Origin of the sequence: Chromobacterium sp. S0633 (genome assembly GCF_024158805.1) — a bacterium.
Lineage (GTDB): Bacteria > Pseudomonadota > Gammaproteobacteria > Burkholderiales > Chromobacteriaceae > Chromobacterium.
Genome location: NZ_JAMZGH010000003.1, coordinates 169,760 through 283,313 on the forward strand (window position 1 = coordinate 169,760; position 113,554 = coordinate 283,313).

97 protein-coding genes, 5 tRNA genes and 2 CRISPR repeat arrays (2 of these 104 cut by a window edge) are annotated in these 113,554 nt (G+C 63.9%); of the genes, 57 read left to right on the forward strand and 45 right to left on the reverse strand.

All coding sequences use genetic code 11. The features are described 5' to 3' along the window. The 4 genes from folP to NK214_RS02925 form a co-directional block, all read left to right on the forward strand. Positions 1–228, forward strand: partial view of a dihydropteroate synthase gene (gene folP / locus NK214_RS02910; RefSeq protein ID WP_253313726.1) — the final stretch only. 615 nt of this gene lie to the left of the window's left edge; 228 of the gene's 843 nt are visible here — the last part of the coding sequence; its start codon lies off the left edge, out of view; its stop codon occupies positions 226–228. Positions 229–306: 78 nt separating this feature from the next. Further along, positions 307–1,641 carry a phosphoglucosamine mutase gene (gene glmM / locus NK214_RS02915; protein WP_107800554.1) on the forward strand — a complete coding sequence of 445 codons (1,335 nt, stop codon included), beginning with the start codon at positions 307–309 and terminating at the stop codon, positions 1,639–1,641. A 216-nt stretch (positions 1,642–1,857) separates the two neighbouring features. Beyond that, entirely contained in the window at positions 1,858–3,801 is a 1,944-nt protein-coding gene (locus NK214_RS02920) for an ExeM/NucH family extracellular endonuclease (RefSeq protein WP_253313727.1), read from the forward strand. Positions 3,802–3,806: 5 nt separating this feature from the next. Continuing rightward, a complete protein-coding gene (locus NK214_RS02925) occupies positions 3,807–4,364 on the forward strand; it encodes a rhomboid family intramembrane serine protease (RefSeq protein ID WP_253313728.1) in 558 nt (185 codons plus the stop codon). Here the strand turns inward: NK214_RS02925 and alr are convergent. Then, positions 4,310–5,383, reverse strand: coding sequence for an alanine racemase (gene alr, locus NK214_RS02930; protein WP_253313729.1), 1,074 nt, complete (start codon positions 5,381–5,383; stop codon positions 4,310–4,312). The genes NK214_RS02925 and alr overlap by 55 nt on opposite strands. 113 nt (positions 5,384–5,496) lie before the next feature. On the opposite strand from alr, the gene NK214_RS02935 reads away from it, so the two are divergent. Next, entirely contained in the window at positions 5,497–6,117 is a 621-nt protein-coding gene (locus NK214_RS02935; RefSeq protein ID WP_107800550.1) for a DedA family protein, read from the forward strand. A 67-nt stretch (positions 6,118–6,184) separates the two neighbouring features. Here NK214_RS02935 and NK214_RS02940 read toward each other — a convergent pair whose 3' ends face one another. Continuing rightward, positions 6,185–6,511 carry an FKBP-type peptidyl-prolyl cis-trans isomerase gene (locus NK214_RS02940; RefSeq protein ID WP_199225927.1) on the reverse strand — a complete coding sequence of 109 codons (327 nt, stop codon included), beginning with the start codon at positions 6,509–6,511 and terminating at the stop codon, positions 6,185–6,187. Between the two features lie 187 nt (positions 6,512–6,698). Between NK214_RS02940 and NK214_RS02945 the strand changes: the two genes are divergently transcribed. Together NK214_RS02945 and NK214_RS02950 are read left to right on the forward strand one after the other, a co-directional pair. After that, positions 6,699–7,481 (forward strand): DUF2189 domain-containing protein, encoded by a 783-nt coding sequence (locus tag NK214_RS02945; RefSeq protein ID WP_107800548.1) that lies wholly within the window; start codon positions 6,699–6,701, stop codon positions 7,479–7,481. A gap of 11 nt (positions 7,482–7,492) precedes the next feature. After that, a complete protein-coding gene (locus tag NK214_RS02950; protein ID WP_227104906.1) occupies positions 7,493–8,443 on the forward strand; it encodes a D-2-hydroxyacid dehydrogenase in 951 nt (316 codons plus the stop codon). 296 nt (positions 8,444–8,739) lie between these two features. Here the strand turns inward: NK214_RS02950 and NK214_RS02955 are convergent, their stop codons facing one another. Continuing rightward, positions 8,740–9,219: a DUF1841 family protein gene (locus NK214_RS02955; RefSeq protein WP_199225926.1), complete on the reverse strand. Its 480-nt coding sequence runs from the start codon at positions 9,217–9,219 to the stop codon at positions 8,740–8,742. A 56-nt stretch (positions 9,220–9,275) separates the two neighbouring features. Here NK214_RS02955 and NK214_RS02960 point away from each other — a divergent pair, with 56 nt between their 5' ends. After that, on the forward strand, positions 9,276–9,761 hold the full coding sequence (locus NK214_RS02960) for a glutathione peroxidase (protein WP_227104904.1): 486 nt from the start codon (positions 9,276–9,278) through the stop codon (positions 9,759–9,761). Between the two features lie 32 nt (positions 9,762–9,793). Here NK214_RS02960 and trmB read toward each other — a convergent pair whose 3' ends face one another. After that, positions 9,794–10,474: a tRNA (guanosine(46)-N7)-methyltransferase TrmB gene (gene trmB, locus NK214_RS02965; protein WP_253313730.1), complete on the reverse strand. Its 681-nt coding sequence runs from the start codon at positions 10,472–10,474 to the stop codon at positions 9,794–9,796. Positions 10,475–10,511: 37 nt separating this feature from the next. Next, positions 10,512–11,432, reverse strand: coding sequence for an NAD-dependent epimerase/dehydratase family protein (locus NK214_RS02970; protein WP_253313731.1), 921 nt, complete (start codon positions 11,430–11,432; stop codon positions 10,512–10,514). Between the two features lie 38 nt (positions 11,433–11,470). Between NK214_RS02970 and NK214_RS02975 the strand changes: the two genes are divergently transcribed. From NK214_RS02975 to arcC, 6 genes are all read left to right on the forward strand, one after another. Beyond that, positions 11,471–12,499 (forward strand): CDP-6-deoxy-delta-3,4-glucoseen reductase, encoded by a 1,029-nt coding sequence (locus NK214_RS02975; RefSeq protein ID WP_227104900.1) that lies wholly within the window; start codon positions 11,471–11,473, stop codon positions 12,497–12,499. A gap of 263 nt (positions 12,500–12,762) precedes the next feature. After that, a complete protein-coding gene (locus tag NK214_RS02980) occupies positions 12,763–12,891 on the forward strand; it encodes a DUF3149 domain-containing protein (protein WP_019103856.1) in 129 nt (42 codons plus the stop codon). 495 nt (positions 12,892–13,386) lie between these two features. Continuing rightward, on the forward strand, positions 13,387–14,826 hold the full coding sequence (gene arcD, locus NK214_RS02985) for an arginine-ornithine antiporter (RefSeq protein ID WP_107800543.1): 1,440 nt from the start codon (positions 13,387–13,389) through the stop codon (positions 14,824–14,826). An 85-nt stretch (positions 14,827–14,911) separates the two neighbouring features. Next, a complete protein-coding gene (locus tag NK214_RS02990) occupies positions 14,912–16,144 on the forward strand; it encodes an arginine deiminase (RefSeq protein ID WP_043637845.1) in 1,233 nt (410 codons plus the stop codon). 133 nt (positions 16,145–16,277) lie between these two features. Next, positions 16,278–17,288, forward strand: a complete 1,011-nt coding sequence (locus NK214_RS02995) for an ornithine carbamoyltransferase (RefSeq protein WP_048409588.1) — start codon at positions 16,278–16,280, stop codon at positions 17,286–17,288. Positions 17,289–17,419: 131 nt separating this feature from the next. Continuing rightward, on the forward strand, positions 17,420–18,364 hold the full coding sequence (gene arcC / locus NK214_RS03000; RefSeq protein WP_107800542.1) for a carbamate kinase: 945 nt from the start codon (positions 17,420–17,422) through the stop codon (positions 18,362–18,364). Positions 18,365–18,428: 64 nt separating this feature from the next. Here the strand turns inward: arcC and NK214_RS03005 are convergent, their stop codons facing one another. Next, on the reverse strand, positions 18,429–19,466 hold the full coding sequence (locus NK214_RS03005) for a patatin-like phospholipase family protein (protein ID WP_107800541.1): 1,038 nt from the start codon (positions 19,464–19,466) through the stop codon (positions 18,429–18,431). 318 nt (positions 19,467–19,784) lie between these two features. On the opposite strand from NK214_RS03005, the gene NK214_RS03010 reads away from it, so the two are divergent. From NK214_RS03010 to NK214_RS03025, 4 genes are read left to right on the forward strand one after another with little or no spacing between them, the layout of a single operon-like run. Then, entirely contained in the window at positions 19,785–20,129 is a 345-nt protein-coding gene (locus NK214_RS03010) for a PadR family transcriptional regulator (RefSeq protein WP_107800540.1), read from the forward strand. Beyond that, positions 20,126–21,214 carry a DUF1700 domain-containing protein gene (locus NK214_RS03015; RefSeq protein ID WP_235086650.1) on the forward strand — a complete coding sequence of 363 codons (1,089 nt, stop codon included), beginning with the start codon at positions 20,126–20,128 and terminating at the stop codon, positions 21,212–21,214. Before NK214_RS03010 ends, NK214_RS03015 begins: the two co-directional genes overlap by 4 nt. 35 nt (positions 21,215–21,249) lie before the next feature. Then, the gene (locus tag NK214_RS03020; protein WP_146176709.1) at positions 21,250–21,540 is read left to right on the forward strand and encodes a hypothetical protein; all 291 of its coding nucleotides are present in this window, start codon (positions 21,250–21,252) and stop codon (positions 21,538–21,540) included. Between the two features lie 56 nt (positions 21,541–21,596). Next, entirely contained in the window at positions 21,597–22,364 is a 768-nt protein-coding gene (locus NK214_RS03025) for a hypothetical protein (protein ID WP_253313732.1), read from the forward strand. 59 nt (positions 22,365–22,423) lie between these two features. On the opposite strand, the gene NK214_RS03030 is transcribed toward NK214_RS03025, so the two are convergent. Then, positions 22,424–22,972, reverse strand: coding sequence for an adenine phosphoribosyltransferase (locus NK214_RS03030; protein ID WP_019103866.1), 549 nt, complete (start codon positions 22,970–22,972; stop codon positions 22,424–22,426). Positions 22,973–23,075: 103 nt separating this feature from the next. Further along, positions 23,076–24,374 carry an NCS2 family permease gene (locus NK214_RS03035; protein WP_107800536.1) on the reverse strand — a complete coding sequence of 433 codons (1,299 nt, stop codon included), beginning with the start codon at positions 24,372–24,374 and terminating at the stop codon, positions 23,076–23,078. Positions 24,375–24,537: 163 nt separating this feature from the next. On the opposite strand from NK214_RS03035, the gene gmk reads away from it, so the two are divergent. The 11 genes from gmk (at position 24,538) to NK214_RS03090 (ending at position 34,757) form a co-directional block, all read left to right on the forward strand. Continuing rightward, positions 24,538–25,164: a guanylate kinase gene (gmk, locus tag NK214_RS03040; protein WP_107800535.1), complete on the forward strand. Its 627-nt coding sequence runs from the start codon at positions 24,538–24,540 to the stop codon at positions 25,162–25,164. 118 nt (positions 25,165–25,282) lie between these two features. Continuing rightward, positions 25,283–25,489: a DNA-directed RNA polymerase subunit omega gene (gene rpoZ / locus NK214_RS03045; RefSeq protein ID WP_019103869.1), complete on the forward strand. Its 207-nt coding sequence runs from the start codon at positions 25,283–25,285 to the stop codon at positions 25,487–25,489. Positions 25,490–25,509: 20 nt separating this feature from the next. Continuing rightward, positions 25,510–27,666, forward strand: a complete 2,157-nt coding sequence (locus NK214_RS03050) for a bifunctional (p)ppGpp synthetase/guanosine-3',5'-bis(diphosphate) 3'-pyrophosphohydrolase (RefSeq protein WP_107800534.1) — start codon at positions 25,510–25,512, stop codon at positions 27,664–27,666. Between the two features lies 1 nt (position 27,667). Then, entirely contained in the window at positions 27,668–27,871 is a 204-nt protein-coding gene (gene thiS / locus NK214_RS03055) for a sulfur carrier protein ThiS (RefSeq protein ID WP_253313733.1), read from the forward strand. Positions 27,872–27,897: 26 nt separating this feature from the next. After that, positions 27,898–28,692: a thiazole synthase gene (locus NK214_RS03060; protein WP_199225925.1), complete on the forward strand. Its 795-nt coding sequence runs from the start codon at positions 27,898–27,900 to the stop codon at positions 28,690–28,692. Positions 28,693–28,821: 129 nt separating this feature from the next. Further along, positions 28,822–29,034: a 30S ribosomal protein S21 gene (gene rpsU / locus NK214_RS03065; protein WP_039756346.1), complete on the forward strand. Its 213-nt coding sequence runs from the start codon at positions 28,822–28,824 to the stop codon at positions 29,032–29,034. A 189-nt stretch (positions 29,035–29,223) separates the two neighbouring features. After that, positions 29,224–29,670: a GatB/YqeY domain-containing protein gene (locus NK214_RS03070; protein WP_107800531.1), complete on the forward strand. Its 447-nt coding sequence runs from the start codon at positions 29,224–29,226 to the stop codon at positions 29,668–29,670. 45 nt (positions 29,671–29,715) lie between these two features. Next, a complete protein-coding gene (dnaG, locus tag NK214_RS03075) occupies positions 29,716–31,500 on the forward strand; it encodes a DNA primase (protein WP_253313734.1) in 1,785 nt (594 codons plus the stop codon). 165 nt (positions 31,501–31,665) lie between these two features. Next, positions 31,666–33,597: an RNA polymerase sigma factor RpoD gene (gene rpoD / locus NK214_RS03080; protein ID WP_107800529.1), complete on the forward strand. Its 1,932-nt coding sequence runs from the start codon at positions 31,666–31,668 to the stop codon at positions 33,595–33,597. Positions 33,598–33,708: 111 nt separating this feature from the next. After that, positions 33,709–33,787: transfer RNA gene (locus NK214_RS03085), tRNA-Ile, on the forward strand. A 268-nt stretch (positions 33,788–34,055) separates the two neighbouring features. Beyond that, positions 34,056–34,757 (forward strand): FCD domain-containing protein, encoded by a 702-nt coding sequence (locus NK214_RS03090; RefSeq protein ID WP_253313735.1) that lies wholly within the window; start codon positions 34,056–34,058, stop codon positions 34,755–34,757. An 88-nt stretch (positions 34,758–34,845) separates the two neighbouring features. Here the strand turns inward: NK214_RS03090 and tyrS are convergent, their stop codons facing one another. The 5 genes from tyrS to NK214_RS03115 form a co-directional block, all read right to left on the reverse strand. Continuing rightward, positions 34,846–36,120 carry a tyrosine--tRNA ligase gene (gene tyrS / locus NK214_RS03095; RefSeq protein ID WP_227104890.1) on the reverse strand — a complete coding sequence of 425 codons (1,275 nt, stop codon included), beginning with the start codon at positions 36,118–36,120 and terminating at the stop codon, positions 34,846–34,848. Positions 36,121–36,191: 71 nt separating this feature from the next. Further along, complete coding sequence (locus tag NK214_RS03100; protein ID WP_235086655.1) at positions 36,192–37,421, reverse strand: amino acid permease; 1,230 nt, start codon at positions 37,419–37,421, stop codon at positions 36,192–36,194. 124 nt (positions 37,422–37,545) lie between these two features. Beyond that, positions 37,546–39,474, reverse strand: coding sequence for a pyridoxal-dependent decarboxylase (locus NK214_RS03105; protein WP_227104888.1), 1,929 nt, complete (start codon positions 39,472–39,474; stop codon positions 37,546–37,548). Between the two features lie 40 nt (positions 39,475–39,514). After that, positions 39,515–40,981 (reverse strand): amino acid permease, encoded by a 1,467-nt coding sequence (locus NK214_RS03110; protein WP_158274335.1) that lies wholly within the window; start codon positions 40,979–40,981, stop codon positions 39,515–39,517. Between the two features lie 488 nt (positions 40,982–41,469). Next, a complete protein-coding gene (locus NK214_RS03115; protein WP_253313736.1) occupies positions 41,470–42,699 on the reverse strand; it encodes a murein transglycosylase A in 1,230 nt (409 codons plus the stop codon). 250 nt (positions 42,700–42,949) lie between these two features. Between NK214_RS03115 and NK214_RS03120 the strand changes: the two genes are divergently transcribed. Together NK214_RS03120 and NK214_RS03125 are read left to right on the forward strand one after the other, a co-directional pair. After that, positions 42,950–43,243 carry a BON domain-containing protein gene (locus tag NK214_RS03120; protein ID WP_158274334.1) on the forward strand — a complete coding sequence of 98 codons (294 nt, stop codon included), beginning with the start codon at positions 42,950–42,952 and terminating at the stop codon, positions 43,241–43,243. Positions 43,244–43,485: 242 nt separating this feature from the next. Continuing rightward, positions 43,486–43,782: a hypothetical protein gene (locus NK214_RS03125; RefSeq protein ID WP_227104885.1), complete on the forward strand. Its 297-nt coding sequence runs from the start codon at positions 43,486–43,488 to the stop codon at positions 43,780–43,782. 7 nt (positions 43,783–43,789) lie between these two features. Here NK214_RS03125 and lysA read toward each other — a convergent pair whose 3' ends face one another. After that, entirely contained in the window at positions 43,790–45,028 is a 1,239-nt protein-coding gene (gene lysA / locus NK214_RS03130; protein WP_253313737.1) for a diaminopimelate decarboxylase, read from the reverse strand. A gap of 152 nt (positions 45,029–45,180) precedes the next feature. Here lysA and NK214_RS03135 point away from each other — a divergent pair, with 152 nt between their 5' ends. After that, positions 45,181–46,101, forward strand: coding sequence for a LysR family transcriptional regulator (locus NK214_RS03135; RefSeq protein ID WP_253313738.1), 921 nt, complete (start codon positions 45,181–45,183; stop codon positions 46,099–46,101). Between the two features lie 52 nt (positions 46,102–46,153). Here NK214_RS03135 and NK214_RS03140 read toward each other — a convergent pair whose 3' ends face one another. After that, positions 46,154–46,861 (reverse strand): alanyl-tRNA editing protein, encoded by a 708-nt coding sequence (locus NK214_RS03140; RefSeq protein ID WP_227104882.1) that lies wholly within the window; start codon positions 46,859–46,861, stop codon positions 46,154–46,156. Positions 46,862–47,057: 196 nt separating this feature from the next. Here NK214_RS03140 and NK214_RS03145 point away from each other — a divergent pair, with 196 nt between their 5' ends. From NK214_RS03145 to NK214_RS03155, 3 genes are all read left to right on the forward strand, one after another. After that, a complete protein-coding gene (locus NK214_RS03145; protein WP_107800517.1) occupies positions 47,058–47,732 on the forward strand; it encodes a pseudouridine synthase in 675 nt (224 codons plus the stop codon). 285 nt (positions 47,733–48,017) lie between these two features. After that, entirely contained in the window at positions 48,018–49,334 is a 1,317-nt protein-coding gene (locus tag NK214_RS03150) for an NAD(P)/FAD-dependent oxidoreductase (protein WP_253313739.1), read from the forward strand. A 120-nt stretch (positions 49,335–49,454) separates the two neighbouring features. Further along, positions 49,455–50,777, forward strand: coding sequence for an MFS transporter (locus NK214_RS03155; protein ID WP_253313740.1), 1,323 nt, complete (start codon positions 49,455–49,457; stop codon positions 50,775–50,777). A gap of 1 nt (position 50,778) precedes the next feature. On the opposite strand, the gene NK214_RS03160 is transcribed toward NK214_RS03155, so the two are convergent. Further along, positions 50,779–51,147 (reverse strand): Mth938-like domain-containing protein, encoded by a 369-nt coding sequence (locus NK214_RS03160; RefSeq protein ID WP_227104880.1) that lies wholly within the window; start codon positions 51,145–51,147, stop codon positions 50,779–50,781. Positions 51,148–51,394: 247 nt separating this feature from the next. Here NK214_RS03160 and NK214_RS03165 point away from each other — a divergent pair, with 247 nt between their 5' ends. The 4 genes from NK214_RS03165 (at position 51,395) to thrC (ending at position 55,909) form a co-directional block, all read left to right on the forward strand. Beyond that, positions 51,395–52,627 (forward strand): pyridoxal phosphate-dependent aminotransferase, encoded by a 1,233-nt coding sequence (locus tag NK214_RS03165; RefSeq protein ID WP_227108608.1) that lies wholly within the window; start codon positions 51,395–51,397, stop codon positions 52,625–52,627. A gap of 237 nt (positions 52,628–52,864) precedes the next feature. Then, the gene (locus NK214_RS03170) at positions 52,865–54,175 is read left to right on the forward strand and encodes a homoserine dehydrogenase (protein WP_107800513.1); all 1,311 of its coding nucleotides are present in this window, start codon (positions 52,865–52,867) and stop codon (positions 54,173–54,175) included. Then, positions 54,168–54,500: a hypothetical protein gene (locus NK214_RS03175; RefSeq protein ID WP_107800512.1), complete on the forward strand. Its 333-nt coding sequence runs from the start codon at positions 54,168–54,170 to the stop codon at positions 54,498–54,500. The genes NK214_RS03170 and NK214_RS03175 overlap by 8 nt, the downstream gene beginning before the upstream one ends. Next, positions 54,500–55,909 (forward strand): threonine synthase, encoded by a 1,410-nt coding sequence (gene thrC / locus NK214_RS03180; RefSeq protein ID WP_227104878.1) that lies wholly within the window; start codon positions 54,500–54,502, stop codon positions 55,907–55,909. The genes NK214_RS03175 and thrC overlap by 1 nt, the downstream gene beginning before the upstream one ends. Before the next feature lie 124 nt (positions 55,910–56,033). On the opposite strand, the gene NK214_RS25075 is transcribed toward thrC, so the two are convergent. After that, the gene (locus NK214_RS25075; RefSeq protein WP_305883540.1) at positions 56,034–58,067 is read right to left on the reverse strand and encodes an autotransporter outer membrane beta-barrel domain-containing protein; all 2,034 of its coding nucleotides are present in this window, start codon (positions 58,065–58,067) and stop codon (positions 56,034–56,036) included. Between the two features lie 153 nt (positions 58,068–58,220). On the opposite strand from NK214_RS25075, the gene flgA reads away from it, so the two are divergent. The 5 genes from flgA to NK214_RS03210 all read left to right on the forward strand — a co-directional run bounded on the left by flgA (position 58,221) and on the right by NK214_RS03210 (position 62,334). After that, complete coding sequence (gene flgA / locus NK214_RS03190) at positions 58,221–58,895, forward strand: flagellar basal body P-ring formation chaperone FlgA (RefSeq protein ID WP_235086673.1); 675 nt, start codon at positions 58,221–58,223, stop codon at positions 58,893–58,895. 119 nt (positions 58,896–59,014) lie between these two features. Further along, the gene (flgM, locus tag NK214_RS03195; RefSeq protein ID WP_019100618.1) at positions 59,015–59,311 is read left to right on the forward strand and encodes a flagellar biosynthesis anti-sigma factor FlgM; all 297 of its coding nucleotides are present in this window, start codon (positions 59,015–59,017) and stop codon (positions 59,309–59,311) included. A gap of 23 nt (positions 59,312–59,334) precedes the next feature. Continuing rightward, positions 59,335–59,799: a flagella synthesis protein FlgN gene (locus NK214_RS03200; RefSeq protein ID WP_227104874.1), complete on the forward strand. Its 465-nt coding sequence runs from the start codon at positions 59,335–59,337 to the stop codon at positions 59,797–59,799. A 161-nt stretch (positions 59,800–59,960) separates the two neighbouring features. Next, positions 59,961–60,881 carry a CobD/CbiB family protein gene (locus tag NK214_RS03205; RefSeq protein ID WP_107800507.1) on the forward strand — a complete coding sequence of 307 codons (921 nt, stop codon included), beginning with the start codon at positions 59,961–59,963 and terminating at the stop codon, positions 60,879–60,881. A gap of 115 nt (positions 60,882–60,996) precedes the next feature. Further along, positions 60,997–62,334 (forward strand): DEAD/DEAH box helicase, encoded by a 1,338-nt coding sequence (locus NK214_RS03210; RefSeq protein WP_227104872.1) that lies wholly within the window; start codon positions 60,997–60,999, stop codon positions 62,332–62,334. A gap of 356 nt (positions 62,335–62,690) precedes the next feature. Here the strand turns inward: NK214_RS03210 and NK214_RS03215 are convergent. Beyond that, a tRNA-Sec gene (locus NK214_RS03215) sits at positions 62,691–62,785 on the reverse strand. Positions 62,786–63,519: 734 nt separating this feature from the next. Here NK214_RS03215 and NK214_RS03220 point away from each other — a divergent pair. Together NK214_RS03220 and NK214_RS03225 are read left to right on the forward strand one after the other, a co-directional pair. Continuing rightward, a complete protein-coding gene (locus tag NK214_RS03220; RefSeq protein ID WP_107800504.1) occupies positions 63,520–64,020 on the forward strand; it encodes an oxidoreductase in 501 nt (166 codons plus the stop codon). Positions 64,021–64,052: 32 nt separating this feature from the next. After that, on the forward strand, positions 64,053–65,807 hold the full coding sequence (locus NK214_RS03225) for a HAMP domain-containing sensor histidine kinase (RefSeq protein WP_158274333.1): 1,755 nt from the start codon (positions 64,053–64,055) through the stop codon (positions 65,805–65,807). Here the strand turns inward: NK214_RS03225 and selB are convergent. Beyond that, positions 65,804–67,687 (reverse strand): selenocysteine-specific translation elongation factor, encoded by a 1,884-nt coding sequence (gene selB / locus NK214_RS03230; RefSeq protein ID WP_253313741.1) that lies wholly within the window; start codon positions 67,685–67,687, stop codon positions 65,804–65,806. The two genes, NK214_RS03225 and selB, sit on opposite strands and share 4 nt — an antisense overlap. A 69-nt stretch (positions 67,688–67,756) precedes the next feature. Further along, entirely contained in the window at positions 67,757–68,686 is a 930-nt protein-coding gene (locus NK214_RS03235; protein WP_253313742.1) for a cation diffusion facilitator family transporter, read from the reverse strand. Positions 68,687–68,852: 166 nt separating this feature from the next. Between NK214_RS03235 and NK214_RS03240 the strand changes: the two genes are divergently transcribed. Next, on the forward strand, positions 68,853–69,185 hold the full coding sequence (locus NK214_RS03240; RefSeq protein WP_107800500.1) for a GlpM family protein: 333 nt from the start codon (positions 68,853–68,855) through the stop codon (positions 69,183–69,185). On the opposite strand, the gene selA is transcribed toward NK214_RS03240, so the two are convergent. Continuing rightward, the gene (gene selA, locus NK214_RS03245; protein ID WP_107800499.1) at positions 69,168–70,574 is read right to left on the reverse strand and encodes an L-seryl-tRNA(Sec) selenium transferase; all 1,407 of its coding nucleotides are present in this window, start codon (positions 70,572–70,574) and stop codon (positions 69,168–69,170) included. The genes NK214_RS03240 and selA overlap by 18 nt on opposite strands. Positions 70,575–70,653: 79 nt before the next feature. On the opposite strand from selA, the gene NK214_RS03250 reads away from it, so the two are divergent. Then, positions 70,654–71,643, forward strand: coding sequence for a serine/threonine protein kinase (locus NK214_RS03250; protein WP_253313743.1), 990 nt, complete (start codon positions 70,654–70,656; stop codon positions 71,641–71,643). Positions 71,644–71,652: 9 nt separating this feature from the next. On the opposite strand, the gene NK214_RS03255 is transcribed toward NK214_RS03250, so the two are convergent. The 14 genes from NK214_RS03255 to fdnG all read right to left on the reverse strand — a co-directional run bounded on the left by NK214_RS03255 (position 71,653) and on the right by fdnG (position 88,022). Next, entirely contained in the window at positions 71,653–72,855 is a 1,203-nt protein-coding gene (locus tag NK214_RS03255) for an EAL domain-containing protein (RefSeq protein WP_253313744.1), read from the reverse strand. 13 nt (positions 72,856–72,868) lie between these two features. Next, positions 72,869–73,969 (reverse strand): chemotaxis response regulator protein-glutamate methylesterase, encoded by a 1,101-nt coding sequence (locus NK214_RS03260; RefSeq protein WP_107800497.1) that lies wholly within the window; start codon positions 73,967–73,969, stop codon positions 72,869–72,871. Further along, complete coding sequence (locus NK214_RS03265) at positions 73,966–74,490, reverse strand: chemotaxis protein CheD (RefSeq protein WP_107800496.1); 525 nt, start codon at positions 74,488–74,490, stop codon at positions 73,966–73,968. Before NK214_RS03265 ends, NK214_RS03260 begins: the two co-directional genes overlap by 4 nt. 76 nt (positions 74,491–74,566) lie before the next feature. Further along, on the reverse strand, positions 74,567–76,147 hold the full coding sequence (locus NK214_RS03270) for a methyl-accepting chemotaxis protein (protein WP_253313745.1): 1,581 nt from the start codon (positions 76,145–76,147) through the stop codon (positions 74,567–74,569). Positions 76,148–76,153: 6 nt separating this feature from the next. Continuing rightward, entirely contained in the window at positions 76,154–76,714 is a 561-nt protein-coding gene (locus NK214_RS03275; protein ID WP_107800494.1) for a chemotaxis protein CheW, read from the reverse strand. Positions 76,715–76,726: 12 nt separating this feature from the next. Beyond that, complete coding sequence (locus NK214_RS03280; RefSeq protein WP_253313746.1) at positions 76,727–78,364, reverse strand: methyl-accepting chemotaxis protein; 1,638 nt, start codon at positions 78,362–78,364, stop codon at positions 76,727–76,729. After that, a complete protein-coding gene (locus NK214_RS03285; protein WP_253313747.1) occupies positions 78,361–80,637 on the reverse strand; it encodes a chemotaxis protein CheA in 2,277 nt (758 codons plus the stop codon). Before NK214_RS03285 ends, NK214_RS03280 begins: the two co-directional genes overlap by 4 nt. Beyond that, positions 80,627–80,977 (reverse strand): lipid asymmetry maintenance protein MlaB, encoded by a 351-nt coding sequence (locus NK214_RS03290; protein ID WP_107800491.1) that lies wholly within the window; start codon positions 80,975–80,977, stop codon positions 80,627–80,629. Before NK214_RS03290 ends, NK214_RS03285 begins: the two co-directional genes overlap by 11 nt. Positions 80,978–80,990: 13 nt before the next feature. After that, complete coding sequence (locus NK214_RS03295; protein ID WP_048409685.1) at positions 80,991–81,359, reverse strand: response regulator; 369 nt, start codon at positions 81,357–81,359, stop codon at positions 80,991–80,993. Between the two features lie 17 nt (positions 81,360–81,376). Then, complete coding sequence (locus tag NK214_RS03300; protein ID WP_146176705.1) at positions 81,377–82,384, reverse strand: hypothetical protein; 1,008 nt, start codon at positions 82,382–82,384, stop codon at positions 81,377–81,379. 147 nt (positions 82,385–82,531) lie between these two features. Further along, positions 82,532–83,458, reverse strand: a complete 927-nt coding sequence (gene fdhE, locus NK214_RS03305) for a formate dehydrogenase accessory protein FdhE (protein WP_253313748.1) — start codon at positions 83,456–83,458, stop codon at positions 82,532–82,534. After that, positions 83,455–84,084 carry a formate dehydrogenase subunit gamma gene (locus NK214_RS03310; RefSeq protein WP_107800488.1) on the reverse strand — a complete coding sequence of 210 codons (630 nt, stop codon included), beginning with the start codon at positions 84,082–84,084 and terminating at the stop codon, positions 83,455–83,457. The genes fdhE and NK214_RS03310 overlap by 4 nt, the downstream gene beginning before the upstream one ends. Next, entirely contained in the window at positions 84,081–84,956 is an 876-nt protein-coding gene (fdxH, locus tag NK214_RS03315) for a formate dehydrogenase subunit beta (RefSeq protein WP_107800487.1), read from the reverse strand. The genes NK214_RS03310 and fdxH overlap by 4 nt, the downstream gene beginning before the upstream one ends. Positions 84,957–84,965: 9 nt before the next feature. Beyond that, positions 84,966–88,022 (reverse strand): formate dehydrogenase-N subunit alpha, encoded by a 3,057-nt coding sequence (fdnG, locus tag NK214_RS03320; protein ID WP_146176704.1) that lies wholly within the window; start codon positions 88,020–88,022, stop codon positions 84,966–84,968. 137 nt (positions 88,023–88,159) lie between these two features. Between fdnG and fdhD the strand changes: the two genes are divergently transcribed. The 3 genes from fdhD to NK214_RS03335 all read left to right on the forward strand — a co-directional run bounded on the left by fdhD (position 88,160) and on the right by NK214_RS03335 (position 90,568). Next, positions 88,160–88,969: a formate dehydrogenase accessory sulfurtransferase FdhD gene (gene fdhD / locus NK214_RS03325; RefSeq protein WP_253313749.1), complete on the forward strand. Its 810-nt coding sequence runs from the start codon at positions 88,160–88,162 to the stop codon at positions 88,967–88,969. Positions 88,970–89,186: 217 nt separating this feature from the next. Beyond that, entirely contained in the window at positions 89,187–90,413 is a 1,227-nt protein-coding gene (locus tag NK214_RS03330; RefSeq protein WP_227104858.1) for an aspartate kinase, read from the forward strand. A 61-nt stretch (positions 90,414–90,474) separates the two neighbouring features. Further along, a tRNA-Ser gene (locus NK214_RS03335) sits at positions 90,475–90,568 on the forward strand. A gap of 432 nt (positions 90,569–91,000) precedes the next feature. Here the strand turns inward: NK214_RS03335 and NK214_RS03340 are convergent. The 3 genes from NK214_RS03340 to NK214_RS03350 all read right to left on the reverse strand — a co-directional run bounded on the left by NK214_RS03340 (position 91,001) and on the right by NK214_RS03350 (position 92,347). Further along, complete coding sequence (locus tag NK214_RS03340; protein WP_146176703.1) at positions 91,001–91,456, reverse strand: hypothetical protein; 456 nt, start codon at positions 91,454–91,456, stop codon at positions 91,001–91,003. Between the two features lie 135 nt (positions 91,457–91,591). Beyond that, the gene (locus tag NK214_RS03345) at positions 91,592–91,825 is read right to left on the reverse strand and encodes a helix-turn-helix transcriptional regulator (protein ID WP_253313750.1); all 234 of its coding nucleotides are present in this window, start codon (positions 91,823–91,825) and stop codon (positions 91,592–91,594) included. Between the two features lie 3 nt (positions 91,826–91,828). Next, complete coding sequence (locus tag NK214_RS03350; protein ID WP_253313751.1) at positions 91,829–92,347, reverse strand: DUF2975 domain-containing protein; 519 nt, start codon at positions 92,345–92,347, stop codon at positions 91,829–91,831. A 376-nt stretch (positions 92,348–92,723) separates the two neighbouring features. Between NK214_RS03350 and NK214_RS03355 the strand changes: the two genes are divergently transcribed. The 3 genes from NK214_RS03355 to NK214_RS03365 all read left to right on the forward strand — a co-directional run bounded on the left by NK214_RS03355 (position 92,724) and on the right by NK214_RS03365 (position 93,319). Further along, a complete protein-coding gene (locus tag NK214_RS03355) occupies positions 92,724–93,119 on the forward strand; it encodes a hypothetical protein (RefSeq protein WP_235086823.1) in 396 nt (131 codons plus the stop codon). Positions 93,120–93,161: 42 nt separating this feature from the next. Further along, positions 93,162–93,238: transfer RNA gene (locus tag NK214_RS03360), tRNA-Arg, on the forward strand. 6 nt (positions 93,239–93,244) lie between these two features. Next, positions 93,245–93,319: transfer RNA gene (locus NK214_RS03365), tRNA-Glu, on the forward strand. Between the two features lie 138 nt (positions 93,320–93,457). On the opposite strand, the gene NK214_RS03370 is transcribed toward NK214_RS03365, so the two are convergent. The 6 genes from NK214_RS03370 to csy1 all read right to left on the reverse strand — a co-directional run bounded on the left by NK214_RS03370 (position 93,458) and on the right by csy1 (position 103,114). Beyond that, a complete protein-coding gene (locus NK214_RS03370; RefSeq protein ID WP_253313752.1) occupies positions 93,458–94,417 on the reverse strand; it encodes a bifunctional helix-turn-helix transcriptional regulator/GNAT family N-acetyltransferase in 960 nt (319 codons plus the stop codon). Positions 94,418–94,496: 79 nt separating this feature from the next. Next, positions 94,497–97,175, reverse strand: coding sequence for a TonB-dependent siderophore receptor (locus NK214_RS03375; RefSeq protein ID WP_253313753.1), 2,679 nt, complete (start codon positions 97,173–97,175; stop codon positions 94,497–94,499). A gap of 150 nt (positions 97,176–97,325) precedes the next feature. Then, a CRISPR array of direct repeats spans positions 97,326–99,034; the repeat unit is 28 nt; unit sequence TTTCTAAGCTGCCTATCCGGCAGAGAAC. 130 nt (positions 99,035–99,164) lie between these two features. Beyond that, positions 99,165–99,722 (reverse strand): type I-F CRISPR-associated endoribonuclease Cas6/Csy4, encoded by a 558-nt coding sequence (gene cas6f, locus NK214_RS03380; RefSeq protein ID WP_253313754.1) that lies wholly within the window; start codon positions 99,720–99,722, stop codon positions 99,165–99,167. A gap of 3 nt (positions 99,723–99,725) precedes the next feature. Continuing rightward, positions 99,726–100,763 (reverse strand): type I-F CRISPR-associated protein Csy3, encoded by a 1,038-nt coding sequence (gene csy3 / locus NK214_RS03385; protein WP_253313755.1) that lies wholly within the window; start codon positions 100,761–100,763, stop codon positions 99,726–99,728. Positions 100,764–100,775: 12 nt separating this feature from the next. Then, positions 100,776–101,774 carry a type I-F CRISPR-associated protein Csy2 gene (csy2, locus tag NK214_RS03390; protein ID WP_253313756.1) on the reverse strand — a complete coding sequence of 333 codons (999 nt, stop codon included), beginning with the start codon at positions 101,772–101,774 and terminating at the stop codon, positions 100,776–100,778. Continuing rightward, complete coding sequence (csy1, locus tag NK214_RS03395) at positions 101,771–103,114, reverse strand: type I-F CRISPR-associated protein Csy1 (RefSeq protein ID WP_253313757.1); 1,344 nt, start codon at positions 103,112–103,114, stop codon at positions 101,771–101,773. The genes csy2 and csy1 overlap by 4 nt, the downstream gene beginning before the upstream one ends. 644 nt (positions 103,115–103,758) lie before the next feature. Here csy1 and NK214_RS03400 point away from each other — a divergent pair. Then, positions 103,759–107,643: an amino acid adenylation domain-containing protein gene (locus NK214_RS03400; RefSeq protein ID WP_253313758.1), complete on the forward strand. Its 3,885-nt coding sequence runs from the start codon at positions 103,759–103,761 to the stop codon at positions 107,641–107,643. Between the two features lie 257 nt (positions 107,644–107,900). On the opposite strand, the gene NK214_RS03405 is transcribed toward NK214_RS03400, so the two are convergent. Beyond that, positions 107,901–108,380 carry a DUF1203 domain-containing protein gene (locus NK214_RS03405; RefSeq protein WP_253313759.1) on the reverse strand — a complete coding sequence of 160 codons (480 nt, stop codon included), beginning with the start codon at positions 108,378–108,380 and terminating at the stop codon, positions 107,901–107,903. 169 nt (positions 108,381–108,549) lie between these two features. Then, a CRISPR array of direct repeats spans positions 108,550–109,540; the repeat unit is 24 nt; unit sequence TAAGCTGCCTATCCGGCAGTGAAC. A gap of 206 nt (positions 109,541–109,746) precedes the next feature. Between NK214_RS03405 and cas1f the strand changes: the two genes are divergently transcribed. Both cas1f and cas3f read left to right on the forward strand, forming a co-directional pair. Beyond that, complete coding sequence (cas1f, locus tag NK214_RS03410) at positions 109,747–110,721, forward strand: type I-F CRISPR-associated endonuclease Cas1f (RefSeq protein ID WP_253313760.1); 975 nt, start codon at positions 109,747–109,749, stop codon at positions 110,719–110,721. Continuing rightward, positions 110,718–113,554, forward strand: partial view of a type I-F CRISPR-associated helicase Cas3f gene (gene cas3f, locus NK214_RS03415; protein ID WP_253313761.1) — the 5' portion only. Its footprint extends 508 nt past the window's final position; 2,837 of the gene's 3,345 nt are visible here — the first part of the coding sequence; it begins with the start codon at positions 110,718–110,720; its stop codon lies off the right edge, out of view. The genes cas1f and cas3f overlap by 4 nt, the downstream gene beginning before the upstream one ends.

The window sequence follows — 113,554 nt, forward strand, 5'->3', positions numbered from 1 at the left end:
CTGCCCGGGATCGAGCGCGCCGCCGGCGCGCCGCTGCTGGTGGGCTTGAGCCGCAAATCCATGCTGGGCGCGATCACCGGCGAAGCGGTGCCGGCGGAGCGCCTGGGCGCCAGCGTGGCCGTGGCGCTGGAGACGGCGCGGCGCGGCGCGCGCATCATCCGCGTGCACGACGTCAAGGCCACGCATCAGGCCTTGCAAGTGCTGGATGCTGTGGAAAGTTTGAACTGAGCGCGGTGTCTGGCGCACAATAGCCGGCGTAGCGATTACCGCGGTTGGCCTGAAGCCGGCCGGATTCGAGAGAAAAACATGAGCCGTAAATACTTTGGCACCGATGGCGTGCGCGGCGAGGTCGGTCAATTCCCGATCACGCCGGAATTCGTGATGAAACTGGGCTATGCCGCCGGCCGCGTACTGGTCGACCACGACAAGGCGCATCGCCCCACGGTCTTGATCGGCAAGGACACCCGGATTTCCGGCTATATGCTGGAAGCGGCGCTGCAAGCCGGTTTTTCCGCTGCCGGCGTCAATGTGCTGCTGACCGGCCCGTTGCCGACGCCGGGCATCGCCTACCTGACCCGCGCGCTGCGCCTGGAAGCCGGGGTGATGATCTCCGCCTCGCACAATCCCTTCCAGGATAACGGCATCAAGTTCTTCGCCGAAGGCGGCAAGAAACTGGACGACGCCGTCGAACTGGAAATCGAGGCGATGCTGGAGCAGCCGATGGCGACCAATCCGTCCGAAGAGCTGGGCCGGGTGCGCCGCATCGAAGGCGCGGTGGAGCGCTACATCGAATTCTGCAAGAGCAGCTTCCCCAACGACCGCGACCTCAAGGGTTTGAAACTGGTGGTGGATTGCGCCCACGGCGCCACCTACCACGTGGCGCCCAAGGTGTTCCACGAACTGGGCGCCGAGGTGGTGACCATAGGCGGCGAGCCGGACGGCTACAACATCAACGAGAAGGTGGGCGCCACCTATCCCAAGACCTTGCAGGTGGCGGTGCTGGAGCATCACGCCGATTACGGCATCGCGCTGGACGGCGACGGCGACCGCCTGATCATGGTGGACCGCGAGGGCACGGTGTACGACGGCGATCAGCTGATCTACGTGATTGCGAAGGCGCGCGCGGCCAAGGGCGAGCTCAAGGGCGGCGTGGTGGGCACGGTGATGACCAATCTGGCGATGGAACTGGCGCTGAACAAGCAGGGCGTGGCCTTCGGCCGCGCCAAGGTGGGCGACCGCTATGTATTGGAAATGCTGCACGGCCAGGGCTGGCAGGTGGGCGGCGAAGCTTCCGGCCACATCCTGTGCCTGGATTGCCATTCCACCGGCGACGGCATCATCTCCAGCCTGCAAGTGCTGGCCAGCCTGACCGATCTGGGCATGAGCCTGGCCGACGCCTGCAGCGACTGGCAGCCCTATCCGCAGACGCTGATCAATGTCCGCCACAACGGCTGCGACTGGAAGGGCGCGTCCGCGGAAGCGCTGGCCGCCGCCGAACAGGCGCTGCAAGGCCGCGGCCGCGTGGTGTTGCGCCCGTCCGGCACCGAGCCGGTGGTGCGGGTGATGGTGGAGGCCGACGACAAGGCGCTGGCCGATCAGTGGGCGCAATCCATCGCGGCGGCCATCCAGAGAGTCGCCTGATCGCGACAGCCGGCTTACGCCGGCGTCAGCACGAAAACGCCAGACATTATTTGTTTGGCGTTTTTTTATTGCCTGAATGGGGAAAGAAACGGCGCTTACTGTTTTCGGATGAAACATACAGATAGTGACTTTGCGTGCAACTGTATCTAATGACATCTTTTTGTCATTGCGCACTGGTTAGAATCAGCGCTCCTTACGCTCGTGATGATCCATACCATGAAAACAGCAAACGCATTGAAGGCCTTGAGCCCCATCGCCATGGCAGTGGCGCTGGCGATTCCGGCCCTGGCCCAGGCCGCTTGCGGCGCCGCCGGCGCCACCTTGATCCATGATGTGCAGGGCCGCGTCATCGGCAGCCCGCTGCAAGGCAAGACCGTCACGGTAGAGGGCGTGGTCAGCGGCGCCTTCACCGGCGCCGGCCAGCTGCGCGGCTTTTATCTGCAGGAAGAGGCGCGGGATCAGGACGCCGATCCGGCCACCTCGGAAGGCGTGTTCGTCTTCCTCGGCAACCTGGCCGCGCCGACGCTCAAGCCCGGCGACGTGGTGCGCGTCACCGGCAAGGTGTCCGAGTACAGCCGCAAGGGCGACGCCGCCAGCGAAACCCAGATCACCCCGGCCAATCTCGCCGCGGTGGAGCAGTGCGCTTACAGCGAGCCGCTGACTTACGCCAGCCTGCGGCTGCCCTTGCAGTCCAGCGCCCAGCTGGAGGCGTTGGCCGGCATGGCCGTGCGCCTGGAAGGCCCGGTCCACGTCGTCGCCAATTACGACTACGGTCGTTACGGCGAACTGACCTTGTCCAGCCGGCCCAGGTTATGGACCGCCACCCAGCGCTTCCTGCCCGGCAGCGCCGAGGCCAAGGCGTTGAGCGAGGCCAATCAGCTGGACAAGCTGACCCTGGACGACGGCTTGCAGATCCAGAACGCCGATGCCTGGCTGCCGGCGCCTGGCGGCCTCTCCGCCAGCCGCACCCTGCGCAGCGGCGACCGTCTGGACGGCGTGACCGGCGTGGTCAGCTACGCCTTCGGCAAATACCGGCTGCAACCGCTGGCCGCGCCGCGCGTCGCGGCCGGCAATCCGCGCCCGGGCGCGCCCAAGCGCCAGCCGGAGAGCGTGCGCTTCGCCAGCTTCAATGTGCTCAACTTCTTCAACGGCGACGGTCAGGGCAAGGGCTTCCCAACCCCGCGCGGCGCCAAGACCCCGCAGGATTTCGAGCGCCAGCGCGCCAAGATCGTGGCCGCGATCCGTCAACTGGACGCTGATGTAGTGGGCCTGATGGAAATCGAGAACGACGGTTTCGACCGCTATTCGGCGATCCAAGACCTGGTCAACGCCTTGAATCAGGGCCAGCCGCAGCCCAAGCAATACCAGTTCGCCAATCCCGGCCTGCCGCAGGTGGGCAGCGACGCGATCACCACCGGCCTGATCTACCGTCCGGCCGCGGTGACGGCGCAAGGCAAGGCCGAGGTCAGGACGATAGGCAATCCGCAGAAGAACCGGCCGGCGCTGCTGCAGACCTTTGTGCTGGACGCCAAGAGCAAGACCCGGGTCACAGTGGCGGTCAATCATCTGAAGTCCAAGGGCAGCAGCTGCGCCGACGTGGTGGTGGACGGCCAGGCCGATGTGGACAAGGGAGACGGCCAGGGCAATTGCAATCTGACCCGGGTGCAGGCGGTGCGCGATCTGATGGCCTGGTACGCCACCCGCCCGCAGCCCGGCCCCAACGACGGCATGTTGTTGCTGGGCGATATGAACTCCTACGCCAAGGAAGATCCGATCCGCGCGTTTGAAAGCGCCGGCTTCAACAATCTGTTGGCGCGCTGGAGCCGCGACGCTTACTCCTATGTGTTCAACGGCGAATCCGGCAATCTGGACCACGCCTTGGCCGACAAGCCGCTGAGCGCCATGGTGCTGGCCGCGGGCGAGTGGCACATCAACGCCGACGAGCCGACGGCGCTGGAGTACAGCAGCGAGTTCAAGAGCGCCGAACAGCAGCAGAAGTACTACGCGGCGGACGCCTATCGTTCTTCGGACCATGATCCCCTGTACGTCGACGTGGCGCGCCGCGGCAACGCGGTGGCGGCGGCGGACGAAGGCGGTCTGGCCCTGTTGCTGGGCTTGGGGGCGCTGGGAGCGACGGCGCTGTGGCGCCGCAAGCGCTAAGGTCCATGGCCGGCGGCCGGTCGTTATGGCTGGCCCTGGCCGCGCTGCTGCCGCTGGCCGCGCCCTGGGGCGCGGCGGCTTTGGCCTGGCGCTTCGAGCCGTGGAACGCCGCGGAATGGTGGCGGATGCTAAGCGGAGGCTGGGTGCACGCCGACGCGCGCCACGCCTGCCTCAACAGCGCCGCGCTGGCGGCGCTGGCGTGGCTGGGGCGGGATAGGGCGCCCTTGTTGCTGACGCTGGCCTTGGCGGCGCCTCCGGCCATCGCCGCGATGCAATGGCTGTGGCCGGCGCCGCAGGCCTTCGTCGGCGCCTCCGGCCTGGTGTATTGCTGGTGGGCGGCGCTGGCGCTGACGCAGCCGAACTGGCGCGGTCTGTGGCTGGCCGCCTTGTTGGGCCGGCTGGCTTGGCAGAGCCTGTCGCCGGGTAGTTGGAGCGGCGGCGAGCCGGTATTGGTATCGGCGCATTGGAGCGGCGCCGCCTTGGGTTTGCTGGCCGCTTGCTGCTGGCTTCAGTTATGGACGAGGCGCGGCACTCGCGGCGCCACCGCGCACATCAGCTCATAGCCCAGGGTGTCGGCGCCAGCCGCGACGCGTTCTATCGGCACTTGCGGACCCCATAGTTCGACCCGGCTGCCGACGCCGGCCTGGGGCAGCTTGCTCAAATCCACCGCCAGCATGTCCATGGACACCCGGCCGACTGTACCCGTCGGCTGGCCGTCCACCGCGACCGGCGTGCCGTTGTCGGCGATGCGCGGATAGCCGTCGGCATAGCCGCAGGCGACGATGCCGACGCGCATTTCGCCTTCGGCCACCAGGCGGCGGCCGTAGCCGACGGCGTCGCCGGCCGGCACCTTTTGCACCGCGATGACGCGGCTGCTCAGCGTCATCGCCGCTTGCAGGCCCAGGCCGGCGCCGTCTACGTCGGCGAAGGGGGAACAGCCGTAGAGCACGATGCCGGGGCGCACGACGGCGCCGTGGGTATGCGGGTGGCGGAACAAGGCGGCGGAGTTGGCGGCGCTGACCGGCAAGGCGCTGGGGGCGATCAAGGGCTGGAAGCGTCCCCATTGCTCGGCGACGCCGTAGTCGTCGTCGGCGGTGGCGAAGTGGGTCATCAAGGCGTCGAGGCGCGCGCCGGGCAAGGCGCGCAATTGAGCGAGCGCGGGCGCGGCTTCCGCCGGCGTGAAACCCAGCCGGTTCATGCCGCTATTGATCTTGAGCCAGCAGGAAACCGGCTGTTTGGCGGAACCTTTGGCCAGCCAGCTTATCTGTTGTTGGGAATGTATCGCGCCGCCCAGCCGGTAATGCGCCATCGCCGCGGCCTCTTCGGCGTCGAAGGCGCCTTCCAGCAGCACGATGTCCTGCTGGACGCCGGTTTCGCGCAAGCGGACGGCGTCCTCGATATTGAGCAGGGCGAAGCCGTCGGCGACATCGGCCAGCGCCTGGACCGCGTCGAGCAGGCCATGGCCGTAGGCATTGGCCTTGAGCACGGCGTAGGCCTTGGATTGCGGGGCTTGGGCGCGGGACAGCAGGTAGTTGTGGCGGATGGCGGCGCGGTGGATTTCCACCTGGATAGGGCGAGTCATGTCAAGAAAGTCTGCGTTGGAGGTGTGCTATTATAAGCCCCTGGTGATGTACCCCGATAACGCAGCCGCGCCAGGATCGTCCTGAACGGAGACATGGCGGCAAGCGGAACAAAATGGACACTCTGCAAATACTTCTCGATTTTTTCACTGGCTACGGCTACATCGCCGTATTCACCGTGTTGCTGGTATGCGGTTTCGGCGTGCCGATTCCCGAGGACATCACCTTGGTGGCCGGAGGCATCATTTCCGGCCTCGGCTACACCAATGTGCATTGGATGTTTTTCGTCGGCATGGCCGGGGTGCTGGCCGGCGACGGCATCATGTTCACCGCCGGGCGAGTGTTCGGCAACAGGGTGCTGAAATTCCGGCCGATCGCGCGCATCCTGACCCAGGAGCGTTTCGAGGCGGTGCAGGAAAAGTTCGAAAAATACGGCAATTGGGTGCTGTTCGTCGCCCGTTTCCTGCCTGGGCTGCGTTCCCCCATCTTCATCACCGCCGGCATGACCCGCCGCATTTCCTACTGGCGTTTCCTGGTGATGGACGGCTTCGCCGCGCTGATTTCGGTGCCGGTCTGGGTGTATCTAGGCTATTACGGCGCGGCTAATCGCGAGTGGCTGATGACCATGGTGCACCGCGGTCAGGCCGGCATTCTGGCGGTGGTGGCGGCCTTGCTGCTGGGCGTGGCCTTCGTCTGGATGCGTCGTCGTCGTCAGCACCAGTGCGTGAAGAAATAATCCCGCGTCATCCCATAAAAAAAGCTTCCCTGAGGAAGCTTTTTTTACGTTCTTGCGCCGCTGGGGTTCAACCCACTTGCAAGAGCTCCACTTCGAACACCAGGGTGGCGTTGGGCGGGATCACGCCGCCGGCGCCGCGCGCGCCGTAGCCGAGCTCGGCCGGGATGGTCAGCTTGCGCTTGCCGCCCACTTTCATGCCGACCACGCCCTGGTCCCAGCCCTTGATCACATAACCGTCGCCCAGCGGGAAGCTGAACGGCTGGAAGCGGTCCTTGCTGGAATCGAACTTGGTGCCGTCGGTCAGCCAGCCGGTGTAATGCACGGTGACTTCCTGGCCGATGACGGCTTCGGCGCCGTCGCCTATCGCCAGTTCTTCGATAATCAGTTCGCTCATGATATGTCCTTGTCGCGCAAGCGCTGAATGAGGCCCGGCCCGGCGGCGCGGAAGGCGGCGCTCGCCAAGGGCCGTGGCAATCGCGGGATTATAGCAGCCGGATGGCCGGCTTGTGTTTTACGACGCGTGGCGTATAACGGTAAGGATGCGGGGCTGCCTCGCATCGTATCCTTGAGGGGGACTTGTCATGGACGCGACTCACGATATCCCGCGCGACCGCCCGGTTGCGCGCAGGGTGGAAACCTCCCGGCCGTTGCAATGGCTGAAAAAAGGCTTCCGCGACTTTCAAAAAGCCCCGGCCGACTGCCTGTTTTACGGCGCGGTTTTCGTGTTGATGGGGTATTTGCTGACCTTGTACTCCGAGCATTCTCCTGAACTGATCATCACCTTCGCCACCATCTTCCTGTTGGCCGGCCCCTTCCTGGCGATAGGCCTGTACGACATCGCCAAGCAGATGGAGGCTTTCGACGGCCATGGCAGGGTCAAGCTGGCGCACAGCATGGCGGCCTGGCGCGTCAATCTGCCTGCCTTCACCTTGTACGCGGCCTTGCTGGCGGTGCTGGTGTTCGGCTGGTTCCGGGTGTCCTTGCTGATGTTCGCGCTGTTCTACGACACCGCGGCCTTGCCGTCCTTGAACGACATCGTGGCCAACGCCTTCAACCCGGACAATGTCGTCTTCCTGGTGGCCTATTTCGCGGTGGGCTTTGTGTTCGCTCAGGTGGTGTTCTCGGTCAGCGTGGTCTCCATTCCCTTGATGCTGGATAAGGAAGTGGACACGGTCACCGCGATGATCGCCAGCGTGCAGGCGGTGCTGAAGAATGTGCTGACGATGGGGATATGGGCGGCTATCATTGTGGCCTTGAGCGCGGTGGGCTTTGTGACCTATTTCCTGGGCCTGATCATCATCATGCCGGTGCTGGCGCTGGCCAGCTGGCATGCTTACCGCGATTTGATCACCTTTGAGAGATGACTGAATAGCTGATGACCCACTCCGTCGTGTTTCTTGACCGGGACAGCTTGCCTGTCCCGGTTCCGCTTTTGCCGTTCCCGTCCGAATATCACGAGTTCCCCTCCACTAGCGTCGAAGACGCGGCGATGAACTGTTCGGGGGCTGACATTGTTATCACCAACAAGGTGCCGCTGCGGCGGGAAACCCTGGAGCAACTGCCCGGCCTGAAGCTGGTGGCGATCGCCGCCACCGGTTACAACCACGTCGATCTGGACGCCTGTCGCGACTTGGGCATCGCGGTGTGCAATATTCGCCATTACGGCGACGACACCGTGGCCGAACACGCCTTGACCCTGATGCTGGCCCTGGCCAAGAATCTGCCGGCCTACCAGCGCGACGTCGCCGCGGGGGTGTGGCAGCAGTCGCGGCAGTTCTGCCATTTCGGCGCGCCGATCCGAGATTTGCGCGGCGCGACCCTGGGCATCGTCGGCGCGGGCGGCATCGGCCTGCGCTTAGCGGAGCTGGCCGGCGCGCTTGGCATGCAGGTGATGTTCGTCGAACGCAAAGGCGCCAAGGAAGTGCGTTCCGGGCATGTGGCTTTTGCCGAGGCCCTGGCGCAGGCCGATGTGATTTCGCTGCATTGCCCGTTGACCGAGGACACCCGGGACCTGATCGCCCAGCCGGAATTGATCGTGATGAAGCCGGGTGCCTTGTTGATCAATACCGCGCGCGGTGGCCTGGTCAACGAGGAAGATCTGGTGGCCGCGCTCAAGTATGGGCAGTTGGGCGGCGCCGGTTTCGACGTTCTGAGCGAAGAGCCGCCGGTTCACGGCAATCCCTTGCTGAAAACCCGCTTGCCCAATCTGATCGTCACCCCTCATATCGGCTGGGCCAGCCGGCAGGCGATGGAGCGTTTGGCCGCGCAGCTGGTGGACAATATCGCCGCTTTCGTAGCGGGCATCGAGCGCAATCGTTTGTTGTGAGTTTGGGGCGTCAAGCCGGCGTAGGCCGGCTTTTTTGGCGGCGCATTTTAAATTATATATTCATATAAATGATTGGATATTTTATTTGTTGTTAACTGTTAAAAAACTATTTGCATTTTGTTTATTGTGAGAATAGCATGAGGAGGCTCTTCTGGCTTTGCCAGTACGAGCTGCCCCGCTTGATCGCCGTGGAGGGTTTCCCCCCACGGCTCTTTTTTTGCCTGTTTCGCGGCCATGCAAAACGCCCGGCGGAACCGGGCGTTGGGCTTGAGTCGGCGTCTGCCGGACGTGCGGCGTCAGTCCGGGACGTCGTTGGGGTTGATGCGAGGCTGTTCCTCCGCCCCCATGCCCAGCTTGCCGCGAATACAGCCGATGTAGCGGTTCACGTCCGGACCGCCGCCATGGCGCTGAGCGTGCCAGATCATTTCGCCCAGACAGTCCATCATCGCGTGTTGCGCCTGATGCTCGCTGCCCAGGCGCAGCGCCAGCTGCGCGTACAGAGAGCGGATGCCGAAGGGCTGGTCTATGGAGCGCTGTTCCTCAATCGCCACATGCAGGCCCAGATGCAGGAAGGGATTGCTCTGGCCCATTTCCGGCGTCCACTCCTGTTCCATATACTGTTCCGGCCGATCCAGAATGGCGTGATACTCCGGGTGGTCTATAAGAATGGGGAGCACCAGTTTTTCCAGGTCGGACAGGTCCGTTCCGGATTTGGATTTCTGCCAGGTGTCGAAGAAGAAGCGCCGGGCGTCCTGCCGGCTGGGATTGAACAACATCGGATAGTGCCTGAGTGGATTCTCGGGAGCGCTCATTATACGAGACGGAGGTGGCCATGACCACGCTTTACGACTTCTCCGCCGCGCGCATAGACGGCAGCGAACAGCCGCTGTCGGCGTACGCCGGCCAAGTGGCGCTAGTGGTGAATACCGCCAGCGAGTGCGGCTACACCCGGCAATACGCCGGCTTGCAGGACTTGCAGCATAGTCTGGGTGGCCGCGGTCTGGCGGTGCTGGGTTTCCCCTGCAATCAGTTCGGCGGCCAGGAGCCGGGCGACGAGGCCGAGATCGAGCGTTTTTGCCGGACGCGTTTCGAGGTGGATTTCCCTCTGTTCGCCAAGGTGGAAGTCAACGGGCCGCGCGCCCATCCGCTGTGGCGCTGGCTGACCCAGGCGGATTCCACCCACCCGCACCCGGTGAAGTGGAACTTCACCAAATTCCTGATCGATGCCAGGGGCAGGGTGGTCAAGCGCTACGAGCCGGCGGTGGAGCCGCATGAATTGCTGGAGGATATCGAGGCCTTGCTGCCTAAAGGCGGCTGAGACCCGCCGCTGGCGGCGGGTCCGGGCGGACATCAGCGCCGGCGGAAAATCACGTCCCACACGCCGTGGCCCAGCTTGATGCCGCGGGCTTCGAACTTGGTCAGCGGCCGGTAGTCCGGGCGCGGCGCGTAGCCGTCGGCGCTGTTGACCAGCTGAGGCTGGCCGCTGAACACCTCCATGATCTGCAGCGCGTAGTCTTCCCAGTCGGTGGCGGCGTGCAGATAGCCGCCCGGCTTGAGCTTGGCGACCAGCTTCTCCACCAGCGGGGCCTGAATCAGGCGGCGCTTGTTGTGGCGTTTCTTGTGCCAGGGGTCGGGGAAGAAAATATGCACACCGTCCAGGCTGCCGTCGGCCAGCATGTGGTCCAGCACTTCCACCGCGTCGTGGCGGATGATGCGCAGATTGCTCAATTCCTTTTCCGCGATCAGCTTGCACAGATTGCCGACGCCGGGCGAATGCACTTCCACGCCCAGGTAGTCCTGAGCCGGATTGGCGGCGGCGATTTCGGCGGTGGCGCCGCCCATGCCGAAGCCGATTTCCAGGATCTTGGGCGCGGCGCGGCCGAAGGCCTGCTCCAGATCGATGCGCTCGGGGCGGTATTCGATGCCCCAGCGCGGCATGCCTTCGTCCATCGCGCGTTGCTGGCCGGGAGACAGATGGCCTTGGCGCAGCACGAAGCTGCGGATGGCGCGTTGAAATGCCGGATTTTCCATAGAGAAGCCTGCTTAAAAACTCAAAAAAACCGCGATGTTACCGAATCTTGGCCGCCGAAGCGAGCGCGGCGGCGATGCGCTCCGGCGCTTGGGCCAGCGCCGCCAGGTAGTCGGCGGTGTCGGGCCAGCGGGGAGCCGGCAGCAATTCCCGGCGCAAGCGCCGGTTGCTAAGCCGTCTGGACTCCATCATATAAGACCATAGACCAGCGGAGACCCGGGCGCGGACCTCCTCCCGCGGCAACAGGGGCGGCAAGGTCAGGTCCAGCGCGGCGGCCAGCCGGCGATACCATTCGCTGATCGGCAGCGGCTGATCGTCGCTGGCGTTGAATACGCGCGGACCGCCGCGGCATTGCAGCAAGGCGGCCACGCAGGCGGCGGCGAGGTCGTCGGCGTGGATGTGATTGCTCCAGCTGTCCTCCTCCGGCCGGATCAGCGGCGTTTGCGAGGCGAAGCGGCTCAGCGGCAGGCGGTCGTCGGCGTAGATGCCCGGCGCGCGCAGCACCGTCAACTGGCAGCCGTGGGCGGCGGCGAAGCCGCGCAAGCAGGTTTCCGCGTCCAGGCGGCGCCAGGCGCGGTCATTGTGCGGGCGGAGGCGGGCGCCTTCGTCCAGCAAAGCCCCGTCGGCATTGCCGTACACGCCGCTGGTGCTGATATAGACTAGACGCTGTGGTATCCTGCAACCTTTTGCCAACGCAGACAACAACTTGCGCATGCGCAAGTCCTTGCGGCCGATTTCCTGGGGGGGAGCGGTCAGCAGCAGATCGTCGGCCAGGCCGGCCAAACGGCGCAAAGCGCGGGGGTCGTCCAGATCGCCCCGGATGGGCGTGACGCCCTGGCGGCGCAGCGCTTCCGCGCTAGCGTTGGAACGGCACAGCGCCAGCACCCGCCAGCGGCGGGTCAGTTCCGGCAGGGCGCGGCGCGCGACATCGCCGGCGCCGATGATCATTAAGGTTCGCATGATGCGCATTTTAGCCAGATATTGAGTAGAGGAAACAGATGACAGCGCAGGTGAAAGTGCTCCCCAGCGGGCATACATTTGGCGTCGAGCCGCATGAAACCGTATTGGAAGCGGCGTTGCGCCAGGGTGTGGGCCTGCCTTACGGCTGCCGCGACGGCGCGTGCGGCGCCTGCAAAGGCAAGGTGGTGGAAGGCGAAGTGAGCCAGGACGGTTTCCAGGAAAAGGCCTTGACCGAGGCCGAACGCGCCCAGGGCATGGCGCTGTTCTGTTGCGCCCGCCCCAAGGGCGACATCGCCATCGAGGCGCGCGAAGTGGCCGGCGCCGGCGACATCCAGATCAAGACCTTGCCGTGCCGCGTAGAGAAAATCGAAAAAATCCACGACGTGGCGGTGCTCAAGCTCAAGCTGCCGGTGTCCGAGCGCTTGCAGTTCAAGGCAGGCCAATACATCGACATCCTGATGAAGGACGGCAAGAAGCGCAGTTTCTCCATCGCCAACGCGCCGCATGACGACGCTTTCCTGGAACTGCATATCCGCAATCAGCCGGGCGGCTCTTTTTCCGAGTATGTGTTCAGTCAGATGAAGGAGCGCGAGATCATGCGCTTCAAAGGCCCGCTGGGCTCTTTCTTCCTGCGCGAGGACTCCGACAAGCCCATTCTTTTCGTGGCCAGCGGCACCGGCTTCGCGCCGGTCAAGGGCATCATCGAGCACGCGATTCATAGCGGCATCCAGCGCGAGATGGTGTTCTACTGGGGCGCGCGCACCAAGGCGGATCTTTACATGGCGGATCTGGCCGGCGCCTGGCAGGCGCAGCATCCCAACATCACCTTCATCCCCGTGCTGTCCGACGCGCTGCCGGGCGACGAGTGGGCGGGCCGCACCGGTTTTGTTCACCAGGCGGTGCTGGAGGATTTCGACGATCTGGCCGGCTATCAGGTTTACGCCTGCGGCGCGCCGCTGATGGTGGAGGCTGCGCACGGCAGCTTCACCCGCGAGCGCGGCTTGCCGGAAGACGAGTTCTTCTCCGACGCCTTCTTCCTGTCCAAGGACATGGGCGGCAGCAAGTGAACACGCCGGCGAGACAGGGATGACGTAAGCCGATTTTTTCAGCTGAACTGATTCGAACTGTATCGCCTGACGCACAACTGTAATGATATAAGTTGCTGATTTTTAGGAAATGAGCCCTTGGCGCGAGCCAGGGGCTTTTTATTTGTCTTGCATCAAACTTGGGGGTCATGCCATTTGATTTGCGTCAATGGACGGGCCGCCCAACTGGCTAAGATGAGGATCAAGAAACCTATATGGGGCGTGGCCCCGGAAAAGGAGTGGCGATGGAACTTCTGACTCTTCTTCTTTCCGACGATGTCGGCATTTTAAGCTTGGTGACCATTGTGGTGACCACCTTGGTGGTGCTGGGCGCTCTGGTGGCGATTTTCAAGAACGTGAAAAAACCGGAGTGAGCGCCTGGGCAAACAGGATGTGTTTATCCTCTTGATGTGTGTGTTGGTGGATGCGGTGGTGGGCCGCATCCACTTTTTTTTGCCCGCAATTGCCGTGGCCGCCTGCCTTATTCTCCGTCTCCTCTCTCCATCTTTATCTCACTGCTTCTTTGTCCCGTCTCTTTTGGCCGTTTGCGGCTCTTCTCTATTGGACGCGTTCAGACAATCTGATATTGCGTTTTATTTTTAATAAAAATTAAATACAAAATTAATTAAATGTTTTGTGCGCAGCACAATTGTTAGTTCTGCCAATTGTGTCTGGGGCTTCTATAAAGCTTTTGTTCTAATGTCGGGATGGGGCGAATGGAGCGGGAGGACGCTATTTGACGCAGGTCAAACGGATGTTCGACTGTTCTGGCGATCACTAAATCCGGGGTATACCATTGTCTCAGATGATAAGAATTTAATTATATAACAACAGATTTGCAGGTTAATGTACTCTCACGGAGAACGAAAATGTCTACGGAAACTGAAACCCAAGGCGGCGGCGCTCCCAAGCTCAAGCTTGGCGCGCTGACCGCTCTGGTGGTGGGCTCCATGATCGGCGGCGGCATCTTCTCGCTACCGCAGAACATGGCGGCGGGCGCCGGAGCCGGCGCCATTTTGATCGGTTGGGTGATTACCTTCTTCGGGATGTTGACTCTGGCATTCGCCTTTCAGATGCTGGCCAATCGCAAACCGGAAGTGGAGGGCGGCGTCTACGGCTACGCCAAGGCGGGTTTCGGCAACTATATGGGCTTCAACTCGGCCTGGGGTTACTGGATTTCGGCCTGGATCGGCAACGTATCCTACTTTGTGGTGATGTTCTCGGCGCTGGCCTTCTGGTTCCCGGTGTTCGGCGAAGGCAATACCACCACCGCCATCGTCTGCGCGTCCATTCTGTTGTGGGCCTTGCACTTCCTGGTGTTGCGCGGCGTGCACGGCGCGGCCTTCATCAACACCATCACCACCGTGGCCAAACTGGTGCCGCTGGCGCTGTTCATCCTGCTGGTCATTTTCGCCTTCAAAGTGGATACCTTTAATCTGGACTTCTGGGGCTCGGCCAAACTCGGCTCGGTCGTCGATCAAGTCAAGAGCACCATGTTGGTGACGGTATGGGTGTTCATCGGCATCGAAGGCGCGTCGATGTTCTCCAGCCGTGCGGAAAACATGAAAGAAGTGGGCAAGGCCACCGTGATCGGCTTCCTGCTGACCATCGCTCTGCTGGTTGCGGTATCGGTGCTGTCGCTGGGCGTGATGTCGCAAACTGAACTGGCCGCGCTGAAGAACCCGTCCACCGCCTATGTGCTGGAAAAAGCCATCGGCCCCTGGGGCGCCAATCTGATGAACGCCGGTCTGGTGATCTCGGTGGGCGGCGCGCTGCTGGCCTGGACGCTGCTGGCTTCCGAAGCGCCCTACCTGGCGGGCAAGGACGGCGTGATGCCCAAAGTATTCGGCACCACCAACGCCAATGGCTCCCCGGCCGCCTCGCTGTGGCTGACCAACGGCCTGATCCAACTGTTCCTGATCATCACGCTGTTCAGTTCCGCGGGCTACCTGGCGTTGCTGTCGCTGGCCACCTCGATGATTCTGATTCCTTACCTGTTGTGCTCCGGCTACGCCTTGCTGGTGGCCAAGCGCGGCGAGGGCTACGCCCAGGGCGAATCCAGCGGCAAAGAGTTCAGCATCGCCGCCGTCGCCTCGGTCTACGGTGTCTGGCTGATCTACGCCGCCGGCCTGAAGTATCTGTTCCTGTCCATGGTGCTGTACGCCCCGGGCCTGCTGTTCTACCTGTGGGCTCGCAAGGAACGCGGCGAGAAAGCGTTCACCGGCGCCGAGGCGGTACTGGCTGCGCTGATTGTAGTGGCGGGCTTGTTCGCCGCCTACGAACTGGCAACCGGAGCGCTGACGCTCTAAGCCGGAACCTTGTAAGAAGATTACCGGAGGCGCGCGAGATCCACGGGCCTCCACCAGCTCCCCCAATATCATTAAGGAGTTTGTCATGACCAAGTTTGGTGTTCATTCCGAGTGCGGCAAGTTGCGAACTGTGATGGTGTGCCGTCCCGGCCTGGCGCATAAGCGCCTGACCCCGGACAACTGCCACGGCCTGTTGTTCGATGACGTGATCTGGGTGGAACGCGCACAGAAAGACCATGCTTACATGGTTGAGCAAATGCGCTCCCGCGGCATCGAAGTGGTGGAGGTGCACGACGCGCTGGCCAAGGTCTTGGACGACAAAGCTTCCCGTGCCTGGATTCTGGACCGCAAGGTCAAGGCCGACAACGTAGGTATCGGCATGTTGCGCGATCTGCGCAGCTGGCTGGACGAAATGCCGTCTTCGCAACTGGCCGAGCATCTGGTGGGCGGCATCGCCAAATTCGAACTGCCGTTCGACCCGAAAGGCCTGTTCGGCGGCTACCTGGACCAATCCGAATTCGTGCTGCCGCCGGTGCCGAACAGCCTGTTCCAGCGCGACCCGTCTTGCTGGATTTATGAAGGCGTGACGCTGAACCCGATGTACTGGCCGGCGCGTCGTCAGGAAACCCTGATCCTGCAATCCATCTACAAATTCCACCCGATGTTCGCCGGCAAGGTGAAAGTATGGTGGGGCGATTGCGACCAGGAACACGGCCCGGCCACGCTGGAAGGCGGCGACGTGATGCCTATCGGCAACGGCGTGGTCCTGATCGGCATGGGCGAGCGCACCAGCCCGCAGGCGGTGGTGCAAGTGGCCAAACGCGTGCTGGGCAAGGAAGGCGGCGCCACTCGCGTGATCGCTTGCCAGATGCCTAAGTCCCGTGCGGCGATGCACCTGGATACCGTGTTCAGCTTCCTCGACATCGATCTCTTGTCGCTGTTCCCGGACGTGGTGGACGACATCACTTGCACCAGCATGTACGTTGGCGACCGCGAAGGCGAAATCCGCTTCGAACGCCACGAAGGCGTGCATCTGGTGGAAGTGGTGCGCCAGGCGCTGGGTCTCAAGGAAATCCGCGTGATCCAGACCGGCGGCGACGCCTACCAGCGCGAACGCGAACAGTGGGATGACGGCAACAACGTGGTGGCGCTGGATCGCCGCGTGGTGGTGGCCTACGACCGCAACACCTATACCAACCGCCTGATGCGCGAGCATGGCGTGGAAGTGATCGAGATTCCGGCTTCCGAGCTGGGCCGCGGCCGCGGCGGCGGTCACTGCATGACCTGCCCGATCACTCGCGACGAAGTGAAACTGTAATTCAGTTGTAGTGTCCCGGCCGCAGGCGCGGCCGGGAGGAAAACCCAAGATTCATGTGCAAAAAGACAGGTTGACCGCCGGTTTCCCCGGAAACGACGGCCGGCTTGCCCAGACTCTAATCAGGAGCAATATCATGGCTTTCAATCTGCGCAACCGTAACTTCCTCCGCATGCTGGACTTCACCCCGCGCGAAATCCGCTACATGCTCGACCTGGCCCGCGACCTGAAGCGCGCCAAGTACACCGGCACCGAACAGCAGCACCTGAAGGGCAAGAACATCGCCCTGATCTTTGAAAAAACCTCCACCCGCACCCGCTGCGCGTTTGAAGTGGCCTGCTACGACCAGGGCGCCAACGTGACTTACCTTGGGCCGTCCGGTTCGCAAATCGGCATCAAGGAATCGATGAAGGACACCGCCCGCGTGTTGGGCCGCATGTATGACGCGATCGAATACCGCGGCTTCGACCAGCACATGGTGGAAACCGAGCTGGCCAAGTTCGCCGGCGTGCCGGTATACAACGGTCTGACCGATGAATGGCACCCGACCCAGATGCTGGCCGACGTGCTGACCATGTGGGAAAACAGCGATAAGCCCATCTCCCAGATCAGCTACACCTATCTGGGCGACGCCCGCAACAATATGGGCAACTCCCTGCTGGTGATCGGCGCCAAACTGGGCATGGACGTGCGCATCGGCGCGCCCAAGCACCTGTGGCCGACCGACGAACTGGTGGCTCAGTGCCGCGAAATCGCCGCCAAGACCGGCGCGCGCATCACGCTGACCGAGGACGCCAAAGCGGCGGTCAAGGGCACCGACTTCATCCACACCGACGTATGGGTATCCATGGGCGAGCCGGCCGAAGTCTGGGCCGAACGCATCAAGCTGCTGAAGCCTTACCAAGTGAACGCCGCGCTGATGGCCGCCGCCGAGAACCTGCAAGTGAAGTTCATGCACTGCCTGCCGGCCTACCACAACAGCGAAACCAAGGTGGGCAAGGAAATCGCCGCGCAATATCCGGACCTGGCCAACGGCATCGAAGTGACCGAGGACGTGTTCGAGTCCGAAGCTTGCATCGCTTTCGAACAGGCCGAGAACCGCATGCACACCATCAAGGCCATCCTGGTGGCCACGCTGGGCGATTGATCCGGCCCTAGGCATCCCTAGCTGCACTTTGCCGGCCAAGGCTTCCCTGACCGGGAACCTTGGCCGGTTTCACATCAAGCACGCGGCTCGCCGTCGCAGACGGCGGGCGCGGCAATAGCGAGGAATAGAATATGCGAGTCGTCGTAGCTCTGGGCGGCAATGCCCTGCAACGTCGCGGCGAGGCCATGACCGCCGACAACCAGCGCGCCAACGTCAAAGTGGCCGCCGAACAACTGGCCGGCGTGACCCGGCTGGGCCACAACCTGGTGATGTGCCACGGCAACGGGCCGCAAGTGGGCCTGCTGGGCCTGCAGAACGACGCCTACGCCCGCCACGTGGACGAAAAAGTGACGCCCTATCCGCTGGACGTGCTGGGCGCGCAGACCGAAGGCATGATCGGCTACATGGTTGAGCAGGAACTGGGCAATGTGCTGCCCTTCGAAGTGCCGATCGCCACCATCCTGACCCAGACCGAAGTGGACGCCAAGGACCCGGCCTTCAAGAATCCGACCAAATTCGTCGGCCCGGTTTACAGCAAGGAAGAGGCGGACAAGCTGGCTGCGGAAAAAGGCTGGACGGTGAAGGCCGACGGCGAATACTTCCGCCGCGTGGTGCCCAGCCCGAAACCGAAGCGCATCTTCGAAATGCGCCCGATCAAGTGGCTGATCGAAAAAGGCGTGGTCGTGATCGCCGCCGGCGGCGGCGGCATCCCCACCATGTACGAGGGCGACAAGCTGGTGGGCGTGGAAGCGGTGATCGACAAGGATCTAGCCTCCGCCTTGCTGGCGCGTGAAATCGACGCCGATTACTTCGTGATCGCCACCGACGTGAAGAGCGTGTTCATCGGTTGGGGCACGCCGGAAGCCAAGGCGATCAAGCAGGCCCATCCGGACGAGATGGACAAACTGGGTTTCGCCGCCGGCTCGATGGGCCCGAAAGTGGAGGCGGCTTGCGAGTTTGCCCGTCTGACCGGCAAGAAGGCCGTGATCGGCGCGCTGGAAGACATCGAGAAAATCGTCAAGGGCGAGGCCGGCACGGTGATCTCCACCGAGCAGGCCGGCATCAGCTGGTATTGATGCCGTTTTTGCTTAGCCAAGCGTCAAGGGCTGCCGTCAGGCAGCCCTTTTTTATTGGCGGCGTCTAGCCCAGCAGCTTGCCGCGGTGCTGGCGGAGGAGGTCCTGTCCGGCTTGATAGCCGATCTGGTAGAGCTGGGACAGATTGGAGTGCGACCAGTCCAGCTCCTCGGCGCGGCGTTGCGGGTCAATCAGTTGGTCGAACTGGATCTTCAGCACCTCGGTGCGCGGCCGGCCTTGCTCGTCCTTATTGTGCAAGGCTTCGAACAGCTTCAGGTCGTCGCGCGCGATTTCGGTCAGCGGGGTGATGATGGATTGCACCCAGGCGTCGTAAAGGCCGCGCGGCGGATGCAGGAGCCGGTCGCTGCCCAGCACGTCGAACACCAGGGTGTAGTCGATGTGAGGATGATCGCGGAACAATTGCTTGAAGTTCAGCGTGTCTATGGCCGCGCCTTCGATGTAATCGCCGTCGGCCAGCGGATACGGCGGGTAGATGAAGGGAAAGGACAGCGCGGCCAGGAAGTGTTCATGACCGATCTCGCTCTTGTCCCAGCAACGCATCTCGCCGCGGCTGATGTTGTAGGCGTTCAGGTAGAACTGCGGCGCAATGGTCTTGAGGCGGTCGAAATCCACGATCTCCTCGATAAAGGGCACGTGCGCGCACAGGCCTTGGCTGTTGGGGCCCAGATCGCTGGGGCAGAGCGTGGCCAGCAGCAGCGATGTCCAGTCGGCCAGCAGACGCTGCCAAGGCCCTTGATCGGCCTGTTGTTGAATGCTCTGCAACAGGGGGTTCTGGCTTTGCCAGCTGCGCCACAGGTCGGCGGCCGGGCCGGGTTTGTTGAACACCTTGTAGTTGATCGGCAGCAGCCGGTAGATCGGATCGGATACGCCGAGATCGGCCAGCCGCCGCAAATTGTCCAGCGGCGAGCCCTTGCGCGGCGCCGCGTACAAGAGGCCGACGATGGCGCCGGCGCCGGAGGTGGAGATGATGTCGAATTCGACGCCGGCCTCCATCAGCGCGACCAGCGCGCCGGCCATCAAGGTTGCGTTGGGCGCGCCGCCGCCCAAGACCAGCGCGATGCTGGGCCTGTTTGCTTTTGCCATCGGAGTCCTCGTCGAGAGAGTGGCCGGTTGTTGCAACCGGTTGGGAGTATGACTTAGTTCAATGTCATTGTTGCTGTTGAATTATGGATGCCAAGGCGTATTTTGCAACGCAATATGGTGTCAGTAATGACATTCTGATTTGTTGCGAGAAAGCCGCAGTGACAGTGATTTGTCATTGGGTAATGAAAGATACCTTGCGGTACAAGGTAGTGGTTTGTATAGTGCAATCACAAGCAGATTGATGCCTTGGTCCGTCTAACTATCTTGCAATGCAAGGTAGTTGGGTGGAAAGAACCGGGCCGTTTCAAGGAAGGCAAGATGAAAACCCAGTTGAAGAAGGGGACCCTGGACATGTGCGTATTGGCGGTATTGGCCCAGTCCGACAGCTATGCCTACGAATTGGTCAGCACTTTGTCGCGCACGATGGAAATCAGCGAAGGGACGATCTATCCGTTGATGCGCAGGCTGCAGAACGAATCCTGGGTCAGCACCTATCTGGTGGAGTCGGCGTCCGGGCCGTCGCGTAAATATTACACGCTGACCGAGGCGGGCAAACGGGAGTTGGAATTGATGCGGCGCGAGTGGCAGGAATTCGTCAGCGAAGTGGACAGCGTGCTGAGCCGCCTGCCGGCGGCCGGCCAGCCGGGAGAACAACAAGCATGAACCGCAAAGCGTTTTTAGCGCAATTGGAACAGGCCCTGGCGGGGATGCCGGCCGAGGAAATCCGTGAAATCGTCGCCGACTACCAAGAGTACTTCAGCGACGCGCAAGAAGCCGGCCGCGACGAGGACGAGGTGGTCGCCGCCCTGGGCAGCCCGCAGAAGCTGGCCAAGGAACTGAAGGCGCAGGCGCATTACCGCCAATGGGAAAGCCATCGTTCCTTCGGCAATTTGATGAGGGTGGTGGCTTCGGTCGCCGGCCTGGGCGTGCTGAACTTCTTCCTGGCGCTGCCCTTCATGATCTACCTGCTATGCCTGTCCATAGGCTATATGGTGTCCGGCAGCCTGTTGATCGCCGGCGTGGCGCTGGTGGCGGCCTGGGGCGGCAACAGCCTGTTCGGCTGGCCGGAACTGGAGCCCAGCCTGTCGCCCGAGAACGGCAAGATCGAGTTCAAGCTTCAAGCCGATGGGGAGCCGGTCCACGGCGTGAGCCTGAAGCAGGGGAGGCTGTTGCTGACGCTGGAGGAGGATGAAACCGCCAGCCTGAAGTTGCGTAGCGGAGAGCCGGTCAGGGTCAGCTACGACGGCGGCGAGTTGAAAGTGGACGCTAGCAATCCGGCGGCGCGGCAAACGATCAAACACGAGAGCGAACGCTCCGTCAGCCTGGAGCGCGGCCAGCTGAGCGCGCTGACGCTGGTTTCGGACGGAGGCGACAGCATGGTGCTGGCGCAGGATGGGGATGGCCGTTCGCTGCGTTGGCGGATGATCTCGGCGCAGGCCTCCGCCGCCGTCGGCGAAGCCGGAGAAGCCGGCGATCTGGTGTTGAACGACGGCGAGAGCTCGCTGGTGATCAAGGATAACCGGCTGTCGCTGAAGGACGGCAAGGACCATATCGAGATCGACGGCATTCCGGGCTTGTCGCTGCAGGGGTCGGCGGCGGTCAGCGGTCTGGTGCTGTTATTGGTTGGCGGATTGGGGCTGGTGTTCTGCGTATGGCTGACGCGGCTGACCTGGCGCGGGCTGGTGCGTTACGTCCGTTATCAGATCGATTTGGTGGCGGGCAGGGGCTTGGGCGGCAACGCGGTGTGAGGAGTGGTGTTTTTGACCGGACTTGGGAGAGAAACATGAAACACGATGCATGCATTCAACAATTGCAGCTGACCATGGAGCGCTTGCCCGAAGCCGAGCTGCGCAAGATTCTCAGCGACTATCGCGAATACATTCGCGAGGCGGTGGCCGATCAGCGCAATGAGAGCCGCCTGATCGCCGCGTGGGCGGATTCGCGACGGACCGTTTCGATTCTTGCGCGCAAAGGCTCGCTGAGCGCTCAGTGGGCGCGGTTGGCCCGCCACGCGGTGGGTGGGATGGCGGCCGCTTGCGGTGTGATCGCGATGTACTGGTTGTTCATGCAGTGAGGAAAACCACCGCCGCCGGCCAAGGCGGCGGCTTCTACTTGGGAAAGGGGTGCGTGATGAGGCGTGGGATAGTGCGCTTGCTGGCATTGATGGGGCTGATGGGCGGCGGGGCGGCTTACGCGGCGGAAGCGCCGATTGAAAAGCTGGTGATCAACGGCGACGCGGCCGTGCTCAAGCTGAGCGCGGACGACAAGCGGCCGTATCAGCTGGACCTGAACAAAAGCAATTGGGACGCCAAGCAGTGCAGCGCCCTGGTGCGGCGCGCAGGCGGCGTGGTCACGATCACGGTCAAGCTCAACGACAAGCTGTTGGGCAGCAGTTGCGGGTTGGAGATCGCCGGCAATCTGAAGCCGGGCAAACAGGTGGAATTGGGGCTGGCTGCGGTCAAGGGGTCGATCCGCGGCGCGTATTCGGCGATCCGGGTGGACAGCCGGGCGGTGGATCTAACGATGGACGGCAAAGCCGCCAGCCTGTCCATGTCCGCCGACGCGATCAGGGCGCAGGCCAAGGGCGCTTACGACAAGCTGGCGCTCAAGGGGCAGGCGCTGACCTTGAGTTTCGAAGGCAGCAGCCGCGACATGGTTTTTGACGGCCAGGCGGTGAAGGCGAAGGTGAAGCTGACCGACGCCAAGCCCAGCGGCTCCTTGTCGCTGGACGCCACCACCGGCAAGTTGTCGCTGACGCTGCCCAAGTCCGCAACGCTGCAATACGAGGTGCGCGGCACGGCGGCCTCGGTGGACAGCAAGCTGCCCAGCACCGCCGGCGCGCCGCTGAAGCTGAGCGCGCGCGGCCAGGCGCTGAAAGTGGCGGTGGAGGCGGATTAAGACGCGGCCAAACAAAAACGGAGCCCGAGGGCTCCGTTCGCTTGGCCGACGAATCTGGCTCAGTAAGCGCAGACGGTGAACAACTCCAGGCCGCCGTCGCGCACCAGCTTGCCGCCGCCCAGTTCGGGCAGTTCGATGATGGCGGCGGCTTCCAGCACGTCGGCGCCCATGCGCTTCAGCAGCTTGTAGCCGGCCATCATGGTGCCGCCGGTGGCGACCAGATCGTCAATCAGGATGACGCGGTCGCCCGGCTTGCAGGCGTCGGTGTGCATTTCCACCGCGGCGTTGCCGTATTCCAGCTCGTACTCCTCCTCCACCGTGGTGAAGGGCAGCTTGCCGCGTTTGCGGATGGGCACGAAGCCTACGTTCAACTCGTAAGCCAGCACCGAACCGATGATGAAGCCGCGCGCGTCCAGGCCCGCCACCAGGTCCACTTTCTCCATCATGTAGCGATGCACATAGATGTCGATCAGCATGCGGAAGGTTTTGGGGTTCTGCAGCAGCGGGGTGATGTCGCGGAACATCACGCCTTGTTGCGGCCAGTTGGGCACAGTGCGGATCCAGCCTTTCAGATAGCTGGAGTAGTCGAGATTGCTAAGGTTTTCCATGGCCTTATTGTACTTCGAAATAAAGAGAGTCGCCGCGCGCCCCACAAGAAAAAGCCCGCCGCGCAGCGCGGCAGGCTAGGAGTCCGCATCAATTATTGACGTTTCAGTGGAAGAAAGCCAGCTTGAAGATCCACAGCGCGGCGATCACCAGTACCGGCGGCTTCAGGTCGGAGAAACGGCCGGCCAGAATCTTGATCACCGCGTAGCTGATGAAGCCGAAGGCGATGCCGTCGGCGATGGAGAAGGTGAAGGGCATCGCCAGCGCGGTCATCACCGCCGGCGCGGATTCGGTCAGATCGCTCCAGTCGATCTCGGCCAGGCCGCGCGCCATCAGCACCGCCACATAGCACAGCGCGGGCGCGGTGGCGTAGGCGGGCACGGTGGCGGCCAGCGGCGACAGCCACAGCGAGGCCAGGAACAGCAGCGCCACCACCATGGCGGTCAGGCCGGTGCGGCCGCCCACGGCGGTGCCGGCGGCGGACTCGACATAGGCGGTGGTGGACGAAGTGCCCATTACCGCGCCGGCGGTGATCGCCACCGAGTCGGCCAGCAGCGCGCGCTTCAGGCGCGGCAGCTTGCCGTCCTTGTCCAGCAGGCCGGCGCGGTGAGACACGCCCACCAGGGTGCCGGTGGTGTCGAACAGATCGACGAAGAAGAAGACGAAGATCACGCCGATCAGGCCGGCTTGCAAGGCGCCGGCGATATCCATCTGCATGAAGGTGGGCGCCATGCTCGGCACCGGCGCCACCACGCCCTTGAACGGAGACAGGCCCATGGCGATGGACAGCACCGTCACCACCAGGATGCCGATGATGATGGAGCCCGGCACCTTGCGGTATTCCAGCGCCACGATCAGGAAGAAGCCCAGAATGGCCAGCAGGGTGGTGGGCTTGTGGATGTCGCCCAGGGTCAGATAGGTTTCCGGATGTGGCGCGATCACGCCGGCGTTCTTCAGCGCGATGATGGCGAGGAACATGCCGACGCCGGCGGAAATGGCGAATTTCAGCGACTGCGGGATGGCGTTGACGATGGCCTCGCGCACGCGGAACAGGCTGACCGCCAGGAACACGATGCCGGAGATGAACACCGCGCCCAGCGCGGTTTCCCAGGACAGCCCCATGCCCTTGACCACGCTGAAGGTGAAGTAGGCGTTCAGGCCCATGCCCGGCGCCAGCGCAATCGGGTAATTGGCCACCAGGCCCATGATGGCGGTGCCCAGCGCCGCGGCCAGACAGGTGGCGACGAAGACGGCGTTCAGGTCCATGCCGGTGCTCGACAGGATCAGCGGGTTGACCAGGATGATGTAAGCCATGGTCAAGAAGGTGGTAAAGCCGGCGATGACTTCGGTCTTCACCGTGGTGCCGTTTTCTTTCAGCTTGAAGAAGCTGTCAAGGAATTGCATGGCGAAACGCGCTCCAAAGGAGATAGGTAGGAAAAAAACCAGCCATTTTATTCAGCCTGAAGAGATTTACCTAAATCTTGACGTGAAAATAACTTGGCGATTAACAGCCGGTACGCGCTTATGGTATTCTGGAGAATTACTCATTTGGCAGGAAGTACCTTTCATGAGCCAGCCAACCGGTAATATTTTTATCGTGGTCGCTCCTTCCGGCGCGGGGAAAACCTCGCTAGTGGCGGCCTTGCTCCAGGCGGAGCCGTCCGTGGAACTGTCCATTTCTTATAGCACGCGCGCGCCGCGCAAGGGCGAAGAGGACGGCAAGCATTACCACTTCGTCGATCAGGCCACGTTCAAGTCCATGATCGAACGCGGCGATTTCCTCGAGTACGCGGAAGTCTACGGCAACTACTACGGCACCAGCGCGCCGTGGATACGCAGCCGCCTGGCCGTGGGGCAGGACATTCTGCTGGAGATAGACTGGCAGGGCGCCGAGCAAGTGCGCAAGGTCTTCCCCGAGGCGATAGGCATTTTCATCGCGCCGCCGTCGATAGAAGAGCTGGAGCGCCGCCTGCGCGGACGCGCCACCGACAGCGAGGAAGTGATCCGCCGCCGGCTGGCTTCCGCCCGCGCCGAGATCGACAAGATCGCCGAATACGACTACATCGTGGTCAACGACGATTTCGAGCGCGCCCGCCTCGATCTGATCAGCGTCGTGCGCGCCAATCGGCTGCGCAGCGCCATCCAATGCCGCAAGCTGGCGACGATGCTGGCGCGGATGGGACAGACCGGCTGATCCGACCGTTTGTTGGTGAGTCGACTAAAATTTAGATATAGTGATCCCTCTGGGCGTTGCCGCGGCCGCAAGAACGGCGACCGACAACGCCCTTGGCAACTTTGAAGAAAGAAAGCACATGGCCCGTATTACTGTTGACGATTGCCTGGACCGCATCCAGAACCGTTTCGACCTGACCCTGGCCGCCGCCTACCGCGCGCGCCAAGTGGCTTCCGGCGCCAGCCCCTTCGTTGAAGCCGGCCGCCATAAGCCCACCGTCGTCGCGCTGCGCGAAATCGCCGCCGGCCACGTCGGCAAGGAAGTTCTGAGCCGCGGCAAAGCCTGATTGCAAGTGGGTGGTGGGTTATGGCAACCGGCATTGAGGATGAAATCGACTACGACGCCCTGATCGACAGCGAAGCGCAAGCGTTTTTCGAGTCTGTCGCGCGTTATCTCAAGCCGGAGGACGTCCAGCTGTTGCGGCAGGCTTTCGAAGTCAGCCGTGCGGCGCACGAAGGGCAGACCCGCAAGAGCGGCGAACCCTATATCACCCACCCGCTGGCGGTGGCCTGCATGTTGGCCGAGTGGCGGTTGGACGTGCAGGGCCTCGCCGCCGCCTTGCTGCACGATGTGCTGGAAGACACCGGCGTCACCAAGCCGACGCTGATCGAAAAGTTTGGCAAGATCATCGCCGATTTGGTGGACGGCCTCTCCAAGCTGGAGCGGCTGGAATACCAGACCAAGGAAACCGCGCAGGCGGAAAGCTTCCGCAAAATGGTGCTGGCGATGGCGCGCGACATCCGCGTCATCATCGTCAAGCTGGCGGACCGGCTGCACAATATGCGCACGCTGGATTCGATGCGCGAGGACAAGCGCCGCCGCATCGCGCTGGAAACCTTGGAAATCTACGCGCCGATCGCCAACCGCATCGGCCTGAACAAGGTTTACCGCGAACTCCAGGACCTGGCGTTCAAGCACCTGCACCCGCATCGCTACGGCGTGTTGTCCAAGGCGGTGCGCGCCGCGCGCGGCAATCGCCGCGAAGTGGTCACCAAGATCCTGCAATCCGTCAGCCAGAAGCTGGTGCAGAGCAATATCGAAGCCACGATCAAGGGGCGAGAGAAAAACCTCTACAGCATCTACAAGAAAATGCAGGAAAAACACCTGTCGTTTTCCGAGGTGCTGGACATCTACGGCTTCCGCGTCGTCGTCAACGACATTCCCGGCTGTTACCTGGCCCTGGGCGCGCTGCACAGCCTGTACAAGCCGATTCCCGGCAAATTCAAGGATTACATCGCCATTCCCAAGGGTAATGGCTATCAGAGTCTGCACACCACCTTGTTCGGCCCCTACGGCACGCCGGTGGAGATGCAGATCCGCACCCGCGAAATGAATAGCGTGGCCGAGGCCGGCGTGGCCTCGCACTGGATGTACAAGAGCGGCGACGGCGTCAACACCGCGCAGCAGCGCACCCACCAGTGGCTGCAAAAAATCATGGACATGCAGGAGGAGAGCGACGATCCGGTCGAATTCCTCGAGCACATCAAGATCGATCTGTTCCCGGACGAAGTCTACGTGTTCACGCCCAAGGGCAAGATCATGGTGATGCCGCAGGGCGCGACCCCGGTGGACTTCGCCTACGCGGTGCACACTGACATCGGTCACCGCTGCATCGCCGCGCGCGTCAATCACGCGCTGGTGCCGCTGCGCACCGTGCTGCGCAACGGCGACACCGTGGAAATCATCACCTCCACCCAGGCCAAGCCCAATCCGTCCTGGCTGACCTTCGTGCAGAGCGGCCGCGCGCGTTCTGGCATCCGCAACTACCTGAAGAGTTTGCAGCAGGAAGAAGCGGTCGGCCTGGGTGAGAAGCTGCTCAAGCAGGCGATAGGCGCGCTGGCGGTAACGCCGCTGGCCTTGAGCGAGGAGCTGTGGGTGGAGTATCTGGCCGCTTTCGGCGAGAAGCTCGCCTCGCAGCAGGACGTGCTGGCCGACATCGGCGCCGGCAAGCTGATGCCCATCGTGGTGGCGCGCCGGCTGCTGGAGCTGGCCGGCGAGCGCTTGGGCGAGGAAGTGAAAGTGGGGCCGGTGACCATACGCGGCAACGAGGGCGGCATGGTGCAGCTGTCGCCGTGCTGCAACCCGCTGCCGGGCGACGACATTTTGGGCGTCATCACCAAGGGCCAGGGCCTGGTCATCCACCGCAAGGGCTGCCCGAACGCGCGGCGGGCGGATCACGACAAGCTGCTGGACGTCAATTGGGAAGCGCAGCGCGACCGCATGTTCGGCGTCACCGTCGGCGTGCTGTCCCGCAATGAGCGCGGCGCGCTGGCCGACATCGCCACCGCGATTTCCCAGGCCTCGGCCAATATCGAAAGCGCCGACACCCAGGACAGCAGCCGCGACGGCGACGGCCTGTTCAACATCCACTTCCGCTTGCAGGTGGAGGGCGTCGAGCATCTGGAGCGCGTGCTGAGCGCCATCCGCGTGCTGCCGGTGGTGCAGCGCGTGCAAAGGAGATGAGATGCTGAAACTCAAGATCAACGGCGAGGGCCGCGAACTGAGCGGCGTCGCCAATGTGGCCGAGCTGGTGGCGGCGCTGGGCCTTGTCGGCAAGCGCGTGGCGCTGGAAAAGAATGGCGAGATCGTGCCGCGCAGCCAGTATCCGGCCACCGGGCTGGCCGACGGCGACGAACTCGAAATCGTGGTGGCCGTCGGCGGAGGCTGAGCGGCAAAGCTGATAGAGGTGCAGGAGTGGCGGATCAACTGATCATCGCAGGCAAGGCTTACAATTCGCGTTTGCTGGTGGGAACCGGCAAGTATCGGGATTTTGAGGAAACGGCCCGGGCGCTGGACGCGTCGGGAACGGAAATCGTCACCGTCGCCATTCGTCGCGTCAACCTGGGTCAGAATGCCGGCGAACCCAATTTGCTGGACTTTTTGCCGAAAAACCGGTATAACCTTCTCCCCAATACGGCGGGGTGTTATTCCGCCGACGACGCCATTCGCACTTTGCGCCTGGCCAGAGAGCTTCTGGACGACCATCGTCTGGTCAAACTGGAAGTGCTGGGCGATCCGAATACCTTGTTCCCCAACGTCAAGGAAACCCTGAAAGCGGCCGAAGTGCTGGTGGCCGAAGGTTTCGACGTGATGGTGTACACCTCGGACGATCCCATCATCGCCCGGGAGCTGGAGCAAATGGGCTGCTGCGCCATCATGCCGCTGGCCAGCCTGATCGGCTCCGGGATGGGGATTCTGAATCCGTGGAATTTGAAGTTGATTATCGAGCAGTCCAAGGTTCCCGTGCTGGTTGACGCCGGCGTCGGCACCGCGTCCGACGCGGCGATCGCGATGGAACTGGGCTGTGATGGCGTGCTGATGAACACCGCGATTGCCGCCGCGCAACAACCGGTGTTGATGGCCCACGCCATGAAACAGGCTGTAGAAGCAGGCCGATCGGCATATCTTGCCGGCCGGATGCCGAAACGTTTTTATAGTGCAGTACCTAGTTCTCCTAGTGAGGGGGTGATTTCTTCCGTCAAGCCGTGATGCGTAAAGCGCCACAGATTGCTTGGTCGGAACGCTTCAGACTTTTCCAAACCGCGTAAGATTGTTAAAATGCTGTTTTTTATAGCTCCAGCCACGTCTGGACGCTAGGAACTAAGGATACTAGATTCAATGCCGAACATTCGCGTTAAAGAGAACGAGCCGTTTGAAGTTGCAATGCGTCGCTTCAAGCGCGCGGTGGAAAAAACCGGTCTGCTGACCGAACTGCGCGCCCGCGAGTTCTACGAAAAACCGACTGCCGAGCGCAAGCGCAAGCACGCAGCTGCCGTTAAGCGCCACTACAAGCGCATCCGCAGCCAAATGCTGCCGCCGAAACTCTACTAAGAGTTCGTCTGGTCAGTAAGCAGGACCGCAGGCTTAGCCTGCGGTTTTGCCATTTGTAGTTCCCCGTTTGCAGACTCTGACGGCATGGGTTTTGAACGATTCAAAACCAATGTCATCAGGGTTTGACTCTCTCTAAAGTGCGCGCTCGCCGCCGGCGACGAGTGGCGGTCATCTTCCGGAAAGCAAGCAATGAGCCTCAAACAGCGAATCAGCGACGACATGAAATCTGCAATGAAAGCGCGGGAAAGCGACAAGCTGGCGGCCATCCGCCTGTTGCTGGCGGCCATCAAGCAGAAGGAAGTGGACGAGCGCGTGGAGCTGGACGACGCCGGCGTGGTCGCCGTCATCGACAAGATGCTCAAGCAGCGCCGCGATTCGGTCAGCCAGTACGAGGCGGCTCAGCGTCAGGATTTGGCCGACAAGGAAAAATTCGAGATGGACGTGCTGATGGCCTATATGCCGCAGCAATTGTCCGCCGGAGAGATTGATGCGCTGGTGGCCAAGGCCGTCGCCGACAGCGGCGCCGCCGGCATGCAGGACATGGGCAAGGTGATGGGGCTGTTGCGGCCGCAATTGGCCGGCCGCGCCGATATGGCGCAGGTTTCCGCCTCCATCAAGGCCAAGCTGGCCGGCTAGCCGGCTTCGGGCCGCGTGTGCGGCCCGCGCCATCGGTGACCTTGTTTGATCCCTCAGGATTTTGTCGATCAGTTATTGTCCCGCGTCGATATCGTCGACGTGGTGGACCGTTACGTCCCCTTGAAAAAGGGCGGCCAGAACTATCTGGCCTGCTGCCCGTTTCATAAGGAAAAGTCGCCGTCGTTCACGGTGAGCCCGTCCAAGCAGTTCTATCACTGCTTTGGCTGCGGCGCTCACGGCTCGGCCATCGGCTTCGTGATGGAATACCAGGGGCTGGGCTTCGTCGACGCGGTGAAGCTGCTGGCCGAAGGCATCGGCATGCAGGTGCCGGACAGCCGCGCCCACGCCAACCCGGAAGCCAGCCGCGCCGCGCGCGAGCGCAAGCTGTCGCTGGAACAAATGATGCAGATGGCGGCAGGCTACTACAAACAGCAGCTGAAGTCCGCGCCCAACGCCATTTCCTATCTGAAAGGCCGGGGTTTGAGCGGCGAAGTGGCCGGCCGCTTCGGTCTTGGCTTCGCGCCGGACGGCTGGCAGAACCTGGAAGCGGTGTTTCCGGACTACCAGGACGACAAGCTGGTGGATACCGGCCTGGTCATCGTCAATGAAGAGAAGGGCCAGCGTTACGACCGCTTTCGCGATCGGGTGATGTTCCCCATCCGCAACCAGCGCGGCGCCATCATCGGCTTCGGCGGCCGGGTGATGGGCAAGGGCGAGCCCAAGTATCTGAATTCGCCGGAAACGCCCTTGTTCGAGAAGGGCCGGGAGTTGTACGGCCTTTACGAAGCGCGGCAGGCGATACGGGATAAAAACCGCGTGCTGGTGGTCGAAGGCTATATGGACGTGGTGGCGCTGGCTCAGTTCGGCGTCGCTTACGCGGTGGCCACGCTGGGCACCGCCACCACCGGCGAGCACGCGCGCAAGCTGATGCGCCACGCGGACCAGGTGTACTTCTGCTTCGACGGCGACAAGGCCGGTCAAAAAGCGGCTTGGCGCGCGCTGGAAAACAGCCTGCCGCAATTGCAGGACGGCAAGGCGCTGAACTTTCTGTTCCTGCCGCAGGAGCATGATCCGGACAGCTATATCCGCGAGTTCGGCGCAGAGGCCTTTGAAAAAGTATTGGAAGAGCAGAGCCTGCCTCTGTCCGTTTACTTCACCCGCGAGCTGTGTCGCGAGGTGAACCTGACCACGCCGGAAGGCAAGGCCGATCTGATCCGTCAGGCCGCCCCCCTTCTGGCGCAGATTGCCGCTCCGGCACTGGGCTTCATCATCAAGAAAAGACTGGCGGAACTTGCCGGTGTGGATGTCGACGAATTCGACATGTTGACGACGGGCCAAAGGAAGTCGGAGCGCAAAGGCAAGCGGGAGCACCGTTTGCCGGAGGTATCGCATCGTCCGCAACAGTCCTCCATGGTGACGCGCCTGATCAAATGGCTGCTGTTGAATCCTGGTTGGGCTGGCGATGTGCGCTTGCCGGACAGCATGGCGCTGTCCGACGAGCTTGCCTGTTTTGCCATGTTGGCCGAATGCGTGCAAGGGCACGACCAGCCGCCGAATACGGCGCAATTGATGGAAAGCCTGCGTGGCACTCCATATGAAGGGCTGGTGGATAGTGTTCTGCAGCAGGTCATGCAGGATCCGGATGAGTTCGCCGATCCCAGCGAGGAAGATAGGCAGCAGTTTCAGGACGGCGCGGCCAAGCTCCTGAAAATGCTGCATCAAACTCAGGTGGAGCGGCTAAAACAAAAGGACCGGAACGAAGGCCTGACTCCGGAAGAAGTCAGATTGCTAGGGGAATTGCTGCGGGATTTGCTGACGCCAAACGCTTGACGACGTCGCCGCCCCGGCAGATCGCAGAGTGGTCTGGCGTACGCGCCGGACTGCCGAAAGCGATGCCGCGGCGGTAGAAAGCGCCCCGCAGGGCTACACAAACAGCGTTATTTGCTTGTGTTATTATCAACTGTTTTTTTCGGCTTATTTCAAGCAGGAAGCGAAATGGCGGCCTCTCCCGAAAATCAAAAAGACGTGCAGGAAAACGAAACCGAAGTGATGAGCCTGGAAGAGCAGCGTAAACGCCTGCGCCAGCTGATCGCCTTGGGCAAGGAGCGTGGGTATCTGACCTACGCGGAAATCAACGACCACCTGCCGGAAGACGTGTCCGACGCAGAGCAGATCGAAAACATCGTCACGATGATTTCCGGTCTGGGCATCCAGGTTTACGACGAGGCGCCGGATGCGGACACGCTGCTGATGTCCGACGCCACCCCGCCGGTGGCCGACGAAGACGCCGTGGAAGAAGCCGAAGCGGCGCTGTCCTCGGTGGATTCCGAATTTGGCCGCACCACGGACCCGGTGCGCATGTATATGCGCGAAATGGGCTCGGTGGAGCTGCTGACCCGCGAAGGCGAGATCGAAATCGCCAAGCGGATCGAAGACGGCCTGAAGTACATGATCCAGGCGATTTCGGCTTGTCCGGGCACCATCGCCGAAGTGCTGGAGCTGGTTGAGCGCGTCGGTCGCGACGAAGTGCGCGTGGACGAAGTGGTTGACGGCTTCATCGATCTGAACGCGCCGTCCGAAGAGGACGCCGCGTTCGCCGAGCCGGCGGACGAGGACGAGTTGCTTGAAGCCGAGGCCGAAGAGGAAGACGAGAGCGAGGACGAGGACGGCGACGCCGCCGACGCCGCCGGCGTCAACCTGGAAGAGCTGAAGCAGCAGGCGCTGGAGCACTTCACCGGCGTGCGCATGTTGTTCGACAAGATGGTCAAGGTGCTGTCCGTCAAGGGCGCGCAGAGCAAGGAATACCTGGAGCTGCAGGACGCGATCACCACCGAGTTCATGCTGGTGCGCTTCTCCACCCGCCAGGTGGAAAGCCTGTGCGACTCGCTGCGCAGCCGCGTCAACGAAATCCGCACTTACGAACGCGACATCCAGGATATCTGTGTCAGCCGCGTGCGCATGGAGCGCGCCCACTTCATCAAGGTGTTCCCGGGCAACGAGACCAATCTTGACTGGGTGGAAGACGAAATCCATTCCGGTAAGGCCTGGGCGGAAGCTTTGACCCGCTTCAAATACGCGATCATCGAAAAGCAGACCAAGCTTTCCGAGCTGCAGGATCGCGCGATGCTGCCGATCAAGGCGCTGAAGGAAATCAACCGCCAGATGTCGGCGGGCGAGTCTAAGGCGCGCCGCGCCAAGAAAGAGATGATCGAGGCCAACTTGCGCCTGGTGATCTCCATCGCCAAGAAGTACACCAACCGCGGTTTGCAATTCCTCGATCTGATCCAGGAAGGCAATATCGGTTTGATGAAGGCCGTGGACAAGTTCGAATACCGCCGCGGCTACAAGTTTTCGACCTACGCCACCTGGTGGATTCGCCAGGCGATCACCCGCTCCATCGCGGACCAGGCGCGCACCATCCGCATCCCGGTGCACATGATCGAGACCATCAACAAGATGAACCGCATCAGCCGTCAGATTCTGCAGGAAACCGGCCACGAGCCGGATCCGGCCGAGTTGGCGGAAAAGATGGAGATGCCGGAAGAGAAGATTCGCAAGATCATGAAGATTTCCAAGGAGCCCATCTCCATGGAAACCCCGATCGGCGACGACGACGATTCCCATCTTGGCGATTTCATCGAGGACCAGAACAACCTGGCGCCGTCCGACGCTGCGATGTATTCCAGCCTGAAGGACGCCACCAAGGAAGTGCTGGACACGCTGACGCCGCGCGAAGCCAAGGTGCTGCGCATGCGCTTCGGCATCGATATGAACACCGACCACACGCTGGAAGAAGTGGGCAAGCAGTTCGACGTGACCCGCGAGCGCATCCGCCAGATCGAAGCCAAGGCCTTGCGCAAGCTGCGTCATCCGACCCGTTCGGAACGCCTGCGCAGTTTCCTGGACAACGAGCCGGGCGGTCAGTGATCGGATCGCGAGACCGGGTCTAGGCCGATGGCCTGAGCCGGATGAAAACCCCAGGCCGTCAGAATTCGACGCTTGGGGTTTTGCTTTTTGGCTGTTATAATGCGCTGCTCTGGGCCTCTAGCTCATGCTTGGTTAGAGCAGCGGACTCATAATCCGTTGGTGCGGGGTTCGACTCCCCGGGGGCCCACCAAGACTCCCGCGCAGCATGCGGCGGCGCTTGGCACATTGATATCGGAAGCCGACGCTCAAGTCGGCTTTTTTGTTGCGGCGGCCGCGTCGCCGCGGCCTCCCTATCCGCCTTTTCTTTGGGGTTTCCCCGCCCGATCTCCATGCCGGAGAGACGTAGCTTTTAGCTATTTCCCTGCTATGCCGATGGGGAAAATCAATATGCTGCGCTATTTTAAGTTACTATCTAGCGTTTCGCGCATCATTGCGCGCTCTCATGTGGAAAAGACCGAATGCCCCAGAAGGAAAAAAAGGCGGCAAGCAGCAACGCCACATTGGCCGACAAGGTATTCCAGGAGTTGCGGCGGGACATTCTGCTGGGCGTGTACCGCCCGTCGCAGAAGCTGCTATTGCATGATCTCAAGGCGTGCTACGACGCCGGCGGCTCGCCGATCCGCGAGGCGCTGCTGCGCCTGAGCTGGTGCAAATACGTGGTGATGGAGCCGCAGCGCGGCTTTTGGGTGGCGCCGATTTCCCACCATGAGCTTTACGACATCCTGCTGGTGCGCCGAGTGCTGGCGGAGGAGGCGGTGCGCCGTTCTCTGGCGCAGGGCGACGAGGCGTGGGAGCTGGAGGTGTTGGCCAGCTACCACCGCTTGAGCCGGATAGATCTGAACGACGTGAATGTGGATTTGCAGGACTGGGCGGACCGCCACATGGCGTTTCACCTGGCCATCATCAGCGGCAGCCACTCGCCGGTGATTGTGGAGGTGATGGAGTCCTTGTACAACCGCTTGGAGCGCTATCGGCACATCTGGTTCGACCCGGCCTTGCCGACCTCCAAGCGCTATAGCGACGAGGGCGAGCATCAGGCCATCATGCAGGCGGTGCTGGCCAGAGACGCGGACCGGACGCTGCAATTGCTGGATCAGCATTATTCCCACGTGATGCAGGTGGTGGAAGGCCTGAGCACAGAGGCTTTTCTGCCCCGCTAGCCTATCCAACCGGCTGCCCCGCCCATGCGCGCTTGGGCGGCCGGACGGGGCGAGCCCGGCGCTTCAGCGCCCGGGCCGTTTCACGCGTTTACTCCCAAATCAACAGACAGTACTGTTTCTTGCCGCGTCGCAACAGCGTGTAGCGCTGATGAAGGTGGTCGGCCTGCTCCAGGCGCGCGTCCAACGCGTCCGCTCTGGCGCCGTTGACGCTGACGGCGCCGCTTTGCAGCAGCGTGCGGGCCTCGCTTTTGGACGCGGCCAGGCCGCTGGCCGCCAAGGCGTCGACCAAGGGCGTGGACTGCCGCGGCAAGGCCAGCCGGGGCATGCCGTCTTGCGCCAGTTGGGCGAAGTCCGCGGCGCCGAGCCGCTCCACATCGTTGTCGAACAGGCTGAGGGTGATGCGCTGGGCGGCGGCGAGCGCGGCCGGACCGTGAACCAGCTCGGTCACTTGTTCGGCCAGGATGCGTTGCGCCCGCGGCTTGCCGCCGGACGCGCGGTCCTCGGCCTCGATGACCTCGATCTCCTCGTTGGACAAAAAGGTGAAGTAGCGCAGGAAGCGGTAGACGTCGGCGTCGGCCGCGCCCAGCCAGAACTGGTAGAAGGCGTAGGGCGAGCACTTGCTCGGGTCCAGCCACACCGCGTTGCCTTCGCTTTTGCCGAACTTGGTGCCGTCGCTATTGGTGATCAAGGGCATGGTCAGGCCGAAGGCCTGTTGCTGGGTCACCCGTCTGACCAGGTCGACGCCGGCGGTGATATTGCCCCATTGATCGGAACCGCCGATCTGCAGTTTGCAGCCGAAGCGGCGGTTCAGCTCCACGAAGTCGTGGCTCTGGAGCAGGCTGTAGGCAAACTCGGTGAAGGAAATGCCGACATCGTCGCGGTTGATCCGCTGCTGCACCGACTCCTTCTTGATCATGGCGTTGACCGAGAAATGCTTGCCGACGTCGCGCAGGAAGTCCAGCGCGCTCATCTGGGCGAACCAATCGTGGTTGTTGGCCATCAGGGCGGCGTTGTCGCCTTCGAAACTGAGGAAGGGTTCCACCTGGCGGCGGATCTTGTCCACCCAGCCGGCCACCACGTCCGAGGTGTTGAGTTTGCGCTCGCTGGCCTTGAAGCTGGGGTCGCCTATCATGCCGGTGGCGCCGCCGACCAGGGCGATAGGGCGGTGCCCGGCCATCTGGAAGCGCTTGAGCAACAGCAGCGGCACCAGGTGGCCGAGGTGCAGGCTGTCGGCGGTGGGGTCGAAACCGCAGTACAGGGTGACCGTTTCCCGGGACAGCAGCGCGTCGAGCGCGTCCGCGTCGGTGGCCTGCGAGATCAGGCCGCGTTGCTGCAGATCCCGGATCAGGGTCGATTGCTTCATTTCGTTTACCTCCATGATTGCGGCGCGCGGCCGTATTGGCCGCGCGTCCGGACGACGGCGCGTTTGCGCCGTCAGAACACGGGCAGCAGTCCTTGCATCACCAGGATCTGGAACAGGATGATGGCGAGGCCGGAACCGCCTATCGCCCAATGCAGGGTGCCGCCGCCGCTGACTTGGTAGCCGGGCCGGTAGTTGTCCTGGCGGCGCAGCTTGATCAGGGCCAGCGCCGGGAACAGGATGGCGAGAATCACCAGGAAGATGGCGGCGGCGCCCAGCGCGGCGATGAAGCCGCTGGGGAAAAACAGGGCGAAGCCCAGCGGCGGCAGATAGGTGATCAGCGCGGTCTGCAGCCGCTGCCGCAGGCTGTCGCCGCGCTTCAGCGTGCTGGCCATGGCGTCGAACAGGCCGAGCGAAACGCACAGATAAGAAGTGAACAGCGCGATGGACGAGAAGGCGGACAGCAGGGAGGGCACTTGCGGCGTGGGCACCAGCGCGTGGAATTCGTCCAGGAACATGCCCACCGAACCGTTATGGGCGGAGATGGCCTGAAAGCTGTGGCTGCCGTAGCGCGGCAGCGCGCCCAGCGTATTGAACACCCACAGCAGGTAGACGCCCATGGGAATCAGGCTGCCGGCGATGAAGACATTGCGCAGCGTGCGGGGTTGGTCGCGGCCCAGGTATTTGACCATGCTGGGCACGCTGCCGTGAAAGCCGAAGGCGGTCAGAAACATGGGGATGGCGGCCAGCATGTATTTGGCCGAGTCCGTGTTTTCCGATAGGTTGCCGGTGTCGACATAGGGCTGGATGACCGCGCTGAGCGAGAGAAAGATCAGGATGTTGAGGCTGAACAGCAGCCGGTTGACCTTGTCCACCGCGGTGGTGCTGGCGAAGACGATGCCGCCGATCAGCGCGGTGAAGGCCAGCGAGACCTGGCCGGGCGACAGGGTCAGGCCCAGGTATTGGTGCAGGCCGGATTGATAGGTGGAGCCGCCGCCGGAGATATAGGCGGAGGAGAGCGCGTAGAGCAGGAGCAACAGGCTGGCGTTGATCAGATAGCTGCCCTTGGCGTTGAACAGCGAGCGGGCGATGGCGTCGAAGCCGTAGCCTTCGGGAAAGGACAGACAGACCTCCAGCAGCATCAGGCCGGTATAGGTCATCAGCGCCCAGATCAGAAACAGGGTCAGGCAGGCGTAGCCGAAGCCCATGCCGGCGGACACCAGCGGCAGCGCCAGCATGCCGGCGCCCAGCATGGTGCCGGAAATCAGCAAGGTGGCCCCGATGGCCTTGAAATTGACTTGCATGTGGAATCCTCAACCATCCTTGATGAAGAGAAGGATGCGTTCGTAAAAACCGGACAAACTCATAGTCGGTATTGGGTCTGGTAGTGAAAAAAACGCTCCCGGCCAGGCCGGGAGCGGAGGGGGATCAGGCGGCGATCAGGGCGTCGGCGCCGGTCTTGTCTTCCATGTCCACGATCTGGGCCAGCTTGGCGGCGAAGACTTCGCGCAGCTGTTCCCAGTAGGCGTCGAAGTCCTCGGCCTTGCGCAGGAAGTGGGTCATCACCGCGGCGCGCAGGATGTAGACGCTTTCCACCTTGTCCCATTCGGCGCGGCTGAAGCCGCGGCTGGCCACGTAGTGCCAAGGGGTGTCGCCGTACTCTTCCACCGACAGCGAAGTCGAGGAGGTCAGGAAGTCGTTGGTGTAGGTGCGGCCGGAAGCGTAGGAGCAGATCTCGTACATCTTCTTGTTCAGCCGGTTGTGGTCTTCCAGGCTGTCGTTGCCGATTTCCTTGAAGGTGAAGTTCACCATGTGGAAGTCCGGGTGCATGATGGGACGCACTTCGAACTGGCGGCGGCCGACGGTCAGCGGCTTGGCGGCGGCCAGACGCTGGGCGAACCAGTCGGCGGTGACGATGCCGCGGCCGATCACCTTGCCGTAGCCGCCGATGTTCAGCGGCACCAGACGGTGGGCCGCCCATACCGCGGCGGCGGTGGCGCCGGCCTTGGAGCCTTCCATGATGGAAGAGCCCAGCACCACCTTGGTGTCCGCGCCTTCTGCCTCGTCCACTTCTTCGAACACATAGGCCGCGTGGTAGGAGATCAGGTCGACGATGCGCTTGTCCTTCATGCAGACGGCGCCGGCCGCGTACTGGATGTAGCCCACCTTGTGCGGGTCCACGGTGATGGAGTCCGCTTCCGCCATCGCCTTGAAGCCTTCGTAGACGTCGCGCTTGGGCCAGGTCACGCCGGCCGGGATGATGTCTTCGGCGCGGTAGCGGGCCAGCAGCGCGTCGTAGTCCATGAACTGATTGTTGTCATCGAGGAACATCGCGCGGACATAGCCGCCGTAGGCCGCGTCCACGTGCACGTAGAAGGAGGCGCCGTATTTCTGTTCGCACTCGGCGCGCAGCTTGATCACTTCGTCGACATGGTCGATCGAGCCTTCCTCGGTGGTGCCCACCACGGAGACCATGGCCAGGATGGGGTGGCCTTCCTCGATCAGGCGGAAGGTGATCTCGCGCATCTTGGCCACGTCGGTGCGGTAGTTCTCATCCACCGGCAGCGGCACGATGTGTTCCTGGCCGATGCCCAGCACGTCCATCGCCTTCATCCACGAGTAGTGCTTGGATTGCGGCACCAGGATCTTGCCCAGCGAACCTTGCTTGATGCCGACGCCGCGGCAGGACATCGCGCGCACTTCTTCGAACAGGCCGCGTTTTTTCAATTCGTCGGTCAGGTCCAGCACCGCGCTGGGCGACAGGTTCAGCAGTTCGCGCTCGCTCTTGCCGGCGACCAGATCGCGGGCTTTTTCATGCTGGGCGATGGCCAGCGGCATGGTCTTCAGATTGCGCGCCACCCACATGCCTTCGTAGTTGGCCACGGTGCCGCCGGAGGTGATGTGGCCCCAGCTGCGCTTGGGGTCGTAGCCGAACATCCGGCACAGATCGAGGCCGGCTTCCACTTCCAGTTCGGTGGTGGTGGGCGAGGCTTCGTGCGCGCAGTTGTTCGGGTTGTACATCATGGTCATCACGTAGGCCAGATTGGACACCATCAGCGTGTCCGCATTCATATGGCCCAGATAACGCGGCGAGAACCAGGGCACCGAGGTGTTCTTCAGCTTGGAGGACAGCTGGCGCAAGATGCCTTCGGTGCGGTACAGGGTCTGGCGGAAATCGCCGGCGTGCTGTTCCACCGGGGTGACCAGCGCCGGGTCTTCCGGGTGAAAGTCCGCGCGCCAGTGCAGGTGTTCGGACACGGCGTATTCCATCATTTCCTTGAAGAACACGCGGTTTTCGGATTTGGGGCCGATGAACAGGGCATCGACGTTAAGCGGGGAGAAAGTCGGATTGGTCATGACTGAGTAACCTTGTTATTTAAGAGAGGCGTGAGCCGGCTCATTTGCCTTCGGCGGGACGAGCCTTGCTGGCGGGCGAGGTGCGCGGGGCGACGCCGGCGGAACGGGCGTGCTTGGCTTTTTGGCCGTAGGCGTACACCAGGAAGGGAATCACCAGCATGACGGCGAGGCCGATGAGCTGGAACTGCAGGTATTCATGCGCGGAGCCATGGAAGCTGCCCGGCGGGATGAAGCCCAGGTAGCCGGCCAGCAGGGAGATGGCGATGCCCAGGCCGGAGCAGATCCACATGCCCGCCTTGCCGCCGGGGACGCGGAAGCTGCGTTCCACGTCCGGGCGCTTGTAGCGCAGATAGATGGCGGCGGAGAACATGAACAGATAGGCCACCAGATAGACGAGCCCGGTCAGGCCCATCAGCATGAAGTAGAAGTTGTCCACATTGGGCATCACGGTGATCAGCACGCCGACGATGGTGATGGCCGCCGCCTGGATCAGCACCAGGGTCACCGGCACGCCATGGCGATTGGTCGTCTGCAGGAATTTGGGCAGCGCGCCGGAGTCGGCGGTGGCTTGCAGGCCGCGCACCGGGCCCAGCACCCAGGAGTTCACCTGACCCACCAGGCCCAGGCCGATACACAGGCCCATGACCGGGGCCAGCCAGCCCATGCCCCATTGATTGAAGTAGAGCTCGAAGGCCTGCATCAGGCCGGCGGTCATCGAGATCTTTTCTTTGGGGATGGCGATGAAGATCGCGGCGGAGCCGATCACGGACAGCAGCACCATGATGACCGACACCAGGATGATGGCGATCGGATAATTGCGGCGGGCATCCTTGATGGAGGACACATTGGACGCCGACACCTCCATGCCCATCACCACGAAGATGAAGCCGATGAACAGGCCGAGGGTGCCGCTGTCGCTAAAGCTGGGCACCAGATTGTTCCAGCTCCAGGACACGTCGGTCATGATGGGGTGGCCGCCGGCAAGATAGGCGATGCCGCAGCCGATCAGCACCACGCCGGGCAGGAACACGCCCAGGCTCACGCAGATGGTGGAGACCCAACCCAGGGTTTTCACGCCGCGCATGTTGACCAGGGTGCAGGCCCACCAGATGCCCAGAATCATCGCCAGCATATAGAGCTTGTTGCTGGCGAGAGCAGGGTCAAACACATAGGCGAAGGTGGCGGCGATGATCATGATGATGGAGGTCATGCCGAACACCATCTGTATCCACTGCATCCACACCGCAACAAAGCCCATGCGCTCACCGAAGGCCTCGCGCACCCAGATGAACAGGCCGCCGTCCTGCGGCCAGGCGGTGGCCAGCTCCGCGGACACCAGCGCGGTGGGCACCAGGAACAGCAGCGCGGCCGCCAAGGTCAGGAAAATCGTCATCATCCCCGGCTGCGCCGTCATCGGCAGCGTACGGACGCTGACGACCACGGCGGCGGTGATCATGACGAAGGCGAAGACGCTGATCTTGGGAGGCGCCTTATCGATTGTCGTCATTTTCATCTCCATCGAACAAGTAAATAAAAACGTTCAAACATAAAATTTCGAAAATATTATTTATTTCGCTATGTTCAGCGTTTGATGAAAGTCAATATTAGGAAAATTCGATAAACGATAATTCTTATGGAATAATTGGAGTAGGCCGGCAAAGCCTTGCCAGGCAAGGCTTTGATTGGTCTTGGGGCGGATCAGGCTATTGAGGATGAATTTGGCTTGGCGCTGGCGCGGCGGCGGTTTTGGCCGCCTGTTTACGTTCTCGCAAGCGAGAGAGACAAGGCCTTGCGGCTGAGAAACGGAACCCACGCGTGGCGGATGAGGGCTTCGGGCGGCGCTCAGCGCTTTGCGTTACGCCAGGCGCAGCAGAGTGTGAGGCGGCGCTGACGTCGCGGGACGGCGAGAAGACGGGATGGGTGTGCTGGAGGAGGACCGCGGGGCGCGGAAGCGGCGGCGCAAGCAGGCATGCGCCGCCGGAGGAGGCTAAAGGTTTACAGGGCCTGGGACGGGTTCATGCCTTTGGGCAGCAGCATCCACAGATTGCCTTGCTGCTTCATTCTGCCGGCGTACATGCCGGCCTCGGTGCCGAAGCCCCAGAAGAAGTCCGCGCGCACCGCGCCCTTGATCGCGCTGCCGGTATCCTGGGCGTGCACCAGCCGCGCCAGCGGCTGGGTGGAGTGAGGCCAGGTGGTGAGCAGGTAGACCGGCGCGCCCAGCGGGATGTAGCGCGGGTCAACCGCGATGCTGTAGCCGCCGGTCAGCGGCACGCCCAGCGCGCCCATGGGGCCGCCGTTGTCGCCCGGCAAGGTTTTGAAGAACACATAGCTGGGATTCACCGCGAACAGCTCTTGCCGGCGTTGCGGATTGCGCGCCAGCCAGTCCTTGATGCCCTGCATGGACGCGTCGCCCATGGTCAGCTCGCCCTTGTCCACCAGCCATTTGCCGATAGATTGATAGCCGTAACCGTTTTGCTCGGCGTAGCCGATATGGATGAAGCTGCCGTCGTCCAGCTGGATGCGGCCCGAGCCCTGCACCTGCAGGAAGAACAGCTCGACCGGATCTTCGACCCAGGCGAGGATGGGCGCGTTGGCCACGCCCTTGCCCTGGTTGATTTCCGCGCGGGTGTAATACGGCAGCAGGCGTTTGCCTTCCAGGCGGCCCTTCAGCCGCGTGCCGCGGTTGTCGGCGGGAAAGTCGCCGGGGCGGATTTCAATATCGCCGGCCGCGCTCAGCGCCAGCCGGTTGGGTCCGCTGCGGCGCGCCGTCAGGCTGGACTTGCCGCGAACCGAGGGCGGAACGTCCACGCTGTAAAAATCGGCAGGGATGCCGTATACCGGCCAGGGGGTGCGTTCGCTGCGCGTCCGGCTGCCGCTGAGCAGCGGTTCGTAATAACCGGTGATCAAGCCGCTGTCGCGGCTGCCGTCGTTGACCTTCCAGGCGGCGAAGCGGTTTTCGAAGAACTGGCGCACCGCCTGCGCGTTGTCGGCGGCGATGCCGTCGGCTTGCCGGCACACTTCGGTCCAGCCCGGTTTTCTGGCGATGGCCTTACAGCTTTGCTTCAGCGCGACGAGGGTATCGCCCAAGTCCTGCTGGTTCCAGGCCGGCAAGGCGGTCGGCGCGCCGCTTTCCCGCACCGCGCCGCCCGTCTTGCCGGGCGGACTGGAAGTGGAGCAGGCGGCCAGGCCGACGACAAGCAGTAACAACAGCCATTTTTTTAACATGCGCTAAGTTCTCTGAAACGGGGCTAGGGCAGCGACGCGCTGCGAACCGGTCTGATTCTACGCTGGGACGCGCATGACGGGGCGATGACGGCCGCGGCGATTGTTGCGGCGGCGCCAACAGGCGAGACCGTCGCGCCGCGTTGTCATGGACCGGCAACAAAATTGAAAAGTTTCCTCGCTAGTATGCGGTAAAACATTCGCGCTGAAGCTTGGGCTTGAGCGCATGCAGGCCATATCACTGGAGAATCTGATGAAACGTTTTTGCATCCGCGCCTTGTTGTTGACCACCTTGCTGTCCGCCGGCCTGCCGGCTTACGCCGAGCAGACCCCGCCGACCGATGAAGAGTTGGCCGCCAGCGTGCAACAGGCCTTGAACGGCGATGCCGAACTGCAGCCGCTGAGCCTGAAGGTGAGCAGCAAGAAGAGCGAGGTGACGATTGAAGGCGGCATGACCGACGACCAGCAGATGTTCAAAGCGGGGCAGATTGCCGAAAAAGTGCCGGGCGTGAAGTTCGTCATCAACAATATGGTGCTGAAAAACTAAAAAGGTTTGCTCCGGCGGCTTGTCCGGCGGCAGCAAAGGGCGCTTCGGCGCCCTTTTGTCATTTTATCCATCCAGTTTTTCGTCGGGAATTTAAGATTAATCCGATTGTGGTGCCTTCTCTTATTGCGAAAAATATGTGGTGTTGCCGGCTGACGGCCTTTCCGGAGGCTGGAGCCGGCAAGGTTTTTCCAATCAGCAGTATGGATCGCTCGCGGCCCACTGCGAAGCACCGGACACGACTCATGGAATATGCATCCGCACTTGGCAAGAGGGTTTCCCACCGCATGATGCTGCAACCGGCGGAGCAGGTGGACAAACTGATTTCACGGCTGGAGGGCGCGGACGAAGCCAAGCTGGTGTATTGGGACGAACGCAGCCAGCGGCTGCGCGCGCTGAGTCCGCGCTCGCGCCGCGGCCAGCAATTGCTGGCGCGCGGCTTGCAATCGCCCCAGGTGGTGGGCGTGTTCGACGGTTACGCCAGTTATCAGGACATCTATCAGGCCTTCCAGCAGACGCTGGCCGACCTGAAGCTCAGCTGAGCAGGACTTAGACGCGTTCCAGCTCCAGCAACTCCGCCATGGTTTGACGGCGGCGGATCAGCCGGCTGGAGGCGCCGTCTATCATGGCCTCGGCCAGCAGCGGCCGGCTATTGTAGTTAGACGACATGGTGGCGCCGTAAGCGCCGGCGTCGTGAAACACCAGCAAATCCCCTACCTGAGCCTCCGGCAGCAGGCGGCTTTCCACCACGCCGCCCTCCTGTTGGGTAAAGACATCCCCCGATTCGCACAGGGGGCCCGCCACCACGCAGGGGGCGCGCTCGCCTGATTTTTCCTCGCCGTCCGCGCTGAGGACGGAAATATCGTGATGGCTGCCGTACATGGCGGGGCGCATCAAGTCGTTGAAGCCCGCGTCCACCAGCACGAAGCGCCGGCTGCCCATGGTTTTGACCGCCCTCACCTCGGAGATCAGGGCGCCGGATTCCGCCACTAGGAAACGACCGGGCTCGATCTCCAGCCGCACCGGGTGGCCCAGGTGAGCGGCGATCCGCCGCCGCGCCTCGTCCCACAGCTCGAAATAATGCGTGGTGTCGATGCGGGCATCGCCGTCGCGGTAAGGGATGGACAGACCGCCGCCGGCGGAGATCGCCTCGATGTCGTGGCCCAACTGGGTCGCCAGCCTGACCATGGCGCCGCAGACCTGTTGCAGGTGGCCGTAATCGACGCCTGAGCCGATATGCATGTGCAAGCCCACCAAGTGCAGGCCGAACTGGCGGATCACCGCCAGCGCGTCGGCCACCTGTTCATGCCAGATGCCGTGCTTGCTGTTCTCGCCGCCGGTATTGGTTTTCTGGCTATGGCCATGGCCGAAGCCGGGGTTGACGCGCAGCCAGACCCTATGGCCGGGCGAAGCCGCGCCCAGCTGACGCAGCATGTCGATGGAACCGGCGTTGACGGCGATGCCTTCGGCCGCCACTCGCGCCAGCGTGGCCCGGTCCAGCACGTCGGCGGTGAAGACGATGTCGGAAGGCTCGGCGGAGTCCGCCCGATAGCCGGCGGCCAGCGCGCGTTCGATTTCGCCCAGCGACACCGCGTCCACCTTGACGCCCTGTTCCCGCATCAGGCTGAGGATATGGGTGTTGGAGTTGGCTTTTTGCGCATAGCGGATCACGTCGAAGCCTTTCAGCTCGGCAATGCGCCGGCGAATGGTGTCGGCGTGGTACACCCAGAGCGGGCTGCCGTATTGGCGGGCGAGTTCGGCCAGTTGGCGGGCGTCGAAGCATTTCATGGCGTGGCGATGGCGTAGGTGATAGACAGCTGCATCATGGCGTGCGCCGCGGCAAAAATAAAATATCAAATTATCGCTGCTTCTTTCATTTATGATATGGATTGCCAAGGGGAAAGGCGGGCTTGGCGCCGCCTATGCGCAAGGGGTAGGGGATGGAAATCAGTCTGCGCCACATTGAAGTGTTTCGCGCGGTGATGACCACCGGCAGCGTCACCGAGGCGGCCGTCCTGCTGCGCACCTCGCAGCCCACGGTCAGCCGAGAACTGGCGCGTTGCGAACAATTGCTGGGCATGGTCTTGTTCGAGCGCAGCCGCGGCCGCTTGCGGCCAAGCGCGCAGGGGCTGCAGTTGTTCGAGGAAGTGCAGCGCAGCTATCAAGGTCTGGAACGCATCGTCAGCAGCGCGGCGGCGATTCGCCAGTTCGAGCAGGGGCAGTTATCGATTGCCTGTTTGCCGGTATTCGCGCAATCGCTGTTGCCGGCGGCGTGCCGGCGATTTCTGTCGCAAGCGCCGGGCATCAGCCTGAACATCGCGCCGCAGGAGTCGCCTTTGCTGGAAGAGTGGCTGGCGGCGCAGCGTCATGACCTGGGTTTGAGCGAGAGCGCGCACGCGCCGGCGGGGACGCGGATGGAGCCCTTGCTGCTGGCGGACGAGCTGTGCGTGTTGCCGGAGGGGCATAGGCTGCTGAGCAAGACGGTGTTGGCACCGGAGGATTTCGAAGGCGAGGCCTTCATCAGCCTGGCGGCGACCGACAGCTATAGGCAACAGCTGGATCAGGTGTTCGCCGAGCGGGGGGTCAAGCGGCGCATGGTGGTGGAGACGCATAGCGCCGCCTCGGTATGCGCGATGGCGCGGCAGGGCATAGGCGTGGCCGTCGTCAATCCGCTGACGGCGCTGGATTATGCCGGCTCAGGCCTGGCCGCAAGGCGCTTCAGCGTGTCGATTCCGTTCGCGGTGAATCTGGTGCGGCCGCTGCACCGGCCCGCCTCGCCGCTGCTGGAGCGCTTGGTCGACAGTCTGAAGGCCGAGCTGGCCGCGGTCAGCCGGAGGCTGGCCGCGCCGACGGGGGCTTAGCGGCAGTGCAAAGTCTCGCGAGCTAGCCTGTGCGCAGGCTTTGAGCCGGTTCTTAGTCGCGCAGCGCCACCACCACCCGCTTATTGCGCGCGCCCTTGCTTTCAATCTTCTTGACCACGACCGGGCCGATCTCGCCGGTGCTGCGTACATGGGTGCCGCCGCAAGGCTGCAGATCGATGCCGTCGATATTGATCAAGCGGATTTCCGGCAGGTGCAGCGGCGGCGTCACCGACATGGTCTTGATCAGCTCCGGCTGACGCCGCAGCGCCTCGCCGCTGCTCATTTCGATGCGCACCGCGCGGTCCTCCGCCACCAGCCGGTTCAGCTCGCGCTCGATGTGCTCGCGGTCCAACTCCATGCCTTCCGGCAGATCGAAGTCCAGACGGCCGGATTCCGCGCTCAGATTGCCGCCGGTGACGCCGGCCTTGATCACCACGGACAATAAGTGCAGACAGGTGTGAATGCGCATGTGGCGGTGGCGGCGCGCCCAATCCAGTTCCAGGACGACCGGCGTGCCGGCGGCGAGCCGGGGCGCATCGGCGGGCAGCAGGTGGACGATGGCGCGCGTTTCGCGGTCGCGGCGGGTATCGCTGATCGCACAGCCGCCGCCGTCCCAGCTCAGCGCGGCGCTGTCGCCGGGCTGGCCGCCGCCCAGCGGATAGCACAGCGTGTCCTCCAGCACCAGGCCGGCGTCGTCATGCCGCGCCACGCGGGTTTCCAGGCGGGTTTGGTAGGGATCGATGTAAAAGCGCTCTGCCATGCGGTGATTCCTTTTCAGACTATGCTGGGAAGACCGGCGTCGCTTGTCGCCGCCGGTCCCGATAATTTTGAGAATGCTGCCGCCGGCTGTGTATTTCAAGAGACAGCGCTGGCGAAAAATCATGGCAACAGCTTGTCGCAACAGCGTTTAGCGCAGATAATCGCCGACTTTTTCCGCCTTCCTGCCCATTGCTCTCATGACCATTCGCCATAATCTGGAACATTACAATCCGCCGCCGGACGCCGGCCTAGACGTGATTTACGCCGACGAGGCCCTGCTGGTGCTGAACAAGCCTTCCGGCTTGCTGTCGGTGCCGGGGCGCGGCGAAGACAAGGCGGACTGCTTGATCAGCCGCGCGCAGCGGGTCTATCCGGACGCGCTGACCGTGCATCGGCTGGATATGGCGACGTCCGGCCTGGTGGTGATGGGGCGCGGCGCCAGCATGCAGCGAGAACTGTCCATCGCCTTCATGGACCGCAAGGTGGACAAGCGCTATGTGGCGGTGGTGGACGGCATCGTGGAACAGAACAGCGGCACCGTGGATCTGCCGCTGATCATAGACTGGCCGAACCGTCCGCGTCAGAAGGTGGATTTCGAACACGGCAAGCAGGCGATCACCCATTTCCGTGTGGTGCTGCGCGACGGTTTGCGCCAGACCAGCCGGGTGGAGCTGGAGCCCTTGACCGGCCGCGCCCATCAGCTGCGCATGCATATGCTGCATCTGGGCCACCCCATCCTGGGCGACGACATCTACGCGCCGGAAGCGGTGCTGGCCAAGGCCGATCGCCTGCTGCTGCACGCGGATCGCCTGACGCTGCGCCACCCCATCACTCGCGAAGAGATGAGCTTCGACGCCAAAGCGCCATTCTAAGTCGGCAGTCAGCGCGCGGCCTGGCCGCGCCGCGGTTCCTCTTGCGCGGCCATTCTTGCCGGCCGCGCCTCGTCCTGATCTTCCCCCTTGTTCCGTCCACAGCGTGGCGGCGCCTTGCCCGGAGGCCGCTTTTTATAATGTCTTCGGCATTTTGTGGCACGGAAAGATTGGCTTGCCCTGCCAGTCTGTGCATACTTCCGTTTTGATCTGAAGCAAGAACTCACTAAACAAGCGTGCTGCCGCCAGAACGCTTGTTTAGTGATTTCTACCTTGTAAGGATCTGTCATGTTAAGTCGCAATTCCGCATTGCCCAGCATCGTCGTCGTCGGCGGCGGCGCCGGCGGCCTGGAGCTGGCCACTCGTCTGGGACGCAGCTTGGGCGCGCAACACAAGGCCCGCGTCGTGCTGGTCGACGGTTCGCCCACCCATATCTGGAAACCGCTGCTGCATGAGGTGGCCACCGGCGCGCTCAACACCGGCGAGGACGAGGTCAATTACTTCGCCCATGGCTATCGCAACGGCTACGAGTTCGAATTCGGCTATATGCAGTCGCTGGACACCGAGCGGCGCTGCATTCAGCTCGCCGAAGTGCGCGACGCCGGCGGGGAGCAGCTGAGCCCGCCGCGCGAGGTGCCCTACGACTGGCTGGTGCTGGCGGTGGGAGCGGAAGCGAACGACTTCGGCACGCCCGGCGTCGGCGAGCACGCGATGTTTCTGAACACCCCGGACGATGCGGAGAAGCTGCGTCACCGGGTGCTGGAACTGGCCTTCCGCTGCAGCAGCGGCCAGCAACCGCTGTCCAAGCTGGGCATCGCCATCGTCGGCGGCGGCGCCACCGGGGTGGAACTGGCGGCGGAGCTGAACCACACCCTGTGCGAACTGCATCATTACGGCGCGCGTCTGCAGCCGGAGCGCGTGGAAATCAGCGTGATCGAAGGCGCGGACCGCATCCTCGCCGCCGCGCCGCCGTCCTTGTCCGCTTACGCCCAGGAGCAATTGGCCGCGCGCAACATCAAGGTGCTGACCGGCAGCCGGGTGGCGGCGGTGCGCGCCGACGGCGTGGAATTGCAGGGCGGCGACAAGGTGGCGGCCGACATCACCGTCTGGGCTGCCGGCGTCAAGGCGCCGACCTGGCTGGCCGGCCTCGCCGGCTTGCAGACCAACCGCATCAATCAATTGCAGGTGGATAAGTGGCTGCGTTGCCAGGGCGCCGCCTGCGTCTACGCCTTGGGCGATTGCGCCGAGGCGCCGGACGGCGACAGCGGCCGCAATCTGCCGGCCACCGCCCAGGTGGCGCACCAGCAGGCGCGTTATCTGGCGGACGAATTGGGCCGGCGCGTGGCCGGTCGCCAGGGCAAGCCCTTCGTCTTCAAACCGCAGGGCATGCTGGTGTCGCTGGGCAAGCACAGCGCGGTGGGCAGCCTGGCGGCGGTGGTCGGCCCCAAACGCGATTACTATGTGGAAGGCCTCGGCGCCAAACTGATCTACAGCTCGCTGTACCGCATGCATCAGGCGGCGGTGCATGGCTGGGTGCTGGCCACTCTGCTCTACGTCGGCGACAAGCTGCGCCGCGCCGCGCGGCCGTCCTTGAAGCTGCACTGAGCCGCTCCCGTCCAATGCCAAGCCCACCTTCGAGGTGGGCTTTTCGTTGGCGCAGCTTGACCGGGCGGCGGTTTGCGAACATCTTTATTGCCATTTGCATAAATGGGGATGGGGATGGGGATGACGCAAGCTTCTCGCCTGGAGATAGACGCCTGGCTGGATCAACGGCCGCTGGGCGGGTTTCAGCGCCGGCTGCTATTGATCTGCGGCTTGCTGATGATTCTGGACGGATTCGACGTGCAGGCCATGGCCTACGTCGCGCCGGCGCTATTGGCGGACTGGGGCTTGGCCAAGCCGGCCTTGGGGCCGGTGTTCAGCGCCGGCTTGCTGGGTCTGCTGCTGGGCGCCTTGTTGTTCAGCCCGCTGGCGGATCGCTTCGGCCGCCGCGCCTTGCTGCTGCTGTGCACCGTGTGGTTCGGCCTTGGCATGTTGGCCACCGGCTTCGCCGCCACGCTGGAGCAGCTGCTGTGGCTGCGCTTCCTGACCGGCCTGGGCCTGGGAGGCATCATGCCGAACGCGATGGCGCTGGCCGGCGAGTACAGCCCGAGCCGGCGCAGAGTCAGCATGATGATGCTGATTTCCTGCGGCTTTACCGTCGGCGCGCTGCTGGGCGGCTTGTTGGCGGCCTGGCTGGTGCCCGCGCACGGCTGGCGCGCGGTGTTCCTGGCCGGCGGCGTCGCGCCGCTGCTGCTGGCGCTGTGGATGTGGCGGCAATTGCCGGAGTCGCTGCAGTTTCTGTTGTCGCGGCAAAGGCGGGAACAGGCGCTGGCCTGGCTGCGTCGCCTGGACCCGGCGATGAGCGGGGCGGCGGCGTCCAGCCTGGCGCTGCGCGAACCCGTCGCCGCGGCGTCGTTGCCGCATTTGTTTCGGGCCGGCCGCGCGCGACTGACGCTGACCTTGTGGGCGCTCAGCTTTCTGAACCTGCTCTTGCTCTACTTCCTGTCCAACTGGATGCCGGCCTTGGCGCGGGACGCCGGCCTGAACACGCAAAACGCCATCCTCGCCGGCGCCGCGCTGCAACTGGGCGGCGTGGCCGGCACCTTGCTGTTGGGGATCTGGATAGACAGACTGGGCTTCTTGCGGGTGATGCTGCCCAGTTTCGCGCTGGCCGCCGCCGCCGTGGCCATGCTGGGGCAGTGGGGGGCGCAGCAGGCAGGCTTGTTCGGCTTATTGTTCGCCGCCGGTTTTTGCGTGGTGGGCGGCCAGCCGGCGATCAACGCCCTGGCGGCCAATGCCTATCCCACCTCCTTGCGCGCCACCGGGGTGGGCTGGAGCCTGGGCGTGGGCCGGGTGGGCTCGGTGTTGGGACCGTGGCTGGGCGGCGAGCTGCTGCGCCAGGACTGGAGCCTGGCCAGCCTGTTCATGCTGGCCGCGACGCCGGCCTTGCTGGCGGCCTGGCTGGTGTGGATGTGCCCGCAGGCGGCGCGGCCGGCCGCCGTCTGAGTCAGATCGCCAGCAACGCGGCGACGACGCGGCGGTCTTCCGCCAGCAGGATGTTGAAGGTGCGACAGGCGGCCTGGGTGTCCATGGTTTCCACGCCTATGCCGGCGTTGGCCAGCGCGGCGGACAGGCGCGGATGGCAAAAGCGCAGGCTTTTGCCGGTGCCGAAGAGCACTACTTCCGGCTGCAGCGCCAGCAGCGCGCTGAAATGGCTTTCCTGCAAATCCTCGAAAGCGTCCACCGGCCAGGGCGCCACGCTGTCCGCGGTGACGATCAGATTGCCCTCGTGGCGCTGGGCGTTGATTAGAACATGGCCGTCGCCATAGCCGGTGAACAAGTTGCGGCCTTGCCCCAGCGATTGCTGCATTTTCATGTGAGCGGATTCCCGATTGCGAGCGCTGCGGCGGACGGCCCTTTCCGGGCGCGAATACCTGCTGCAGTGCATCAGAGATTGGGATAGGATTATAACTCGACCCCGCCGCTGATTGCCGCCATAACGTCAACGTGGTCATCGCTTCAGCGGGGACATCCAAAGAGATCAGATGAAAGAACACAAACCGCGCCGCCAGGGCAAGACCGCCGTCTCCGGCGGGCGGCAAGCCACGGAAACCATTGTCGTCATGCAGCCAGTCCATAAATCGCAAAAACTCGCCAACGTTTGTTACGACATCCGCGGTCCGGTGCTTGAGCACGCCAAGAAGATGGAAGACGAAGGCCATCGCATCATCAAGCTGAACATCGGCAACCCGGCGCCGTTCGGCTTCTTCGCGCCGGACGAAATCATCGAGGACGTGATCGTCAACCTGCCGTCCGCCTCCGGCTATTCCGATTCCAAGGGCCTGTTCGCCGCGCGCAAGGCGATCATGCATTACGCCCAGCAAAAGCAGCTGCCCAATGTGGGCATGGACGACATCATCGTCGGCAACGGCGTGTCCGAGCTGATTGTGATGTCGATGCAGGCGCTGCTGGACAACGGCGACGAAGTGCTGGTGCCGGCGCCGGATTACCCGCTGTGGACCGCCGGCGTCAGCCTGGCCGGCGGCAAGGCGGTGCATTATCTGTGCGACGAAGAGCAGGGCTGGTTCCCCAGCATCGACGACATCCGCGCCAAGATCACGCCGGCCACCCGCGCCATCGTGGTGATCAACCCCAACAATCCCACCGGCGCGGTCTACCCGCCGGCGCTGCTCAAGCAGATCGTGGAAGTGGCGCGCCAGCACCAGCTGATCATCTACGCCGACGAAATCTACGACAAAGTGCTGTACGACGAGGTCAAGCACACCTCCATCGCCTCCTTGGCGCCGGATCTGTTCGTGGTCACCTTCAACGGCCTGTCCAAGAATTACCGCGCCTGCGGCTACCGCGCCGGCTGGATGATTCTGTCCGGCGAGAAGAAACACGCCAAGGACTATATCGAAGGCCTGAACATGCTGGCCTCGATGCGCTTGTGCGCCAACGTGCCGGCGCAGTTCGCGATCCAGACCGCCTTGGGCGGCTACCAGAGCATTGACGATCTGGTGGCGCCGGGCGGCCGCCTCGCGCGCCAGCGCGACCTGGCGCACAAACTGCTGACCGATATTCCCGGCGTCAGCTGCGTCAAGCCGCAGGGCGCGCTCTACCTGTTCCCCAAGCTGGATCCCAAGATCTACCCGGTCGGCGACGATCAGCAGTTCATCCTGGAACTGCTGCAGGAGGAAAAGGTGCTGCTGGTGCAGGGTTCAGGGTTTAACTGGATTGCGCCCGATCACTTCCGCGTGGTATTCCTTCCCAACTCGGACGATTTGGTGGAGGCCATCGGCCGCATCGCGCGTTTCCTGGAAAACTATCGCAAGCGCCACGGCGGCGAAGCCTGAAATCATGGCGGCTTGAGCCGGCGGACGGGGGCTGCGGCCCCCGTTTGGCCATCAGGCTTTCCTTGACAGCGGATAGCGTCCGCTGCCAAGGAAAACTTGGGACACGCGCCCGCTGCGCCAGCAGCGGCCTGGCGGCGCGGCTCTTGATCAGGGCCGGCCGCCGGCGCGGGCCGCGCGCAAGGATCTTGCGCCTGGCCGCCGCGGGCAGGGACAGAATACTAGAGACAGGGAGCAAGAATGAAACCGATCAATATCGGCCTATTGGGCGTGGGGACTGTCGGTGGCGGCACCGCCACCGTTCTCAAACGCAACGCCGAGGAAATCAGCCGCCGTGCCGGCCGTCAAATCCGCCTGCTGCAGGCGGCCAACCGCAATCAGGCGCGCGCGCAATCGCTGCTGGGGCCGGACGTGGACGTGGTGGCCGACGCGATGCAGGTGGTGAACAACCCCGACGTCGACATCGTGGTGGAACTGATAGGCGGCGACACCGTGGCCAAGGAACTGGTGCTCAAGGCCATCGCCAACGGCAAACACGTGGTCACCGCCAACAAGAAACTGCTGGCGCTGCACGGCACCGAAATCTTCGCACGCGCCCAAGAACAGGGCGTGATGGTGGCCTTCGAGGCCGCGGTGGCCGGCGGCATCCCCATCATCAAGGCGCTGCGCGAAGGCCTGTCCGCCAACCGCATCGAGTGGATAGCCGGCATCATCAACGGCACTTCCAACTTCATCCTGACCGAGATGCGCGACAAGGGCGCGAGCTTCGCCGAAGTGCTGGCCGAGGCGCAGCAGCTGGGTTACGCCGAAGCCGATCCCACCTTCGACATCGAAGGCCATGACGCCGGCCACAAGCTCACCATCATGGCGGCGCTGGCCTTCGGCATCCCGATGCAGTTCGACCGCTGTTACCTGGAAGGCATCAGCAAGCTGGAAGGGCGCGACATCAAGTACGCCGAGGAGCTGGGCTACCGCGTCAAGTTGCTGGGCCTGACCCGGCGCACCGCCGCCGGCGTCGAGTTGCGCGTGCACCCGACGCTGATCCCGGCGCGCCAGCTGATCGCCAACGTCAACGGCGTGATGAACGCGGTGCTGGCCAAGGGCGACGCGGTGGGGCCGACCTTGTACTACGGCGCCGGCGCCGGCGCGCTGCCCACCGCCTCCGCGGTGGTGGCCGACATCGTCGACGTGACCCGCTTGCTGACGGCGGACCCGGAGCACCGCGTGCCGCATCTGGCTTTCCAGCCGGACCAGCTGCAGAACCTGCCGATCCTGCCGATCTCCGACGTGGTCAGCTCCTACTATCTGCGCATCGGCGCCGCCGACCGCGCCGGCGTGCTGGCCAACATCACCCGCTTGCTGGCGGAGAACGGCATCTCGATCGAGGCGGTGATCCAGAAAGGCTCGGTGTCCGACGGCACCGCCGAGGTGGTGATCCTGACCCATCGCGTTCAGGAACAGGCGATAGACCGCGCCATCACCGGCATCGAGGCGCTGGAAAGTATTACCGGCAAGGTGGTGCGCCTGCGCATGGAAGAGCTGAATGATTAAACGCTGGCTGACCGGCCTCGGCGCCGGTCTGATCCTGGCGAGCGCCGGGGCGACGCCCTTGTCCCCCGGCCAGCACAGCCTGTTGCAGGGCTTTTTGATGCGAGGCTGCGTCAAGCGCACGCCGGCCTCGGACGGCGTCGGCCAGCGCTCCTCGGAGCAAGTGCAGAAATACTGCCAATGCGCCAGCCAGCATCTGGCCGGCCGCTTCTCCTCGGAAGAGGTGATGGGCGTGCTGACCGGCCAGATCAAGAAAGACGACCCGCGCGGCAAACAGCGGATGAAGGACGCCTCCGCCGCCTGCGCCCAATATCTGGAAACCCCCTGATGCGTTATATCAGCACCCGCGGCGGCATGGCCCCGCAATCGTTCAGCGACATCCTGCTGATGGGCCTGGCGCCCGACGGCGGCCTGGTGTTGCCGGAAAGCTATCCGCAGATCGGCCGCGAGCAGCTGGACGCCTGGCGCGGCCTGTCCTACGCCGAATTGGCTTTTGAAATCATTCGCTTGTTCGCCACCGATATCCCGGAAGACGATCTCAAGTCCATCGTCGAGCGCACCTATACCCGCGCGGCCTTCGGCAGCGAGGCGATCACGCCGCTCAAGCGGCTGCACGACGGCCTGGCCGTCCTGGAACTGTCCAACGGCCCGACGTTGGCCTTCAAGGACATGGCGATGCAGCTGCTGGGCAATCTGTTCGAATACGTGCTGGCCAGGAAGGGCGAGCGCCTGAACATCCTGGGCGCCACCTCGGGCGACACCGGCAGCGCCGCCGAGTACGCGATGCGCGGCAAGGCGGGCATCCAGGTGTTCATGCTGAGCCCGGACGGATTGATGAGTCCGTTCCAGCGCGCGCAAATGTACAGCCTGCAGGACGCCAACATCCACAATATCGCGATCAAGGGCATGTTCGACGACTGCCAGGACATCGTGAAGGCGGTGCAGAACGACCATGCTTTCAAGGCGCGCCACAAGATCGGCACCGTCAACTCCATCAACTGGGCGCGAGTGGTGGCTCAGGTGGTGTATTACTTCAAGGGCTATTTCAACGCCACCGCCGGCAATGAGGAGAAGGTCAGCTTCTGCGTGCCGTCCGGCAACTTCGGCAATGTCTGCGCCGGCCACATCGCGCGGCAGATGGGCTTGCCGATAGAACGCCTGCTGGTGGCCACCAACGAGAACGACGTGCTGGACGAGTTCTTCCGCTCCGGCGCCTACCGTCCGCGCGGCACGGCCAACACCTATGTCACCTCCAGCCCGTCGATGGACATCTCCAAGGCGTCCAACTTCGAGCGCTTTGTGTTCGATCTGCTGGGACGGGACCCCGAGGCGCTGAAAGCGCTGTGGCGCCAGGTGGACGCCGGCACCGGCTTCACGCTGTCCGCCGCGCAAACGGCCGCCGCGGCCGAGGTGTTCGGATTCGCTTCCGGTAAGAGCGCGCATGCGGACCGGTTGGCCACCATTCGCCAGCTGGACCGCGAAGACGGCGTGGTGGTGGACACCCATACCGCCGACGGCGTCAAGGTGGCGCGCGAGCTGCGCCGCCCCGGCGAAACCGTGGTTTGCCTGGAAACCGCCTTGCCGGCCAAGTTCGCCGCCACCATACGCGAAGCGCTGGACCGCGATCCGCCGCGACCGGCCGGTTTCGACGGCCTGGAGGACTTGCCGCAAAAAGTGTCGGTGTTCCCGGCGGACGCCGGCGAGGTCAAAGCCTTTATCGAGCGCAGTTTGAGCTGACGCGCGTCGGACGAAAAAACGGCCCCCAGGGGCCGTTTTTTTTTGCGTCCGCCGCGGCGTTAGAGCCTGTTCAAGGCCCCGTTCCATCCCTCTCGCCGACGCGCGACAGACATTGAACAGGCTCTTAAAACGTCAGCGCCACGCCGACATTGCCGGCGGTCTGATTGCTGCCGCTGCGGCCGCTGGCGGCGCTGAGCTGGCCGAACATCGACACGCTCTTGCTCAATTGGGCGCTGAGGCCGGCGGTCCATTCCAGCCAGTCCGCCTTGGGTTTGCCCAGCTTGACGCTGTAATCGCCCAGGGTGGTGGCCAGGCCGGCGGTGACCACGCGGTCGTCGCGCTTGAACTCGTGCGCGTAGCTGAGTTTGGCGTAGGGGCTGAAACGGCCGATGTCGGCTTCCAGCTGCCAGCCGACGCGCGCCACCAGGGAGGTGCCGTTTTGCGCGTTGAAGGCCATGCTGCTGCTGTTGCCTCCTTGCTCGGTGAAGCCGTTCACCTTGACGTGGGCGTAGTCCAGGCCGGCGATGGGGCCGGTGCGGTAGGTGCCCAGCGGCATCAGATAGCCGCCGGCTACGCGCAGGCCGTATTGGCTCTGGCGCGCGCTGCCGTTCAGCGTGATCCGGGCCGCGCCCAGCGAGACCTGGCGACGGGTGTCGATATCGCCGGCGCCGATGTGGGCGTCGCCGTCCAGCCAGAACCGTTCCTGCTTATAGCTGAACAGCGCGCTCATCAAGGTGCTGCGGTCGTCTACGCTGCCCGGCGTGGCGATGCCGTTGATGTTGGTCTTGCCGTTCTGGCGGGACATCGCCAGTCCCAGGCTCAGCGCCGGACTGGCCTGGAAGTCCAGACCCACGGTGTACAGCCGGCCTTGCGGCTTGGCGGATACGTCGTCGTAGCCGACCTTGTCGTCGTTGAAGGCGCCGCTGACGAAGGCGCTGACCGCGCCGACTTCACGCTTCTGCGCGCGGATGGCCTGGTAGCGGCTATCCAGCGTCCCGCCCAACTGGCGGGCGTTGCTCAGCGCGGACTCCGGCAGCGCGCCGGCGAAATAGGGCGCTTGCAGCAGGCCGTATATATAGTCGCCAATCAGCTGATAGGCGGCCGGAGTGGGGTGCAAGGCATCGGTGAATAGATAGCTTTGCCCGGGTATGACGGCGGCCAGGCAGTACAGCGCGGACTGAGGGCAGGCCGCGCCGGAGGTATTGCTGAAGCCATAGGCTTGCGGATTGGCCAGAAGCTCCGTGAACAGACCCGATATATTGGCCCTGACTATCCCGTGTTGCAGATTGCCGGCGCTAAGCGCCATGTCTACCAACTGGTTGTAGCCGCTGGCGCCTTTCTGAAGATTGGGCTGCACCGCGGCGTAAACGCTGCTCAGCGTGCCGGCGCTCAGACCGGCGGCGGTCTCCGCCTGGCTTAGCGCCTGATTGATCAGGGCGGGGGAATTGCTGGTTTGACCGGAGCTCAGTATCTGCCATGCGGCGCCCCAGGCGGCGGCGACTTTGCCGGCGTTGCCGGCGCCGGGCAGAGCGGTCTGAATGGCGGCGAGCACAGAGAGTGGAGCCGCCGAGATATCAGGCAGATTGGGCAAGATGATGGTATTGGCCCCGGCGGCCTTGAGCGCGGCCACGGCTTGTACGGTGTAGCCGGCGGAGGCGCCCAGATAGGCGGTCGGATCGCTTTGGCTGCCGGCGGCAATGACGTCGTTGCCGCCTATCCAGATGGCGTAGGCCGCGTTGGGGTCGGCTTTTTGGCCTTTCTGGCCCAGATAAGCGTTGATCTGGCCCGGCAGGTCTGTGACCGCGATCGCATCGGCTGCAGGGGTCTGGCTGGGGGTGTCCGGATTGGTGTTGGGCGGGCTGGCCGGCTGCGCGCGCGCATCGCCCTGAGCGTAATTATTGCCCGCAGTATTGGCGATGTGGCTGTTTAGGCTGTTGTTGGGCGATACGTTCTGGCCATAGTGCTTGGCCAGGACTTCGGCCCAGCCGGTGCCGTAGCCCAAGGTCCAGCGGGCGTTGGACGGCAGGCCGCCCAGGCCGCCGAAGGCGCCGGTGTCGGTCAGACTGTCCCCGAAAAAATAGAAATTGCTATAGGCGTTGGCGGCGGCCGGCAGGGCCAGCAGAGTGGCCACGGCCAGCGTGTTCAGGCGCTTGCGCATTTGGAATGTCCCCTTCCGGATAAAACTTTGGTTTTATTTAATTTAGATTTAAGAGTCTAAGCTCTATTCGAACGATTATTTGAATGTATGTATCGCATTGTCAATAGCGGCCCCAGGCTGCAGCCCTGGGCCCGCTTGCGCTAGAATGCGGGAATGCGACGTTTACTACTGTGGATGATGTGCTGCGCCTGGAGCGTGGCGGCGTCGGCCGCCATGCAGGATCTGGGGCGGCTGGAGGCTTTGGCCGGCGATTTTCTCAAACACGAGTTGTCGATGCGGCCGGCCACCTGGACGCTGGGGCAGCTGGACCGCAAGCTGGCGGTGCCGGCCTGCGCGCAGCCCAAGGCGGATTGGGCGACGCCGGGGGTGACTACCGGTTCCACCTTTGTCGCGGTGTCCTGCCCGGAACTGGGGTGGGCGCTGCGGATTCCGGTGCGGATCAATGAAAAGAAACTGGGCGTGGCTTTGAGCCGCGCAGTGGCGGCCGGCGAGGTGCTGAGCGCCGCTGACCTGCGCCTGGTCGAGGTGGCCAACCCCAGCCTGGCGCGCAATGTGTTGGACGATCTGCAGCAGGCGATAGGCAAGACCATGCGCTCCGGCGCGCCGGCCGGCGCCTGGCTGCGCAGCTTCATGGTGCGCGCGCCTTATCTGGTGAACAGCAACCAGCGGGTCAAAGTGGTGGCCTCGGGCGAGGGCTTCGCCGCGGCGGCCGACGGTTTGGCGATAGGCAATGCCGCCGAGGGCGAGCAAGTGTCGGTGCGCATGGCTTCCGGGCGGGTGATACGCGGGCAAGTTCAAGCGGACGGCAGCGTGATGGTGATATATTAGAGACGGTTCGCCGGCAGGTCTCGGCGCGCAGCGGCGGATAATTGGGCGAAAGTCTTCAAGATATTGTTTTTCCGTCCGATAATAGAGGTAATCCAGGTTCCCTTTGGGAAGGCCATGCCATGAAAGTAGATAACTCGGGCAAGCTGTCAGCAAGCTACAGCACCCAGAACAAGGCGGCGCCGCGCGACGCGGCCGCCAACGCCAACCCTGCCGCCAGTGGATCCGACAGCGTGACGATCAACCCTTTGGCCAGCCGTCTGAGCGCGGTGGAAAGCAAGGTCAGCGGCGATTCCGGCTTCGACGCAGGCAAAGTGGCCGCGATCAAGTCGGCGATAGCCGCGGGCACCTTCAACGTCAATCCGGAGAAGATCGCCGACGGCTTGATCGCCTCCACCAAGGAATTGTTGGCGCGCTGAGCGCGCGCAGGTGAGAGTCAGGCATGAACGTTGTTGAAGAATTCTGCCAGCTGTGCCGGGCCGAGAGCGCTCTCGTCACCCGGCTGATCGCGTTGCTGGAGCAGGAACAGAAGGTGCTGGTGCAGGGCTTTGACGTTCAGCTGGACGCCCTGGCCGAGAGCAAGAGCGGCGTGTTGGACCTATTGGCCGTCAGCGCCGCCCAGCGCGGCGAATTGATGCGGCGGATCGGCGTGCAGGACAGCGAGACGGTTTACATCTGGCTGGCGGACAAGCCGGAGGCCAGCCTGGCCTGGACCGGGCTGGAAGAGGCGATCCAGCGGGCGCAGAGCATCAATCAGCTCAACGGCAGCTTCATCGATCAGCGCTTGTCGCTGGTGGAGGGCGCGCTGAACACCTTGAAGGACGCCGCCGCGTCCACCGTGGGCTACGACAAGGCCGGCCAATTGCCGGAACTGGCCGCCGGGCGACGCTTTCTCGGCTCCGCCTGAACGTTTGAAGCCGTTCCCGAGGGGCATGCAAGAGCGCCGTTGCGGCGCTCTTGGCGTTTCCGTCCGACGGTTTTAGAGTCTATTCTCAAGGAGCAGTGGGAATGCCCTGGCCTTTATGGTATCTTCCTCTCCGGGCCTGAGAAAACCACTATCCGGAACCAATGACCCTGATTTCCTTGATTATCGCTCTGGCACTGGAGCAGTTGCGGCCCTTGGGCAATCGCAATCGCGTCTGGCTGCTGTTCACCCGCTACGCCAATCATTTGGAACGCAATCTGAATGCCGGCTCCAACCGTCATGGCGTGTTGGCGTGGTCCTTGGCGATCGTGCCTGCGGTCTTGCTCAGCTTGCTGATCTATTACGCGCTGCACGCCTTGAGTCCGATTCTGGCGATGTTGTGGAATGTCCTGGTCTTGTATCTGACCATGGGTTTCCGCCATTTCTCCAGCGCGTTCTCCGAAATCTCCCAGGCTTTGGCCGAAGGGCGGGATCTGGACGCGCGCGCCTCCTTGGCGAACTGGACCGGACAGGGCACCGCGGAGCTGTCGGTTGAGGAAATTTCCCGGCTGGCGATCGAGCAGGGGGTGGTGGATAGTTACCGCCACGTGTTCGGCACCATGTTCTGGTTCGTGCTGTTGCCGGGTCCGGCCGGCGCGCTGTTGTACCGCCTCTGTTCTATGCTGAATCAGAAATGGGGCAACCGCGACGCGAACGAGGACCCGTTCGGCCGTTTCTCGGCCAGCGCCGCCGCTTGGCTGGACTGGATTCCGGTGCGTTTGACCGCCGCCAGCTTCGCCATCATGGGCGATTTCGAGGATGCGGTGTATTGCTGGCGCTCCCAGGCCAAAACATGGGGGAACTACGCTAATGGCATTTTGTTGGCTTCGGCCGCGGGTGCGATCGGCGTGAAATTGGGCGATCCGCTCAGACAGGATTACTCCATACGCTTCCGGCCCGAACTGGGCTTGGGCGACGAAGCGGACCCCAACTACCTGAAAAGCGCGGTTGGTCTGGTCTGGCGTTCCGCCTTGCTATGGTTGGCCGTAATCCTGCTGCTCAGCGTCGCAAGCCACATGGGCTGACGACCCGACGCCGCCGTTCGGGCGGCGTTGCCTTGTCCGTTCGTGTCATTTGAATACGGGGGCGTGTTGGCGCATGCGCGCAACAGGCCCCGCGAGTTTTGCAGGAGTGTTGTCCATGCTGTTTTCCGAACTCGGGTTGTCTCCCGAGATTCTGCGCGCCATCGAAGAACAGGGCTATTCCCAGCCCACCCCGATTCAGGAAAAGGCGATTCCTCTGGTCTTGTCCAGCCGCGATTTGCTGGCCGCCGCTCAAACCGGCACCGGCAAGACCGCTGCCTTCATGCTGCCCATTCTGGAGCGCCTGAAGAAATACGCCAACACTAGCGTATCGCCGGCGATGCATCCGCTGCGCGCCTTGGTGTTGTCGCCAACCCGCGAGTTGGCGGATCAGATCGGCGTCAACGTCAAGAGCTACACCAAATACCTGCCGCTGCGCGCCACTACGGTGTTCGGCGGGGTCAATATGGACCCGCAAACTCAGGAACTGCGCCGCGGCGTTGAGATCCTGATCGCCACGCCGGGCCGCCTGCTCGACCACATCCAGCAAAAAACCGTTCAATTGAACAAGGTGGAAGTGCTGGTGCTGGACGAAGGCGACCGCATGCTGGACATGGGCTTCATTCAGGACATCCGCAAGATCATGGGCATGCTGCCCAAAGAGCGTCAGACCCTGCTGTTCTCCGCTACTTTCGCGCCGGAGATCAAGCGGTTGGCCGCCGACTTCATGAAGTCGCCGCAAACGGTGGAGGTGGCGCGTCAGAACGCCACCAACGATCAGGTCGAGCAGATCGTTTACTCGGTGGACGCCTTCAAGAAGCGTCATCTGCTGACGCATCTGATCAAGTCCCGCGACATGAGCCAGGTCATCGTGTTCTGTAAGACCAAGCTCAGCGCCGATCGTCTGGCGCGCGAGTTGCAGCGCGACGGTCTGCAAGCCGAAGCCATTCACGGCGACAAGGCGCAGGGCGCGCGTCTGGAAACGCTGGCCTCGTTCAAGGAAGGCAAGCTGCGCGTGTTGGTGGCCACCGATGTCGCCGCCCGCGGCCTGGACGTGACTGAGCTGCCCTATGTGGTCAACTTCGAGTTGCCGAACGCCCCGGAAGACTATGTGCATCGGATTGGCCGCACCGGCCGCGCCGGCGCCAAGGGCGTGGCGATCTCTTTGATGTCTCCGGAAGAAACCCGCCAGCACGACTCTATCGAGAAGCTGACCAAGCAGACGCTGACGCCGCAGATCGTGGACGGCTTCCGTCCCTCCTGGCTGGCGCGCCCCAACGAGCGCGAACGCGAGCGGGAGCGCCCGTCTGCGCCGCCCAAGCCGGAGGCTTCGGTTCTGGCCGGCTCCTCCGAGGGCGTGAAGAAGCCCTTGAACGGCCGCCGCAGCCGCAAGGCGAAGCGGGAAGTGCCGGCGCTGTTGCTGCCGCCGCGCTACAAGGTGGAAATCATTCGCTGATTGGGCGAACGAGCAAGGAACGGTCCCGAACGGGGCCGTTTTTTTATGGGCGTCGGCGGCACTTCCCGCCGGCCGCGGAGTCGGATGTCTGGGCGGTTTGCCCTGGGCGAGGAGAGCGCGATGCGGGTGAAATGGCTGCATATCGGTGTGGGCGGCGCGATGTTGGGCGTTGGCGCGGCGGCGGGAGCGACGACGACGGCTTGGCCGGCGTCGAGAAAAACCGAAGCCAAACCCGCGCCGGTGTCGGTGATGGTGGCGGAGGCGCAGCGACTGGAGCGTCTGCGCGTGCTGGTGAAGCAGCATGCGATCCAATGCCATTGCTCGCTGTGCCTGGGGCTGGGCGCCGCCGAAGCGAATGGCGGAAGAGAACAGGAGTCGAACCTGCCCGGGACCGCTGGCGGCCCCATCTGATTTTGAAGACCAGCCGCCCCACCGGGGACGCGTCTCTTCCTGCGAGCGAGCGGGCTCTTGGCCCGATGGCGTCCGGGCGACGCCAGCGCGCATTATATCGCGGAATCGGAATCGGGATCGGAATCCGTTCACGATCGGTCGCGCGGCAAGGAGACGGGGAAAGGGCCTTGAGCACCGCTTTGAAACGAGGATGAGCGGCTAGTGCGATCCGCTTCCTCCGCCTCTGCCGGCCTGCCTTGTCTTGCTGGCGAGAGGGTGAACCGGCGATAAGTTAATTTTATGCCTGATAAATAAAATGAATGTCTTGGCCTCGCCTCATGCCGTTAGAATGGAGAGCCCCGCCGAACGCGCCGCAAGAGCGTCGGGGCATTCCGTCTACCGAGAATAAAGGAAATCAGCATGAAGCACGTTCTGTCCCTGTTTATCCAGCTTTGCCATGTCGCCGGCCGTCCGGGGCTGCGTCGCGGCAAGTAAAGCATGGCCGGCGACGCCGGCGGAGCCAAGAAAAAGCGGCCCAAGGGGCCGCTTTTTCATTGCGCGCGGCGCGCCGCCCTGGCGGCGGGTCGCGGCTACTGTCCCATGGGACTGGTCTGGATGCGGGCGGATGGCGTTTTGTTGGACGGCTTGATATATTGGCCGTAAATATTTTAATGGCATTTTTGTTCTAATTAGATTCAATTATTTTGCTTGTGAAATCAAAGTTCAAATGTCATGAGTCCGGCGCGTGAAGCCGCCGGGCCAAGGACGCGGGATGAGCAGGGTTGGGAGCTTGGCATGGGGAAGAGCGGGAAGGCGGTCTTGAGCGGAGTGGCGCTGGCGTGTTGCGTGGCCGCGCTTCATGCCGCGCCGGGGCCTGTGGTGTTGACGGTGTCGGGCAAGATCAGCCAGTTCACCAATAAAGAAAAGAATGTGTACGAGTTCCGTGAGCAGGACTTGCAGAGCTTGCGTCAGCATTCGGTGGTGACCCGGACCACCTGGACGCCGCAATCGGTGTTCAGCGGGCCGCTGATGCGGGACATTCTGGCCAAGGTGGGCGCCAGCGGCCAGAAGGTCAAGCTGCGGGCCCTGAACGATTACGTGTACTGGATAGACCGCCGCGAGTTCTACGACTTCGACGTGGTGTTGGCGCGCTCGGTCAACAACAAGCCTTTGGACATCACCAACCGCGGTCCCTTATGGCTGATGTATCCGCTGGATCAAATGCCGGAGGACAAGAAAGGGCCGGTGATGGACGCCAAGCTGGTGTGGCAGATCAACCGCCTGGTGGTGTTCTGATGCCGGCCGGCCAGGAGGGCTCGGGACGAGCGGTGAACAAGTCGATGCTGTCCGGCTGGAAGGGCATCCCGGCGCTGGCCTTGCTCGGCTTTTTGCTGTTGGGCATCGGCGTTTACATGGCGATCGAGCGTTATGTGCCGGCGCGCAGCTTTGAGGGGCGCAGCGAGGATTTGTACTGGTCGGTGGCGCAGATGCAGCTTGAGCTGGAGAAAGCGCGCGCCGACTTATTGCGTTTGAAGGCGGGGGAAGTTCCCGAGTCGCAGGTGCAATTCCGGCTGGCGGTGGCCAACAGCCGTTTCCTGGATTTCGTTACGCCGTCCAAGATGCAGGAGATGCTGAGCCGCGTCGATGGTTTCAAAGGCACAGCCAGCCTGCTGCAGGATTTCTTCGAGGACGAAAACATCCTGCATCCCAGTGTCCGGAGCGCGCAGCAGAACATAGACCGCATCGACAGCATCCGGCCGTCGCTGGCGGAGTTCGCGGTCCAGGCGCGCGTGGCCGAGGTGTCTTCGCGCGACGCGCGCAACAAGGACTTGCGGCACAACCAGCAATTGGTCGCCTCGCTGTGGTTTGCGCTGGGCGGCATCTGCATGGTGATTTTCGTGCTGCTGTACCGCTATCAGGGCGCGCGTCGCGACGCCGCCGCGCGCCAGCAGCTGCTGGAGCAGGAGCGGGCGGCGCACAAGGCCACGGTGAACGCGGAGCTGGACCGCACCACCTTCCTCGCCACGCTGAGCCACGAGATCCGCTCGCCGCTGCAGACCATGCAGGTGTGCGTGGAGTTGATCGAGCCGGACATCGATCCGGCCGGCAAGGCCGCCAAGGCGGTGGGACGCTTGAAAACCTGCATGGCGCATCTGATGACCCAGGTGCGCGACATCATGGACATCTCCGCGATCAAGAATATGCAGTTCCGGCTGCATATCGGCGATGTGGACGTGGCGGCGACCTTGAACGAGGTGATCGACGTGCATCGCGCGCAGTTGGACGGCAAGGGCCTGGGCCTGCATGTGCGGCTGGGCGAATTGCCTGAGACGGTGAAACTGGACGGCGACCGCTTGCGGCAGATCGTCGGCAATCTGCTGACCAACGCCATCCGCTACACCGATCACGGCACGGTCACGGTGGAGGCCGGCGTGGACAGCGCCGACGGTCGCAATATCCTGGATATCCGCGTGATAGACACCGGCATCGGCGTGCCGGAGGAGTTTCAATCGCGCATCTTCCAGCCGTTTTTCCAGGGGCACGCGCGCCGAGTGGGCAGCAGCGGGCTGGGCCTGGCGGTGGTCAAGGAACTGGTGTCCTTGCTGGGCGGGGAGCTGGAGCTGAAGAGCGTGGTGGGCGTGGGCTCCGAGTTCATCGTCCGCTTGCCCATCGTGGTGCCGGATCAGCCGCCGGGGCCGGAACGTTCGGTGCTGGTGGTGGACGACGACAAGAATATCCGAGAGCCGTTTTCCGATTGCCTGCAAATGAACGGCTACGCGGTGTCCACCGCCAGCTCGGTGGCGGAAGCCTGTCAGAAGCTGCAACAAGCCAGCTTCAACGTGGTCTTGCTGGACATGCAGCTGGGCAATGAGAGCGGTTATTCGGTGGCGGAGGCGCTGAAGCGCAGCGTGCGTCACCGCGGCGTGAAAATCATCGCGATGACCGCTTACCCGGAGGAATACGCCGATCCGCGCGCCGCCTGGTTCGCCGCGCGGCTGGAGAAGCCTTTCGATATCAGCCGGTTGCGCGCGGTGTTGGGCCGGGCGCTGGAATCGCCGTCCGGCCCTGGACACGCAGGTTAGTCGAACAGCCGCGCCTCGCGCAGCAAATGCCTGTCCCCCAGGCGGCGGGTGAAGCCGCAGCGGTCGAAATACTCCAGGATTTGAATCGCCAGCTTGCGGCCGCAGCCCAGTTGGTCGCGGAAGTTGGCGGCGTCGGCATAGCCGGCGTCCTGATTCAGGCTGTGCACGATGGCCGCCATGCCGCGGATCGCCGCGCTGGAGAAATAGCGGTCCCGCACCACGGCGTGGACATGGCCCAGCCTCGCGGCTTTGCGCAGCACGGCGCGCGCCGTGTCCTCCTCCACGCCGGCCGCCGCGGCCAAATCCCGCACCCAATGCGGCTGTCCCTGATCGGTGAAAGCCGGTTCCAAACGCCGCCACAGCGCGGTCTCTTCCGCGTCGAAAGCCAGCACGTGGCCGGGCAGATGCAGCCAGCCGCGGGTATTGGCCAGCCTTCCCTCCGCCAGCAATTGATCGATCATCAAATTGACCGCGGCCTCGCTTTCCTGCGGCAGCGCCAGCCGGCGCGCGCGGCCGCGGCTGGCGCCCAGCTGGTCCGGCTGCTGGAGATGCAGCGCCGCCAGCCGTTCCAGCAGCTGTCCTTGCAACTCCGCCCAGTGTTCCGGCGCGTAAGCGTGCTGGCCGGCGGTGAGCAGCGGGGCGGCGCGCAGCAGCTCCGCCAGCCCGGCTTCGCTCAATTGCCGGTCCCAGGCGAGATCGGGCAGGGAAAGTGCCTGTCGGCTCAGGCGCAGCCGCAGGTTCTGGACGTTGTCGCTTCCGGCTGCGGCCAGAGCGCGCAGATGGGCCAGCCGTTCGTCTTGGCGCTTGCCGCGCGTAGGCGGCTGCCGTTCCAGCACCGTGGCGCAGGCCAGGGTGTGCTGCGCGCCGGCGTCGCGCAGGATCAGCTTGTCGCCGTCGGCCAGGTGCAGCGGCCGGTCCAGGCTCAGTTCAGCCAGTCCCTCGTCGCCGGGATGGAGTTGCTGACGTTCCAGCAGGGCCACCCGGCCGGTGCAGTGGCTGGCGGCGTGATGGAGATGGACGGCCTGCCAGTGGCGCAAAGTGGCGTGAGCGGCCGGGGCCAGGCGCAAGCGCACGCTGACGCGGGCGGCCGGCGCCGGCGCCGCTTGCTCCAGCAGCCAGTCGCCGCGTTGAATCTGTCGTTTGTCGATGTCGCCGACCAGGTTGAGCGCAATGCGCTGGCCGGCCTGGCCTTGCCGCGCCGGCTGGTTTTGCACGTGCAGGCCGCGCACGCGGACGGCGACGTCCTTGCCGCTCAGCCATAGGGCGTCGCCCACGTTCACGCGGCCGCCCCAGGCGGTGCCGGTCACCACCAGGCCGGCGCCGCCTATGGTGAAGGCGCGGTCTATCGCCAGGCGGAAGCGGCGTTCGGTTCCGGCGGCTTGGTCGCGCAGTTGCAGCAGATGCCGCCGCAAAACGTCGACGCCGGCGCCGCTGCGCGCGGAAACCGGCAGCAGCGCAGCCGCGCGCAGGCCGTGTTCGGCCAGCGCCCGCCGCGCCTCGTCCATGACGCCTTCCAGCGCTTCCGGGCCGGCCAGGTCGCTTTTGCTGATGGCCACGGTCAGGCTGTCCAGTTGCAGCAATTGCAGGATGGCCAGGTGTTCTCGGGTTTGCGGCATCACGCCGTCGTCGGCGGCGATCACCAGCAGCGCGTGGCGCACGCCGCCGACGCCGGCCAGCATATTGCTCAGGAAACGCTCATGGCCGGGCACGTCGATGAAGCCGATCGCGCCGCCCTCGGGCGTCGGCAGATAGGCATAGCCCAGGTCTATGGTCATGCCGCGCTTTTTTTCTTCCGGCAGGCGGTCGGCGTCGGTGCCGGTCAGGGCGTGAAGCAGGGCGGTCTTGCCGTGGTCTACGTGTCCGGCGGTGGCGATAATCATGGCGGGCGAAGCGGCAGGGGTAAAAGGCCAAGTATCGCCAGAAACGGCGGACTTGGCCATGGGCTGGGCTCAGCGGGCGGGCGAGGGGTCCGGCAGATAATGGCCGGCGGGGTCGATGTGGGCGAGCACGTCCAGCACCGGGTGCCGTTCCAGCACGCGGTGGCGCGCGGCTTCCGAGATGGCGTGGGCCTGTTCCACGCTGATGGCGCCGTCCACTTCCAGGTGCACGTCCACCTGGATCAGGTCGCCCATCTTGCGGGTGCGCAGATCGTGCACGCCGTGAATGCCCGGAGTGCTCAGCAGGGTCTGGCGGATGGCGGCGACGGCGTCGTCGTCGGCGGCGCGGTCCATCAGATCGTGCATCGCGTCCCAGCCGAAGCGCCAGCCCATGCGGGCGACCAGCAGGCCCACCAGCAGGGCGGCCACCGGGTCCAGCAGCGGATAGCCCATCAGGTTGCCGATGATGCCCAGCGCCACCACCAGCGAGGAGGCCGCGTCGGAGCGCGCGTGCCAGGCATTGGCCACCAGCATGCTGGAGCGCACGCGCTTAGCCACCGCCAGCATGTAGCGGAACAGCGCCTCCTTGACCGCCAAGGCCAGCAGCGCCACCCACAGGGCGACGGCGTGGACGGTGGGAATGGAGGCGGGGTCGTGGAATTTCGCGGCGGCGCTGTACAGCATGCCCAGGCCGACGCCCAGCAAGAGCAGGCCCAGGATCAGCGAGGCGGCGTTCTCGTAACGGTGATGGCCGTAGTGGTGATCGTTGTCCGGCGCTTTATGGCTGTGTTTGCCGGCCAGCAAGACCACGAAGTCGGCGATCAGGTCGGACAGCGAGTGCAGGCCGTCGGCGATCAAGGCGGAGGAGTGCGCCAGCGCGCCCACCACGATCTGGGTGGTGGAGAGGATCAGGTTGACCGCGACGCTGACCAGCGTGCTGACGCGGCCGGCGCGGCGTTTCTCTACGCTGTCGCCGTCGATGGCGTGATGAGTGTGGGCCATGGCAGTGCAGTCCGGCAGTGGGTGGGATGCCCTGATTATCGCACAAAGGCTATTAATTTTAAAAAATTGATTGTTTTTATTAATGAGAATGAGAACAAGAATGAACCTCAGCCGCGGCGGGGACGCCTTGTGACACAATTGGGGTTTTCCGGGGACGGGGAGGGGAATGGCTTTATTGCTGAAAAGCGCCTTGGGCGCGCTGGCGGTGCTGTTGATCAGCGTGTTGGCCAGGTCCAGGAATTACTATATCGCCGGCCTGGTGCCGCTGTTCCCCACTTTTGCGTTGATCGCGCACTATATTGTCGGCAGCGAGCGCGGCGCGGCCGAGCTGAAAACCACCTTGCTGTTCGGCATGGCTTCGCTGCTGCCTTATTTCATCTATTTGCTGGCCCTGTATTGGCTGATAGACCGCTGGCGGCTGGGCGCGGCCTTGCTGGGCGCGGCGGCGTGCTGGGCCGCGGCCGCCGGCGTCTTGATCTGGCTATGGACGCGCCAATGAGGCCAGATTGGCGATGAAGCCGGCTTCGTCCTCCAGACAGCGCAGGTCCAGCCACAGCCTGCCGTCGGCCAGCCGGCCGATCACCGGCTGCGGCAGCGCGCGCAGCGCTTCGGCCAGCCGTTCCAGCGTGCCGCCCCGGCCGTCGGCCGGCGAAACCGCCAGTGCCCAGCTGGGCAGCCGGTCCACCGGCAGTGAGCCGCTGCCGATCTGGGACAGGCAGGCGGCGCCTTCCACCAGGTAGTCCGTTCCCAGCGCCGCGCTCAGCGGAGCGAGCAAGCGCTCGGCGCTGGCGCGCATCGCCGCTTGCGGGCGGCTCAGCCGGCGCAGCGTCGGCAGCGTGTCGGCCAGCCGGTCCGGTTCCAGATAAAGCCGCAGCGTGGCTTCCAGCGCCGCCAGCGTCATCTTGTCGCAGCGCAGCGCGCGTTTGAGCGGGTGCTGCTGAATCTTGTCTATCCATTCGCGCTTGCCGATGATCAGGCCGGCCTGCGGGCCGCCCAGCAGCTTGTCGCCGGAGAAGCTGACCAGGTCAACGCCGGCGGCGATCATCTGTTGCGGCATAGGCTCGTGCGGCAGGCCGTAGGCGGCCAGGTCGATCAGCGCGCCGGAGCCCAGGTCGGTGGCCACCGGCAGGCCGCGTTCGCGAGCCAGTTCCGCCAGTTCCGCCTCCGCCACGCTGCTGGCGAAGCCCTGAATCGCGTAATTGCTGGTGTGGACCTTGAGCAGGAGGCCGGTTTCCGCGGTGACGGCGTTGCGATAGTCTTTCAGATGGGTGCGGTTGGTGGCGCCCACTTCCACCAGCCGGCAGCCGGCCTGACGCATCACGTCCGGCATGCGGAAGGCGCCGCCGATCTCCACCATCTCGCCGCGGGACAGGATCACCTCGCGGCCGGCGGCGACGGTGGACAGCATGATGAGCACCGCGGCCGCGTTGTTGTTGACCACGCAGGCGGCTTCGGCGCCGGTGAGTTCGCGCAGCAGCTCGCTGACCGCCTGGTCGCGGTGGCCGCGGCCGGCGCCTTGCAGATCGAATTCCAGCGTGGCGGCTTCGCGCATCGCCGCGGCGACGGCTTCCACCGCGGCCTCGGCCATCGGCGCGCGGCCCAGATTGGTGTGCAATACGGTGCCGGACAGATTGAACACCGGCCGCATCCGCATGCGTTGCCGTTCGGCGACCCGGTCGCCGACGGCGGCGGCCAGGCTGTCGTCGCTGTCGGCCCAGGCGGGCAGCGCCTGTTGTTCGCGTATGGTCCGGCGCGCCTGCTCCAGCGTCTGGCGCACGGCCTCGGCCAGCGCGGCGTTGCCGTGGCGGCCCAGCAGGCGGGCCAGACGCTCGTGGCCCAGCAGGCGGTCAACGGAGGGCAGGCGGGTGTACAGGTTCTTCAGGTCCATGGAAGCTTCCGGCGCAAGGTCAGATTCCTTCATTTTACCCGCTTACGCTCGAGCGCTGCCGGCTGCGTATAATGCCTGGATGCAGACACATCAAACGCCTCCCTTCGCCGGCCTGACGCCGGACGCCATTCTCGACGCCGTGGACAGCCTTGGCCTTTACAGCTCCGGCAGCCTGCTGGCGCTGAACAGCTATGAGAACCGGGTTTACCAGATCGGCATCGACGACGCCGCGCCGCTGGTGGCCAAGTTTTACCGGCCGGAGCGCTGGAGCGATGAGCAGATTCTGGAGGAACACGCGTTTTCGCTGCAATTGGCGGAGCGCGAGATTCCGGTGGTGCCGCCGCTGGCCTTCAAGGGCGCCACCTTGCATCATCACGGCGGTTTCCGTTTTGCTTTGTTTCCGCGTCGCGGCGGCCGGGTGCCGGAGTTGGGCGACGCGCGCACGCTGGAATGGACAGGCCGCTTTCTGGGCCGCATCCACGCTTTGGGCCGGGTGGAGGATTACGCGCGGCGGCCGGCTTTGGACGCGGACAGCTTCGGCCGCGAGCCGGCGGACTATCTATTGCGGCACGCGGACTTGCCGCCGGAACTGCGCGAAGTCTTCCGCGGCGTGCTGGAGCAGGCGCTGGCCGGCGTCGACCGCGCTTACCAGCGCGCCGGCGCGGTGAGCGCGCTGCGGCTGCACGGCGATTGCCATGTCGGGAATATGCTGTGGACCGACGACGGCCCGCATTTCGTCGACTTCGACGACAGCCGCATGGGGCCGGCGGTGCAGGATTTGTGGATGCTGTTGTCCGGCAGCCGCGAGGAGCAGTCGGCGCAACTGGCCGAGGTGCTGGCCGGCTACGAGGATTTTTGCGAGTTCGATCTGCGCGAGCTGCATCTGCTGGAGGCGCTGCGCACCTTGCGCTTGATCCATTACAGCGCCTGGCTGGCGCGGCGCTGGCACGATCCGGCCTTCCCGGCCGCCTTCCCCTGGTTCAACAGCCAGCGTTACTGGGAGGAGCAGATACTGACGCTGCGCGAACAGATTGCGCTGCTGGACGAGCCGCCGCTGTGGTCTGCCTGAGCGTGCGGTTCAGCCGGTGCTGGCTTCCTTGCTTTGCTGCATCCTTTCCTTGACCCAGCTTTCGAAGTGGGGCGCGTCCATCGGCTTGGCGATGAAATAACCCTGGCCCATCAAGCAGCCGCGGTTGCCCATGAAGTCCAGATCGGTGGTGGTTTCTATGCCTTCGGCCACCGTGGTCAGCTGCATGCGCTGGGCCAATTCGATCACGCTGTTGAGCACCGCCTCCAGATGAGGCTTGGTGGACACCGAGGTGACCAGCGACTGGTCGATTTTCAGTTCGGTGAACGGGAAACGGGTCAGTTGCTGCAAGGTGGCGAAGCCGGTGCCGAAGTCGTCGATGGACAGGCCCAGGCCGCCCAGGCGCAGCCGGGCGGCGATGCCGATGGCTTCGGCCAGATTGTCGGCGATGGCGGTTTCCGTCACTTCGAAAATGATGAAGCGCGGCGGCACATGGGTGCTGAGCAGCCGTTGTTCGATTTGCTGGGTCAGGTTGTCACCCTTGAGCGACAGCGCCGACAGATTGACCGACAGCGGCAGCCGCAGGCCGCGGCGCGCCCATTCCTGCCATTGCTTCAGGCCCTGGTCCAGCATGCTCAGCGTCAGTTCGGTGGCCCAGCCGCTGGCCTCCACCACCGGGATGAAACGGGCGGGGGAGACGATGCCGAGTTCCGGGTGCTGCCAGCGCGCCAGCATTTCCGCGCCCTTGAGCAGGCCGCCGTTGAGGGTGACCTTGGGCTGGTAGTAGGGAATGATCTCGCCCTTGTCCAGCGCTTCGCGCACTTCCACCTCGCTGAACAGTTCGGCGTGATGGTCGTCGCCGCCCTTGGGCGTCCACACCCGTTTGAGCAGGTCCAGCAGCTCGGGCTGGCGCAGCGGCTTCTTTAGGCCGCCGAGCACCGGCAGACCCAGTTCCCGCCCCATCAGCTCCACGGTGGAGATCAGCAGGTAATCCTTGCTGGAGGTGACCACCAGCGGCGCGCCCAGGCCTTCTTTGGCCATGTGCTGCATCACTTGCACGCCGTCCAGCTTGGGCATTTCCAAATCCAGTAGGATCAGGCTGGGAAGCTGCTCGCGCATCCGCTCCAGGCCTTCCTCGCCGTTGGCGGCCTGGCGGATCTGCTGCGCGCCCAGGCCTTGGCAGATCTCGCAGCCGTGCTGACGCTGCAAGGTGCTGTCGTCGATGATCAGGACGTCCTGGATATCCAGTTGCATGGTGTTTCCTCGTTCAACGGCAAATCGCCTTGGCGATGGTGTCCAGCGGCATCACTTCGTCGGCCGCGCCCAGGCGGATCGCCTCCTTGGGCATGCCGAAGACCACGCAGCTTTCCTCGTCCTGGGCGATGGTCTTGGCGCCGCAGTCGTGCATTTCCTTCAAGCCCTTGGCGCCGTCGTCGCCCATGCCGGTCATGATGATGCCCAGCGCGTTCTTGCCGGCGAACTTGGCGGCGGAGCGGAACAGCACGTCCACCGAGGGCTTGTGGCGGCTGACCAGCGGGCCGTCCACCACCTCCACCAGATAAAAAGCGCCGCTGCGCTTGATCATCATGTGCTTGCCACCGGGGGCGATCAGCGCGCGGCCCGGCAGGATGCGGTCGCCGTTGCTCGCTTCCTTGACTTCGATCTGGGACAGGCTGTCCAGCCGCTCGGCGAAGGAGCGGGTGAATTTTTCCGGCATGTGCTGGACGATGGCGAGGCCGGGGCAGGTGCGCGGTAGCGCGGTGAGCACGGTTTCCAGCGCCTGGGTGCCGCCGGTGGAGGTGCCCACGGCGATGATGCGTTCGGTGGTGGCGAACATATTGCCGCCGGTGGGCGCGGACAGGATGGCGTCGGCGGACAGCTTGGGCCGGGTCTCCAGCGGGTTGGACGCCGGCGCGGCGCCGCCGGGCGCGGAGCCGCCGGCCGAGGGCATCACCCGCACCCGGTTCATCCGGGCGGCGGCGGCGCTGCGCACCGCGTGCACCAGCTGATTGGCGCTTTCCTCCAGGAAGCCCTTGACCCCGGCCATGGGCTTGGCGATCACCTCCACCGCGCCGGCGGCCATCGCCTGCATGCTGATGTCGGTGCCTTTCTGCGTCAGCGAGGAGCAGATCACCACCGGCGTGGGCCGGCTGGCCATCAGCTGCTTGAGAAAGGTGATGCCGTCCATGCGCGGCATCTCGATGTCCAGCACGATGACGTCCGGCCATTGCTGCTTCATTTTTTCCATCGCGGCGATGGGGTCGGTGGCCACATCCATCACCGTCATGCCGGTTGCCTGGCTGAAAACCTGGCTCAGCACCTGGCGAACCACTGCAGAGTCGTCCACGATCAGCACTTTGATAGTCATGCCCGAGTCCTTGCCTTATGGTGTGCGGAAATCCTGCTCATGTCCGCGTCCTGCGTCTGTTTTACCCACACATCGCCCGTGGCCAGGTCGAACATCACCAACCGCGGGCTGTTGCCGCCCAAATCCTCCGCCTGCACCGATAGTCCGAGCTGCTTGACCAACTGGTAGGCCATGTCGATATTGCGCGAGGGCACGTCGTGCGGCTGATCGCGCTCGACGCCGGCCAGCACCGCGGCGCCGCCCACCAGCTTGGCGTGGAATTCCTGCAAGGGCAGGCCGGAGGCCAACACCTCGTGCAGCATCAGCAGCATGGCTTCGTCGCCGTAGCGGCCGGACAGCGCCGTCGGTCTGCGGTCGGTGCGCCGCGCCAGCAGGTAGTGGCACATGCCGCCGATCTTAGCCTTGGGGTGCCACAGCGTGATCGAGACGCAGGAGCCGAGCAGCGTGCGGATCTTGTGGTGCTTGTCGCCGAAGTACCAATCGCCGGGATGCAGGAATATATCGACTTCTTGTTTTGTCATTGCCAGGGCCTTTGCGCCGAAAGTCGGCCAAGCGACCGGTTCATTCGTTTCAATGTAGAACAGTTGCCGCGCCGTTTCAGGGCGGATTCGGCGCGTCCTCCGCCGCCGCGCCCGATTCCCGGACCAGGAAATAGGCGATTTGCTGTTGCAGGCGCGCAGCCTGTTTGTGCACTTCGGCGGCGGTGGCGGCCAGGGCTTCGCTGTTGGCGGTGTTGCGCTGGGACACGTCGCCCAGGTGTTCCATCGAGCCGTTGACCTGGGCGATGCCGCGCGCTTCTTCCCGGCTGGCGGTGCTGATGCCGCCCACCAACTCCGCGGTGGCCGCGCTGCGCTCCAGAATGCCGGACAGCGCGCGCGCGGCCAGACGCGCTTCATGGCGGCTGCGCCGGGCCAGTTCGCCGATTTCCCGGGCGGCGTTCTGGCTGCGTTCCGCCAGTTTGCGCACGTCGTCGGCCACCACGGCGAAGCCGCGGCCGTGCGGGCCGGCGGTGGCGGCTTCGATGGCGGCGTTGAGGGCCAGCAAATTGGTCTGGTAGGCGATGTCCTCGACGATTTCTATGCGCCCGGCGATCTGCTCCAGCGCGCTTTCCGCGGTCTGCACCGCTTGCTTGCCGTCCGCCACCTGGCGCGCGGCGTCGTGCGCGGCGGCGTTGGTCAGTTCCGCCTGCGCCAGATTGCTTTGGCTGACTTCGTGCATTTGGGCGCAGGAGTGGGCGGTGGCGCCGACGCTGAGCGCGGCGGCCCAGCTGTTTTGCGCCAGCGCCTCGGCGGTGGCCCGGATTTCCTGGGCGCTGTCGGCCAGTTGGTCGGCGCTGCGGCGCACGTCCAGGATGATGTCGCTCAGGTGGCGGCTGCAGTAGCCCAGGGTGGCGTGCACGCTGCGGCGCGTTCCGGAGGGCGGCCTGTCGCCGCGGGAGAGCCGGCCGGCGGCCATCTCGCGCATGCGCTCGGCCAGCGCGTCGGGTTCCGCGCCCAGAATGCGCCACAGATTGCGGTGGATGGCCCAGGCCAGCGCCAGACCGGCCAGCGCGCTGCCGCCGGCCAGCGCCATCAGCAGCGTTTTCAGTTCGCGGCCGCGGCGCTCCGCTTGCAGGGCGGCTTGCTGGCGCAAGGCGTGCGCTTGTTCGCGCACTTGCCGCAGCGGGGCGAGCAGCGCCGGCGCGGCCTGGTCCAGCGCTTTGCGGGCTTCGTACTTCTGATTGGCGGCGGCCTGGCGCACGCCCTGGTCCAGCATGGGGAAGGCCAGGCCGCGCTGGGCTTGCAGTTGCCGCATCGAGCGTTGCAGTGCGTCCTTGCCCGGCGCCTGCTGCCGCTCGATGGCGTCGGCCAGTTTCCGCTCCAACTCCAGATAGCGGCCGCGGGCGGCCAGATAGCGCTCCCGCCAGGCCTGGATGTCGCGGCGGCTGGAGACGATGATCAGCGAGCGGTAGTCGATGCGCATTTCCTGGATCTGGACGTGCATGCGGTCGCTGAGCCGGGCGTGGCGGCCATAGACTTGGGTGATTTCTTCCAACTGGGTATGGAATTGCTCAAGGCCGTAGAGCCCGGCGGCGATCAGGGCCAGCAGCAGGATCAGCAGCGCGCCGAAGCCCAGTTTCAGTTGCCGGGAGACGGACAGGGCGCTTCGGCCGGGCGCGGGGACGAAGTGGGCCAGCATCGCCGCTCAGGCCTTTTCCGTCTGGGTTTCCGCGGCGGCGTCCTGTTGGCCCAGGCTGGAGATCAAGGCCATTTCATCGACCGACAGCACTTTGTTGACGTTGAGCAGCACGATAAAATGGCCGTCCAGCTTGGCCATGCCGGCGATGAAGTCGACGCGTATCTTGCTGCCGAACTGAGGCGGCGGTTCGATGTCGGCGTCGGGGATGGCCAGCACCTCATGCACCGCGTCCACCAGAATGCCGATCAGCTGCAATTGTTCTTCGCCCTCCACTTCGATGATGACGACGCAGGTGCGGCGATTGATTTCGGTTTCGCCGCGGGCGAAGCGCAGCGACAGGTCTATCACCGGCACCACCGAGCCGCGCAAATTCATCACGCCGCGGATGAAGGCCGGCATCAGCGGCACGTGGGTCGGTTTCAGGTATTCCAGGATTTCGCGTATCGCCAGGATGCCGATGGCGAAGACGTCGCCGCCCAGCTGGAAAGTCAGGTATTGGCGGGCGTCGGCCTGCGGTTCGGCGGAGGCGGCGTTGTCGTGCTTGCGCTGCAGATGGAGCGGTTTCATGGCGCTGTCCGGTTAGAAACGGATGAAGTCGGACTCTTCCGCCAGCGGCGGGTGTAGCGGCTTGTGCGACAACAGGGGCTCGCGCCGCGCGCGCGGCGCCGGGTGGAAGGACTCGGCGGCGCCCAGCTTGAAGTAGCCCATCAACTCGTGCAGGTGCTCGGCCTGATCGTTCATTTCCTCGGCGGTGGAAGCCAGCTCTTCGCTGGCGGACGCATTTTGCTGCGTGGTCAGGCTCAGTTGCTGGATGGCGGAGTTGATCTGGCTGACGCCGCTGGCCTGTTCATTGGAGGCGGCGGCGATCTCCTGCACCAGGTCGGCGGTGCGGCTGCTGGAGCGGACGATTTCCTCCAGGAACTGGCCGGCCTGCTCGGCCAGCTTGACGCTGCTGCCGGCCACGCCGCTGATTTCCTGGGCGGCGATCTGGCTGCGCTCGGCCAGCTTGCGCACCTCGGCCGCCACCACGGCGAAGCCCTTGCCGTGTTCGCCGGCGCGCGCGGCTTCGATGGCGGCGTTGAGCGCCAGCAGATTGGTCTGGTAGGCGATGTCGTCGACGATGCCGATCTTGTCGGCGATCTGGCGCATCGCCTCCACGGTGCGGCGCACCGCCTCGCCGCCTTCGGCCGCCTCGCGCGAGGCCTTGGTGGCGATGCTCTCGGTGACGCGGGCGTTGTCGTTGGTCTGGCTGATGGAGGAGGACATTTCCTCCACCGATGCCGAGGTTTCCTCGATGCCGGCCGCCTGTTCGCTGGCGGCCTGGGACAGCGCCTGCGAGGTGGAGTTGATCTGTTGCGCGGCGCTGGACAGCGCCTCGGAGCCGCTCTTGACCTCGGCGATGATGTTGCGCATCCGTTCAATGGTGACGGCGATGGCGGCGCACAAGCTGCTTTGGTCGCCCGGACGCAGCCGGATTTCCGCGTCCAGATTGCCGTCGGCCACCTGGCGCATCACCTCGGACACATAGTGCGGCTCCCCGCCCAGGGTGCGCAGCAGATTGCGGGTGATCAGGGTGGCCAGGCCGGCGCTGATCAGGGCGGCCAGCAAGGACAGCGCGATCATCACCCAGTGCGCCTGTTGATAGCTGGCGTTGGCCTGATTGGCCAACTGGTCGTTGAGTTTGTCCTCCAGGTCCGCCAGCGCGGTTAGTTGCTGGTTGAAGGCGACCATTTGCGGCGCGATCTCGTTCTGCATCAGTTTCTTGGCTTCGTCCTGACGCCCTTGATTGGCCAGGTCCACCGCCTTGTCCACCATCGTGAGCGTGGCCGGCCGCATGTTCTGAATGCGGCTCATCTGTTCCAGCTCCTGAGGGGTGTTGTTGTCGGCCTGCCGGAAGACTTCGGCCAGTTTCTTTTCCCTGTCCATATAGGCGACTTTGCTCGCCTGATAGGCTTGCAGCGCGCTGTTGATGTCGGCGGGCCCCTCGGCCAGCATCACATTGCGGTAGGCGATGCGGATGTCCTGGTTGTCGCTGATCAATTGGCGCGCCAGCCGGCTTTCCACATTGTTGACCTGAGTGATGTCGCGCAGGGCGATATTGCTGATCTCCAGCCCGTACAGCGCCGCGCTGACGCAGATCAGCATCAGCGCGATGATCAGGCCGAAGCCCAGGCCGAGCTTCTGCGCGATGGACATGCCGTGTTTGTATTGGCTCATTGGGCGCTCCTATCCGTTTTCGCCGCGGTGTTTGTGGTGCCAGCTTCCCATTCCCGGGCGGGAAGCAGCGCGTACCGCTCCGCCTCTTTTTGGGTGGCATGGTGGATCAGGGCGGGCACGTCGAGAATCAAGGCGACTTCGCCGGTGCCCAGAATGGTGGAGCCGCTGATGGCCTTGAGGTGGCGGAACAGATTGCCCAGCGGCTTGATCACGGTCTGGAATTCGCCCAGCAGCGCGTCCACCACCAGGCCGGCCTTGCGTTCGCCGTAGTGCACCACCACCACGTTGCGGCGTTTGGCCGCGACGGCGGGCAGTTCCAGAAAGCCGTCCAGGCGCAGCAAGGGCAGCAGTTCGCCGCGCAGGTTCAGGCAGTCGTGAACGCTGTCCTTGTCCAGCGCGGCGGGCAGCTCTATGCATTCGATCACCGCTTCCAGCGGCACCACGAAGGTGGCGGCGGCGACTTCCACCAGGAAGCCGTCGATGATGGCCAGGGTCAGCGGCAGCCGGATGCGGAAGGTGGTGCCTAAGCCCAGTTCGGATTCGATATCTATGGTGCCGCGCAGCTGCTCTATGCTTTTCCTCACCACGTCCATGCCCACGCCGCGGCCGGAGATGTTGGTGACCTGGTCCGCGGTGGAGAAGCCGGCCTCGAAGATCAGGCGGAACACGTCCTGCTCCGGCAGCGCCATGTCGGCGGGCAGCAGGCCGCGTTCCACCGCCTTGGCCAGGATGCGCTCTTGGTTGAGGCCGCCGCCGTCGTCGGCCACTTCGATCACGATGCTGCCGGATTCATGGTAGGCGTTGAGCCAGACATGGCCTTCGGCCGGCTTGCCGCCGGCCAGCCGGCGCTCGGTGGTTTCTATGCCGTGGTCGATGGCGTTGCGCACGATGTGCATCAGCGGATCGCCCAGTTTTTCCACCATGGATTTGTCCAGCTCGGTCTCCGCGCCGGAGATGTGCAGCTGGATGTCCTTGCCCAGTTCGCGCGAGACGTCGCGCGCCACGCGCGGGAAGCGGTTGAAGATTTCGCCTATCTGTATCATGCGCATGGACAGCGTGCCGGCGCGTATCTGCTCGATCAGATTGGCGATGGTCTGGGTGGACTCCACCAGCGCGCTTTGCTGAGAGCGGCGCGCCACCAGATTGGCGGCGGCGCCGGCGATCACCAGTTCGCCGATCAGATTGATCAGGCTGTCCAGTTTGCCGGCCTCCACCTTGATGAATTTGCTTTCGGCCGATTTGCCGCTTTTGGCGTCGCCGGCGGTTTTGGCGGCGGCGCGCGCGGCGGGCGCTTCCGGCGCGGCGTCGGCGGGGGCATCGGACACGGCGTCGGCGGCAAGCGGTTCGTCCGGCGCGAACTCCACGATTTCCACCGACGGCGCCGTCGCCTCCGCTTCGGCGAACGCCGCTTCCGGCTCGGCGGTATCGGCTGCGGGCTCCAGGCCAAAGCGCAGCCATACCGCCCGGACCGCGTCGGCCTCCTCCCGCGGCGCGCTGGCCAGGGTCTGAGCCTGCTGCCGCGAGCTGGGCGGCCACGGCCAGATATGGACCTCGCTGTCTTCGCGCGCGAACTCGAAAACATCCAGCAGCGTCTGCTGCGCCTCCTGGCTGCGGTACAGCGCCTCCAGGCGCAGATAATTGGTTTCCGGGTTGAAGTCGTCGCCGCTTGGCAGCTGGGTGGCGACAGCCTCGATCCGGTCGATCTCGCCTATGGTGGCGAGATAGCGGATAAAGGACGAGGGGTCCATGCCGTTGCGCAGCATGTCCGGGCCGAAGCGCAGCGACAGCAGCCATTGCTCCGGCGGCGGCGCGGCGAGCTCGGGCTGCGGCTCGGGCGGCGCTTCCGTTTGTTCCATCCCGGCCGGCGCCTCCTGGGCGGCCGCGCCGCCGGCGGCGCGGCTGTAGGCGACCAGCTCGTCCAGCAGCTCGGTGCCGGCGAAACGCTCCAGGCTGTCCTTGGCCGCCAGCGCGGTCAGCATTTCCTTGACGTGGTCGTGGCAGCGCAGCAGCAGGCCGGTCAGCATATCGTCCAGCCGCAGCGCGCCGTCGCGCAGCAGGTCCAGCACGTTTTCCACTTCATGGGTGAAGCCGACGACGACGTCCAGGCCGAACAGCCCGGCCGAGCCCTTGATGGTGTGCATGGAGCGGAACAGGGCGTTCAACTGTTCCGTGGTGGTGGAGTCGGCTTCCGCGTCCAGCAGAATGCTTTCCATCTCCCCCAGCAGATCGTTGGATTCTTCGAAGAAGGTTTGCAGCGCCAGTTCAAGATCCATGCGCGACCTCCTCCAAAGAGAGCTGGCCTTGCAGGCCCACCAGGCGGATGAAGTCCAGCGAGGCCGGGCTGGGGGCGATGAAGCGCAACGCGACGTCCTTGCGCAGGCTTTCCCGGCGCAGCCACAGCAAGACCTGGGCGATGGCGCAGTCCAGCTCTCCGACGCAGGACAGGTCCAGTTCGATGGCGGCGTGGCCGGCGAGGGCGGCGTGGAGCTGCTGATGCAGTTCCGCCGCCTGGTAAATGGTTTGTTCTCCGCTGAGCGTCAGTTGGAAAACGGCGGCGGCCGGCGCGGCGGGCGCGCTGTCTTTGGCGTCTGGTTTTTTGCGGGCGCGCGGCATGTCGGGCTCCCGATCAGGGCAGGATCAATTTGGAAACGGCGGTCAACAGCACCGGCGGCTGGAAGGGTTTGACCACCCAGGCCTTGGCCCCGGCGGCCTTGCCTTCCTGCTTCTTTTCCTCGGAGGATTCCGTGGTCAGCATGATGACCGGAGTGAATTTGTAATTGGGATGGACCTTGATATTGCGCAGCAGCGCGATGCCGTCCATCAACGGCATGTTCACATCGGAGACGATCAAATGGACTTTGCGTCCGTCCAGCACGTCAAGGGCTTCCTGGCCGTTGGCGGCCTCCAGCACCTCATAGCCCGCGCCGGCGAGCGTCATGCGAACCACCTGCCGCAGGCTGGCCGAGTCATCGACGATGAGTATGGTCTTGGCCATCTGGAACATTCCCCGGATCAAAAGAAAGTGATGTTGTTTTGCTTATTGCCCGATTCCGCTTGGTCGCTGCTGTGCAGGACGCGCTGCTCATGGGTGGTATAGCTGTTTTTCAAGGCGTCCAGCCAGGCGGCGGTGTCCGGCGGCGTCGGCCGACGCTCGGTGTCCACCAGCGCCTGGCTGAAGACGCTCTCCAGCCGGCGCATATCGTTCTGCACCCCGCTGAGGATTTGGTCGACCCGGTCCTGGAATTGCAGCTGCACCAGGATGTCTTCCAGCGCTTGCTGCAAGGATTGGGATTGGACGGCCTCGTCGTCCGGCGCGGCTTCTTCCGCCGGCGCGGAGGCGTCGGCGGCGTTCAGCGGCGCGTGCGGCCGCAGCGGCTCGTGCGCCATCTGCGCCAGGCTGTCCATGGCCTTGTCGATCTGGTTCTGCAGCCGGGACAGCTGTTCCAGCGTGTCGCTGCCCAATTGCTCCATGCTTTGCTCGCCGTCCAGCTGGTGGCCGCTGACCAGGCTGCGCACCAGGTTCTGCAGGGTGTTGGCCGATTGGCCCAGGGTGTGCAGGTGGATGGCGAGATCGGTCTGTTGCCGGGTGGCGTTCTGCAATAGCTGCAGCATGTGCTTGAGCCGGCTCTCCGCCTGGGCCAGCGCCGCCTGGTCGGTGTGTTCGCCCGGCTTGGGCACCGCGCCGCCCACTTGGCGCAGTATGCCGTCGAAGCGCAAGGTCAGCCGGTTGGCGGCGTCGTCCATCTGCTCCTTGCCCAAGGAGATGTGGCCGGCCCACAAGGGCAGCAAGGCGCAGACGTGGCTGGCGAAGCCCTGCCAGTATTCGTCCGGAGTCGGGGCCGGCTCCGCGGCGGCGGCCGGCGCCGGCCAGAACAGGACCAGCGCCAGCGCGGCGCAGCTGAGCGCCAGTCCGGCCCAAAGCAGCGGATGCCCCCAGAACAGCCAGCAGAGGACGCCGCCATTGATGGCCAGGCCCAGCAACAGGCGGTTTCTTGGCGTCAGAGGCGGGAGCAGGACCATGTCGATCAACCGGGATGGAAAAAAGTCATACCTTTTTTGTAGTTGTTGGTTTTTTCTTATGCAAACGGACGGCGCGGCCAAAGCGCTCGCCGACGCCATGAAAAAAGCCTCCGTGTAGGAGGCTTGGGGGACCTTGGGAGCGGGGGCTTAGCCGGGAAACAGCAGCGGATTGACCCCGCTGCGGGCGAAGCCGCGCTGTTCCAGCTGCTGGTCCAGCGCCAGCGTGGCCAGATCGTCGGCCGCCGGCTCGGCGCCCAGGTCCTTGTCCAGCGCCAGGATCTTCAGATAGCTGCCGCAGTCGCCGCAGCTTTCGCCGCGCACCGCGGCCTGCTGGCTGTCGCCTTGCTCCAGCGACCAGTAGCCGATGTCGCGGGTCGCCTCGCAATTGCTGCACTTGGCGCGCACCAGATGCCATTCGCTCTCGCACAGGCTGCAATGCAGATAGCGCAGGCCGGACTCGTTGCCAAGGCGCACCACGCTGGCCACCGGCGGCATCGCGCACACCGGGCACAGGTGGCGGGCGTCGTCGGGTTCGGCCACCGCCGTCACCTGCAGTTGCGCGGCCAGCTGGCTGAAGTAGACCGACAGCGCCGCCCACAGCAAGGGCGCGCGCGCCGAGCCGACGGCGGCGAAGTCGCCGTCCAGCAGCGCGCGGGCGGCGCTTTCCAGCGCGGCGTCGTCCGTCTGTTCCAGCTCGCGCGCCACCTGGCCGGCGGGGCCGGGCAGGGCGGCGAGCTCCGCGCACAGCGCGCGCAGCAGATCGCGCCAGACCGGATCGCGCGGCCAGGCGGCGGCGCCCAGCGGCGGCAGGCCGTGTTCGGCGCAATGATGGAAGTAATCGCCGCGCGGCGGCAGCGTCACCGGCTGTTCGCGCACCAGGCGGTGCTGAGCCGCGGCGATGCGGGCGGCGAAGGCCAGATAGGCCGCCATCGGGTGGCCGTCGGCCAGCGCCGTCAGGCGCCGGCTGCGGGCCAGATAGCGTTCGGCGGGCTGGGGCAGCAATAAGGGCGGGATCTCTCCCGCCGCGGTTTGCAGCCGGCCAGCCTCGTCCAGGGGGACGATGCGTATGCTCATGGCTTGTTCTTGTCTCCGGTCATTTCACGGTACCAGCGCGGATGATGCTTCTTGGCCCAGGCATGGGTGACCACGCCTTCCACCATCGCCCGTATCGTGCCGCGCACCCAGATGGCGGCGTAGACGTGGACGATGATGCCGGCGATCAGGATCAGCGCGCTCCAGGCGTGCAGGAGCAGGGCCACGCGGATCACCGGGATGGGGAAATACATCGCGAAGTACGGCCGCCACATGATGAAGCCGGTGCACACCAGCACCAGCATGCAGCCGGTCATCAGCCAGAACATGCCTTTCTGGCCGCCGTTGTACTTGCCGATGTCGCCGACCTCGTGGCCGGACAGCACCGACTTCACCGCCATCATCCACTTCACGTCTTCCTTGTCCAGGAAGTTGTGATGCCAGTAGCGCAGGAATTGGCGCGCGAAGCCGACGAACATCAGCACCCCGACGAAGGGGTGGATGATGCGCGCCAGCTGCGGCGTGCCGAATACGCCGGTCAGCCAGAAGAAGGCCGGGTAAAAGAAGGCCAGGCCGGAAATCGCCAACAGCACGAAGCACACCGCCACGATCCAGTGGTTGACGCGTTCCGCCGCGCTGTAGCGCTTGATCAGCTTTTCCTTGCTCATGCCTTTTCCTCCTCTTCCTCTTCCGCCTTATTGGGGCCGACGCCGATGTAGTGGAAGAAGCCGAACAAGACCGAAGCCGCCAGGCCGATGGTGGACAGCGGCTTGAGGATGCCCTTCCACAGGCTGACCACCGGGCTGATCTTGGGATCCTTGGCCAGGCCGGAATACAGCTCCGGCTTGTCGGCGTGGTGCAGCACGTACATCACGTGGGTGCCGCCCACGCCTTCCGGATCGTACAGCCCGGCGTTGGCGTAGCCGCGGGTCTTCAGCTCTTCCACCCGGTCATGGGCGTAGGCCTGCATATCGGACTTGGTGCCGAAGCGAATGGCTCCGGTGGGACAGGTCTTCACGCAGGCCGGCTCCTGGCCCACCATCACCCGGTCGGAACACAAGGTGCATTTATACGCCTTGTTGTCCTTCTGGTTGATGCGCGGCACGTTGAACGGACAGCCGGAGATGCAATAGCCGCAGCCTATGCAGTGCTCGGACTGGAAGTCCACGATGCCGTTGGCGTACTGGATGATGGCCCCCGGCGACGGACAGGCCTTCAGACAGCCCGGGTCGGCGCAGTGCATGCAGCCGTCCTTGCGGATCAGCCATTCCAGCTTGCCGCTTTCCTCCACCTCGCTGTAGCGCATCACCGTCCAGCTGTGGGCGGTGAGATCGGCCGGGTTGTCGTAGACGCCGACGTTGCTGCCCACTTCGTCGCGGATGTCGTTCCACTCCGAGCAGGCCACCTGACAGGCCTTGCAGCCTATGCAGGTGGACACGTCGATCAGCTTGGCCACCTCGGCCTTGTAATCGCGCACCACCGGCGGCTGGGTGGGGCTGGCGGAGCGGCGCAGGATATCTTGCGATTGCAGTGATGACATGGTCGCTCCTTATACTTTCTCGACGTTGACCAGGAAGGACTTGAATTCCGGCGTCTGGGTGTTGGCGTCACCTACAAACGGCGTCAGCGTGTTGGCGCTGAAGCCTTTCTTGGCCACCCCTTCATAACCCCAGTGAATCGGAATCCCGACCTGGTGCACCGTCTTGCCGCCCGACTGCAGCGCGCGGATGCGCTTGGTCACCACCGCCTTGGCCTTGATGTAGCCGCGCTTGGACGACACTTTCACCGTGTCGCCGTGGGCGATGCCTTTCTCCTTGGCCAGCGCCTCGCCGATTTCCACGAACTGCTCCGGCTGGGCGATCGCGTTCAGCCGCGCGTGCTTGGTCCAGCCGTGGAAGTGCTCGGTCAGCCGGTAAGTGGTGGCCGCGTACGGGAAGGCGTCGTGCTTGCCCATCTGCTCGCGGTCCGCCGGGAACACCCGCGCCGCCGGATTGGACACCACCTTGGGATGCAGTGGGTTGGTGCCCAGCGGCGTTTCGAACGGCTCGTAGTGCTCGGGGAAGGGGCCTTCGGCCATCTTGTCGAGCGCGAACAGCCGCCCCAGGCCCTCGGCCTGCATGATGAAGGGCCCCATGGCGCTGCCGGGCGGCTCGTCGGCCTTGAAGTCCGGCACGTCGATGCCTGTCCATTTTTCGCCGTTCCACTTGATCAGCGTCCGCTTCTTGTCCCACGGCGTGCCGTCCGGCTTACAGGAAGCGCGGTTGTACAGCACGCGGCGGTTGGCCGGCCACGCCCAGGCCCAGCCCAGGGTATTGCCCAGCCCGGACGGATCGCTGTTGTCGCGGCGTGCCATCTGGTTGCCGGCCTGGGTCCAGCTGCCGGCGAAGATCCAACAGCCGGAAGCGGTGCTGCCGTCGGCCTGCAACAGCGCGAAGCCGGACAGCTGCTCGCCTTTCTTGGCCAGGAACTGGCCGGGGTTCTTGGGATCCGGGATGTCCGCCAGCGCCTTGCCGTTGAGCTCCTTGGCCAGTTCCTCCGGCTTGGGCTCGTGCGGATCGCCGTAAGCCCAGGACAGACTCATGATGGCTTCGGCGTTCTTGCCGCCGTCCTTGGCGTACTGCGCCTTCAGACGAGTGAAGATGCCGGCCAGGATTTCCGCGTCGGTGATGGCTTCGCCCGGCGCGTCCGCGCCTTTCCAGTGCCATTGCAGCCAGCGTCCGGAATTGACCACCGCGCCGTCTTCCTCGGCGAAACAGGTGGTGGGCAGACGGAACACCTCGGTCTGGATTTCCGCGGTCTTCACATCGTTCTGCTCGCCGTGGTTCTTCCAGAAAGTGGAAGTGTCGGTGGCCAGCGGGTCCATGATCACCAGGTATTTCAGCTTGGAAAGCGAGGCCACCACCTTGTTCTTGTCCGGGAAGGCCAGGATGGGGTTGAAGCCTTGGCAGAAATAGCCGTTGATCTTGCCCTGATGCATCAGCTCGAAGTACTGCAGCACGTCGTAGCTCTTGTCCCACTTGGGCAGCCAGTCATAGCCCCACTGGTTGTCTGCGGTGGCCTTGTCGCCCCACATCGCCTTCATCAGCGAAACGAAGAACTTGGGATAGTTCTGCCAGTAGTTCATCTGCCCGTCGGCCAGCGGCTTGCTGGTGTACTTGCTCAGATAGGACTCCAGCGTGGGCTCCTTCTCCGAGGGCATGTTCAGATAACCCGGCAAGCTGGTGGACAGCAGGCCGATATCGGTCAGACCCTGGATGTTGGAGTGGCCGCGCAGCGCGTTGACCCCGCCGCCGGCCATGCCCATATTGCCCAGCAGCAGCTGGATCATCGCCATGGTGCGGATGTTCTGCGAGCCGATGGAGTGCTGTGTCCAGCCCAGCGCGTACAGGAAGGAGGTGGTCTTGTCGTGGGCGCCGGTTTCCGCCAGGTATTCGCAGACCTTGAGGAAGGCGTCCTTGGGCGTGCCGCAGAGGGTTTCCACCATTTCCGGCGTGTAACGGGCCACGTGCTCGCGCATCAGATTGATCACGCAGCGCGGGTCGGACAGGCTGTCGTCGCGCTTGGCCATGCCCTTATCGTCCAGCTGGTAGGTCCAGGTGGATTTGTCGTAGCTGTGCTTGTCGGCGTTGTAGCCGGAGAACAGGCCGTCGTCGAACTTGAAGTCCGGGTTCACCAAGAGCGCGGCATTGGTGTAGGCCAGCGTGTATTCCTTATTGTACTTGCCGGTTTGCAGCAGGTAGCGGATCACGCCGGACAGGAACGCAATGTCCGTGCCGGTGCGGATGGGGGCGTAATAATCTGCCACCGAGGCCGTGCGGGTGAAGCGCGGATCGATGACGATCAGCTTCGCCTTGTTGCGGGTCTTGGCCTCAATCGCCCAGCGGAAACCCACCGGGTGCGCCTCGGCCGCATTGCCGCCCATGACGACGATGAGGTTGGCGTTCTTGATGTCGACCCAATGGTTCGTCATGGCACCGCGACCAAATGTTGGGGCAAGACTTGCCACCGTTGGTCCGTGTCATACACGCGCCTGGTTGTCGACCGCCAGCAGCCCCAGGCTGCGGGTGAATTTGTGGGTCAGCCAGCCGGCCTCGTTGCTGGATGCGGAAGCGGCCAGGAAACCCGTGGTCAGCCAGCGGTTGACGGTGACGCCGTCCGCGTTCTTCTCGACGAAGTTGGCGTCGCGGTCGCGCTTCATATGGGCGGCGATGCGCTCGAAGGCCTCGTCCCAGCTGATGCGTTTGTATTCGTTGGAGCCCGCTTCGCGCACTTCCGGGTAGCGCAGGCGGTTGGGGCTGTGGATGAAGTCGATCAGGCCGGCGCCCTTGGGACAGAGCGCGCCGCGATTGACCGGATGGTCCGGATCGCCTTCAATGTGGAAAATATCGGCTTTGGCGTTCTTGGCGCCGTCGCCCAGGCTGTACATCAAGATGCCACAGCCTACCGAACAGTATGGACAGGTATTCCGGGTTTCCGTCGCGCGCAGCAATTTATAGCTGCGGGTGTCGGCCAGCGCGGTCTCGGGCATGAAGCCCAGGGTCGCGATGGTGGTGCCTGCCATGCCGCCGGCGCAGAGCTTGAAAAACTGCCGTCTGCTGACTTGCATGGGTTTGTCTCCTTGGGGTTGAACTGGGCGCGTCCCTGACCCACCAAGGACGCGTTGCTCACTCACAGCGGAAAATCTATTATCGCCCTAGGTATCAATTAGTACAAACTATTGCAGTGAATGGCAGGCCACATTTTATGAAAAAAACCGAAGCGCTGGAGCAGGCGGCGCTTGAGCTCGGCATTGTCGATTGCCGTCACGGCGGCGCCCAGGCCAGGCAGGACTGGGTGGCGGTGGAAACCCCGGTGGCGCTGGTGTACAACGGCCTCTCCCACGTGGTGATGATGGCCAGCCCGCGGGAGCTGGAAGACTTTGCGCTGGGCTTCAGCCTGGCCGAGGGCATCGTCGCCCATCCGGGCGAGATCTACGGCATCGACATCGTTCCGGGCGAACGCGGCGTGGAAGCGCGCATCGATCTGGCCTCGGCCCGCTTCATGGCCTTGAAGGAGCGCCGCCGCCAGCTGGCCGGGCGCACCGGCTGCGGCTTGTGCGGCGTGGAGCAACTGGCCGAAATCCACCGGCCGCTGCCGCCGCTGCCGCAGACCCAAAGCTTCAGCCTTGACGCGCTGGCGCGTGCCTTGCCGGTGCTGCAGCAGGCGCAAAGCCTGTCCCAGGCCACCGCCTGCGCCCACGCCGCCGGCTGGGTGACGCCGCAGGGCGAACTTCTGCACCTTAGCGAGGACGTGGGCCGCCACGTGGCGCTGGACAAGCTGATCGGCGCGCGCGCGCGCCAGGGCTGGCGCGATGGCGCGGTCATCGTCACCAGCCGCGCCAGCTATGAAATGGCGCAGAAGGCTGCCGCCGCCGGCATCGAGATCCTGATCGCGCTGTCCGCGCCCACCTCGCTGGCGGTGGAGATGGCCGCGCGCTACGGCCTGACCCTGATCGGCTTCGCCGGCCACGGCCGCGCCAATCTGTACAGCTGCCCCGAACGTTTGCGCATGTAATCCAACAGAAATATTCTGCCAGTAAACGGCATGGCAGCCGTGGATTGATGCCGGCAAGCGTCGCAGCGTCGGCAGCTTGCGCCGCGCAGTGCCGGCCGGGGCTGGCCGCGGGTTTTGCGTTGCAGCATCCGCGGAGAATTCCGCCTTGCAATTCTGGCCAGGATAGGGTCAGAATCGAAGCTCGACATTTCAACCCTTTCGAATATAAGAAACAAGCATGGCACTCATCGTACAAAAGTACGGCGGCACTTCGGTTGGAACCACCGAACGGATCAAGAACGTTGCCCGCCGTGTCGCCAAGTGGAAGTCGCAGGGACATGATGTCGTGGTGGTGGTGTCCGCCATGAGCGGCGAAACCAACCGCCTCATCGCCCTGGCAAAGGAGATTCAGGACTATCCGGACCCGCGCGAGCTGGACGTGGTGATATCCACCGGCGAGCAAGTCACCATCGGCCTGCTGGCCATGGCGCTGAAGGAAATCGGCGTGCCGGCCAAGAGCTACTGCGGCTGGCAGGTGAAGCTGGTCACCGACAACGCCCACACCAAGGCCCGCATCCAGGAGATAGACGACGCCGCGATGCGCTCCGACCTCAATGAAGGCCGCGTCGTCATCGTCGCCGGCTTCCAGGGCGTGGACGAGGACGGCGACATCACCACGCTGGGCCGCGGCGGCTCGGACACCTCCGCCGTGGCGCTGGCCGCCGCGCTGAAGGCCGACGAATGCCAGATCTACACGGATGTGGACGGCGTTTACACCACCGATCCGCGCGTGGTGCCGGAAGCGCGCCGCCTGAAGACCGTCACGTTCGAGGAAATGATCGAAATGGCGTCGCTGGGCTCCAAGGTGCTGCAGATCCGCTCGGTGGAGTTCGCCGGCAAGTACAAGGTTCGTTTGCGCGTGCTCTCCAGCTTCGAAGACGAAGGCGAAGGCACCCTGATTACGTATGAGGAAGATGAAAGCATGGAAAAGGCCGTTGTCGCAGGCATCGCATTTGACCGTAACGAAGCGCGCATCAACGTCAAGGGCGTGCCGGACAAGCCTGGCATCGCCTACCAGATTCTGGGGCCGATCGCCGATGCCAATATCGAAGTGGACATGATCATCCAGAACGTGGGCGAAAACGGCGCGACCGATTTCTCCTTCACCGTGCCGCGCGGCGAATTCCAGCGCGCGCTGACCATCCTGCGCGAAGTGCAGACCCATATCGGCGCCGCCAAGATCGACGCCGACGACAAGGTGGCCAAGATCTCCATCGTGGGCGTGGGCATGCGTTCGCACTGCGGCATCGCCTCCACCATGTTCCGCACCCTGGCGGAAGAGGGCATCAATATCCAGATGATCTCCACCTCGGAAATCAAGGTGTCGGTGCTATTGGACGAGAAGTATCTGGAACTGGCGGTTCGCGTTTTGCATAAAGTTTTCGGGCTGGACCAGCCGGCGTAAATAATTTCGGATACACGCTTGACAGGGGGCGCAGCGCTAATTAATATGGCGCTCTCTGAACGGAGAAATGGCCGAGTGGTCGAAGGCACTTCCCTGCTAAGGAAGCATACGGGCTTAAACCTGTATCGAGGGTTCGAATCCCTCTTTCTCCGCCAGTTCGCATTAAGCCCTTGATTGGAAACAGTCGAGGGCTTTTTTGCGTCCTAGCGGTCAGAACTTCATCGTTAGATTCCTGAAGCGGATCAACAAGACCAAGAGCTTCCTAGAAGCGTAACCGTCTCTGCGAAAACGCGATCAATCCGTTTGACCGAGATAAAACATAGTCGAGACACGCCCTCGATCGGTTTGCGCGGCAATTCCCGATTGCCTTTGTGTATTGGGAAAAGGGGAGTCTTCCATCGGCTGGAGGATGGAGGCGGACGAATTCGATTGATGGCCGGAAGCAGGTGGGAGATCCGTTCCAGCCATTTTGTCGCTTGCTCATGCTGCTATTCAAACCGTCAGGGGAGCTGAATAGTTGTCTCTGTTTCATTCACCGCCACTTCCTGCCCGGTAGCGTAATGGCGCTAGAGCAGACGCCCGACCCGCTAATCCGCCAGCGATGCGCCGCGCGGTGCGCTGGTCTTCTTTCGCCATGGCTCGGATGGCTTGAGCAGGTAGTTGGCGTATACGTAGCGCCAGGGCACGACTGCATAGAAGACGATCAGCAAGGGAATCCAGCCCAGATTGGCTTCGGTAAAGGGCTCTATGCGCCCGCTGCGCCACTGGGGAATGGCTACCAACACCACCCACAGGGTTTTCCAGATCATTTCCCATAGCAGCACCGGGAGCATTTGCAGCGGATAGCGCACGCCAAATAGGGTTAACAGCCAAAAGGCCAAGAGCATGTGGTCCACCACGGCTCTCGTGGGAACCGCCGGGGTATGGGGACTCAAGATATTAGGCAGCAGGGAGACTCCAAATCCGACGGCGATAAACAGATACAGGCCTCTCAAGCAGTTCAGGCGAAATAGTGAAATGTCTTGCATTTTATCTTTCTCCATGAAAATGACCCATTTGGGCGAGTGGATACAGTTTGCTTCGGACGCCGTTCGATTTGGCGGGCGCTTGCTACTGGCGCTACTGGCCCGCCAGATGGAACTGGCCAAGGCCCGGCGCGTAAACAGATGGCTTAAGCTTTATTTGGGGACGGCTTGGTCCTCCTTAGCGCTGGCCGCATAGTCCAGCAAATCGCCCGGCTGACATTGCAAGGCTTCACAAATTGCTTCCAAGGTCGAGAACCTGATGGCGCGGGCTTTTCCGGTTTTGAGGATGGAAAGATTCGCCAGGGTGATGTCTACACGGTCCGCAAGCTCGCTCAAAGTTATTCTTCGGTGATGCAACAGGTCATCGAGCTTTACCAGAATAGCCATGGCTTATACGGTTCCTTCCAAATCGATACGCATTTTCGTTCCTGCATCAAATACTCGCGCCAGAATAAACAGCAGCAATACGGATAGCCATCCATCGACCGAAGGGCTCCACCCAATGTCCAACGGGTAGATCATGGATACGCTTGCGCAAACCGCGCCGACGGCAAGGTTGAGAATTTGTATGGCGAGCAGTGCCCAAGCAATAGCTTGCAGCCGGGCGGCGTTGGCCGGAATGAAGGGGTCGCCATCGCGTACCGTTGTCACCATCGCCAGCAAGCGCGCCAAGACAAGATTCGCCAGCGGCACGCCAGCGAGCCCGATTAGCATGATCAGGCGCATGCCTGTCATTAGCGCGGGCGGAGCCTCCGGTCGCGCGCCCAGCGCGGCTTGCAGCCATTGCGGCACGATAAAGCTGGCAAGCAAAAGTGCCCCAATTCCCATGCCCAGTATGAAGTTCAGGCTGAGCAGGGCGTGCAAGACCAGGCGGGTCGTAGACAAAAGGTTTGGACGGCTAGGCATCATTTCCTCCTCCTGGGTTTATTGTTAAACGATAAATAGGACATTGGTATTTCGCAAGAAATTTATCGTTGTCGATAATCTTGCTTGAGCTTGTCGCAACAAGGGAACAGTAAGGAGGGAACGGCTCCGGTCTAGGTCGCTGCGGCGGCCCGTCGAACGGGGGCCAACTTGCTCAATGACCGGGTACAGCTTTTCTTTGCGGAACAGGGCATGGGGATCATCCGCATCCGCAGGCGCCGCTTCTGCAGTCTGGCCAATTTGGCCATGCGTGCATTTTCTCCCAGGGGGAATGGAGTGAGCCGCCATCAAAAGCCGCTGAAAGCCTTTCATTAACAAGGCCATCAGCTGGATTCGATTGAGGGGTTAAAGCTGATGAAACTTGTACCTTGGTTGGACGTTTGAATCAGCCGAAAACATCCAAATTGAATACTTTTGGTCGGGCTTGCCAGGGCACTTCGTCGAGCCGCGAGTAGCCGCCGCTACCCTCATACCTGCCATCGCCATCGGTGAACCGGAAGGATGCCCACACGCCATACCCAAAATGAACCGTACAAATGAGAATCGGCGGGTCGCGCTTGCTCTAGGCCGGGCGGGGAAAATTGCGAGTTTTGTTGAGTCAGGCATGGCTTTGCGAAAATTTTCTCCATTTTGCGGGTTTGGAAAAATTTCAGAGCAAGCTGTTGACAAGGTCCAGCAAAGGACACATACTGTGCGCCTCTTGATCGACAGCACAGCAAGCGCTGCTGCTAGAAAATTCAAGGGTTTGGTTGTTTGAAAGTGGGCATTTTCGCGAATACCTCTTTCTAGGCCAATCAGCGCACCCGTAGCTCAGTTGGATAGAGTATCTGGCTACGAACCAGAGGGTCGGGCGTTCGAATCGCTCCGGGTGCGCCACTTGCTGTCCCTATAGTTTAGCGGTTAGAACACCGCCCTTTCACGGCGGTAGCCGGGGTTCGATTCCCCGTGGGGACGCCAGATTCAGAAAAACCCATCGCGCAAGCGGTGGGTTTTTTGCATTTCTAATGCTGTTTATCCGGCAGTGAACCCCATCGGCCATCACCACACGGGACCGCTGTTTCTAAGCGGCCCATCCGGCAGAAGCACGGCGCGCGGCTAGCTTTTGGCGGGCCGTGTAAAACACTGCTCCACCACCTGTTCGCCCCAGCGCGCTCCTGGGCGCTCCTCGCTCAAGACAAAGCCGAAGGCCTCGTACAAATGCCGCGCCGCCAGCAAGCCCTGGAAGGTCCACAGCCGGACGGCGAGGCGCTGCTGATCGCAAAACGCCATCGCCTGTTCCATCATGCGGCGGCCAAGACCGCTGCCGCGCGCCTCCTCGTCCAGAATGAACCAGCGCAGCTGCGCCTGCCCCGGCGCGTCCGGCTCCGCCGCAATCACCAATGAACCGATGATGCGGCTGTCGCGCAAGGCCAGCCACAGCTGATTGCCGGGCTGGCTCAGGCGGCCGAGGAAATCGGCCAGGCCGGTGGCCACCTGCCGTTCGAAAAAAGCGCCGAAGCCGGCGTGGGCGTGGTAATAGCGCGCATGCATGGCGACAATGCTGCCCAGCGCGCCGCAACGGTAACCGGTTTCAACGGCGATGGGCGCGGCGGCCGGCGGTGAGTGCTCGGCGTGCCTGGCTTCCAGCGCCGCCGCATAGCAATTCAGGCCCTGTTCCACCTGCCGCTGCTGCTCCGCCGACAGGTGGACGAGGGCGCCGCCCACCTGGCCGCGTCCGTAGTCCTGCAACTGCGCGAACAGCTGTTGGCCGGATGGGCTCAAGGCCAGCAGCTTGGTCCGGCCGTCGCTGGGGCTGGGCTGCTCCAGCAGCTCGCCACCCTGCGTCAGTTTGCGCACCAGCCGGCTCACCGTGGATTTTTCCAGCTGCAGCTTGTCCGCCAACTGGCTGGCGGACAAGCTGCCGGCCAGGCCGATCTCCACCACCGCATGCACGGCGGAAGCGGAGTGCCGGCTCATGGCCAGAGTGCTGCGCATGAAACCCAGCTCGCGCACGATGCGCCGCGAGGCGGAGCGGATCTGGTCGATGACAAGCTGCTGCGGCTGTGTAGGGTTCATGCGCGCTCTCCTGTGGTAATGGTTGTAACATACAACTAAATAGTTGCTTATTACAATAACTCGTGAGCGCGCCAGCCGTTCAGAACTTGTGATTCACCTCCACCCACCACTGGCGGCCATAGGGCAGATAGCTGCCCACCGGGTAGTAGGGCCAGTTGCTGGTATCGTCGCGCTTGATGGTGTCCAGCACATTGTTGACGATGAGCCCCACCGAAGTCTGCTTGCTCCATTGATACTGAGTGCTGAAATTGGCCAGCACCGTGGGCGTCAGATTGCCATTGCCGCTGGCCTTGGGAATCTTGCCGTAGCGGGTCAGCAGCACGGTGGACGACCAGGGGCCGATGTCCCAGCTCAGGCTGGTGTCCAGCTTGTCCGGCCAATCGGTGTTTTCCGGGTCGTTCAACATATTCTTTTCCACATCGCCGGCAAACTGCTGGTAAGTGTGCTTCAGCACCTTGGTGTAATTGGCTTTCAGCAGGAAGCTGCCCCAGCTGGCGGTTTTCCAGCGCAGCTTGCCGGCGATGTCGAAACCGCTGGTGCGCTCGCTGGCCGCATTGATCGGGTTGACCACGATCTGCTTGATCGCGCCCGGATTGATCAAGGCATTGGCCGGATTGCGCTGCACTCGGCGCAATGTGTCCTGGCACAGCTGGGACGACGCGTCCAGCATGCCGGCGCGGCACTGCGCCTCGTCGCGCAACAGCTTGTCGCCGCTCAGGTCGGTGACCAGATCATTGATGGCGATGTCCCAGTAATCCACCGAAATATCCGCGCTGCTGCTGGGCGACCACACAAAGCCGAAGCCGTAGGACTTGCCGTTTTCCGGCTTCAGTTCGGCGTTGCCGTTCTTCACGTAGTCCGCGCCCGGCGACATGTTTTTGTAGTCGCAGCTGGCCAAGGGCTGGCCGGCCTGGGCGCAACGCCAGTAGTCAGTGCTGGACGAGTAATAGCCGCGGCTCTGAGTCAGGAACAGATAATTCATGTCCGGCGCGCGGAAGCTGGTGGCGTAACTGCCGCGCAGCAGCAAGCTGTTCAGCGGCCGGAACGCCAGGCCGGCGCCGTAAGTGAACTTGCCGGCGCTGCTGTCCGGCAGCTGGTAGCGGTCGTAACGGCCGGACAGCGTCAGGTCCAGCCGCTTCAACACCGGGATGAACAACTCGCCGCCCAGCGCCTGGCGCGAGCGGGTGCCGCCGGCGTGCACGGCCGGCGAGGTGTTATAGAACGCGCCCTGATTGATCAGCGGGTCCGGATCATTGCTGAAGCCCTGGCTGCCCCATTCCAGCGTGCCGGCCAGCTTCACCGCGCCGGCCGGCAGCTTGAACAACTCGCCGCTGCCGCTCAGGCTCAGCGCCTGCAGCCAGGACTTGTTCTGGCTCACCGAGCGCCCGGCGATGCTGTCGAACTCCGCCTGCGTCAGCCGGCGGTTGAACGGCCCGGCCGACGGCGCGTAAATCGGCACCCCCTTGGCGTCCACGCCCTGCTGCTGGCCCAGGAAGAAACTGTCCGCATTGGCCAGCAGCCGCGGCGCGATGTTCTGGCTGGTGTAGATGGACGCGTTGTAAGCGGCTTCGTAACTCCAGCTGCTGTCCGGCACCGTGCCGCGCAGGCCGAAAGTCAGGTTGGCCGCCACATCGTCCCACTTGCGGTTGTAGCGGCTGGCGCCGCCCATCTCCTCCGGCGACAGCAAGCGGCTCCAGACCTCGTAGCGGCCGCTGTTCTGGTTCAGGAAATAGCCGCCGTTGCCGGCGGCCGAGGTCCAGCTGGGGCCGCGGGTGTTGTTCTCGCTGTGGTTGAAGGCCAGCAGCGCGTCGCTGAACAACTCCAGGTGATCGTTGAGCGCGTAATTCAGGCTCAGATAACCGTTCTGGCTCTGGTTGGCGGTCTGCACCGTCCAGTAGGAGGCCTTGGCCAGCGGGCTGGCGCAGACATTGCTCTTGCTGGTGCGGTAAGTGCGCACGCTGCCGGCGTACAAGCCGCCCAGCGCGCCGCAAGCCGCGCCGGGGTCGATGAACTTGCCGCTACTCACATCCTTCTGCGACCACACCGTGGTGGGCGCCGCGCCGTTGACGGTGTTGTCCGCCATGAAGCCGCGCTGGCGCGACCAGATCGGGTTGCGCTGGCTCAACTCCAGCGCATAGACCAGATTCAGCTTGTCCCAGCTCTTGCCGCCGCTCAGTTGCAGGCGCAGGTTTTCGCCGCCGTGATGCTCGCTGCCGCCGGCCTTGACGTTGACCGTGGTGCCGTCGGCCTTCTTCTTCAGGATCACATTGACCACGCCGGCGATGGCGTCCGAGCCGTAAATCGCCGACGCGCCGCCGTTGAGCACCTCGATGCGCTCAATCATCGCCGCCGGGATATTGGCCAGATTGACGAAGTTGACCGACCCCTCGTAAGCCACCGGGTAATCGGCGATGCGGCGGCCGTTGAGCAAGGTCAGCGTATGGTTGGGCCCCAGCCCGCGCAGGCTGATGGCGTTGGCGGCCGGGGTGAAGGTATTGCCGAAATCTGCGCCCTGAGTGAAGCCGGTGTTCTGCGCCAGATTGTTCAGCGCGTCGTAGACATTGGTGTAACCCTGCTTTTCGATATCGGCGCCGCTCAGCACCGTGACCCCGGTGGGGCCTTCCTTGCCAGCGCGCGCAATGCGCGACCCGGTGATGGTGACGCTGTCCAGCGTGTTGCCGTCGGCGGCCAGCGCCGGCAAGGCTTGCCCAGCCAAGGCCAGCGCCAGCGCGGAGAGGGTGAAATGGGGATATGCCATCGCGGAATGCCGGCTGTGCCGGCCCTTTATTGATTTTGGAAAACAAAATCTAGCACGATTGCATATATGTTAAAAATCTGGAAAATTAGATTGTTATTCAAATTGAGAATAATGTGATTGGAAGGATTGCGGGGGAGGGGTTGGGGGGGCTTTCTAGGCTGCCCATCCGGCAGAGAACGAAGGGGTAGACATGGCGGAGGTGTTTGAGTGTTTCTAAGCTACCTATCCGGCAGAGAACGCCGTGGGGACGGATAGCGGGCTGGTGGAATGTTTCTAAGCTGCCTATCCGGCAGAGAACCCAAAAATGAGGAAGCCTGGCCGAGCTTGGGCTTTCTAAGCTGCCTATCCGGCAGAGAACAATAATACGCAGCTGATTGCGGCTGCCACCGATTTTCTAAGCTGCCTATCCGGCAGAGAACACGGGCGCCGCCAGCAAACCCGGCCCGTGCAGTTTCTAAGCTGCCTATCCGGCAGAGAACCTAGCGTGAGCTGGCCTTCAGTGGGGAAGTTATTTCTAAGCTGCCTATCCGGCAGAGAACGAGCTGCGCAAGGAGGGTTTCCAGCCCTTCATTTTCTAAGCTGCCTATCCGGCAGAGAACTCGTTTTCCAGCGCGGCCTGCAGCTTTTTCAGTTTCTAAGCTGCCTATCCGGCAGAGAACGTTGTGACTCACAATGATAGCTGCCGCATTATTTTCTAAGCTGCCTATCCGGCAGAGAACCTGCCGGTGCTGATGCTCCCGAACGGCTACCATTTCTAAGCTGCCTATCCGGCAGAGAACTCAACTATCGGTCGAGGTCGATACCAGCGGCTTTTCTAAGCTGCCTATCCGGCAGAGAACCACCAGCCTTATTCCCTGACCCGCCCGGACAATTTCTAAGCTGCCTATCCGGCAGAGAACGCTTACCACGGCGATGGCGACGCCCGCGCAGATTTCTAAGCTGCCTATCCGGCAGAGAACGCCTTGGCCGCTTTGAGTGCCAGGCCCTGTGCTTTCTAAGCTGCCTATCCGGCAGAGAACCACTTGCCTCCAATTGCTCAAGCAAGTGCTTGTTTCTAAGCTGCCTATCCGGCAGAGAACCGACATCAAGCGGGCAGTGAAAAGCGCCGAGATTTCTAAGCTGCCTATCCGGCAGAGAACTTTTCTTTCTCGTCATAGCTGACGCTCTCGATTTTCTAAGCTGCCTATCCGGCAGAGAACAAGCTGAAGAAGGAAAGCGAGGCGTATCAGAATTTCTAAGCTGCCTATCCGGCAGAGAACTTGCAGCGTCTCAAAAGCCCCTGTTTTATTGATTTCTAAGCTGCCTATCCGGCAGAGAACTCGTTCTTGAGCAGGTCGAAAAAATCCTTGATTTTCTAAGCTGCCTATCCGGCAGAGAACGGGTCCACGCTCATGGTGACTGGTCAGAACTTTTTCTAAGCTGCCTATCCGGCAGAGAACGGTTCTATTTTCTTTTCTTGCCATGGACTTTTTTTCTAAGCTGCCTATCCGGCAGAGAACCCTTGGCTAAGGGTGAGCGTCCTTACCCTCCATTTCTAAGCTGCCTATCCGGCAGAGAACCGCGTGGACGCAATGGACTGGTTTCGATTTGATTTCTAAGCTGCCTATCCGGCAGAGAACTTCGGCTATCAGTCGGCTTACGAGGTGCACTTTTTCTAAGCTGCCTATCCGGCAGAGAACCTTTTGTCGTCTGCTTTCTTATCTTGCTTGTTTTTCTAAGCTGCCTATCCGGCAGAGAACCAGTTCGCTCAATTTGAAAGGTTTTTTGTTTTTTTCTAAGCTGCCTATCCGGCAGAGAACTGTGGATAAGTTCTTCTGGGACGGGTGACGCTTTTCTAAGCTGCCTATCCGGCAGAGAACTAGAGCCTTTCCCCCGCAAACCCGCGCCAGCGGGGGAAAGCATCGCTTTCCCCAATAAAAACCCTTTTATCCCACCCCGCGCCAAGCCATTGATTTAACAGGCTTGGCGGCGGGGAGCAAAAAAAAAGGGTTAGAACCACGGCACGGTGGCGTCGGGGCTGAGGCCGAAGGCGTTGAAGCGGCCGCTGTGGGTGGCCGGGGCTGGGCGTTGCTCGATGTGCAGCTGGTAACGCTGGCCGGTGCTGGCGCTGTTGAGGGTGAGGAAGGGCAGGGTCAGGCGGCGGGCGGCGCTGTCCGGGAAACGCTGCGCGGCTTCTTCCACGCTGATGCCCAGCCGCCGTACCAGCCGGCGGCGCTCCTTGTCCGGATTGGTCTTGGCCTGCTTGCGCCGTACCTGCCAGGCTTCCGCCTGCGGCGGCACCGGCTGGATGGCGGCCAGCGCGATGTGGTCGCGCATGCCGCTGAGCCAGTCGCCGGCCATCAGCCGCTGCAAGGCGGCGTGGCCGCCGTGCAGGCGCAGGGTGTCGCCCAGCGCGGCGGCCGGGGCCGCGCGCGGGAAGCTGACGCCGATGTCGTCGCGGCCTTGCTCGCTCAGCGCGCGGTGCAGCTTGGCGAACAGCGCGTTCATCAGCAGCGTGGGCGCAAACTCCGGGTCCGGGCGGAGCCGGATGTCCAGGTAGTGATCCATGGCTTACTCCGCCGCGCCGAACACACCGCCGCGGATCAGCGTGGCCAGCACAAAGTGCTGATCATGCGGCGCCGGGGCCTGGTCTTTCAGCACCCAGTTGTCCAGCAAGGTGTAGAAGTCGGACTTGGCCTTGGGCTGGCGGCAGGCCTTGCCCAGCGTGGTGACCGAGCCGTAGGGCTCCACCGCGATGGGGCCGAGCTGTTCGGCTTCCGGGTGCCAGTCGTCAATGGTGCGGATGGCGTTGCCCAGCTTCTGCGAGTGGATGGAGGCGATTTTCAGCGCGCCTTGCTCGATGGCGTACAGGGTTTTGCTCTTGTCGCCGCGGCCGCGCTCCAGTACCAGTTCCTGCGAGGGGAACACCTCCTGGCCGGCGCCCAGCCGCGCAAAGGCGGTGATTTGCAGCAGCAGATGGCGCTGGCCGGCCAGGCCGGCGGCGATGGCGGCGGCCAGCTGTTCCAGCGCGGCGGCCTGGCTGCCGGGGTCGAAGTGGCGCAGGGACAGCGCCAGCGCGTCGAACTGCCATTGCTGCGCCGGCTGGCCTTGCTCCAGCAGCGCCACCCGCACCTCCACCTGCTCCGCGCCCACGCGGTTGCGCCACAGGAAGCGGCCGTTGGCCAGGTTGCAGGCATAGCGGCGCGCCAGCTCGGCAAAGCCGTGGGCCTGCACATAGCCGGCCACGGTGGCGCGCAGCTTGGCCTGGTAGGCGCTGTCGTTGCAGGCGGACGGCGCGCCGACATTGCCCAGCACCCGCAGCGTGAAGCTGATCTTCAAGGTATCCGCGTGGTGCGGCAGCGCGGCCACGTCCACGGTTTGCAGATTGGGGTTTTCAATCCGCGCGTCCAGCTTGGCCGGGTCCTGGTCCTTGGTTTTCAGGCGGTTGGAAATGGTGCCGCGCACGGATTTTTCGATGACCCTGACTGGCTCCCAGCCGGCGTGCTGCTCGCGCTGTTGCCAGTCGCCGGCGTGGAACAAGGCGTCGGACGGGTCCAGCTTGCGTTCAAAGGCCAATACGGTAGCGGTTTTCAGCGGTGCGGTGCTCATGAGGCTTCCTTTCTAGTCTTCTATTTCCAAGGTGGCGGCGTAATCATTGCGGCAACGGTACAAGCCGCTGGCGGTGTCGTCGTCGGCGTACCACAGCAACTGGCCGACATCGTGCAGCCGGTGCGGGCTGACCCATTCGCCCAGCGAATACAGGCTTTCCACAAAGCGGAACGGCGTCTGCGCGTCGCGGGCGTTGGCCACGCTGCCGGCCGGGTAGAGCGGGGACAGTGCGCCGTAGCCCACCGGCATCGGCACGGTCCAGCCCTGGCTGTGGCCGCGTTGGCTGCGCCATTCCAGCGTGCGGCGCGGCTCGCCGCCGGCCGGGTCCGCTTGTTCCTGCCAGTGCGGCGCGTGGTTGATGCGGGACAGGTCCAGCCAGGCGTCGAAAGCGTCCGCCTGCGGCTGGCTGGCGCGCAGCGTGGCCAGATGGCTTTGCAGCAAGTCGTCGCGGGACACCAGCGCAAAGCCGGGCAGCAGGCTGCGTCGCAGCTGGCGGAATTGTTTGAGTCGTTCCGTCTCGTCCTCGCTCAAGGTCATCAACTGCGGCGCGGGATGGCGACGGCCGGGCAGCGGCGGCGTCACGCTGCCGCCGGCAATGCGCATGCCGTGCAGGGTGTCCGCCACCTGCCGCGCCAGTTCCGGCAGTTGCTCCCTGGGCGCGGCCAGCGTTTCGCCGGTGAGGCCGAACAGCAGGCTGATATCCAGGTGGATGCGGCCTTCCTCCACGATGGCGGCGGTGGCGCCGTCCTTGTCCACCGGGTTGCGGCTGAGGTGGAAGCCCTGGGTGTACGCGCCGCTGGTCTGCGCCTGGTAATGGTGGCAGACCACGCCCACCGCCTCGAATTGCAAATCCAGGCTGCCGGTCAGCTTGCGTTCCAGCGCCTGGGCCAGGCCGGTGAAGGCGGTAATGGCCGGAAAGCCCCAGGTGAAGGGGCTGGAAATGGCGTTGGCGTTTTGCACCCGCAGCCGGGGCACGCTCAGCAGGCCGGTGATCACGGGCAGAGTGCTCATGCTTGCTCCTTGGCCATGGCCGCCAGCTGGCGGCGGGTTTGATCGTGCTGGGCCTGCCAGCCCAGATCCCCGGCCAGCTCGCGCGCCCAGTGGCGGAATTCCGCGTCGCCCATCTCCAGCGAGCTGGCGTCGAATTGCTGGTTCAGCCAGCGGCCGAAGCGTTTGGCCACTTCCAGCGGCCAGTCCTCGCCGTGCCAGCGCGCGGCAAAGTCCGCGTCCGCATCGGCGCGCCAGGGGTCCAGCCACAGCTGCTGGTATTCCGGCAGCCGGCAACGCGTGTCCGCGCTCCAGCCGGGCGGCAGACCTTCGTGCATCTCCTTGCCGAACAACAGCAGCTCCTCCAGCAGCGCGTTGCCCAGATCGTCACGACGATCTTGGGCATCTTTGTTTTGAGGCGGTTGGCTTTCTAGAAAGGCGCGCAGTTGGCGGACCAGCCGGCGCACATCGTTGCGGCGGCCAAAGCGTAGCAGCGCGTCTTCGCTATTGAGCGGTGGTTTCAGGCCCAGGCTTTGCCACTGCGGCGGCAGGGAGGCCAGCAGATAGTTATTGCCCTTGCGCTCGCTATTGAGCTGGGAAATATTTTGCGGCTTGGTGCCGCCCAGCTTCTGTACCGCCAGTTGCGGATAATCGCAATAGCCATGCGGGTGCTCGCGTTGCTCGCGGCGGGCCTGGCGCGCGGCCTTGGCGGCTTCGCCGAAGCGGTGTTCCTGGATGGTTTGGTATAGCCGCTGCGCCAGCGCGCTGGGGTAGAGCGGGGCCAGCAGGTGGTAGTGTTCGTTCTTGGTCGGATCGTAACCCACCAGCCAATACACTTGCTTGGCGCGGCTGTGGCTGGCGGCCGCCGCGCCGGCGTCGGTCAGCGCGGCGAAGGCGGCGATCCAGGCCTGCGCCTGTTCGGCGTCGTCGCTGAGCGCGGCGGCCAGGTCGGTGTCCTGCGCCAAGGCCAGCGCCAGCAGGCTTTGGCCGTCGTGCTGCTGCTTCAGAAACTTGTACACATCCAGCGCGGCGGCGTTGCCCACCACGTCGTCGGCAAAATCCGCGCCCAGGCAGTGGCTGCCCACTTCGCGGCGCGGCGGCAGGGTGGAGGGCGGCGCGTACAGATTGCTGCCGCGGGCGTCCGGGTGGATGGCTTTAAGGGTATGGGTGGCGGCTTGCAGCTGGCCGGCGCGGCGGGCGGCGTCCGCCAGCCAGGCGGTGGGCTGGTGTTGGGTCAGCAGCGCTTCGCGCTTGGCGTCGTCGTCGGGCGCGAGCTTGTCCAGCTTGTCGTCGCGCCGTTGCCGGATGAAGCCGGCCATCAAGGCGCGTAGTGCTGCGGCGCGGGGCGTGAGGGTAGGGGGCATGGCTGGTCCTTGGATCAAAATCAGGAACAAACAGCAGTGCGGCCCCGGCGCGATTGGGCTGCCGGGGCCTTGGCTCGGTGCTTCATTGCATGCGCATCCTCCTGTTTTGCAAGGGGTTGGGGTGGAGGCCGGTCTGCCAAGCGCACTCTCACAACACCGACCATACGCTAATTTTTTACCTAGTAAAGCTAAATTTTACATTTATCGTTAATTGGCAGGGTGGCTTGTAACATCGGCGCCACTGCCGGCATAAGGCAGCTTAGAAATAGTAAAGCTGGAATTTTCATTTCAGTTCTCTGCCGGATAGGCAGTTCAGACCGGCCAGCGCGCAAGCGACTGGCCTTTTTTACGTCCATTCAACTGGCATTCCATCTATCTAGTGTGCCTGCGAGCAGGTGATATTGGTATGGACAGTGGTCTGGGTTTACTTGATGTGCATCATGCGGGGGAGGAATGGTGCTTGGCATGAGGCATGCCGCTGGGAGATAGGCGGCTTTGCAGAGCGGGGCTGAGGCTGGAGAAGGGATAGGCCTAATCAAACCAATATTGATAATCATTCCCATTTATAGTGTAAGATTGCTGCTCTCATTTGATCTGCCCACGCATCATAGCGCTGGCATGGAACCGCAACGGCACGCCTTCTTATGACTTTGACCGCTTCTCGCCTCCCCGTCAGCGCCGCGCAGCACGGCATCTGGATGGGACAGCAACTTTCCCCGGACAACCCGAGTTACCTCACCGCCGAAGCCACCGAGCTGCGCGGCGCGCTGGACCTGGACGCCTTGCGCGACAGCGCCGCCGAGGTGTTGGCCAATTGCGCGGCGCTGAACATGCGCTTCGAGTTTGACGGCAGCCAGCTGTGGCAGCAGCCGGTGGCCGCGCAGGTGGAGATACCCTGCCTGGACTTCAGCGCGGAAGCGGAACCGGAAGCGGCGGCGCGGGTCTGGGTGGCTCAGGCGCTGGCGCGGCCGTGCGATCCGGCGCGGGACGCGCTCTATCTGGGCGCGCTGCTGAAGTTGGGGCCGGAGCGGCACTGGTGGTATCTGCAGACCCACCATATCGCGCTGGACGGCTTCGCCTACGGCCTGCTGAGCCAGGCGCTGGCGGCGCGCTACAGCGCCCGCGTCAAGCAGCAGGCCCTGCCGCCGCTGGCGGATTGGTCGCTGGACAAGATCGTCGCCGCCGATCACGACTACCAGGCCAGCGAGGCCTGCGCGCAGGACCGCGCCTTCTGGCTGCAGCGCCAGGGCCGGCAGCCGGCGGCCAGCACGCTGGCGCCCGCCGCCTTGCTGGCGGACGGGGTGAACAAGGCCGAGCAATGGCTGAGCCCGGCGCAGATCGCCGCCTGGCAGGCTTCGGCCAAACAGCACGGCGTGGACTGGGGCGCCTGGCTGCTGGCGGCGGTGGGCGCCTGGCTGGCCAAGCGCAGCGGCCGCCGCGCGCTGACCCTGGGCCTGCCGGTGATGAACCGCCTGGGCACGCCGGCGCTGGCGGTGCCGTGCATGGCGATGAATATCGCGCCGCTGAGCCTGCGGCTGGACGAAGAGCTGGGCGCGGCGGAGCTGAGCCGCCAACTGGCGGACAGCCTGCGCGCGATCCGGCCGCATCAGCGCTATCGCTACGAGCAGCTGCGCGGCGATCTGGCGCGCGTCGGCGGCCAGCAGCGTTTGTTCGGCGCAGTGGTGAACCTGATGCCTTTCGACCGCCGCGCGCCGTTCGCCGGCCTGGACAGCCGGGTGCTGCCGCTGGGTTCCGGCCCGGTGGAGGACGTGTCGATCAATTTCAGCCTGTTGAACACCGAATGGCGGCTGTGCCTGGAAGCCAACCCCAACGCCTATCCGCAGACGGAGCTGGACGGCCTGCGCGACGATTTGCTGGCCTGGCTGGACGCCTGGGCCGGCCGCGCGCCGGACGCCGCGTTGAGCGAGTTGCTGCCGGAGCTGCCGCCGCTGAGCGTGCTGGACGGCGCGGCGCTGGAGCGCGAACCGCGGGAGGTGCTGAGCCTGATCCGCGCCGCCGCCGCCGCGCGGCCGGACGCGACGGCGCTGGAACAGGACGGCGAGCGCCTGTCCTACCGCGAGCTGTTGCAGCGCGTGCTGCAACTGGCCGGCCGCTTGCAAGCCGCCGGCCTGCAGGCGGAGGAGCGGGTGGTCATCGTGCTGCCGCGCAGCCCGGAAGCCATCGTCGCCATCCTGGCCACGCTGTGGGCCGGCGGCTGCTATGTGCCGCTGGACCCGCACGGCCCGCCGACGCGGCTGGCCATGGTGCTGGACGACGCGCAGCCGCGGTTGGCCGTCACCCTGAGCGCCTGGCGTCCGCTCTTGGGCGCCGTGCCGGCGCTATGCCTGGACCTGCCGCCGCAACAGGACGCGCTGGCCGCCGCGGACCCGGCGCCGGAAGCCGGCCAAGCCGCTTATCTGCTCTACACCTCCGGCTCCACCGGCAAGCCCAACGGCGTGCTGGTCAGCCACGGCGCGCTGGCACAGTTCGTCAGCAGCGCCGGCCAGTTGTACCGCATCGGCGCCGACGAACGCATTCTGCAATTCGCGCCGCTGCATTTTGACGCCAGCATCGAGGAAATCTTCCTGGCGCTGTGCCATGGTGGCACCCTGGTGCTGCGCACCGACGCGATGCTGGAGTCGATGCCGGCCTTCGCCGCCGCGGTGGCGCGCCAGCGCATCAGCGTGCTGGACCTGCCCACCGCCTTCTGGCACGAACTGGCCTTCGCCTTGCAGCCGGAACTGGCCGCGCAGCTGGCTAGCGTGCGGCTGACCATCATCGGTGGCGAAGCCGCGCTGCCGGAACGCGCCGGCCGCTGGCAGGCGCTGTTGCCGGGCAGCGTACTGCTCAATAGCTATGGGCCCACCGAGGCCTCCATCATCGCCACCAGCGCCATCCTGTCCGGCCCCGGTGCGGTATGGGACGGCGGCGACAGCGTGCCCATCGGCCTGCCGCGCCCCGGCGTGCGCGCCGTCATCGTCGACGAGCGTTTGCAGCCGGTGGCTCAGGGCGAGGACGGCGAACTGTGCCTGCTGGGCGAGGCGCTGGCCATCGGCTACCTGGGCCGCGAAGAACTGACCGCGCGCCGCTTCGTAACGCTGGATGCGCTGCCCGGCGCGCCGCGCGCCTACCGCACCGGCGACCGCGCGCGGCTGAGCGACGGCCAGCTGCGCTTCCTGGGCCGGCTGGATCATGAAATGAAAATCAGCGGCCTGCGCATCGACCCGGCCGAAATCGAAAACGCGCTGCTGGCCTGCCCGGAGGTGCGCGAGGCGGCGGTGGTGGGCCTGCCGCTGGCCGGCGGCGGCTATACGCTGGCCGCCTTCCTCAGCGGCGGCGAGACCGAGCCGGCGATGATGCGCTCGCGCTTGGCCGAGGTGCTGCCGGCGGCGGCGATCCCGGATCACTGGCGCTGGCTGGACAGCCTGCCGCGCAACGTCAACGGCAAGATAGACCGCAAGCAACTGGCCGCCGGCATGGAAGCGCAAGCGCCGGCCGCGGCGGAAGACGCCAGCCCGCTGGAGCGCCAGGTGATGGAGGTGTGGCAGCAAGTGTTGGGCGTGAACCCGCCCAGCCGCCACGCCAACTTCTTCGAAATGGGCGGCAAATCGCTGCAAGCCATCCAGGTGGCCAACCGGCTGGCGCAGCGCCTGAACCGCGAAGTGGCAGTGTCCGCGCTGTTCAGCCACAGCACGGTGGCGGCGCTGGCGCAGGCGCTGAGCGCGCCCGCCGCGCACCGGCCGCCGTCGGCCAGCGAAGGCCAGGAATTCGCGCCGCTGCTGACCATCCAGCCCGGCGCGCTGCCGGCGCTGTTCTGCCTGCACCCGGCGGAAGGCCTGTCCTGGTGCTATCTGGGCCTGGCCAAACACCTGCCCGGCGTGGCCATCTACGGCCTGCAAGCCACCGGCATCACCGGCGACAAGCCGGCCAGCTTCGATGCGATGGTGGCGGACTACGTGGCCCGCGTGCGCGAAGTCCAGCCGCAAGGGCCGTACCGGCTGCTGGGCTGGTCCCTGGGCGGCGGGTTGGCGCAGGCGATGGCGGCGCAGCTGCGCGCCGCCGGCGAAACCGTGGAACTGGCGGCGCTGATGGACAGCTATCCGACCGCCAGCTGGCAGGGCCGGCCGCAACCGATATTGCACGACGCGCTGGTGACGGTGCTCAGCGTCAACGGCGAAGTGGACGCCGACGAGAACGGCCAGCCGCTGGACAATGAGGCGATTTACCAACGCCTGCTGCGCCCCGGCAGCCCGCTGGCGCCGCTGGGCCGCGCCGCGCTGGAGCGGCTGGGCGAGGCCTCGCTGCATGGCATGCAATTGTTCCGCGACAGCGAAACCCCGCCTTACGACGGCGACGTGCTGCTGTTCCGCGCCGGCGTCCACCCGGAAGACGCGCCCAAGCCGGAAGACTGGCGGCCCTTCCTCGGCGGCAAGTTGGAATGCGTGGAGCTGGACTGCGACCACTTCGGCATGAGCGATCCGGAGCCGATGCGAAGGATAGGCGAGGAGTTGGCGCGGCGCTTGACTTGAGCCGCGCCGGTTTGATGAAAAACGCCGTTCACCTTGGGTGAGCGGCGTTTTTGCTTTTTGAGCGCTGCTTGCTCCGTAAGAGTCTGTTTACGATCTCGCGAGCAAGAGCGAGACAAGGCGTTGCGGCTGAGAAAGCGGAGTGTACATCCGGTACATGAGCATTTCGAAGGGCTGCTTACCGTGTACGCGCAGCAGATCGTAAACAGGTTCTAAGGGCTGATTTTCAGGTGGCCGATCACGCATCGCTTGGGCTCCATTTATTCGTACCGGTTCAGTCGCAGCGCATAGCATCCATGGGCGGGGAAACGCAGCATCGCGAAAGCGATCTCGGGTCGTGCCTCCCAGCGAGTCAGTGTCGCCTCCACCTCATGCGTTGGCAGCAGTGCGGCTTCTTGCATGGTCTGTTCTTTGTCGTAAGCGCGCAGCGCCACGCTGTCGCCGAGGTAGGCATTCACGCCGACGCGGTGCAGTAGCGCTGACAGCTCGGGCAGAGGCTCCGGTTGTGATTCAGCCGCCAGGAAAACCGGGCCATACTCGCGGTATGGACCGACTTGGTGGAATGGGCTGTAGCTCGCCAGAATCAGCTCCTCACCCGGAATGGCGCGGCGCAGCGCATCGCGGAACGGTTCGCCGCCGGCGGCAGCCATCCGCCGCACGGGCTGGCCGAGCGCATCAATCCCTTTGTGTCGTGCCCGTTCGACGAAAACCGGATCCAAGGTTTCCAGTTGCCAAGCCATGCCGCGCTCCTTCGTATCATTGAGATGTCCGAAGTCTATGGCGGCGTACCCCTGCGGGCGACCCGATTCTTGCTGTGCTCGTTTTCAGGCAATCGCTGTGTATGGCAAGTGGAATTGCCCCGTCTCCGTTTTCGAACTCACCGCCGCGCGGTGCATTTCCTCGGTGACTTTTCTAAGCTGCCTATCCGGCAGTGAACGCCGTCCAGGGCGTTGAACAGCCGGTCCATCATTTCTAAGCTGCCTATCCGGCAGTGAACATTGACCACTTCTTGACCGAGCGCTTGCGCTTTTTCTAAGCTGCCTATCCGGCAGTGAACCAAAACCTGCCCCGGTTTCACCGTCGCCGAATTTTCTAAGCTGCCTATTCCGGCAGTAAACGTCGAGCTCCCAGCCGGTCACGACCTGCCCGAATTTCTAAGCTGCCTATCCGGCAGTGAACTCCGACTGCACGTCCTGTACCGGATGCGTGTATTTCTAAGCTGCCTATCCGGCAGTGAACCTGCAGTGCCTGGGCGAGCTGACGCTGTCCGTGTTTCTAAGCTGCCTATCCGGCAGTGAACCAGCGCCACCACGTCCTCGTCGCTGCCGTGCTTTTCTAAGCTGCCTATCCGGCAGTGAACGCCATCGGATCGGTGAAGGATGCCATCAACCATTTCTAAGCTGCCTATCCGGCAGTGAACCACGGTTGCGACGGATTCGCGCTGTTGTAGTATTTCTAAGCTGCCTATCCGGCAGTGAACATGCGCAGCCGCTGCCCCACAGCCTTCAATAGTTTCTAAGCTGCCTATCCGGCAGTGAACCTGGATTTCCGCCAGCGACTGCGCCGAGATGCTTTCTAAGCTGCCTATCCGGCAGTGAACATAATACGCAGCTGATTGCGGCTGCCACCGATTTCTTAAGCTGCCTATCCGGCAGTGAACCTTGCTTGGCTTGCGCGGGCTTACTACTACTTTTCTTAAGCTGCCTATCCGGCAGTGAACGTCACGCTCAAGGAGGCGGACGGCCACCATCTTTCTTAAGCTGCCTATCCGGCAGTGAACCATCATTGTGCCCTTCTGGCTCTTGCCGCCGTTTCTTAAGCTGCCTATCCGGCAGTGAACACGTTCTACATGGGCTCCGGCCACGTTCACATTTCTTAAGCTGCCTATCCGGCAGTGAACTAGAGTCTACACCGCCCACAGTCCTTATGGCGTGGGCATTTGCAGCGATTCTTCCGGCTTTGACCCAAATTTTCAGCTTATCGCTAAGCCATTGTTTTTAAATGTCGGCCCCTGGGGGCAGAAAAAAAGGGTAGTCCGCGCCGGCTGTCCCACTTTTCATGCTCATGGCAAGATGCGCTGTCGCGTTCCATCCCGAAGGTATCGCCATGTCAGATTTTTCCCCGTCCGATCTCAAGACCATTCTGCATTCCAAGCGCGCCAATCTTTACTATCTGCAGCACTGCCGGGTGCTGGTCAATGGCGGGCGGGTGGAGTACGTCACCGACGCGGGCAAGGCTTCGCTGTACTGGAATATCCCCATCGCCAACACTAGTTGCATCCTGCTGGGCACTGGCACCTCGGTGACGCAGGCGGCGATGCGGGAGCTGGCCAAGGCCGGGGTGATGGTGGGGTTTTGCGGCGGGGGCGGCACGCCCTTATTCAGCGCCAATGAGCTGGAGCAGGAGGCGGCGTGGTTTGCGCCGCAAAGCGAGTACCGGCCCACCGAATATCTGCAGTACTGGGTGCGTTTCTGGTTTGACGACGCGCAGCGGCTGGCCGCCGCCAAGGATGTGCAGCTGGCGCGGCTGGGCTGCTTGCAGCGGCATTGGCTGGGCAGCCGCGCCTTGCGCGAAGCCGGTTTTGTGGTGGAGGAGGCCGGTCTGGAGGCGGCCTTGCAGGCTTCGCGCCAGGCGATCGCCCAGGCGCCGGACCACGCGCATTTGCTGATCGAGGAGGCGCGGCTGACCAAGTTGCTGTTCCGCTTGGCGGCGCAGGCCACCGGTTATGGCGGTTTCAGCCGCGCCAAGCGCGGCGCCGGCACGGACCCGGCCAACGCTTTTCTGGATCACGGCAATTACCTGGCTTACGGCCTGGGCGCCACCGCGGCCTGGGTGCTGGGCTTGCCGCACGGCCTGGCGGTGTTGCACGGCAAGACCCGGCGCGGCGGGCTGGTGTTCGACGCGGCGGATCTGGTCAAGGATGCGCTGATTCTGCCGCAGGCCTTTGTGTCCGCGATGCGCGGCGACGATGAGCAGACTTTCCGCCAGGCCTGCATCGAGGCGCTGACCCGCGGCGAGGCGCTGGATTTCATCATCGACACCTTGAAGGACATTGCCGAGCGGCGGGGGCGGGCGGCATGAATATCCTGCTGATTTCGCAATGCGACAAGAAGGCGCTGACGCGCAGCCGGCAGATTTTGGACCAGTTCGCCGAGCGCCGCGGCGACCGCGTCTGGCAAACGCCCATCACCCAGGCCGGGCTGGACACGCTGCGGCGCTTGCTGCGCCAGAGCGCGCGCAAGAACACCGCGGTGGCCTGCCACTGGATACGCGGCCAGGACCATAGCGAGCTGCTGTGGATCGTCGGCGACGCCAGCCGCTTCAATGCCGACGGCGCCACGCCCACGCACAGCACCCGCCGCAATGTGCTGCGCAGCGCGGACGAGAACGACTGGCATAGCGGCGAGGACATCCAGCTGCTGGCCGGCCTGGCGGCCTTGCTGCACGACCTGGGCAAGGCCAGCCAGGCGTTTCAGCAACGGCTGCGCGGCGAGCGGAGCGAGCGCAATCTCTACCGCCACGAGTGGGTGTCGCTGCGCTTGTTCCAGGCCTTTGTCGGCGATGACGACGACGCCGGCTGGCTGGCGCGCTTGCGGCAGCCAACGGCGCGGGACCATGCCAGCTGGCTGGCGCGTTTGCAGGCGGACGGCATGGGGGCGGCGTGTGAACCGCCGTTTGCCTGTCTGCCGCCGTTGGCCGCCGCGGTGGGCTGGCTGGTGCTGACGCATCACCGGCTGCCGCTGATGCCGGAGTTCGAGCAGGAGCGGCAATGCCGCTTGGGCGGCAAGCTGCAGGGCTTTCAAAGCCGCATGCTGTTGAATATTCCGGCTCATATCGACGCGCGCTGGAACGAATGGCGGGAGACGGAGGCCGAGCCGGCGCAGCTGGCGCCGTATTGGCGTTTCCCGCAGGGCCTGCCGGTGAACACGCCGGCCTGGAGCCGCCGCGCCGCGCGGCTGGCGGACAAGCTGGCCGCGCGCCTGACCGCGCGCGGCGAGACGCGCTGGCTGGACAATCTTTACGCGATGCACGTGGCGCGGCTGAGCCTGATGCTGGCGGATCACCATTTTTCCAGCCTGGATTACGGCCAGCTGCGGCACAAGCGCGGCCAGGCCGGCTATCCGCTGTGGGCGAATACCCATGGCCGGTCCGGCGATTTCAATCAGCCGCTGGACGAGCATTTGCTGGGCGTGGCGGAGCAGAGCGCCCTGGTATGCCGCGCCTTGCCCGGTTTTGAGCGCGAGCTGCCGCGGCTGTCGCGGCGCAAGCGCTTGCTGCAGCGCAGCGCCGATGGACGCTTCCACTGGCAGGACCGCGCCGCGGACCTGGCCGCGGGAATGCGGCAGCGGGCGGCGGAGCAGGGCGCTTTCATCGTCAATATGGCGTCCACCGGCTGCGGCAAGACGCTGGGCAATGCGCGGATCATGTACGCCTTGGCGGACCCGGCGTTGGGCCTGCGTTGCGCGTTTGCGCTGGGCTTGCGCGCGCTGACGCTGCAAACCGGTCAGGCCTTCCGCCAGCGGCTGCGCCTGAACGAGGACGATCTGGCCATCTGCGTGGGCGGCAGCGCCAACACCCAGTTGTTCAAACACTATCAACAGCAGGCGGAGGCCAGCGGCTCGGCCTCGCGCCAAGCCTTGTGGGACGAGGGCGGCGAGGTGCGTTACGAGGCCGGCGGCGAGCACCCGCTGTTGTCGCGTGCGCTGTGCGATCCGCAAACGGCCAAGCTGCTGCAGGCGCCGCTGCTGGTGTGCACCATAGACCATCTGACGCCGGCGACGGAAAGCCAGCGCGGCGGGCGGCAGATCGCGCCCATGCTGCGGCTGATGAGCGGGGACTTGGTGCTGGACGAGCCGGACGATTTCGACCTGGCGGATTTGCCGGCGCTGACCCGGCTGGCGCATTGGGCCGGCTTGCTGGGCAGCCGGCTGCTGCTGTCGTCCGCCACCTTGCCGCCGGCGCTGATCGAGGGTTTGTTCGAGGCCTATCTGGCCGGCCGCCGTCAGTTCCAGGCCAATCGCGGCCAGCCGGGGCGTCCGCTGGCGGTATGCTGCGCCTGGGTGGATGAACAGGACCGGGCCCAGGAAGACTGCGCCGATGTCGACGCTTTCCGCCGGCGGCAGCGTCAGTTTGCCGGCCGGCGCGCCGATTGGCTGGCCACGCAGCCGGCGCGGCGCAACGCTGAACTATTGCCGTTGAGTTTTGGCCAGGGGCAGGCGCCGGCCTTGCGTCGGGAGTTCGCCGCCCAGTTGCAGCCGGCTATCGAGCGCTTGCACCGGCTCAATCAGCAGCGGGACCCGATCAGCGGCCAGGCGGTCAGCTTCGGCCTGGTGCGCATGGCCAATATCCAACCCTTGTTCGAGGTGGCGCTGGCCTTGTACGCGCTGCCGTGGCCGGCGCACTGGCAGCTGCATTTATGCGTCTACCACTCGCAATACCCGTTGATGTTGCGTTCCGCCATCGAGCGCCAGCTGGACCAGGCGCTGAACCGCGAGCAAGCGGAAGCGGTGTTCACGCTGCCGGCCATCCGTCGCGAGCTGGACGCGGAGCCGGAGCGCGAGCATGTGTTCATCGTGCTGGGCTCGCCGGTAACCGAGGTGGGGCGGGATCACGATTACGACTGGGCGATCGTCGAGCCCTCGTCGATGCGTTCGCTGATCCAGCTGGCCGGCCGGCTGCGCCGCCACCGTCCGGATCCTTGGGACAAGGTGAATGTGCTGATTGCCGAGCGCAATCTGCGCAGCGTGGAACAGCCCAGCCAGCCGGCCTTCCGCAGGCCGGGCTTCGAGAATGAGGCGTTTGCCTTGGACAGCCATCTATTGAGCGAACTGCTGGAGGAGGACGAATACCGGCATCTGGACGCGCGGCCGCGCATCGTGCAGCCGGAGCCCTTGCAGCCGAAGCGGCGCTTGTC

Bases quoted from the DNA above. Each gene is read 5' to 3' on its own strand.
- NK214_RS03155 (WP_253313740.1), top strand. From the start codon at position 49,455: ATGACGCAAGCTTCTCGCCTGGAGATAGACGCCTGGCTGGATCAACGG.
- NK214_RS03265 (WP_107800496.1), bottom strand. From the start codon at position 74,490: ATGACAAAACAAGAAGTCGATATATTCCTGCATCCCGGCGATTGGTAC.
- gmk (WP_107800535.1), top strand. From the start codon at position 24,538: ATGAGCCAGCCAACCGGTAATATTTTTATCGTGGTCGCTCCTTCCGGC.
- NK214_RS03200 (WP_227104874.1), top strand. From the start codon at position 59,335: ATGAACGTTGTTGAAGAATTCTGCCAGCTGTGCCGGGCCGAGAGCGCT.
- glmM (WP_107800554.1), top strand. From the start codon at position 307: ATGAGCCGTAAATACTTTGGCACCGATGGCGTGCGCGGCGAGGTCGGT.
- NK214_RS03030 (WP_019103866.1), bottom strand. From the start codon at position 22,972: ATGGAAAACCTTAGCAATCTCGACTACTCCAGCTATCTGAAAGGCTGG.
- NK214_RS03160 (WP_227104880.1), bottom strand. From the start codon at position 51,147: ATGAAAATGCAGCAATCGCTGGGGCAAGGCCGCAACTTGTTCACCGGC.
- lysA (WP_253313737.1), bottom strand. From the start codon at position 45,028: ATGAAATGCTTCGACGCCCGCCAACTGGCCGAACTCGCCCGCCAATAC.
- NK214_RS03170 (WP_107800513.1), top strand. From the start codon at position 52,865: ATGAAACCGATCAATATCGGCCTATTGGGCGTGGGGACTGTCGGTGGC.
- NK214_RS03165 (WP_227108608.1), top strand. From the start codon at position 51,395: ATGCAGCCAGTCCATAAATCGCAAAAACTCGCCAACGTTTGTTACGAC.
- NK214_RS03070 (WP_107800531.1), top strand. From the start codon at position 29,224: ATGAGCCTCAAACAGCGAATCAGCGACGACATGAAATCTGCAATGAAA.
- alr (WP_253313729.1), bottom strand. From the start codon at position 5,383: ATGACTCGCCCTATCCAGGTGGAAATCCACCGCGCCGCCATCCGCCAC.
- thrC (WP_227104878.1), top strand. From the start codon at position 54,500: ATGCGTTATATCAGCACCCGCGGCGGCATGGCCCCGCAATCGTTCAGC.
- selB (WP_253313741.1), bottom strand. From the start codon at position 67,687: ATGATTATCGCCACCGCCGGACACGTAGACCACGGCAAGACCGCCCTG.
- NK214_RS03090 (WP_253313735.1), top strand. From the start codon at position 34,056: ATGCCCCAGAAGGAAAAAAAGGCGGCAAGCAGCAACGCCACATTGGCC.
- NK214_RS03295 (WP_048409685.1), bottom strand. From the start codon at position 81,359: ATGGCCAAGACCATACTCATCGTCGATGACTCGGCCAGCCTGCGGCAG.
- NK214_RS03145 (WP_107800517.1), top strand. From the start codon at position 47,058: ATGACCATTCGCCATAATCTGGAACATTACAATCCGCCGCCGGACGCC.
- NK214_RS03400 (WP_253313758.1), top strand. From the start codon at position 103,759: ATGACTTTGACCGCTTCTCGCCTCCCCGTCAGCGCCGCGCAGCACGGC.
- NK214_RS03330 (WP_227104858.1), top strand. From the start codon at position 89,187: ATGGCACTCATCGTACAAAAGTACGGCGGCACTTCGGTTGGAACCACC.
- NK214_RS03350 (WP_253313751.1), bottom strand. From the start codon at position 92,347: ATGATGCCTAGCCGTCCAAACCTTTTGTCTACGACCCGCCTGGTCTTG.
- NK214_RS02995 (WP_048409588.1), top strand. From the start codon at position 16,278: ATGGCTTTCAATCTGCGCAACCGTAACTTCCTCCGCATGCTGGACTTC.
- NK214_RS02960 (WP_227104904.1), top strand. From the start codon at position 9,276: ATGACCACGCTTTACGACTTCTCCGCCGCGCGCATAGACGGCAGCGAA.
- NK214_RS02950 (WP_227104906.1), top strand. From the start codon at position 7,493: ATGACCCACTCCGTCGTGTTTCTTGACCGGGACAGCTTGCCTGTCCCG.
- NK214_RS03010 (WP_107800540.1), top strand. From the start codon at position 19,785: ATGAAAACCCAGTTGAAGAAGGGGACCCTGGACATGTGCGTATTGGCG.
- NK214_RS02920 (WP_253313727.1), top strand. From the start codon at position 1,858: ATGAAAACAGCAAACGCATTGAAGGCCTTGAGCCCCATCGCCATGGCA.
- NK214_RS02940 (WP_199225927.1), bottom strand. From the start codon at position 6,511: ATGAGCGAACTGATTATCGAAGAACTGGCGATAGGCGACGGCGCCGAA.
- NK214_RS03025 (WP_253313732.1), top strand. From the start codon at position 21,597: ATGAGGCGTGGGATAGTGCGCTTGCTGGCATTGATGGGGCTGATGGGC.
- fdxH (WP_107800487.1), bottom strand. From the start codon at position 84,956: ATGTCATCACTGCAATCGCAAGATATCCTGCGCCGCTCCGCCAGCCCC.
- csy1 (WP_253313757.1), bottom strand. From the start codon at position 103,114: ATGCCCCCTACCCTCACGCCCCGCGCCGCAGCACTACGCGCCTTGATG.
- csy3 (WP_253313755.1), bottom strand. From the start codon at position 100,763: ATGAGCACCGCACCGCTGAAAACCGCTACCGTATTGGCCTTTGAACGC.
- rpsU (WP_039756346.1), top strand. From the start codon at position 28,822: ATGCCGAACATTCGCGTTAAAGAGAACGAGCCGTTTGAAGTTGCAATG.
- NK214_RS03135 (WP_253313738.1), top strand. From the start codon at position 45,181: ATGGAAATCAGTCTGCGCCACATTGAAGTGTTTCGCGCGGTGATGACC.
- fdhE (WP_253313748.1), bottom strand. From the start codon at position 83,458: ATGAGCATACGCATCGTCCCCCTGGACGAGGCTGGCCGGCTGCAAACC.
- rpoD (WP_107800529.1), top strand. From the start codon at position 31,666: ATGGCGGCCTCTCCCGAAAATCAAAAAGACGTGCAGGAAAACGAAACC.
- NK214_RS03105 (WP_227104888.1), bottom strand. From the start codon at position 39,474: ATGACCAATCCGACTTTCTCCCCGCTTAACGTCGATGCCCTGTTCATC.
- NK214_RS03340 (WP_146176703.1), bottom strand. From the start codon at position 91,456: ATGGAGAAAGATAAAATGCAAGACATTTCACTATTTCGCCTGAACTGC.
- NK214_RS03220 (WP_107800504.1), top strand. From the start codon at position 63,520: ATGGGGAAGAGCGGGAAGGCGGTCTTGAGCGGAGTGGCGCTGGCGTGT.
- NK214_RS03375 (WP_253313753.1), bottom strand. From the start codon at position 97,175: ATGGCATATCCCCATTTCACCCTCTCCGCGCTGGCGCTGGCCTTGGCT.
- NK214_RS03140 (WP_227104882.1), bottom strand. From the start codon at position 46,861: ATGGCAGAGCGCTTTTACATCGATCCCTACCAAACCCGCCTGGAAACC.
- csy2 (WP_253313756.1), bottom strand. From the start codon at position 101,774: ATGAGCACTCTGCCCGTGATCACCGGCCTGCTGAGCGTGCCCCGGCTG.
- NK214_RS25075 (WP_305883540.1), bottom strand. From the start codon at position 58,067: ATGCGCAAGCGCCTGAACACGCTGGCCGTGGCCACTCTGCTGGCCCTG.
- NK214_RS03020 (WP_146176709.1), top strand. From the start codon at position 21,250: ATGAAACACGATGCATGCATTCAACAATTGCAGCTGACCATGGAGCGC.
- NK214_RS03050 (WP_107800534.1), top strand. From the start codon at position 25,510: ATGGCAACCGGCATTGAGGATGAAATCGACTACGACGCCCTGATCGAC.
- NK214_RS03150 (WP_253313739.1), top strand. From the start codon at position 48,018: ATGTTAAGTCGCAATTCCGCATTGCCCAGCATCGTCGTCGTCGGCGGC.
- NK214_RS03100 (WP_235086655.1), bottom strand. From the start codon at position 37,421: ATGCAAGTCAATTTCAAGGCCATCGGGGCCACCTTGCTGATTTCCGGC.
- thiS (WP_253313733.1), top strand. From the start codon at position 27,668: ATGCTGAAACTCAAGATCAACGGCGAGGGCCGCGAACTGAGCGGCGTC.
- NK214_RS02955 (WP_199225926.1), bottom strand. From the start codon at position 9,219: ATGTTGTTCAATCCCAGCCGGCAGGACGCCCGGCGCTTCTTCTTCGAC.
- NK214_RS03005 (WP_107800541.1), bottom strand. From the start codon at position 19,466: ATGGCAAAAGCAAACAGGCCCAGCATCGCGCTGGTCTTGGGCGGCGGC.
- flgA (WP_235086673.1), top strand. From the start codon at position 58,221: ATGCGACGTTTACTACTGTGGATGATGTGCTGCGCCTGGAGCGTGGCG.
- NK214_RS03280 (WP_253313746.1), bottom strand. From the start codon at position 78,364: ATGAGCCAATACAAACACGGCATGTCCATCGCGCAGAAGCTCGGCCTG.
- cas6f (WP_253313754.1), bottom strand. From the start codon at position 99,722: ATGGATCACTACCTGGACATCCGGCTCCGCCCGGACCCGGAGTTTGCG.
- NK214_RS03210 (WP_227104872.1), top strand. From the start codon at position 60,997: ATGCTGTTTTCCGAACTCGGGTTGTCTCCCGAGATTCTGCGCGCCATC.
- NK214_RS03270 (WP_253313745.1), bottom strand. From the start codon at position 76,147: ATGCTGGCCCACTTCGTCCCCGCGCCCGGCCGAAGCGCCCTGTCCGTC.
- NK214_RS03250 (WP_253313743.1), top strand. From the start codon at position 70,654: ATGCAGACACATCAAACGCCTCCCTTCGCCGGCCTGACGCCGGACGCC.
- tyrS (WP_227104890.1), bottom strand. From the start codon at position 36,120: ATGAAGCAATCGACCCTGATCCGGGATCTGCAGCAACGCGGCCTGATC.
- NK214_RS03345 (WP_253313750.1), bottom strand. From the start codon at position 91,825: ATGGCTATTCTGGTAAAGCTCGATGACCTGTTGCATCACCGAAGAATA.
- trmB (WP_253313730.1), bottom strand. From the start codon at position 10,474: ATGGAAAATCCGGCATTTCAACGCGCCATCCGCAGCTTCGTGCTGCGC.
- NK214_RS02980 (WP_019103856.1), top strand. From the start codon at position 12,763: ATGGAACTTCTGACTCTTCTTCTTTCCGACGATGTCGGCATTTTAAGC.
- selA (WP_107800499.1), bottom strand. From the start codon at position 70,574: ATGGACCTGAAGAACCTGTACACCCGCCTGCCCTCCGTTGACCGCCTG.
- fdhD (WP_253313749.1), top strand. From the start codon at position 88,160: ATGAAAAAAACCGAAGCGCTGGAGCAGGCGGCGCTTGAGCTCGGCATT.
- NK214_RS02990 (WP_043637845.1), top strand. From the start codon at position 14,912: ATGACCAAGTTTGGTGTTCATTCCGAGTGCGGCAAGTTGCGAACTGTG.
- NK214_RS03175 (WP_107800512.1), top strand. From the start codon at position 54,168: ATGATTAAACGCTGGCTGACCGGCCTCGGCGCCGGTCTGATCCTGGCG.
- arcC (WP_107800542.1), top strand. From the start codon at position 17,420: ATGCGAGTCGTCGTAGCTCTGGGCGGCAATGCCCTGCAACGTCGCGGC.
- NK214_RS03255 (WP_253313744.1), bottom strand. From the start codon at position 72,855: ATGCAACTGGATATCCAGGACGTCCTGATCATCGACGACAGCACCTTG.
- NK214_RS03235 (WP_253313742.1), bottom strand. From the start codon at position 68,686: ATGGCCCACACTCATCACGCCATCGACGGCGACAGCGTAGAGAAACGC.
- NK214_RS03035 (WP_107800536.1), bottom strand. From the start codon at position 24,374: ATGCAATTCCTTGACAGCTTCTTCAAGCTGAAAGAAAACGGCACCACG.
- NK214_RS03015 (WP_235086650.1), top strand. From the start codon at position 20,126: ATGAACCGCAAAGCGTTTTTAGCGCAATTGGAACAGGCCCTGGCGGGG.
- NK214_RS03240 (WP_107800500.1), top strand. From the start codon at position 68,853: ATGGCTTTATTGCTGAAAAGCGCCTTGGGCGCGCTGGCGGTGCTGTTG.
- NK214_RS03285 (WP_253313747.1), bottom strand. From the start codon at position 80,637: ATGGATCTTGAACTGGCGCTGCAAACCTTCTTCGAAGAATCCAACGAT.
- NK214_RS02970 (WP_253313731.1), bottom strand. From the start codon at position 11,432: ATGCGAACCTTAATGATCATCGGCGCCGGCGATGTCGCGCGCCGCGCC.
- NK214_RS02935 (WP_107800550.1), top strand. From the start codon at position 5,497: ATGGACACTCTGCAAATACTTCTCGATTTTTTCACTGGCTACGGCTAC.
- rpoZ (WP_019103869.1), top strand. From the start codon at position 25,283: ATGGCCCGTATTACTGTTGACGATTGCCTGGACCGCATCCAGAACCGT.
- NK214_RS02925 (WP_253313728.1), top strand. From the start codon at position 3,807: ATGGCCGGCGGCCGGTCGTTATGGCTGGCCCTGGCCGCGCTGCTGCCG.
- NK214_RS03290 (WP_107800491.1), bottom strand. From the start codon at position 80,977: ATGCCGCGCGCCCGCAAAAAACCAGACGCCAAAGACAGCGCGCCCGCC.
- NK214_RS03275 (WP_107800494.1), bottom strand. From the start codon at position 76,714: ATGAAACCGCTCCATCTGCAGCGCAAGCACGACAACGCCGCCTCCGCC.
- NK214_RS02945 (WP_107800548.1), top strand. From the start codon at position 6,699: ATGGACGCGACTCACGATATCCCGCGCGACCGCCCGGTTGCGCGCAGG.
- NK214_RS03115 (WP_253313736.1), bottom strand. From the start codon at position 42,699: ATGTTAAAAAAATGGCTGTTGTTACTGCTTGTCGTCGGCCTGGCCGCC.
- arcD (WP_107800543.1), top strand. From the start codon at position 13,387: ATGTCTACGGAAACTGAAACCCAAGGCGGCGGCGCTCCCAAGCTCAAG.
- NK214_RS03120 (WP_158274334.1), top strand. From the start codon at position 42,950: ATGAAACGTTTTTGCATCCGCGCCTTGTTGTTGACCACCTTGCTGTCC.
- NK214_RS03370 (WP_253313752.1), bottom strand. From the start codon at position 94,417: ATGAACCCTACACAGCCGCAGCAGCTTGTCATCGACCAGATCCGCTCC.
- NK214_RS03300 (WP_146176705.1), bottom strand. From the start codon at position 82,384: ATGGTCCTGCTCCCGCCTCTGACGCCAAGAAACCGCCTGTTGCTGGGC.
- NK214_RS03310 (WP_107800488.1), bottom strand. From the start codon at position 84,084: ATGAGCAAGGAAAAGCTGATCAAGCGCTACAGCGCGGCGGAACGCGTC.
- NK214_RS03110 (WP_158274335.1), bottom strand. From the start codon at position 40,981: ATGACGACAATCGATAAGGCGCCTCCCAAGATCAGCGTCTTCGCCTTC.
- flgM (WP_019100618.1), top strand. From the start codon at position 59,015: ATGAAAGTAGATAACTCGGGCAAGCTGTCAGCAAGCTACAGCACCCAG.
- NK214_RS02975 (WP_227104900.1), top strand. From the start codon at position 11,471: ATGACAGCGCAGGTGAAAGTGCTCCCCAGCGGGCATACATTTGGCGTC.
- NK214_RS03125 (WP_227104885.1), top strand. From the start codon at position 43,486: ATGGAATATGCATCCGCACTTGGCAAGAGGGTTTCCCACCGCATGATG.
- cas1f (WP_253313760.1), top strand. From the start codon at position 109,747: ATGTCAGATTTTTCCCCGTCCGATCTCAAGACCATTCTGCATTCCAAG.
- NK214_RS03405 (WP_253313759.1), bottom strand. From the start codon at position 108,380: ATGGCTTGGCAACTGGAAACCTTGGATCCGGTTTTCGTCGAACGGGCA.
- NK214_RS03260 (WP_107800497.1), bottom strand. From the start codon at position 73,969: ATGACTATCAAAGTGCTGATCGTGGACGACTCTGCAGTGGTTCGCCAG.
- NK214_RS03205 (WP_107800507.1), top strand. From the start codon at position 59,961: ATGACCCTGATTTCCTTGATTATCGCTCTGGCACTGGAGCAGTTGCGG.